This window comes from Bowdeniella massiliensis, assembly GCF_023634005.1.
GTDB classification, from domain to species: Bacteria; Actinomycetota; Actinomycetes; order Actinomycetales; family Actinomycetaceae; genus Bowdeniella; species Bowdeniella massiliensis.
In genome coordinates, this window is record NZ_JALIQR010000003.1 from 55581 (window position 1) to 170923 (window position 115343).

Annotated in this window: 96 protein-coding genes and 1 riboswitch (1 of these 97 only partly in view); of the genes, 57 read left to right on the forward strand and 39 right to left on the reverse strand. The window is 63.6% G+C overall.

Annotated features, from left to right (window positions below):
- Positions 1-11 precede the first annotated feature (11 nt).
- Complete coding sequence (gene groES, locus MUN85_RS02580) at positions 12-308, forward strand: co-chaperone GroES (RefSeq protein ID WP_092562961.1); 297 nt, start codon at positions 12-14, stop codon at positions 306-308.
- 138 nt (positions 309-446) lie between these two features.
- On the opposite strand, the gene MUN85_RS02585 is transcribed toward groES, so the two are convergent.
- Positions 447-740, reverse strand: coding sequence for a WhiB family transcriptional regulator (locus tag MUN85_RS02585; protein ID WP_250505248.1), 294 nt, complete (start codon positions 738-740; stop codon positions 447-449).
- Between the two features lie 642 nt (positions 741-1382).
- On the opposite strand from MUN85_RS02585, the gene MUN85_RS02590 reads away from it, so the two are divergent.
- From MUN85_RS02590 to MUN85_RS02605, 4 genes are read left to right on the forward strand one after another with little or no spacing between them, the layout of a single operon-like run.
- Complete coding sequence (locus MUN85_RS02590; protein WP_250505249.1) at positions 1383-2291, forward strand: MerR family transcriptional regulator; 909 nt, start codon at positions 1383-1385, stop codon at positions 2289-2291.
- A gap of 37 nt (positions 2292-2328) precedes the next feature.
- Entirely contained in the window at positions 2329-3843 is a 1515-nt protein-coding gene (guaB, locus tag MUN85_RS02595; RefSeq protein ID WP_431603540.1) for an IMP dehydrogenase, read from the forward strand.
- A 58-nt stretch (positions 3844-3901) separates the two neighbouring features.
- Positions 3902-4705: a MerR family transcriptional regulator gene (locus tag MUN85_RS02600; protein ID WP_250505251.1), complete on the forward strand. Its 804-nt coding sequence runs from the start codon at positions 3902-3904 to the stop codon at positions 4703-4705.
- A gap of 23 nt (positions 4706-4728) precedes the next feature.
- Positions 4729-5079, forward strand: coding sequence for a DUF2200 domain-containing protein (locus tag MUN85_RS02605; RefSeq protein ID WP_250505252.1), 351 nt, complete (start codon positions 4729-4731; stop codon positions 5077-5079).
- Here MUN85_RS02605 and MUN85_RS02610 read toward each other — a convergent pair.
- Both MUN85_RS02610 and MUN85_RS02615 read right to left on the reverse strand, forming a co-directional pair.
- Positions 5076-5966, reverse strand: a complete 891-nt coding sequence (locus MUN85_RS02610; protein WP_250505253.1) for an aldo/keto reductase — start codon at positions 5964-5966, stop codon at positions 5076-5078. The genes MUN85_RS02605 and MUN85_RS02610 overlap by 4 nt on opposite strands.
- A 4-nt stretch (positions 5967-5970) precedes the next feature.
- Positions 5971-6675 (reverse strand): exonuclease domain-containing protein, encoded by a 705-nt coding sequence (locus MUN85_RS02615; RefSeq protein ID WP_250505254.1) that lies wholly within the window; start codon positions 6673-6675, stop codon positions 5971-5973.
- A gap of 88 nt (positions 6676-6763) precedes the next feature.
- Here MUN85_RS02615 and MUN85_RS02620 point away from each other — a divergent pair, with 88 nt between their 5' ends.
- Positions 6764-7888 (forward strand): GuaB3 family IMP dehydrogenase-related protein, encoded by a 1125-nt coding sequence (locus tag MUN85_RS02620; RefSeq protein ID WP_092562981.1) that lies wholly within the window; start codon positions 6764-6766, stop codon positions 7886-7888.
- Here the strand turns inward: MUN85_RS02620 and MUN85_RS02625 are convergent.
- From MUN85_RS02625 to MUN85_RS02635, 3 genes are all read right to left on the reverse strand, one after another.
- Complete coding sequence (locus MUN85_RS02625; protein ID WP_250505255.1) at positions 7885-9165, reverse strand: serpin family protein; 1281 nt, start codon at positions 9163-9165, stop codon at positions 7885-7887. The two genes, MUN85_RS02620 and MUN85_RS02625, sit on opposite strands and share 4 nt — an antisense overlap.
- 61 nt (positions 9166-9226) lie before the next feature.
- Entirely contained in the window at positions 9227-10345 is a 1119-nt protein-coding gene (locus tag MUN85_RS02630; protein ID WP_250505256.1) for a serpin family protein, read from the reverse strand.
- A 13-nt stretch (positions 10346-10358) separates the two neighbouring features.
- A complete protein-coding gene (locus MUN85_RS02635; protein ID WP_348647931.1) occupies positions 10359-12056 on the reverse strand; it encodes a fumarate hydratase in 1698 nt (565 codons plus the stop codon).
- A 160-nt stretch (positions 12057-12216) separates the two neighbouring features.
- Here MUN85_RS02635 and MUN85_RS02640 point away from each other — a divergent pair, with 160 nt between their 5' ends.
- Complete coding sequence (locus MUN85_RS02640) at positions 12217-13602, forward strand: class II fumarate hydratase (protein WP_250505257.1); 1386 nt, start codon at positions 12217-12219, stop codon at positions 13600-13602.
- Between the two features lie 52 nt (positions 13603-13654).
- On the opposite strand, the gene MUN85_RS02645 is transcribed toward MUN85_RS02640, so the two are convergent.
- The 6 genes from MUN85_RS02645 to MUN85_RS02670 all read right to left on the reverse strand — a co-directional run bounded on the left by MUN85_RS02645 (position 13655) and on the right by MUN85_RS02670 (position 26643).
- A complete protein-coding gene (locus MUN85_RS02645; RefSeq protein WP_250505258.1) occupies positions 13655-17749 on the reverse strand; it encodes a beta-galactosidase in 4095 nt (1364 codons plus the stop codon).
- 201 nt (positions 17750-17950) lie between these two features.
- Positions 17951-21832, reverse strand: a complete 3882-nt coding sequence (locus MUN85_RS12640; protein ID WP_348647932.1) for a cadherin-like beta sandwich domain-containing protein — start codon at positions 21830-21832, stop codon at positions 17951-17953.
- The gene (locus tag MUN85_RS02655) at positions 21829-23241 is read right to left on the reverse strand and encodes an alpha-L-fucosidase (RefSeq protein WP_250505259.1); all 1413 of its coding nucleotides are present in this window, start codon (positions 23239-23241) and stop codon (positions 21829-21831) included. Before MUN85_RS02655 ends, MUN85_RS12640 begins: the two co-directional genes overlap by 4 nt.
- Positions 23241-24191, reverse strand: a complete 951-nt coding sequence (locus MUN85_RS02660) for a carbohydrate ABC transporter permease (RefSeq protein WP_250505260.1) — start codon at positions 24189-24191, stop codon at positions 23241-23243. Before MUN85_RS02660 ends, MUN85_RS02655 begins: the two co-directional genes overlap by 1 nt.
- Positions 24188-25168, reverse strand: a complete 981-nt coding sequence (locus MUN85_RS02665) for a carbohydrate ABC transporter permease (protein WP_250505261.1) — start codon at positions 25166-25168, stop codon at positions 24188-24190. The genes MUN85_RS02660 and MUN85_RS02665 overlap by 4 nt, the downstream gene beginning before the upstream one ends.
- Positions 25169-25230: 62 nt before the next feature.
- On the reverse strand, positions 25231-26643 hold the full coding sequence (locus MUN85_RS02670; RefSeq protein ID WP_431603537.1) for an extracellular solute-binding protein: 1413 nt from the start codon (positions 26641-26643) through the stop codon (positions 25231-25233).
- A gap of 433 nt (positions 26644-27076) precedes the next feature.
- Between MUN85_RS02670 and MUN85_RS02675 the strand changes: the two genes are divergently transcribed.
- Both MUN85_RS02675 and MUN85_RS02680 read left to right on the forward strand, forming a co-directional pair.
- Positions 27077-28111, forward strand: coding sequence for a LacI family DNA-binding transcriptional regulator (locus MUN85_RS02675; protein ID WP_284500851.1), 1035 nt, complete (start codon positions 27077-27079; stop codon positions 28109-28111).
- 36 nt (positions 28112-28147) lie between these two features.
- Positions 28148-28390 carry a DivIVA domain-containing protein gene (locus tag MUN85_RS02680; protein ID WP_250505264.1) on the forward strand — a complete coding sequence of 81 codons (243 nt, stop codon included), beginning with the start codon at positions 28148-28150 and terminating at the stop codon, positions 28388-28390.
- Between the two features lie 69 nt (positions 28391-28459).
- On the opposite strand, the gene MUN85_RS02685 is transcribed toward MUN85_RS02680, so the two are convergent.
- The 4 genes from MUN85_RS02685 to MUN85_RS02700 form a co-directional block, all read right to left on the reverse strand.
- Complete coding sequence (locus MUN85_RS02685) at positions 28460-29641, reverse strand: acetate/propionate family kinase (protein ID WP_250505265.1); 1182 nt, start codon at positions 29639-29641, stop codon at positions 28460-28462.
- Between the two features lie 10 nt (positions 29642-29651).
- Positions 29652-31700 carry a phosphate acetyltransferase gene (gene pta, locus MUN85_RS02690; RefSeq protein WP_250505266.1) on the reverse strand — a complete coding sequence of 683 codons (2049 nt, stop codon included), beginning with the start codon at positions 31698-31700 and terminating at the stop codon, positions 29652-29654.
- Between the two features lie 63 nt (positions 31701-31763).
- Positions 31764-32108 carry a DMT family transporter gene (locus tag MUN85_RS02695; protein ID WP_092563005.1) on the reverse strand — a complete coding sequence of 115 codons (345 nt, stop codon included), beginning with the start codon at positions 32106-32108 and terminating at the stop codon, positions 31764-31766.
- Between the two features lie 27 nt (positions 32109-32135).
- Entirely contained in the window at positions 32136-32699 is a 564-nt protein-coding gene (locus MUN85_RS02700) for a hypothetical protein (protein ID WP_250505267.1), read from the reverse strand.
- Between the two features lie 33 nt (positions 32700-32732).
- Between MUN85_RS02700 and MUN85_RS02705 the strand changes: the two genes are divergently transcribed.
- Together MUN85_RS02705 and MUN85_RS02710 are read left to right on the forward strand one after the other, a co-directional pair.
- A complete protein-coding gene (locus MUN85_RS02705) occupies positions 32733-33512 on the forward strand; it encodes an SURF1 family protein (protein WP_250505268.1) in 780 nt (259 codons plus the stop codon).
- Positions 33509-34153, forward strand: a complete 645-nt coding sequence (locus MUN85_RS02710) for an FMN-binding negative transcriptional regulator (protein WP_092563015.1) — start codon at positions 33509-33511, stop codon at positions 34151-34153. Before MUN85_RS02705 ends, MUN85_RS02710 begins: the two co-directional genes overlap by 4 nt.
- Here the strand turns inward: MUN85_RS02710 and MUN85_RS02715 are convergent, their stop codons facing one another.
- The 6 genes from MUN85_RS02715 to MUN85_RS02740 all read right to left on the reverse strand — a co-directional run bounded on the left by MUN85_RS02715 (position 34154) and on the right by MUN85_RS02740 (position 44020).
- Positions 34154-35152, reverse strand: a complete 999-nt coding sequence (locus tag MUN85_RS02715) for an ATP-binding protein (RefSeq protein ID WP_250505269.1) — start codon at positions 35150-35152, stop codon at positions 34154-34156.
- Entirely contained in the window at positions 35130-38312 is a 3183-nt protein-coding gene (locus MUN85_RS02720; RefSeq protein WP_250505270.1) for a molybdopterin-dependent oxidoreductase, read from the reverse strand. Before MUN85_RS02720 ends, MUN85_RS02715 begins: the two co-directional genes overlap by 23 nt.
- Positions 38309-39604, reverse strand: a complete 1296-nt coding sequence (gene nrfD / locus MUN85_RS02725; protein WP_250505271.1) for an NrfD/PsrC family molybdoenzyme membrane anchor subunit — start codon at positions 39602-39604, stop codon at positions 38309-38311. Before nrfD ends, MUN85_RS02720 begins: the two co-directional genes overlap by 4 nt.
- Before the next feature lie 7 nt (positions 39605-39611).
- Positions 39612-40289, reverse strand: a complete 678-nt coding sequence (locus MUN85_RS02730; protein WP_250505272.1) for a 4Fe-4S dicluster domain-containing protein — start codon at positions 40287-40289, stop codon at positions 39612-39614.
- Between the two features lie 223 nt (positions 40290-40512).
- A complete protein-coding gene (locus tag MUN85_RS02735) occupies positions 40513-42252 on the reverse strand; it encodes an ABC transporter ATP-binding protein (RefSeq protein ID WP_250505273.1) in 1740 nt (579 codons plus the stop codon).
- The gene (locus MUN85_RS02740; RefSeq protein WP_250505274.1) at positions 42230-44020 is read right to left on the reverse strand and encodes an ABC transporter ATP-binding protein; all 1791 of its coding nucleotides are present in this window, start codon (positions 44018-44020) and stop codon (positions 42230-42232) included. Before MUN85_RS02740 ends, MUN85_RS02735 begins: the two co-directional genes overlap by 23 nt.
- 62 nt (positions 44021-44082) lie before the next feature.
- On the opposite strand from MUN85_RS02740, the gene MUN85_RS02745 reads away from it, so the two are divergent.
- The 3 genes from MUN85_RS02745 (at position 44083) to MUN85_RS02755 (ending at position 46711) form a co-directional block, all read left to right on the forward strand.
- Positions 44083-44475: a DUF3817 domain-containing protein gene (locus MUN85_RS02745; protein WP_250505275.1), complete on the forward strand. Its 393-nt coding sequence runs from the start codon at positions 44083-44085 to the stop codon at positions 44473-44475.
- Positions 44468-46033, forward strand: a complete 1566-nt coding sequence (gene guaA / locus MUN85_RS02750; protein ID WP_250505276.1) for a glutamine-hydrolyzing GMP synthase — start codon at positions 44468-44470, stop codon at positions 46031-46033. Before MUN85_RS02745 ends, guaA begins: the two co-directional genes overlap by 8 nt.
- Before the next feature lie 168 nt (positions 46034-46201).
- Positions 46202-46711 carry a hypothetical protein gene (locus MUN85_RS02755; protein WP_250505277.1) on the forward strand — a complete coding sequence of 170 codons (510 nt, stop codon included), beginning with the start codon at positions 46202-46204 and terminating at the stop codon, positions 46709-46711.
- A gap of 3 nt (positions 46712-46714) precedes the next feature.
- On the opposite strand, the gene MUN85_RS02760 is transcribed toward MUN85_RS02755, so the two are convergent.
- Positions 46715-46978 (reverse strand): hypothetical protein, encoded by a 264-nt coding sequence (locus tag MUN85_RS02760; RefSeq protein WP_250505278.1) that lies wholly within the window; start codon positions 46976-46978, stop codon positions 46715-46717.
- A gap of 2 nt (positions 46979-46980) precedes the next feature.
- Positions 46981-48363 carry a PspC domain-containing protein gene (locus MUN85_RS02765; RefSeq protein WP_250505279.1) on the reverse strand — a complete coding sequence of 461 codons (1383 nt, stop codon included), beginning with the start codon at positions 48361-48363 and terminating at the stop codon, positions 46981-46983.
- Between the two features lie 114 nt (positions 48364-48477).
- Between MUN85_RS02765 and MUN85_RS02770 the strand changes: the two genes are divergently transcribed.
- The 10 genes from MUN85_RS02770 to MUN85_RS02815 all read left to right on the forward strand — a co-directional run bounded on the left by MUN85_RS02770 (position 48478) and on the right by MUN85_RS02815 (position 60322).
- Positions 48478-49716, forward strand: a complete 1239-nt coding sequence (locus MUN85_RS02770; protein WP_250505280.1) for an ATP-binding protein — start codon at positions 48478-48480, stop codon at positions 49714-49716.
- Positions 49717-50376 (forward strand): response regulator, encoded by a 660-nt coding sequence (locus MUN85_RS02775; RefSeq protein ID WP_348647933.1) that lies wholly within the window; start codon positions 49717-49719, stop codon positions 50374-50376.
- Between the two features lie 25 nt (positions 50377-50401).
- Positions 50402-50746: a hypothetical protein gene (locus tag MUN85_RS02780; RefSeq protein WP_092563050.1), complete on the forward strand. Its 345-nt coding sequence runs from the start codon at positions 50402-50404 to the stop codon at positions 50744-50746.
- A gap of 68 nt (positions 50747-50814) precedes the next feature.
- Positions 50815-51294: a DUF456 domain-containing protein gene (locus MUN85_RS02785; protein WP_250505281.1), complete on the forward strand. Its 480-nt coding sequence runs from the start codon at positions 50815-50817 to the stop codon at positions 51292-51294.
- A gap of 7 nt (positions 51295-51301) precedes the next feature.
- Positions 51302-53683: a DNA helicase PcrA gene (gene pcrA / locus MUN85_RS02790; RefSeq protein WP_250505282.1), complete on the forward strand. Its 2382-nt coding sequence runs from the start codon at positions 51302-51304 to the stop codon at positions 53681-53683.
- A 54-nt stretch (positions 53684-53737) separates the two neighbouring features.
- Entirely contained in the window at positions 53738-55714 is a 1977-nt protein-coding gene (locus tag MUN85_RS02795; RefSeq protein WP_250505283.1) for an acyltransferase family protein, read from the forward strand.
- A 140-nt stretch (positions 55715-55854) separates the two neighbouring features.
- A complete protein-coding gene (gene sucC, locus MUN85_RS02800) occupies positions 55855-57018 on the forward strand; it encodes an ADP-forming succinate--CoA ligase subunit beta (protein WP_250505284.1) in 1164 nt (387 codons plus the stop codon).
- Between the two features lie 18 nt (positions 57019-57036).
- A complete protein-coding gene (gene sucD / locus MUN85_RS02805; RefSeq protein WP_092563065.1) occupies positions 57037-57957 on the forward strand; it encodes a succinate--CoA ligase subunit alpha in 921 nt (306 codons plus the stop codon).
- Positions 57958-58301: 344 nt separating this feature from the next.
- The gene (locus tag MUN85_RS02810; protein ID WP_250505285.1) at positions 58302-58886 is read left to right on the forward strand and encodes a hypothetical protein; all 585 of its coding nucleotides are present in this window, start codon (positions 58302-58304) and stop codon (positions 58884-58886) included.
- Between the two features lie 47 nt (positions 58887-58933).
- Complete coding sequence (locus MUN85_RS02815) at positions 58934-60322, forward strand: cell division protein PerM (protein ID WP_250505286.1); 1389 nt, start codon at positions 58934-58936, stop codon at positions 60320-60322.
- On the opposite strand, the gene MUN85_RS02820 is transcribed toward MUN85_RS02815, so the two are convergent.
- On the reverse strand, positions 60304-60729 hold the full coding sequence (locus tag MUN85_RS02820; RefSeq protein WP_250505287.1) for a hypothetical protein: 426 nt from the start codon (positions 60727-60729) through the stop codon (positions 60304-60306). The two genes, MUN85_RS02815 and MUN85_RS02820, sit on opposite strands and share 19 nt — an antisense overlap.
- A gap of 70 nt (positions 60730-60799) precedes the next feature.
- Between MUN85_RS02820 and purN the strand changes: the two genes are divergently transcribed.
- The 6 genes from purN (at position 60800) to MUN85_RS02850 (ending at position 68866) form a co-directional block, all read left to right on the forward strand.
- Positions 60800-61456, forward strand: a complete 657-nt coding sequence (purN, locus tag MUN85_RS02825; RefSeq protein ID WP_250505288.1) for a phosphoribosylglycinamide formyltransferase — start codon at positions 60800-60802, stop codon at positions 61454-61456.
- Positions 61457-61467: 11 nt separating this feature from the next.
- Positions 61468-61556, forward strand: a riboswitch (ZMP/ZTP riboswitch).
- 20 nt (positions 61557-61576) lie between these two features.
- A complete protein-coding gene (purH, locus tag MUN85_RS02830) occupies positions 61577-63217 on the forward strand; it encodes a bifunctional phosphoribosylaminoimidazolecarboxamide formyltransferase/IMP cyclohydrolase (RefSeq protein WP_250505289.1) in 1641 nt (546 codons plus the stop codon).
- Positions 63218-63232: 15 nt separating this feature from the next.
- A complete protein-coding gene (locus MUN85_RS02835) occupies positions 63233-64552 on the forward strand; it encodes an APC family permease (RefSeq protein WP_250505290.1) in 1320 nt (439 codons plus the stop codon).
- Positions 64545-66833: a 6-phosphofructokinase gene (locus MUN85_RS02840; protein ID WP_284500853.1), complete on the forward strand. Its 2289-nt coding sequence runs from the start codon at positions 64545-64547 to the stop codon at positions 66831-66833. Before MUN85_RS02835 ends, MUN85_RS02840 begins: the two co-directional genes overlap by 8 nt.
- A 39-nt stretch (positions 66834-66872) precedes the next feature.
- Complete coding sequence (pgi, locus tag MUN85_RS02845) at positions 66873-68534, forward strand: glucose-6-phosphate isomerase (protein ID WP_250505291.1); 1662 nt, start codon at positions 66873-66875, stop codon at positions 68532-68534.
- The gene (locus MUN85_RS02850) at positions 68531-68866 is read left to right on the forward strand and encodes a hypothetical protein (RefSeq protein WP_250505292.1); all 336 of its coding nucleotides are present in this window, start codon (positions 68531-68533) and stop codon (positions 68864-68866) included. The genes pgi and MUN85_RS02850 overlap by 4 nt, the downstream gene beginning before the upstream one ends.
- Positions 68867-68938: 72 nt before the next feature.
- Here MUN85_RS02850 and MUN85_RS02855 read toward each other — a convergent pair whose 3' ends face one another.
- Positions 68939-69949 carry a zinc-binding dehydrogenase gene (locus tag MUN85_RS02855; RefSeq protein WP_250505293.1) on the reverse strand — a complete coding sequence of 337 codons (1011 nt, stop codon included), beginning with the start codon at positions 69947-69949 and terminating at the stop codon, positions 68939-68941.
- A 13-nt stretch (positions 69950-69962) separates the two neighbouring features.
- Positions 69963-70727 carry a glucose 1-dehydrogenase gene (locus MUN85_RS02860; protein WP_250505294.1) on the reverse strand — a complete coding sequence of 255 codons (765 nt, stop codon included), beginning with the start codon at positions 70725-70727 and terminating at the stop codon, positions 69963-69965.
- Positions 70728-70882: 155 nt separating this feature from the next.
- Between MUN85_RS02860 and MUN85_RS02865 the strand changes: the two genes are divergently transcribed.
- The 11 genes from MUN85_RS02865 to MUN85_RS02915 all read left to right on the forward strand — a co-directional run bounded on the left by MUN85_RS02865 (position 70883) and on the right by MUN85_RS02915 (position 87456).
- A complete protein-coding gene (locus MUN85_RS02865; RefSeq protein WP_250505295.1) occupies positions 70883-72223 on the forward strand; it encodes an MFS transporter in 1341 nt (446 codons plus the stop codon).
- A 33-nt stretch (positions 72224-72256) separates the two neighbouring features.
- Complete coding sequence (locus MUN85_RS02870; protein WP_250505296.1) at positions 72257-73162, forward strand: ornithine cyclodeaminase family protein; 906 nt, start codon at positions 72257-72259, stop codon at positions 73160-73162.
- Between the two features lie 126 nt (positions 73163-73288).
- A complete protein-coding gene (locus tag MUN85_RS02875) occupies positions 73289-74272 on the forward strand; it encodes a malate dehydrogenase (protein WP_250505297.1) in 984 nt (327 codons plus the stop codon).
- Between the two features lie 117 nt (positions 74273-74389).
- Positions 74390-80359, forward strand: a complete 5970-nt coding sequence (gene pulA / locus MUN85_RS02880; protein WP_250505298.1) for a pullulanase-type alpha-1,6-glucosidase — start codon at positions 74390-74392, stop codon at positions 80357-80359.
- A gap of 129 nt (positions 80360-80488) precedes the next feature.
- Positions 80489-81799, forward strand: a complete 1311-nt coding sequence (locus MUN85_RS02885; protein WP_250505299.1) for an ABC transporter substrate-binding protein — start codon at positions 80489-80491, stop codon at positions 81797-81799.
- Positions 81800-81882: 83 nt separating this feature from the next.
- Complete coding sequence (locus MUN85_RS02890; RefSeq protein WP_431603538.1) at positions 81883-82806, forward strand: carbohydrate ABC transporter permease; 924 nt, start codon at positions 81883-81885, stop codon at positions 82804-82806.
- A gap of 1 nt (position 82807) precedes the next feature.
- Entirely contained in the window at positions 82808-83707 is a 900-nt protein-coding gene (locus MUN85_RS02895; RefSeq protein WP_250505301.1) for a carbohydrate ABC transporter permease, read from the forward strand.
- Positions 83708-83790: 83 nt separating this feature from the next.
- A complete protein-coding gene (locus tag MUN85_RS02900; RefSeq protein ID WP_222842385.1) occupies positions 83791-84318 on the forward strand; it encodes a GNAT family N-acetyltransferase in 528 nt (175 codons plus the stop codon).
- A gap of 75 nt (positions 84319-84393) precedes the next feature.
- The gene (glyA, locus tag MUN85_RS02905; protein ID WP_348647934.1) at positions 84394-85677 is read left to right on the forward strand and encodes a serine hydroxymethyltransferase; all 1284 of its coding nucleotides are present in this window, start codon (positions 84394-84396) and stop codon (positions 85675-85677) included.
- Positions 85674-86582, forward strand: coding sequence for a bifunctional methylenetetrahydrofolate dehydrogenase/methenyltetrahydrofolate cyclohydrolase (locus MUN85_RS02910; RefSeq protein WP_250505302.1), 909 nt, complete (start codon positions 85674-85676; stop codon positions 86580-86582). The genes glyA and MUN85_RS02910 overlap by 4 nt, the downstream gene beginning before the upstream one ends.
- 58 nt (positions 86583-86640) lie before the next feature.
- The gene (locus tag MUN85_RS02915; protein ID WP_250505303.1) at positions 86641-87456 is read left to right on the forward strand and encodes an exodeoxyribonuclease III; all 816 of its coding nucleotides are present in this window, start codon (positions 86641-86643) and stop codon (positions 87454-87456) included.
- Here the strand turns inward: MUN85_RS02915 and MUN85_RS02920 are convergent.
- From MUN85_RS02920 to MUN85_RS02935, 4 genes are read right to left on the reverse strand one after another with little or no spacing between them, the layout of a single operon-like run.
- The gene (locus MUN85_RS02920) at positions 87453-88634 is read right to left on the reverse strand and encodes a mannose-1-phosphate guanylyltransferase (protein ID WP_250505304.1); all 1182 of its coding nucleotides are present in this window, start codon (positions 88632-88634) and stop codon (positions 87453-87455) included. The genes MUN85_RS02915 and MUN85_RS02920 overlap by 4 nt on opposite strands.
- Positions 88631-89893, reverse strand: a complete 1263-nt coding sequence (gene galK, locus MUN85_RS02925) for a galactokinase (RefSeq protein WP_250505305.1) — start codon at positions 89891-89893, stop codon at positions 88631-88633. Before galK ends, MUN85_RS02920 begins: the two co-directional genes overlap by 4 nt.
- A 5-nt stretch (positions 89894-89898) precedes the next feature.
- Positions 89899-91047 carry a galactose-1-phosphate uridylyltransferase gene (gene galT, locus MUN85_RS02930; RefSeq protein ID WP_250505306.1) on the reverse strand — a complete coding sequence of 383 codons (1149 nt, stop codon included), beginning with the start codon at positions 91045-91047 and terminating at the stop codon, positions 89899-89901.
- Between the two features lie 13 nt (positions 91048-91060).
- Positions 91061-91897: a DeoR/GlpR family DNA-binding transcription regulator gene (locus MUN85_RS02935; protein ID WP_092563130.1), complete on the reverse strand. Its 837-nt coding sequence runs from the start codon at positions 91895-91897 to the stop codon at positions 91061-91063.
- Between the two features lie 87 nt (positions 91898-91984).
- On the opposite strand from MUN85_RS02935, the gene MUN85_RS02940 reads away from it, so the two are divergent.
- From MUN85_RS02940 to deoC, 11 genes are all read left to right on the forward strand, one after another.
- Positions 91985-92521: a 2'-5' RNA ligase family protein gene (locus MUN85_RS02940; protein ID WP_250505307.1), complete on the forward strand. Its 537-nt coding sequence runs from the start codon at positions 91985-91987 to the stop codon at positions 92519-92521.
- Positions 92522-92559: 38 nt separating this feature from the next.
- On the forward strand, positions 92560-93780 hold the full coding sequence (locus MUN85_RS02945) for a YihY/virulence factor BrkB family protein (protein WP_250505308.1): 1221 nt from the start codon (positions 92560-92562) through the stop codon (positions 93778-93780).
- 401 nt (positions 93781-94181) lie between these two features.
- Positions 94182-95318, forward strand: coding sequence for a BMP family lipoprotein (locus MUN85_RS02950; protein WP_250505309.1), 1137 nt, complete (start codon positions 94182-94184; stop codon positions 95316-95318).
- A gap of 132 nt (positions 95319-95450) precedes the next feature.
- On the forward strand, positions 95451-97013 hold the full coding sequence (locus tag MUN85_RS02955; RefSeq protein WP_250505310.1) for an ABC transporter ATP-binding protein: 1563 nt from the start codon (positions 95451-95453) through the stop codon (positions 97011-97013).
- A 47-nt stretch (positions 97014-97060) separates the two neighbouring features.
- On the forward strand, positions 97061-98302 hold the full coding sequence (locus MUN85_RS02960; protein ID WP_431603541.1) for an ABC transporter permease: 1242 nt from the start codon (positions 97061-97063) through the stop codon (positions 98300-98302).
- Positions 98299-99588: an ABC transporter permease gene (locus tag MUN85_RS02965; protein ID WP_431603539.1), complete on the forward strand. Its 1290-nt coding sequence runs from the start codon at positions 98299-98301 to the stop codon at positions 99586-99588. The genes MUN85_RS02960 and MUN85_RS02965 overlap by 4 nt, the downstream gene beginning before the upstream one ends.
- Positions 99589-99654: 66 nt before the next feature.
- Positions 99655-100074, forward strand: coding sequence for a cytidine deaminase (locus MUN85_RS02970; RefSeq protein ID WP_250505312.1), 420 nt, complete (start codon positions 99655-99657; stop codon positions 100072-100074).
- Positions 100071-101354 (forward strand): thymidine phosphorylase, encoded by a 1284-nt coding sequence (locus MUN85_RS02975; protein ID WP_250505313.1) that lies wholly within the window; start codon positions 100071-100073, stop codon positions 101352-101354. The genes MUN85_RS02970 and MUN85_RS02975 overlap by 4 nt, the downstream gene beginning before the upstream one ends.
- A 19-nt stretch (positions 101355-101373) precedes the next feature.
- Positions 101374-101565 (forward strand): hypothetical protein, encoded by a 192-nt coding sequence (locus MUN85_RS02980; protein WP_250505314.1) that lies wholly within the window; start codon positions 101374-101376, stop codon positions 101563-101565.
- A complete protein-coding gene (locus tag MUN85_RS02985; RefSeq protein WP_250505315.1) occupies positions 101546-102253 on the forward strand; it encodes a hypothetical protein in 708 nt (235 codons plus the stop codon). Before MUN85_RS02980 ends, MUN85_RS02985 begins: the two co-directional genes overlap by 20 nt.
- Positions 102250-102903, forward strand: a complete 654-nt coding sequence (gene deoC / locus MUN85_RS02990) for a deoxyribose-phosphate aldolase (RefSeq protein ID WP_250505316.1) — start codon at positions 102250-102252, stop codon at positions 102901-102903. Before MUN85_RS02985 ends, deoC begins: the two co-directional genes overlap by 4 nt.
- Here deoC and MUN85_RS02995 read toward each other — a convergent pair.
- The 5 genes from MUN85_RS02995 to MUN85_RS03015 all read right to left on the reverse strand — a co-directional run bounded on the left by MUN85_RS02995 (position 102900) and on the right by MUN85_RS03015 (position 108154).
- Positions 102900-103391: a hypothetical protein gene (locus MUN85_RS02995; RefSeq protein ID WP_250505317.1), complete on the reverse strand. Its 492-nt coding sequence runs from the start codon at positions 103389-103391 to the stop codon at positions 102900-102902. The genes deoC and MUN85_RS02995 overlap by 4 nt on opposite strands.
- Before the next feature lie 131 nt (positions 103392-103522).
- Entirely contained in the window at positions 103523-103738 is a 216-nt protein-coding gene (locus MUN85_RS03000; protein WP_250505318.1) for a hypothetical protein, read from the reverse strand.
- Positions 103739-104065: 327 nt separating this feature from the next.
- Positions 104066-105406 (reverse strand): ATP-binding cassette domain-containing protein, encoded by a 1341-nt coding sequence (locus tag MUN85_RS03005; RefSeq protein WP_250505319.1) that lies wholly within the window; start codon positions 105404-105406, stop codon positions 104066-104068.
- A gap of 222 nt (positions 105407-105628) precedes the next feature.
- Positions 105629-107320 carry a phospho-sugar mutase gene (locus MUN85_RS03010; protein ID WP_250505320.1) on the reverse strand — a complete coding sequence of 564 codons (1692 nt, stop codon included), beginning with the start codon at positions 107318-107320 and terminating at the stop codon, positions 105629-105631.
- 3 nt (positions 107321-107323) lie between these two features.
- The gene (locus tag MUN85_RS03015) at positions 107324-108154 is read right to left on the reverse strand and encodes a purine-nucleoside phosphorylase (protein WP_250505321.1); all 831 of its coding nucleotides are present in this window, start codon (positions 108152-108154) and stop codon (positions 107324-107326) included.
- Between the two features lie 101 nt (positions 108155-108255).
- Between MUN85_RS03015 and MUN85_RS03020 the strand changes: the two genes are divergently transcribed.
- The 4 genes from MUN85_RS03020 to MUN85_RS03035 all read left to right on the forward strand — a co-directional run bounded on the left by MUN85_RS03020 (position 108256) and on the right by MUN85_RS03035 (position 111880).
- The gene (locus MUN85_RS03020) at positions 108256-109752 is read left to right on the forward strand and encodes an NAD(P)H-quinone dehydrogenase (protein ID WP_250505322.1); all 1497 of its coding nucleotides are present in this window, start codon (positions 108256-108258) and stop codon (positions 109750-109752) included.
- Positions 109742-110878 carry a succinyl-diaminopimelate desuccinylase gene (gene dapE, locus MUN85_RS03025; RefSeq protein WP_250505323.1) on the forward strand — a complete coding sequence of 379 codons (1137 nt, stop codon included), beginning with the start codon at positions 109742-109744 and terminating at the stop codon, positions 110876-110878. The genes MUN85_RS03020 and dapE overlap by 11 nt, the downstream gene beginning before the upstream one ends.
- Positions 110865-111632, forward strand: coding sequence for an LOG family protein (locus tag MUN85_RS03030; RefSeq protein WP_250505324.1), 768 nt, complete (start codon positions 110865-110867; stop codon positions 111630-111632). The genes dapE and MUN85_RS03030 overlap by 14 nt, the downstream gene beginning before the upstream one ends.
- A gap of 80 nt (positions 111633-111712) precedes the next feature.
- Positions 111713-111880, forward strand: a complete 168-nt coding sequence (locus MUN85_RS03035; RefSeq protein ID WP_092563185.1) for a DUF3117 domain-containing protein — start codon at positions 111713-111715, stop codon at positions 111878-111880.
- 63 nt (positions 111881-111943) lie between these two features.
- Here the strand turns inward: MUN85_RS03035 and MUN85_RS03040 are convergent, their stop codons facing one another.
- Positions 111944-112480 carry an O-methyltransferase gene (locus tag MUN85_RS03040; protein WP_348647936.1) on the reverse strand — a complete coding sequence of 179 codons (537 nt, stop codon included), beginning with the start codon at positions 112478-112480 and terminating at the stop codon, positions 111944-111946.
- Positions 112481-112662: 182 nt separating this feature from the next.
- Between MUN85_RS03040 and MUN85_RS03045 the strand changes: the two genes are divergently transcribed.
- Complete coding sequence (locus tag MUN85_RS03045) at positions 112663-113907, forward strand: S1C family serine protease (protein WP_250505325.1); 1245 nt, start codon at positions 112663-112665, stop codon at positions 113905-113907.
- Positions 113908-113922: 15 nt separating this feature from the next.
- Here MUN85_RS03045 and MUN85_RS03050 read toward each other — a convergent pair whose 3' ends face one another.
- A complete protein-coding gene (locus MUN85_RS03050) occupies positions 113923-114363 on the reverse strand; it encodes a twin-arginine translocase TatA/TatE family subunit (protein ID WP_250505326.1) in 441 nt (146 codons plus the stop codon).
- Between the two features lie 3 nt (positions 114364-114366).
- Positions 114367-115343, reverse strand: the 3' portion of a protein-coding gene (locus tag MUN85_RS03055; protein WP_250505327.1) for a P-loop NTPase. It continues 157 nt past the right edge of the window; the window shows 977 of its 1134 coding nt (coding positions 158-1134); its start codon lies beyond the right edge, outside the window — the gene reads right to left on this strand; its stop codon occupies positions 114367-114369.

Consider the following 115343-nt stretch of genomic DNA (forward strand, 5'->3'; position numbering starts at 1 on the left):
GGAGGTCCGCAGTGTCGATCTCCATCAAGCCGCTCGAGGACCGTATCGTCGTCCAGACCCTCGAGGCCGAGACCACCACCGCTTCCGGACTCGTTATCCCGGATACCGCCAAGGAAAAGCCCCAGGAGGGCAAGGTCCTCGCCGTGGGCCCCGGCCGCGTCGATGACAACGGCAACCGCGTCCCGGTCGATGTTGCCGAAGGCGACGTCGTGATTTACTCCAAGTACGGGGGCACCGAGGTCAAGTACGCCGGCCAGGAATACCTGATCCTGTCCGCTCGTGACATCCTCGCCATCGTCGAGAAGTAACCGTCTCGGATCAATCGAAAACGGCCGCCACATCGGACATGTGGCGGCCGTTTCCTTATGCCTGCAAGCTATGCGGCCTTCGCATCGCGGGCCCTCCACCCGGGATGCGACCTCAGCTGGCCGCTTCTTGCAAAAGTTTTAGGAGACTCGTCGAGTCTTCCGCTTGGTGAAGTACTCGCGGCGCTCGTCTTCGCTCATCCCGCCCCACACACCGTAGGGCTCGCGGACCGCAAGTGCGTGTTCGCGGCATTCATTCAGGACTGGGCACGTGGCGCAAATTGCCTTGGCCGCTTCGTCGCGGCGTCGCCGGGTGCCACCTCGTTCGCCCTCCGGGTGGAAAAACAGATCCGGGTCCGCATCGCGGCATGACCCTTCGTACTGCCATTCCCACAGATCCATGATCGGTCCGGGTAGACGTGAGATCTCAGCCATCTCTTTCACCAAAGCCTTCCGTACTTCGAGAGCGTTGAGGTGACTCGCGGCTCTAAGTGAATAACGTGAGCATAGCAAACGGTGCACAACTTGTTCAAGGGGCTATTGGCAAGAAAAAAGTTGTTCGCAGAGGCGCTCGGAGGACAATGAGTTAGCAGCCTTTCAGTTGCGCGGAAAAAAGCAACCAAGCTGAAATCATAGGGAAGAGCAGAGGCGCGCGAAACTGCTTCGCGATGCCCTCGCGTGCGGCGATGGTGGCCAGCTCTTGGGGGCGAACGTGCGCTAGACCACAAAAATTGACGGCGCCTTGCATGCAGCAGGGGAAATTCATCCCATAACTGAGCAAAGGGGGGCCTGTCTCGCGTCGGTTGCCGTCAGGCACAGTCGATGAGCAAGTCAAGTAACCGCAAAAAAGCGCGAAGTGTGAACAAGGTTTGGCGCGTCCTTCGGTTTCGATACCGGTTTTCGCAGCCGGTCGCGCTAGGGCGATCTCAGTTACAGGGGGCGCTAAGCACCATGATCTCGCGCATTACGCGTGATCGACTGCCGATGCCTCGTCTCGAGTCGCGAATTCGCTTCAGAAGCGTGACAATCGAAATGCTGCCGAATAGAACTGCGCTTGTGTCATGAAAGGAGCGTGAGATGTCCGTACCGGAAGTGCCCGATGCGCCACTCACCGTCGCTGCTGTGGCCTCCAGGCTCGGTGTCGCCGCTTCCACGCTTCGCACATGGGACCGCAGGTATGGGCTTGGCCCCTCATCCCACGAAGCGGGCGCCCACCGAAGGTATACACCCGCCGACGTCGCTCGTCTGGAGCGGATGCGCTCCCTAACTTTGCAGGGAGTGGCGCCAAGCGATGCCGCGAGCATCGCGCTGTCGGAATCCCCCAATGAGACGCTTGACGTCATCCCGGAGCCCCCGGCCCGCAAGCTCGCTCTCGTGGGAGACCCCGAACTCCTGGCGGATCCGCTCACGCTCGTTGCTGCCGCGCTCGAAGCGGACTTGCCGCGCACCGAGCGGATCGTCGTCTACGCCGTTGAACGCGTTGGCGTCCTGCGGGCATGGGCGGAAGTGATCCGTCCTGCGCTTCGGATCCTGCGGAACAAAACGCGCGCCGATAAGCCTGGCATCGAGCCCGATGCGGCGATCGCCTCCGCGCTGTGCGTGGCGGTGCGTCACGCCATGCCGGATCAGCGGCCCGTGAGCGAGGAATCCGTCGGGATTCTCTCCGCTGCTCCCTCAACCATGCACGGGCAGATCATCGCGGCCGCGCTGCGGGCGCGGGGCGCGGACGTCGTCCTGTTGCGGCCGGCTTCCCAGGACTCCGCAGACGATGTATTGGCCCTCGCCAAGCGCCATAACGTGCGCGCCGTCGTGGCCGTGGGGGACACCGAGTTGCTCAGCGACATCATGACGCGCGTATCGGAGTCGGAGGATCTCGTCGGGTTCCTCGTCGGACGGTTTGCCTGCGATCTGTGGCTGCCCAGGGTGCACCGTGTGCGCACGGTGCCGGCTGCCGTGGAAGAGGTCGCGGACCTGCTCGCCCTGTAGCGGACGTCATTCACGATCAGGTGCGGGCACGGTTAGACTGCACAGTGTGAGTGAGGATCCCTTTGGCCTCGTTGGCCTAACGTATGACGATGTTCTCCTGCTACCGGGCGCGACCGATGTGGTGCCATCAGAAGTAGACACCTCAACCCAACTAACGAAGAAGATCCGATTGCGGATCCCGCTGCTATCGGCCGCCATGGATACGGTGACCGAAGCGCGCATGGCGATTGCCATGGCCCGCCAGGGTGGCCTCGGCATCCTGCACCGTAACCTCTCGATCGAGGAGCAGGCCCAGCAGGTGCGCACGGTCAAGCGCAGCGAGTCGGGCATGATCACCGATCCCGTCACCGTCGGCCCGGACGCGACCGTCGGCCAGCTCGATGCGCTGTGCGGGCGCTACCGAGTCTCCGGGCTGCCCGTCGTCGCCGAGGATGGCACGCTGCTCGGCATTATCACCAATCGCGATCTGCGCTTCATCGACGAAGCCGATTACGACTCGATCCGCGTGCGTGATGCGATGACGCCGATGCCGCTGGTCACCGGGCATGTGGGGATTGAGCGGGAGGACGCACGTCACCTGCTGGCCAAGAACAAGATCGAAAAGCTGCCGCTCGTTGATGGCGACGGCAAACTCGCGGGACTCATTACCGTCAAGGACTTCGTCAAGTCCGAGCAGTACCCGAACGCGACGAAGGACGCCGAGGGGCGGCTCGTTGTGGGTGCCGCGATCGGGTATTGGGGCGATGCGAAGGAGCGTGCGGGCGCGCTTATGGAGGCGGGCGTTGACGTGCTCGTCGCCGATACTGCCAATGGCGAGGCGCGGCTGCTGCTCGAAATGGTGGCCGAGCTGAAGAAGGATCCGGCGTTTAAGGACGTCGAGATTATTGGTGGCAACGTCGCGACCCGCGAGGGCGCCCAGGCGCTCATCGATGCGGGCGTTGACGCCGTCAAGGTTGGCGTCGGGCCTGGCTCCATCTGTACGACGCGAGTCGTCGCCGGGATCGGCGTTCCGCAGGTGACCGCGATCCACCTCGCCGCCCAAGCCTGCACACCGGCCGGCGTCCCGCTCATCGGCGACGGCGGCCTGCAATACTCCGGCGACATCGCTAAGGCACTCGTTGCGGGCGCATCCTCGGTCATGCTCGGTTCGCTGCTCGCGGGCTGCGAAGAGTCACCCGGCGAGCTCGTGTTTGTTAACGGCAAGCAGTACAAGCACTACCGCGGGATGGGCTCGCTCGGTGCCATGGCCTCGCGCGGGCGCGTGTCCTACTCCAAGGATCGCTACTTCCAAGCCGACGTCTCCTCCGATGACAAGATCGTGCCCGAAGGCATCGAGGGCCAGGTGCCCTACCGCGGACCGCTGTCGGCCGTGGCCTACCAACTCATTGGCGGCCTGCACCAGTCGATGTTCTACGTCGGGGCGCAAACGATCGACGAGCTGAAGAACAAGGGCCGGTTCGTGCGCATCACGAGCGCGGGGCTCAAGGAGTCTCACCCGCACGACGTCCAGATGACCGTCGAGGCACCCAATTATTCGAGCCGGGGGATCTGAGCACCTCGTCCGTTATGGGCTTGACCCTCACGCGACGTGAGGCCCAACAATGGGGGGCATGAGCTTACCCGATGACACCGAATTCAGCGTGGGACAAAGCGCTGAGATCCTGAAGGTCACCGTGCGCACCCTGCATCACTGGGATGCGATCGGCTTGGTCCGCCCCAGCGGTCGAACCTATGCCGGATACCGCCGCTATTCGCATTCGGACCTGCAGCGCGCCCAACATGCCCTGATCTACCGCGAGACCGGAATGAGCCTTGCCCAGATCGGTGAGCTGCTCGATTCCGGCACCCCCGTCGCAGCGCACCTGCAGCACCAGCGCGACCTCCTTGCCGAACGCCTCGAGGGCCTCCACCAGATGATCGCCGCGATCGATCGAATCTTAGGACACGACATGAACGACGAAACCGCACCCCTGACCGTTGCCGAAAAGGCCGAGATTCTAGGCTCCTCGTGGTCGCCAGACTACGAGGTCGAGGCCGAAGAACGCTGGGGCGAAACCACGGAATGGGCGCTGTCCCACCAGCGTCAAGCCAGCCTCACCAAGGAGGACTGGCGGCGAGTCAAAGCCGAACTCGAGGAGCTAGAGGCACGCCTCGCCGAGGCCATGCGTCGCGGCGTGGTACCCGGCAGCCCCGAAGCTCATGAGCTCGCCGAGGCCCATCGCGCGAACATCTCGCAGTGGTTCGACGTGAGCCATGCTCAACACGTACTGATCGCCCGCGGCTACGTTGCCGATCCCCGATTCCGCGCGCATTACGATGAGCGAGCCGAGGGCCTTGCCGCCTGGTTGAAAGCCATCATCGATGCGAACGCTGCGGCGCATGGCGTCGATCCGGAAGCCGCGAGGTGGCAGTGAGGCGCGCGGCGTAGACTGCGCTCATGAGTTCTAGGATCGAAACGATGCCCGTCGCCGCCGTCTACCCGCACTACGTCGCGAAGGTTGAAAAGAAGGGCCACACCGTCGACGAGCTCGATGAGCTCATCTGCTGGCTGACCGGCTACAGCCCGGCCGAGCTGCAGGCGCACCTGGAGGCCGAGACGACGTTCAAAGACTTTTTCGCTGGCGCGACGTTGAACGATCACGCCCACCTCATCACGGGCGTGATCTGCGGGGTCCGCGTGGAAGAGATCGAGGATCCGTTCATGCAGCAGGTGCGCTATCTCGACAAGATCGTCGACGAACTCGCCCGCGGCAAGAAGATGTCCTCGATCAAGCGCAGCGACAGCTAGGGCAGCGGCCGGCCGCGGGCAGCGACATACAACTCGTACCACTGCTCGCGGCTGAGGCGAAGGCGCGCCGCCGACTCAAACGTCGCGATCCGCTCGGGGTTGGCCGAGCCGACGACGGGCACGATGCCCGCCGGGTGGCGCAGCAGCCAGGCGAGGACGACCGCTGCCGGTTCGGCGCCCATTTCGGCCGCGATCCGTGCGACGCAGGCGCGGGTATCGGCAAGGGCGTGGCCCGTCATATTTTCTGGGCCGCCGGCAGCTCCGGAAAAGACGCCGCCGGCCAGCGGGCTGTAGGCCTGGATCTCGATGCCGTGCGTCATGCAGTAGGGCAGCAGGCCGATCGGGAAATCATGGTGCTGATCGACGCGGTTAACGTCCACGTCGACGTCGACGAACGCGTGGTGGGCGAGCGAAAGCTCGATCTGGTTGGCGCTGACCGGGATGACGCGCTGCCACAGCGCGATCTGATGCTCGTGCATATTGGAAACGCCGACGCGGCCGATCGTGCCTTCCTCCATCAGGCGCATGAGCGCCGATCCGGTGGCGAAATAGTCGGCGAGCGGGTCGGGCCGGTGGATGAGCAGCGAGTCGATTCGATCGATCCCGAGGCGCTTCAGAGAGCCCTCGACGCTCGCGCGTACGTAGTCCCCGTCCTGGCGGTAGGTCGTCGGATCGCCCGGCCGGATCCCGAACTTTGTTTGGATGCTGAGCTGCGAGCGCCACGAGGGGTGGGCGGCAAGGGCCGCGCCTATCGCGCGCTCGCTGGCGCCGGCGCCGTAGATATCGGCGGTATCCAGCCGGGTGATGCCGATCGCTAGGGCCGCCTCGATTGCTGCCTCCGCGCCACCCTGATCGCTGAGCTTCATGCAGCCAAGGATGAGGTTCATGGCGTTAGCCGATCGGCTCGATGGGCCAGTGGGGGCTCGCACCCGGACCGCTCAGTCCCTTGCTGGTGCGCCAGGAGTTGAAGTTCTCGGCCCAGGCGCGGTGGGCATCGCACTGCCAGGAGTGGATCGCGCGCAGTTCCTGCAGCCCGAGTTCCGGATGGCTCGCAAGGATCGCGCGCAGTACATCGAGCGTGGCAAAGACATCGACCTCGGCGGTGTGCAGGTTCTCGCTGACGTTCAGACCGTAGGCTGCGGCGATATCCGCTAGGCGGCGCTTGCCCCGGCGGTACCGATCAACGGCGCGATCGATGACGAGCGGATCGAGGATCGGACAGACCTCGGCCCGCTCGGCGAGGGAGGGCAGGCCGTGGCGGGCGAGCTCGCGCTCGATGATGGACAGGTCAAAGGCGGCGTTGAAGGCGACGAGCGGGATGCCCGAGCGCAGCGCGTCGACGAGGCGGGCGGATATCTCTGCGAGCGCGAGGGCGGGCGGCTGGCCGGAGGCGCGGGCCATCGCGGTGGTGATGCCGTGGACCTGGCTCGCGGCGGGCGGAATCTCGACGCCGGGGTTGATGAGCCACGTGTGCGTCTCGCGGTTACCGCGGCCATCGTCGTAGACGAGGGCGGCCGTCACGATGCGATCGGTGGCGGTATTGACGCCCGTCGTCTCGGTATCAAAGCCCAGCAGGGGGCCTGCGCTCCAGGTCATGGCGCTCCTTTGTTCTCGACTGTCTCCACTCTTGCACATCGCTCGGACAATGCCCGCTTGCCGCCCACCGACCCGGTAGCCTTAGACCGTGAGCTACGAGATTGAAATTGGCCGTGGAAAGCGCGCCCGCCGCGCCTACAGTTTCGACGATATCGCCGTCGTGCCCTCGCGTCGCACGCGCGATCCGCAGGATGTGAGCGTGTCGTGGCAGATCGATGCCTACCACGTAGAGACGCCCGTCATGGCGGCGCCGATGGACTCCGTTATGAGCCCGGAAACCGCGATCCTGCTAGGCAAGCTCGGCGGTATCGGGGTGCTCGACCTCGAGGGCCTGTGGACGCGATATGAGGATCCGCGGCCGCTGCTCGCCGAGATTTCGCAGCTGCCGGCAGGTCAGGCGACGGCGCGCATGCAGGAGCTGTACGCCGAGCCGATCAAGCCCGAGCTCATCACCGAACGCCTGGAGCAGATTCGCGCGGCGGACGTTACCGTCGCGGGTAAACTCTCCCCGCAGCGCACCCAGGAGCTGTGGCGGACCGTCGTCGACGCCGGAGTCGACCTGTTCGTCATTCGCGGCTCGACGGTCTCGGCCGAGCACGTCTCCTCCGTGGCCGAGCCGCTGAACCTCAAACGTTTCATCTACGAGCTCGACGTGCCCGTGATCGTGGGCGGCGCCGCCACTTACACCGCGGCGCTGCACCTCATGCGCACCGGCGCCGCTGGCGTCCTCGTCGGCTTTGGTGGGGGCGCGGCGCACACGACGCGCCAGGCCCTCGGCATTCACGCCCCGATGGCCACGGCGATCGCGGACGTCGCCGCGGCCCGGCGCGACTACATGGACGAATCCGGCGGGCGCTACGTGCACGTCATCGCCGATGGCGGCGTCGGGCGCAGCGGCGATCTCGTCAAAGCCGTTGCGTGCGGCGCGGACGCCGTCATGCTCGGCGCCGCGCTCGCCCGCGCCGAGGAGGCACCCGGCGGCGGCTGGCACTGGGGCAGCGAGGCCCACCACCCGACGCTGCCGCGCGGCGAGCGCGCTCAGGTCGGCACCGTCGGCACGATGGAACAGATCATGCACGGCCCCGCGACGCAGCCCAATGGCACCCTCAACCTCGTCGGCGCGCTTCGCCGCACCATGGCGACGGCGGGCTACAGCGATGTCAAGGAGTTCCAGCGCGTCGAGGTCGTCATCGCGCCCTACCTGCCGGATTAATCCGTCGCGGCGGGGTTTCGCACGACGGCGTGAAAAAGCGTGAGGCCCGTCTCGGAGTGCTGGATGAGGAACGCATAGGGTCGGTCGACGATGAATTCGACCTCCGGCTGCGGCGGCGCAGAGGTCGCGCCGAGGCCCACCTCGGTCACGGCGGCCGCGATCGTTCCTTCCTCATCGACGATGAGGCGCGCCTGCTGAACGGCCTGCGTGAGCGCTAGATCCTCGCTCGGGTCCGCGGGGGCCGTGATTCCTCGCAGCGGTTGCGCGCCCTGATCAAGTAGCGCCGAGACGCCGTTGTCTGCCAGCAGCGGGACGAGGTCGAGCCCGGTCGCCAGATTCAGCGTCGGCATCGCCATCCGGACAAACGACTGCTTGGCGCCCGGCAGGCCCGTGAGGATCGCCTCCAGCCGCGCGGTCGGCAGCTCGGCCGGATCGGAGCCGAGCGGCGGCAGGATCACGACCGCCGTGAAATCCTCGGTGTACGCCAGCGCGATCGCTTCCCAATCCTCGACGCGCACCCACGGCACGCGCCGGTCATCGGCAACCATCGGCACCTGGATCGTCGTGCCACCCGGCGGCGTGAACGGCATATCGCGCGCCTCATCGAAGGGGACGCGCCAGCGCGCCGCGAAGAGCGTCGCATTTTGCAAGGCGGCGCGTAGCCTCGGATCGGGTTTGATCGCCGACTCCTCGATGAGGCCGCCGCTGTGGTGCTTGACCCAGGCGTCCAGTAGCTTTTTCCCGTCATCCGAGCCGAGGTCGGCCTCGGCGATCCCGGCATCGTGATAGCGCTTCAGGCGCGTGAGGTAATCATCGACGACGTCAATCTCGTCATCGAGCACGATCTGGTTCGCGACGTGCAGTAATGGCTTGTCGGGCGGCTTCGCCTCGGGATCGAAGTCGCTCGGGTCTGCGTCGTAGGGCTGTAGCGCCGTCAGGATCGCCGCCATCGCGGCGCTCGCCTCATCGCCGCCGGCGCCGAGGGCGGCGCGCAGTTCCGCGACGGCATCGTTGCTCGCACCTTCGCCGAGCATGCCAAGCGCGAGCGTCAGCGACAGCGGGGAGAGCACGAGGTTGTCCTCGCGCTCCGCGCTCTTCAGCAGGTCATGTCCGAACGCCCGTGAGGCTGCGGCGACGTCCGCGAAGGCGGGCGCCTCCGCAACGGGGACGGGCGTGAACGTCGTATCCGGATCGCTTCTCACGTCCAGGCCGGACGTGCTCGCGCAGGCGGTCATGAACAGGGCGGCGGCCAGCCCCAGTGCGATGCGGCGTTTCATGCCTCGACGATAGCGCCGATGCGCTCAATCAGCAGGGCGTGTGGCACAACTGCAACCGTCGTCAGGGCGTGCGGATTGCGGCGAGCATGATCGGCAGCCCGGTCGGGGCGTGCACGATCGTGAATAGGAACGGGCGGTCCGCGCGGAACGTAAAGTCGATGGGGATGTAGGCGGCGCGAACGACCGCGACTTCGGTGACCGCGGTCGCGATCGTGCCCGCCTCGGTGACGCGCAAGCCCACCTGATGCGACAGCTCGCTCATGGCGAGGTTGTGATCGGCGATGATGCGCTCGAAGGGCCGCGACGCCGGGTCGGTCGCGGCCGCGAGCCCGAGCGCCGGTAGATAGGGCATCAGGTCGAGGGAGTCGGATAGATCGAGCCGCGGGAGCTCGACGCGGCCATGACGCGGGCTGCCATCGGCGAGCGCGGCATCGCACTCGGCCAGCAGCTCGGCCGCCAGCAGGGCAGGGTCGAGGCCTGGCGGCGGTAGATAGATGCGTGCGACGGCGTCATCGGTATAGGAAAGCTCGATCGCGTGCACGCCGCCGACCTCGGCGTAGGGAACGTCGAGCGTCCCGCTCATCATCGGCACGCTCGCCGGTCCCGCGAACGTAGCGAAGGGGGCGATCTGCGTGCCGTGCTGCGAAAACGGGGTGGCCCAGCGGGCCGCGAAGAGCAGCGCGTTTTGGATGACGAGGATTGGATCCGAATTGGGTTGGATCGCGGAGCGTTTGATGAGCCCGCCGGTGTGTTCGCGCACCCAGCGATCGAGGATCTTGCGCGCGGACGAACTCGCGAGGTCGGTGCGCTCAAGGTCGGCGCCGTGAAGCTCGCGCAGCCGCGCCGCGAACTCGGGCGCGACCTCGATGTCCGTGTCGACGAGCACCCGGTTGGCCACATGCAGCAACGCGCGTTCGGGCAGCGTCGTAGGATTAAAACGCCCGAGGTCCTGATCGAAGGCGGCAAGCATCTTCAGCGCGCGCCGGCTCGCCGCGCTGCGTTCGGTGCCGAGCAGCTCATCAAAGGCCGCCGCCACCGCCCCGCTCGCGCCCTCGGCCACGGCCGATAGCGCGAGCGCGATGGACAGCGGAGACAGCACGCTCGTGCGGGAGCGGTCAGCCGCCGCCAGCAGCGTGTGTCCGATGCGTGCGACGGCAGGTGCGAAGCCGGAGCTTGTCATGAGCGCAGAATACTCAGAGCCCGGGCCGCTTTCCGATCGTCAGGGTCACCTCTTGGGTGCCGGCGAAGAAATCGTTGCCCTTATCGTCGACGACGATGAAGGCCGGGAAGTCCTCGACGTCAATCTTCCAGACTGCTTCCATCCCGAGTTCTTCGTATTCGACGACCTCAACGTTCTTGATGCAGTCCTGCGCGAGGCGCGCGGCGGGCCCGCCGATCGAGCCGAGGTAGAAGCCGCCGTGGGCCTTGCAGGCGTCGGTCACCTGCTGCGAACGGTTGCCCTTGGCGAGCATGACCATCGAGCCGCCGGCTGCCTGGAACTGTTCGACGTAGGAGTCCATTCGGCCGGCAGTCGTCGGGCCGAAGGAGCCGGAGGGCATGCCGTCGGGCGTCTTGGCAGGACCCGCGTAATAGACCGGGTGGTCCTTGAGGTATTGCGGCATGTCCTCGCCAGCGTCCAGCCGTTCCTTGATCTTGGCATGCGCGATATCGCGGGCGACGATGAGCGGGCCGGTGAGGGAGAGACGAGTCTTGATCGGGTACTTGCTCAGTTCCGCGAGGATCTCGCTCATCGGCTGGTTGAGGTCGATTCTGACGGCCGCGCCCTTGCCCGTGCCCGAGACGCCGTGGGTCTCGGCATCGAGCTCCGCATCCGTGACATCGGGCAGGAAGCGCGCGGGATCGGTATCGAGTTTTTCGAGGAATACACCCTCGGGCGTGATCTTGGCCTTGGCTTGGCGGTCAGCGGAACAGGAGACTGCGATCGCGACCGGCAGCGATGCACCGTGGCGCGGCAGGCGGATGACGCGCACGTCGTGGCAGAAGTACTTACCGCCGAACTGGGCGCCGATCCCGATATTGCGCGAGAGCTCTAGGACCTTTTCTTCCAGCTCCGTGTCGCGGAAGCCATGTCCCGCGGGCGAGCCCTGAGTCGGCAGCGCATCGAGGTACTTCGCGGAGGCATACTTGGCGGTCTTGAGGCAGAACTCGGCGCTCGTGCCGCCGATGACGATCGCCAGGTGGTAGGGCGGGCAGGCCGCGGTGCCGAGCGAGCGCATCTTTTCTTCGATGAACTGCATCATGCGATCGGGGTTTAGCAGGGCCTTCGTTTCCTGGTACAGGAAGGACTTGTTAGCCGAGCCGCCGCCCTTGGCCATGAAGAGGAAGGAGTATTCGTTTTCGTGGCCGGGCTTTGTGTCGGCCGCGATCTCGATCTGCGCGGGCAGGTTGGTGCCGGTGTTGATCTCGTCCCACATCGTGAGGGGGGCGTTTTGGGAATAGCGCAGGTTCAGGTGGGTGTAGGCGTTGTAGATTCCCTCGGCCATGGCACGCTCGTCGGGCCCTTCGGTCAGGACCTGCTGGCCGCGCTTGGCCGAGACGATCGCAGTGCCGGTGTCCTGGCACATAGGCAGGATGCCGCCGGAGGAAATGGCCGCGTTCTTCAAAAGGTCAAGCGCCACGAACTTGTCGTTATCGCTGGCTTCGGGATCATCGAGGATGGTCCTCAGCTGCTTGAGGTGGGCGGTGCGCAGGTAGTGCGAGATATCGTGCAGGGCCGTCTCGGTCAGCAGTGTCAGCGCCTCGGGCGCCACCTTGAGGAAGGTGCGGCCTTCCGGTCCTTCGATCACCTCCACACCTTCGGTGGTTAGGAGCCGGTATTCGGTGTCGTCGGCTCCAACGGGCAGCATGTCTTCGTAAAGAAACTCGGCCACGAGTGTGCTCCTTGATTGCGAGGGGTGCTACCCCCAGGGTAGTCGGCACGCCGTCGGAAAGAGTATTCCTTCAGTCCTAGCTAGCTGCTCAATCTCGCGGAAGTCTGCGGCATTTGACACACTGGTTGCAGCCGACGAAGTCTCGCGAAAGGACCCGGTTATGGAATACCGCATCGAACACGACACGATGGGTGAAGTCAAAGTCCCCAAGGACGCGCTCTACAGCGCGCAAACACAGCGCGCAGTGGAGAATTTTCCGATTTCCGGCCGCGGCCTCGAGCCCTTCCATATTGTGGCGCTCGGACGAATCAAGAAGGCGGCAGCGCAGGCGAACGCCGAACGCGATGTCATCACGCAGGAGCAGGCCGAGGCGATCATTGCAGCCGCCCAGCAGGTCATCGACGGTGAGCACAACGACCAGTTCCCGATCGACGTGTTCCAAACGGGATCCGGCACCAGCTCGAACATGAACACCAATGAGGTCGTCGCCAAGCTCGCGAGCGACCTGGGTTCAGATCCGATCCACCCCAATGACCACGTCAATGCCTCGCAGTCATCAAACGATGTCTTCCCATCATCGATCCATATCGCTGCGTACGCTGCGGTGAAGGACGTGCTGCTTCCCGGGCTCGAGCGCCTGGCCGAGTCCTTGGAGACGAAGTCTCGGCAGTGGAAGAACATCGTGAAGGCAGGGCGCACGCACCTCATGGATGCCACCCCCATCACGCTCGGTCAGGAGTTCTCCGGATATGCGGCCCAGATCCGCTACGGAATCGAGCGGGTTGAGGCCGCCCTGCCGCGCCTTGCGGAGCTACCCCTGGGTGGTACCGCTGTCGGCACCGGAATCAACACGCCCGAGGGTTTTTCCGCCCGCGTCATTGAGCTGATCGCGGAAGATACCGGCCTGCCGTTCATTGAGGCGCGGAACCATTTTGAGGCGCAGGCAGCGCAGGATTCGCTCGTCGAGCTGAGCGGCGCGTTGCGAGTCATCGCCGTGTCGCTGACGAAGATCGCGAACGATATTCGCTGGATGGGATCCGGCCCCCGTGCCGGCATCGGTGAGATCCATCTGCCGGACCTGCAGCCGGGCTCCTCCATCATGCCGGGCAAGGTTAACCCCGTCGTTCCCGAGGCAACCGTCATGGTGGCGGCCCAGGTGATCGGCAATGACGCGGCGATCGCCTTCGCTGGGGCGCAGGGCAACTTCGACCTGCTCGTGATGCTGCCGGTGATGGCGCGAAATCTGCTGGAGTCGATCACGCTCATCGGCAACGTCTCCACCGTGCTGGCCGATAAGACGATCGACGGCCTGGAAGCGAACGAAGAGCGCTGCTTGACGCTCGCGGAGTCGAGCCCCTCGATCGTTACCCCGCTGAACCGCCTCATTGGCTACGAAGCTGCGGCAAAGATCGCGAAGCACTCGGTGGCCGAGAATATCACCGTGAAGCAGGCGGCGCTGGATCTCGGTTATGTCGAGCGCGGCGAGCTGAGTGAAGAAGACCTGGATCGGGCGCTAGACGTGTCCACCATGGTGGGCGACTACTAAACGCGAGTGCCGACGGGGCGCTGCCAGCCAATGGCAGCGCCCCGTCGCTTCGTTACGGCTGCGCTCGTCGAGCGCGCCAGAATAGGACCCCGCCAGCTGCCCCCAACGCTAGGACCGCCAACCCGGCAAGGGCGCTTGTCCCGCGGACGCCCGTGATCGGTAGATCGCCAGGGGCATCCGCCGACGGGCGCGAGCTCGGGGCGTCCGTTGGCGCCGCCGATGGCTCGGCCGTTGGTGTGCTGGTCGGCGACCAGGTTGGTTCCTGCGTCACAGTCGCACTCGGATCGGGCGAGGGCGTGCTCGTTGGAGTCTCGCTCGGCTCCGGATCCGGCTCGATGCCGGAGGTACCCGGAAGGGTCGTCGAATGAACTGCGCGCAGCGTGACGCTCTCGGGTCCCATACCATCATCCTTCGCCGCGACCGCGATCGCGATGACGTTCTCGCCGCGCGGATTGAGGAAGCCGCTCGGAATCGTAAACGATGTCTGCGGACCGATATCGCCGATGTAGACGCCGGTGTTCCAGCCGTTGACGAGGATCGTTGCCTGCGACCCATCTGAGTGTGGTGCCCGCTCGGAGTTGATCTCGAGGCGGAAGGCGGTGTCCTGTCCGACGGGGACATCCAGCCGGGTGTGCGCCCGATACCATGTGACGCCCGCGGGGGAGTGGAGGGAATCAGCCGGCTTCCAGGAGTGATCGTCGAACTGCGGAGTGTGCCATCCGGCAAACTCACCGCCCAGGCCACCGTTGTTGTACAGCGTCCCCGAGGGATTCAGGGCGCTCGCGGCAGCGCCCGCCGTCATGGCGCCCATGATCCGCCAGGTCACCTCACCGGTGCTGTTGAGGCTCGCGTCGAACAGGCCACGGTTTTGCTTTGAGAGCCCGTCATCTGACCAATCGAGGTTCTGACCCAGGTTATGAACGAGTACCGCGACGACGACGGGTTGGCCCTTCGTGACGCTGCCCTTTGGAGCGCTCAAGCTCTGCGCGGTGCCGGCAGCTGGCAGGGCTCCGGCATACGTGCCGTTCACCCACACCTGCATGAACGCGGGGTTCTTTCCTTGGGAGGGGACACCGGAGCCGCCGTTACCGATGAACGTGAGCGTCGGGTCGTCGCTGGCAGCGGTGTAATGAGCGCGGTACCAGACCGAGCCTTCGTACTTTCCGTAATGGTTCGAGTCCAAGACGACGCCCTGGGAGGAACCCGGCCCCTGCTTGTCGGGGTTCGCGGCAGCCGTGTCGTTAGCGCGCTGCCAATGGGAGTCGTTGAAGTCAACTTCGCTCTCGCGGTGGTCGGGCGCACTCACGAACTGAAGCGTGATGGGGGCGACGTCGCTCGGACCAGGGATCTCTCCCTTCGCGACGCCTTGGCTCACGTCTGCGAGGTCTTTGCCGTTCCACGTCACCGTCGAGGTGCCCGCCGGTGCAAGGACCCGGATGTCACCCGCTTTGGACGCGGAGCCCGTTAGGGCGAGTGTCGTTCCGTCATAGTGTGCGGTGCGCGTCAACTCAACGCCCTCGATCGCCGTTGTGACGAGCGATCCGTCCTTCATACCGTCGATAAGCCAGGTGGTCACCGCGGCCGGGCGGTCAATGATGCGGAGCGTCAAGGGAGTGCTGCCGTCGTCGATTCTCACCTCGTACGGCCTTGTGCGATGCGTGTAGTTGAGACGAAGCTGCCCGGTTTCGCCATCCCAGGTTTGTTCCACATCGCCGGTCACCTGTGGACGCGTCTTGTAGTGCAGTACGGTCTCGCCGTCGGCATCGGTGGCAGCAACGAGATATTGCGTGTGGCCAGCCTCAGTTGCCAGTGGGGCGCCGAAGAGTTGGGAGGTGGTGTAATACAGGTCGTGGCCTGCGATCTTCTTGTCCGCTGTCAGAACTATGCCGTCGCGGCCGTCGATCACGAGGGCAGTGCCTTCCTTCTGAGGCACCTTCGCCCATCCGATCTCGCCCTCCTTTGGTCCCTCCCGGCGCGGAGTCAGCGACGCGCGAGTGGGGAAGTAGCGCACCGCGTCGAGGGAGACAAAAGTGTCAGATGACCCCTCGAAGGGCGTGCCGTCAACCGTGACCGTCACGACGTGTTCGGCGGGTTCCGCACCTTCGGGCGCGCGCCAGGAGTGCACGACCTGTTGCGGCTGAGCGCCAGTAGTGACAGTTTCCTTCGTCGTACCGACCACTGTGCCATCGACACTAACCGTCGCGCTGCCATGGTTTTCGGAGAAGGGGGCAATGAGATCGAAACCGACCCCGGTAAAGCTGAAGGAGTAGGTGTCGCCCGCAGTCTTGGAAAAACTCTCGTCACCGCCGATATCGCCAGCGGTCCAAGGCTTACCGGAGGCATGCTCCCACGAACCGTTATAGGTGATGACGTCGGTTTGGGAGTTGTTGATCTCCACGGGCTGATTGATGTTGCTGCTGACATCGAAGGCATCGAGTGAGACGACTGAGCCCTGCGTGCCAGCGTTTTTCACCGTGATCGTATGCTCACCTGCGGATAGGCCGCTCACCGCATATGCCTCAACTTGGGCGGGCTTGTTTTGCTCGGTGTCGACGTGGCCCTTGGTGACGGTGACGGGCTCGCCGTCATCGATCTGGACGGTGAAATCTCCGTGATCAGTTCCCGTCCCAATGATGAGGCGTGCCCCAGTTCCCGTGAAGGTCAGCGTCGCTGTATCGCCCGCCTTTTCAGAGCGTTTGAGCGTCCCGCGAGATGCCGTGCCGTCCGAAACATCAGTCCAGGACCCGGAGTAAGTGATTGCTGGGTCACGGTCGTCGTGGGAGAAGCTTGCGGTTTCGGCGCTATCGGCGACACCGAGAATGAGCGGCATCGTAAAGGAGGTCGTCGTCGTAGCGTTCGAGTCCTTCAGACGCAGCGCGATACTGCGTACGCCGTGACCGGTGGCCGAGCCGTCGGCAGTGACCGCTTGCCGCATGTACGCACGCACGCCGCTACCGGAGTCGGAGAGCTTTGGGTTCTTTCCAGGATCCATCTGCGCCAGCTCGGGAACTGCCTTTTGGTAGTACCCGATCTCCTTTTGGACCCCGGCCTTGGCGGTTAATACGCGGTCTTCGGTGATTCCGGCGCCGTAGTCGTAGGACGTAAAGCCCGAGGAAGGCGATCCCGTCCAGCCCCAGTTCGTGCCACCAAAAGCCATATAGAAGTTGAATGCTGTGACACCGTTACCGATGTTGTTGACACCCCACTGCCTGGTAAATGCTTCATCGGTGTAGGTATAACAGTCGGATGCGTTGTAGCTCGCACCCCAAGGAGTGAATGCCCCGCCTTGCGACTCCGTGATGAAGTGCGGTGAGTCCGGAGCAAAGCTACGGAACTGGGTCTCGGAGTCAGCGATCTGATTGCGAGGCGCGGAACAGTTGAATCCCACGGGATAGCTGTCGTAGGCGTAGAAGTCCGTGCCTACTTTCCCGATATCTTTGAACCGCCCACCGAGGGCATAGTCGTTATGAAAGAGTGGCACGTCGATGCCGTCCGCCCTCACGAATGTCGCGAGTTCGCGCAGGAAAGTATCGCGTCCTTGGCTCTCATCTAGGAGTTCGTTCTCCACCTGATACATGATGATCGACCCGCCACCGTTAGTGATGAGGTGTTTCTTCGCGATCTGGTTGAAGGCGCTGAGCCAGTCCTTGGAAGCCTGCAGGACAGCGGGATCCGTCGAGCGGAGCCGGCCGGCTTCATTTGTCATCCAAGCGGGCAAGCCGCCCATAGAGATTTCAGCATTGACATATGGTCCTGGTCGAGCGATGACATAGAGGCCTTCCTCCGCGGCCATCGTCAGGAGAAGGTCGAGGTCCTTGATCGAGCCTGGAGAAAAATCGAAGTCGCCGCCCTTTTCTGCTTGGTGGAGTCCCCAGAAAAAGTAGAGAGATACCGCGTTGTAGCCGTTAGCGCGCATCTTCTGAAATAAGTCGCGCCAGGCGTTGGGATCAGGAATCCGCCAATGGTGGATCTCGCCAGACCAGATATTGAGGCGCTGGCCATCAACCATGAACGAGTGTTTGTCGAAATCGACCGTGTGAGGCTTTCCGTCGTTACCAGGGAACTCGATTGCTGCTTTCGGATAATGTTCGGCGGTGCTCGGCGTCGTATCCGTTTGTGCTGCGATGGGGCCCGGATCCAGTGTCACTAGGAGTCCGAGCAATGAAGCTAGTGTGACTGATGCGAATTTCTTCATCGGTATCCTCGTCGTTGAGTTCGCGTCTCGCTCCCTTTTTGCGATCAGGGGTGAGCGAAGTCGCTGGGTTTACTGGGATCTGCGTTGTCGTTGGTGCGCCGATGCGATCGGGGGCGCCCGCTCTTCCCGGACGCCCCCGATCAACTTAAGCCGCTAGCATGTCCGCTTTCGGTGGACGAGAACACCACCTGCACCCGTCAGTGCCAAGGCAGCTGCTGCTAGCAACCAGCCCGCTGAGCCTGTTACGGGAAGCTGCCTGGGCGACGAGCCCGAATCGGTCTGACCTCCGCTAGGCGTCGCTCCACTTCCCGCTCCATCAGTCTCACCCGGGGTGGGCGCGTCCGTGGGCGCGTCCGTCGGCGTGGGAGTGTCCGTCGGCGTGGGAGTGTCCGTGGGCGCGTCCGTCGGCGTGGGAGTGTCCGTGGGCGCGTCCGTCGGCGTGGGAGTGTCCGTGGGCGCGTCCGTCGGGGTGGGAGTGTCCGTGGGCGCGTCCGTCGGGGTGGGAGTGTCCGTGGGCGCGTCGGTCGGGGTCGGAGTATCCGGTTCGTCGCACTCAATTAGGCGCAAGTCCGCGATCGATGTGAACGGCTTGTCCGAGTGGTTGTCCCACAGGGCTAGGCCGAAAATCTTCTCGTCAGATTTGAAGATGACAACTTGTTCTTCGTCATGCGCGGTGAATGTCGCGTCGACAATCTTGGTCATTCCTTGCCATGACTGACCTTCGGCATCAGGCATGACATCAGATTCGGGTGCTGAACTCGCACCAAAGATCGTGACGTTCTTCGGACCATCGTTGACGTTCTGGCGAGGAGAGTAGGCGAGCCCGCAAACCTTGCCTCGTTCTCCCTTGTCCATCACTATCGCGTGGGGGAAGGGCGGCATATTAGGTGTCCATTCCGAATGCCAGAATGTGGCGAGATCGGGATTGGTGTCCGTGCCATCAAAAGCGGCTTTAAGGAGGCCGTTCGGAGCGGATTCGCCCTCGAGTGCTTCCGAGTCCACCCACACTGGGGTGGGATGGAAGGGCTTTCCGACCTTTTCTGCCGGAGACGGCTCCGCAGGAACTTCGGGTGCCGGGTTAGGCGCCGTCCAGAAGAGGAGGGCTCCTTGTCCGCCACCCAGAGTCAGTGTGACGTCAACAGTTTCGTCGGACGTCCCAGACGGTTCGACGGTAGCTTCCGTCGCTTCATAGGTTTCCGGATCGACGACCATGAGCTTGGAGTTAGAAGTCGGCTTTGCGACCGTCAACTTCACTTCCTGGACCGTCTGCCAGTAGGCGCCGTCGTCAGTGCGGGGCTGAAGGAGCGTTGAAGGCAACTTGGTAGTTCCAACGAGACCGTTGACGACCATCACTGCCTTTGGCTCGATTACACCGTCACCGAAGATCTGCGATGTCTTGGAGTCTTCGAGTCCGGGGATCTTGTCGAAGTAACCAAGGACTACGTCGCCTGGCTTGCCCCCATTAATCGATCCCTTGTTCTGGGCTTGCACATCGACGACACCGAACTCAGCCGAAACTTGACGCGCTTCAGCAGAGTCGAAGCTGTTCATATTCCAACCCTTGGGCACCGAGTTTGAGGCGCGATCAGGATATGTCCCGCCCTTGGTCGCGACGTAACGGTTATTCAGGCCAACCAGGTACTTGCCCATGCCTCGCACATCATCGAAGACCTTGGCATATTCGTAGAAGGCTCGAGTGGGGGCGCCATCGTGATCAAACAGGGAGCCGAAGTCGAATCCGTTGTACTCCATGCGGAACAAGCCGAGCCACTTCTGGCCACTGGCAAGCGACAGCATCGGGATGATGGCCTTCTGGGATTCGGAGAAGTTCGCGTCGAAGGAGTAATCGAGATACTGGCCGTAAAGCACCGGGCTAGAGCCATCTCCTGTCAGCCCTTCAAGCGATGCCTGACGCTGAACCTTCCACATATTTGAACCTAGGAGACCGTTGACCATCTCAGAGGGCTTCTTCGGGCCGTGGGAGCCGAAGACTCCTCCGCCACCGAAGTAGTAGGTGTCCCATGACAGCAGGTCCGGCTTAGCGGTCTGCACATAGTGCGTCATATTGCTGAGATTGCCCCACGACGGATTCTCATTCTGGTTTGAGTGCACCAGAGCGCCGGGGTATGTGTTCTTGGAGAACTTGAACCACTTGGCAAACAGATCGACTTCTGCCTTGGAGTAAGCGCCCTCATCCCCGTACTGAATGTCGACGAGGTTCTTAGCGTAGGGAAGCATCTCGTCCGTGAGGAACGTATGCGGCTCGGGGTTAGCATTCATCGAGTTGCCGCCGCCCGGCGCCTTGGCGATCGCCCAGTTGCTGTCCTTGAGACGAGCCATCACATTGGAATCGAAAAGCGGGGGATCGTAAAACATGGGGATTGCGCCGCCCGTGAGTGCCTGCTCACGCGCATCCATGACGCCACGAGCGAAGCCACCGGAGGGGACCCAGGCAGGAAGCAGAATGCCGTGCTGAAGTGCCAGCGTCTGGGCTCGGTTGACACCCCATAGTCCTTCTCCTGGATCGAACATCTCAGGAAGAGAGTTTCCCGTAAGCGGCGTAGTCTCAGGTGCCTCAACACCCGATGGCAAGCCCCAGGCTTCGACCTCCGAGAGTTCTAGCTTCGAGATCTCGCCGTTCGAGGGGACCTCGTTGGTAATGACATCGTTCAGCCACACCCGAATGTTCGTGGCACGCTGATACGAGTTGAAATCCCAGTAGAAGATCCCGCCGGCATCACGTCGTAACGCGGCACGGTCTGCGATCAGTTTCCAGGGTTGGCCTTCATCGGACTGTACGGCGATCGACACGTGATTGCCGCCATGCCACCACGCAACCTCCTTTGAGAAGGATGGTTTGCCAAATGCAGTGATCCGCGAGATATCTCGGGGCTCGGAAAGCGAGATCTCGAAACCGGTGACAGTTTCGTTCCAATCCGAGGACTGCGCAATCGAGCTGAACCACGCTGTCGCGTGATTTCCGTCGGTCAACTTTGCGTTGTCCTCATCGGACGCACCATTGGCTTTGACTGTAATCGGTGCCTGGACATTGCCGCGGAAGTCAGTCTCAACCTTGTTGACATTGACGACGTAGGTTGCGGATTCGCCGCCCTTTTCAACCACGACTTCGATCGGATTGATTCCGGGTGCGAGGCGCACAGTTGCGCGCCCCTCAGCGTTCGGCGTCTTGCCCGCCACCTTGACGTGGGCGCCATCGACCGTGCGCACACGCAACGAAATCGAATCTGTGTGGAAAAACGCTGTCGCAACATACGTGTGCGTCGAGGGATCAAAATCGACAGGCTTGCCTGGTTCACCGAACGGGAGCTGGTCGACGAAGAGATCGCTCACCAGCGCGTTCGACCCGCTGCCCTCACCCGGTGTTCCCGGTTCCGGGGCCTGAACGCAAGGAATCACTTTGATGTCGGAGGCAGACATTTGTGCCTTGCCGGCTGCGACGGCCTGTAGTCCGACAATCGCGAACGCGGTGGCATCGGACCGTTCGAAGACGATGTCCTGCGGGTCGTTGATCTCTTTGAGTTCACCGCTGGCAATCTTAGTGCCACCGTCAAACTCTCCGGCAGCAGCCGACTCACGCCACTGTGACAGATCGTCAGGCTTGCTCGGCGTGGACTCGAACGCGTACACGTCGTACTTACCCGGGGTGTTGGATGCGCCGTGGACATCGTCATAGGTGGGCCGCGCCGTGTACTGGATCCCGCAGATACCGCCCTGCTGCACTCCGTCCATCACGATGGCGTGCGGGAAGTCAGGGGACTCGCCGTCCCACTGCGTTGTCCAGAAGGTGACATCCTGCGGCGAACGACCGGAATCGTCATCCGTGAGAGCTTCGTTTCTTCCGTTGGGGGCTGACTCAGCGGGTTCTTCTGAATCGGTCCACGCAATGTTTGGGTGGTAGGGATCTTGCGGTGTCGTGGGCGCAGCCGTTGCGACTCCCGCTAGGGTTCCTGCCGCTAGAGCGGTACTGGTCATCGCGGCGGTCGCAATGACCGCCAAGGTCTTTCGTATTTTCACGTTGTACTCCATTGTCCCGAGTGATCTTCCATTGCTTTGCGAAGGCTCACACCACACGCAAACCGGCTGTCGCTATGCAGACTGACGGCAGGCGACCCCGCTGACGAAAGGGTTTCGCCGCCCAATGCCTGCGCAACATAACCTGCTGGCAGGCCCGTGATGTCAATCTGTGTGGGTGTCTCCCGATCAGAAATGAGGATGAAGAGGGCAACTGATCCGTCCTCGGTCCGAACGCTGTATGTAGGAACCTTCTCGCCGTTGATGGTTGCTGATACCTGTCCGAACTCATCTTCGGTGTAGTCGTCGAGGGCCCTTGAACCGTAAATCGCGTGGCCATAGACATCCATCCATTCCCCGATTTCATTCAAGGAATCGACAATGTGCCGGGAAAGACCACCCTCCCCATCGGGACCAATACCAAGCAGAAGGTTTCCACCGCGCGAGACGACTGCGAGTAGCGTCTCGATCATGTCGCTTGTTGGTTTAGTGGGATCATCCTTCTTCAGCGAGCACCATGAGCGGGTGAGCGTTAAGCAGCATTCCCAGGGCATATCTAGCTTCGAGTCTGGGACCCGCTGTTCCGGGGTTCGATAGTTCTCATGTACGCCATGGACCTCTCGATCGACGACCAGGATCCCGGGTTGAAGGTCTCGGGCAATCTTGGCGATGCCGTCGATATCGATCGGTTCCTCCGGAGGGCGTACCCACCCGGCGTCCAACCAGAGCACATTCATCTGTCCATAATTGGTGAGCAGCTCGGCGATTTGATCGTGAGTGAACTCGACAAACCGTTGCCACTTGCGAGGATTATCTTCGATCGAGTAATTCGCAAATCGATTCGAGATGGGAAGGGAACGATCCCAGTATTCAGCCCGAGACCAGTCTGCCTTTGAGAAATAGACGCCGGTCTCCAGGCCCTCAGCACGGAACGCTTCGGTTACTTCCGCGAAAATGTCGCGCTTGAGGCCCGCTTCTTCCGAGGTGGATTTGAAGTTGGTGTAGGCGGAGTCGTACAGGCAGTAGCCATCGTGGTGCTTCGTTGTGAAGACCATGTAACGCATACCCGCGCGTGCACAGATCTTTGCCCACTCTGAGGCCTCAAAGTTCTTTCCCTCAAAATCACGAAAACGGTCGAGGTACCAGGAGTGGTATTCGGCGTCCGTTCCGGAGAATTCGGCTGGTTTGTCGGTGAAAGATCCTAGATGCTCTCGATGTAAGGACCAGGAACCGGCTTGGCCGATCGAGGAGTAAATGCCCCAGTGAATGATCACGCCAAACTTGTGGTCTTGCCACCTCTTTAGGTTCTCGGCGACGAGCGGATCGTCGGGGTATGTGTAGCCCGGATCCGGCCCGACAGCCAGTGCACCGGCAGCTTCCAGATCATCGGGCGAAAAATCAAATTCTTCCATTAGTATTTGAGTCCTCCATCTTCGATTCCTCTAAAGAAGTATTTTTGGGTGAACAAGAAGATGACCAGGACAGGCAGCAGTGCGACGATTGCACCCGCGAGCACCTGCTGGTACGACACTCCCTGAATCGAATTCTTGAAGGTCGCAAGCCAGAGCATCATGGTCTGCTTTTGGGGGTCCGGCAAAATGAGCAATGGCCACAGGAAATCGGACCAAGCGTAAATAAAGGAGGTTAGTCCGACGACCGTCAGCGCGCCCTTGACCTGCGGTAGGAAGATGGTGAAGAAGCGCCGCCATTCGCCAGCGCCGTCGATGAACGCAGCGTCCTCGATCTCATCGGGAACCGAGAGGAATGCCGCACGCATGAGCAGCAGGTGGAACGGTCCGAGCATTCCAGGTAGCCACACGCCTGTGAGCGTGCCATAGAGATCGAGCGCAGCGACCTGGTTGAACAGCGAGAGCATGATCGATTCAAAGGGGAAGATCATCGCGCTTGTCACGACGATGAACCAGAGGTTTCGTCCCGGCCAGCCACGCCTCGAGAGCATATATCCGCCGACTGACGCAAGACAGATATGCGAGAGCACGGCGAGGGTGCAAACGAACAGGGAGTTGGCGATTGAGCGGACGACGTATGAATCTGCGAAGAGCTGCTCAAAAGCTCGTAGTGACCAGTCCTGGGGAAAAAGAGTTGCACCCTGGCCAAAAACTGGTTCGCCAGGTGCCTTGAACGCTGCCAGCAGTGGCAGGGCAAGGGGAGCGATGAGGCTAACCAGAACAAGAGTCAGCACGATGTAGCGTCGAACGAGGCGTCCGCCCTTGAGCCGGGCAGGCGGCTGGTTCATCGAGCGTGCCATCTTGCGGCGCTTGCGCCAGCCCCCAATGATGCCTTGCTGGGGTGCTGTGCCGGTCACCGTCGTGACAACAGTGGTGGACTTGTTGAACGTCATTGTTGCTCTGCTTTCTTGTTCAGGCGGCGCGAAGCAATGATGAAGCCGAGGGTCAAGAGGAACAGGAAGACGGAAGCCGCGCTGCCTCGCCCAAGGTGCCCGAATGTGACGTCAGAGAAATCACGCAGATACATCGTGATCGTGACGGTGGGGGAGTTCGTCCCGCCAAGGAGGTATACCTCCGTGAAGATCTTCAGACAGCCGATTGTGCTCAGAATGCCTACGAGGTACATCATTACGCGAACAGCGGGAACCGTGACCGTAAAGAAGCGGCGGATTGCTCCGGCGCCGTCCATTTCGGCTGCCTCATAGAGCGACTTATCTACGTTCGCAAGAGCCGATAAGTAGAGAATCATGTAGTAGGGAAGGCCCTGCCACAAGGTGATGATCATGGCCGAAAACAAGAGCAGCCAACGATTCGAGGTGAAAGGAATCGACTGCTCGATGAGTCCGATCGACTTCAACATGTTGTTGATGGGGCCCTGGTTGTCCAGGAGGGAGGTCCAGGCGAGCGAGATGACCACCAGTGAACAGATTGCAGGGATGTAGTAGAGCGAGCGAAAGACACCGATTCCCGGAACGTGATCCCGCACGAGGAGTGCGAGCAGTAGGGGAAGGATAATCATCAAAGGTACGACGCAAATCGCGTAGACGATCGAATTGAGAACCGCGTCCCAGAACTTGGGGTCGCCAAGGACGTACTGGTAGTTCTCGATGCCGTTGAATTCGCCCATGCCGCGCAGTGGCCGCGACTTCGTGAACGAAGTAAAGAGGGTGTTCACAAACGGGAAGACATAGAACGTCAACACGACCAGCACAGGGACCGTGACCCACAGATAGGGGACCCAAGGCTTCCGGAAACGCGCAGCACCGTTGAGAGTTTCGTACTGCGACCCCGCGCGCCGCTGACGTTTGCGTTGAAGTGTCGCCCATTTTGAGGTCTTGTCGTTGGCGTTTGCGTGGGACTCAACCGTCATGGGACGCTCCTTTCAATCAAAAGGTGCGGCGTCCGCCCGTCACGAGCGGACGCCGCACGTGACTAGTCGTCCAGGAGTGCCGACAAGAGGGTGTTCATTTCTGACTGCGCCTTGTCCAGAGCTGCCTGGGGTTCGACATCCCCTCGGACTGCCGCATTGAAGTTGTCAACGAGCGCCTTTTGGACCTGGCCCGTGACGTAGAACAGCGGGAGGAAAGCTTCGGTGTCCTTGGCCTCAGCTGCTGCCACCTCGTAGGCCGCGGAGAAGACTGCATCATCGGCGCCCTTGGGCGGTTCTGCGATGAGCTGGTCCAGAGCCTTCGTAGCAGTGGGGAAGATGATTGCGCCACCATCACGCGTCCACGCGAGGGCTTCGTCATCCGAGCCAACAAACTGTGCGAACTTCATCGCCAGCGGTGCATTCTTTGTGGTTACGGAGATCGCAAGGAACTGGCCGTTGAACAGGGGCTTGACGCCTTCGGCTCGCGGGTAGCTTCCCACGCCGGTCTTTTCGTAGACCTGAGGATTGTTTTCCTTCACGCTGCGAAGGAAGGAAGCGTTCGGCGTGCCGAAGGCGAGGTTGCCGTTGTTGTAGGTCTTGCCCGGATCCGGATCACCGGTCAGTGAGTCCGGCGGAATGGCGCCCTTTTTAAAGAGCTTGGCCATCTCTTCCAGCCAGGTCTTGGCCTTCGGGTCGGAGGCAAAAGTGAACTCGGTGTTGTCCTCGTTCATCATCTTCACGCCCATAGCGTGCAACTCTGCAGGCAAGTACCAGTTGGCGTTTCCGTAGATGCCGTAATCCCCGTTGTTGGCGTCGGCGATCTTGTCAGCAAACTGGAAACGCTCTTCCATGGTGGCGGGAGACTTGTCCGTGTCCAATCCGGCGCGTTCAAAAACGTCCTTGTTGTAGGTGGTGATGAACGGGCCGAAGTACCACGGGATGGCCGTGTGGTGGCCCTGGAAGCCGACGCCGGTCGAATCCCAGATGGACTTCACAATGTGATCACCTGCACCGGGGGCCTTCACATCGAGGTCCATAAGAAGGTTGGCCTTGGATAGCGCCAGGATCGTTCCCGAGGGAACGTTGATAACGTCGGCCATCTTGCAACCCTGAGCCTGCGTGGCCATGAGGTTATCAAAGTCCTCCGAGCCGCCCTGGTCGGTCCACTTGATCTTTGTGCCCGGGTTAGCTTGCTCAAACCGCTTGATCTGGCCCTCGAAGAACTCCTTAAAGTCGTTCTGAAGACCCTGGGTCATGAAGGTGATCTCACCTTCGACCTTGGATGTGTCAATTGGCTTGTCGTCGATGTTGCCTTCCGGAACCTCGCACGAAACGCTTGGCTTTGGAATGCCGCCTTCGCCGCCGTTGGACGAGGTTGCTTTGGTGTCTCCTCCACCTGCGGCGCATGCACTCAGACCGAAGGCCACAGCCATTAGGGCCGCAGCTCCTCGAAGTGCTGTTGGACGATGTGTCATCGGTACCTCCGTTGGTCCTAGTCATCGCGGCTGCGCGGATCGTCTAATCCGAGCACCTATCACGTGTTAGTTAGTGACAACTTAGTGTACAACGCCCGATTGTTCGATCTCCATTGGATCTCGAATTGTTATCGTTTCGTTATCTTTAGAGATCTTCGGTTCTCACGGGGTGCACTCTTAAGGTGTGGCTCAAATCAACCGGGCAAAATGGAATCAGTAGCTATCCAATGCTGCCTTCGAGTGATGTGCGTTTCTGTTCTTTCCAACATTTGCGCACCGGCGCTGCCCTTCGTTGCGGTGGCTGAGCCTGCAGGGGAGTCCGGATCGAAAGCCCCCTTCGTGCCCGTGGCTGCGTGCACGTTCCGCCAGGCCACTGGCCGCATAGGACGGGTATCCTAGAGTTTGCTGTAACTTCCAAATTCTAAGGTTCGTGATGGCTCGCTCTAGCCGAGCAGATGTGGCAAAACTAGCGGGGGTCGCACCGTCGACCGTGTCATTAGTGCTCAATGGTCACGCCGAGCAACTCAAAATCGCTCCCGATACGGTCCAGCGGGTCCAGGAAGCAGCGAACTCACTCGGCTACGTTCCCCACGCGGCAGCCCGCTCCTTGCGTTCGCAAAAATCGCGACTCCTCGGCTTGTTTATGCCGGACCTGACTGGCGACTTCTTCATCCCGATCGTGCAGCAGGTCGTCCTGCAGGCAATCGCGGCGGGGCGTTTCCGTGGCTACACCGTCGTCCCCATTCTCCACCCGCTCGAGTCGCCGGCGACGCTGCGGTCAATCATGCGAGATCTCGACCTTGCTGGGGCAATCTGCCACGTCCAGTTCGCCAATCATCCGCTGACTTCGACGCTCACGAAGATGGATGTTCCGCGGGTGTACATCTCCCCGCACGAGACGGAGCACGAGCCCGTGGGCCACGGCCTTGTCGCGATGCGGGAGGCCCAGTCGGTTACCGAACTGTTTAATGCGATCGAGCACAAGGATCTTGGAGAAGGCGCGTTGGCCTACGTGTCCGGGCCAGAGTACTCACCGGTCCTCAAGGACGCGATCACTACGGCTTCGGGCGTGGAACCCATCCAGGTTTCCGTCAATTCCTGGGCGCCCGTGGCCGCCGAGACCGCCCTGGCCAGCCTGTGGAAGGACTTCCCAAAGGTCAACGAGGTGTGGTGCTCGCTCGATGTTTACGCCATCGCCGCCCGCTCGCTAGCGCGAGCTTCTGGACGCCGGGTGCCAGAGGATGTTCAGATCATCGGCTTCGGTGATCGCGAGGGCATGGACGAAATTGACATCACCTCCATCTACTGGCCGCTGAAGGAAATGACGGACCTCGCGCTGCACCGTCTGGTCGACGCTATTGAGGGCGACGACAGTGCCGGCGAGCCCGAACTGTATTCCCTGCCCACGACTATTCGACTGCGCGGATCCACCCGAAACCTCGTCGCACCGGAGGCAGCTGCCGACTAGCGCGGCGCTTGCGCGGCGCCGTGATGAAACTGCGCTATGTCGTTTCACAGCGGACCCCTAAACGACACCGACCAGCTCGTGGCGATGGTGAGCGAGCTGAAGTTCCAGCAGACCAAGTTTCGCGCCGGCTACGACCAATGCGACGTCGATGACTTCTTGGATCTGCTGATTGACGTCATCAAGGACGGCAAACGCGGCGACGAGATGACGCAACTGGTCGACGGCGCCGTCGAATATCCCAAGCGGTCCCTTCTTAAGCGCATGTTTGGCCGCGACTAGCAGCCGCCGATACTGATAGCGACGCCGCCCCGGATGTCCTCCCGGGCGGCGTCTGCGTAGTTTTGGGGCTTAGATCGCGGCGACCGTTTGGCGTGCGATCTCCCATTCCTCGTTGGTTGGAACGACGAGGACCTTGACCTTGGAGGAGTCGCGAGAGATCTCACGGATTCCGCGGCCCGAGGCGCGGTTGCGGGAATGGTCGAGCTTGATGCCAAGGAACTCAAGGCCCTCGGTCGCCATTTCGCGCATCTTCGCATCGTTCTCGCCGACGCCCGCGGTAAAGGTCACGACGTCCAAGCCGCCAAGGACCGCGGCGTAGGAGCCGATGTATTTCTTGATCCGGTGGGCGTAGACCGCGAGCCCGACGCGCGAGTTGCGGTCCCCGGCTTCGGCCATCGAGTGGACGATGCGCAGATCGTTTTGGCCGGTCAGGCCCTTCATGCCCGAGCGTTTGTTGAGCAGGTTATCGATGTCGTCGATCGACATGTGCGCATTGCGGGCCAGGTGGAAGACGGCGGCGGGATCGATGTCGCCGGTTCGGGTGCCCATGACCAAACCCTCCAGGGGGGTCAGTCCCATGGACGTGTCGACTGCGCGGCCGGCATCGACCGCGGAGGCGGAGGCGCCATTGCCAAGGTGCAGCACGATCTGCTTGAGGTCCATGCGGCCGAGGTGGTCGGACACCGTCTTGGAGACGTACTGGTGGCTCGTGCCGTGCGCGCCGTAGCGGCGGATCGCGTACTTGCGGGCGACCTCACGATCCAGGGCGTAGGTCGCCGAGGCTGCGGGCAGCGACTGGAAGAATGCGGTGTCGAAGACGACGACGTGCGGGACGTTTGGTAGCAGCCGCTGCGCGACCTTGATGCCCGTCAGGTTTGCGGGGTTGTGCAGCGGTGCGAGCGGGACGAGGGCTTCGATCGTGCGCATCACGTCGCGGTCGACGACGGTGGCGCGGTCGAAGAAGGAGCCGCCCTGAACGACGCGGTGGCCAACGGCCACGATGTTTGACTCGTGCAGGTTCGGCCCGACGGTGGAGAACAGCTCCAGGACTCGCTCCAGCCCCATGGCGTGGTCGCGGATGGGGTTATCTTCCTCGACTTCCTTTTCGCCGAAGACGTGGCGCAGCAGGGAGGAGCCTTCGCCGATGCGCTCGACGAGGCCCGTCGCGATCGCGCTACCGTCGGTGGGATCGACCAGCTGGTATTTGATCGAGGAGGATCCGGAGTTAACGACAAGGACGGTTTGGTTCATGACGGGGCTCCTAGCCTTCGGCCTGGATGGCGGTAATCGCCACCGTGTTGACGATGTCGTGGACGAGCGCGCCACGGGAGAGGTCGTTGACGGGCTTGTTTAAACCCTGCAGCACCGGGCCAACGGCGACGGCGCCGGCGCTGCGCTGCACGGCCTTGTAGGTGTTGTTGCCCGTGTTCAGGTCCGGGAAGATGAAGACCGTCGCCCGGCCCGCCACCTTCGAATCCGGCATCTTCGTTGACGCCACCGCGGCGTCGACGGCGGCGTCGTACTGGATGGGGCCCTCCACGAGCATTTCGGGGGCGCGTTCGCGAACGATCGCGGTTGCTTCGCGCACCTTGTCGACGTCCGCTCCGAAGCCGGAGGATCCGGTGGAGTAGGAGAGCATCGCGGTGCGCGGATCGATGCCGAACTGCTCGGCCGTCGCTGCCGAGGAGATCGCGATATCGGCGAGCTGTTCGGCGGTCGGATCCGGATTGACGGCGCAGTCGCCGTAGACGAGCACGCGGTCGGCCAGCAGCATAAGGAAGACCGAGGACACGATCGAAGTGCCGGGCGCGGTCTTGATGATCTCGAAGGATGGCTTGATCGTGTGGGCCGTCGTGTGGGTGGCGCCGGAGACCATCCCGTCGGCGTAACCGAGGTGGACCATGAGCGTGCCGAAGTAGGATACGTCGCGCACAATTTCCTTGGCGCGATCCTCCGTCATCCCCTTGTGCGCGCGCAGCTTCGTGTACTCGGCGGCGAATTCGGGCAGGTAGTCAGAGGTGGCCGGATCCAGGATCGTGGCCGCGTCGATATCGAGCCCGAGCTCGGCGGCGCGGGCCCGGATCTGGGATTCGATACCAAGGATCGTCAGGCGCGCGGTGCCACGCGCAAGCAGGGTGGAGGCGGCGCGCAGGATGCGGTCGTCTTCGCCCTCCGGCAGCACGATGTGCTTGTTGGCCCTCTTCGCGCGCTCGAGCAGTTCGGCCTCGAACATCAGCGGGGTGACGACGCTCGGCTCGGAGACCTCCAGCAGCTGCGCGAGTTCGTCGGCGGGCAGGTGAGTGTCGGCCAGTTGCAGGGCGATATCGACCTTGCGCTGGGTGCGCGTGGTGAGGCCGCCGCGCGTCGTCGCCACGATCTGGGCCGTCTCATAGGTGTTGGTATCGCAGGTGATGATCGGCAGCTTGGAGGCGAAGCCGGAGACGAGTTCGGTGACGATCTCATCAGGCTGGTAGCCGCCGTTCAGGATGATGCCCGCGAGGGAGGGAAAGCCCTCGGCGGCGTGCGCCGCGAGCAGCGAGATGAGCAACTCGGAGCGGTCGCCGGCAGCGATGGCGACCTGGCCCTCGCGCAGACGCTCCAGGATGTGCTCCACGCCCATGCCGCATACGAGGAGAGATTCGGCCTCCCGATCGAACAGGGCCTCATCGCCGGAGAGCACCGTGCCGTTCAGGGCGCGCTTGAGATCATCGACCGTGGGGGCGGTCAGCAGCGGGACTTCAGGCAGCACCCACACCGGGCGGGCGTCACCGAGCGCCTGCCGGATGTCGGCTTCGTCACCGTCGGCGCGGTTGACGACGACACCGACGACGGAGGCATGGCCCGCGCTGATCTCGGAGACGGCGAGTTCGGCGACCTGCCGGATCTCGTCGGGGGTGCGCCCGGCGCCGCGCACCGTCAGCAGGACGGGCGCGCCGAGGTTGGCGGCGATGCGGGCGTTGAAGGCGAGCTCGGCGGGACCGGCGACGTCGGTGTAATCCGAGCCGATGATGACGACGAGATCGCATTTGGATTCGATCGCACGGTAGGCCTGGACGATCTGGGCGAGGGCCTCATCCGCGTCGCGATGCAGCTCCTCGTAGGTCACGCCGACAACGTCGTCGTAGGCGATATCGGCGCTGTCGCGCTGCAGGAGAAGTTCGACGAGAGCGTCGCGTTCACCGGTGCGAACGACGGGCCGGAAGATCCCGACCTTGCCCACTCGTTTGGTAAACATATCGACGAGTCCGAGGGCAATGGTGGATTTTCCGGTCTCGCCTTCCGGGGAGGCAACGTAGATGCTGTTGGCCATGGGAAGTTCGCACTCCTGGGCGTCGGTGATCAGTTTGATTACCAGCCTAATGGGCAAAATCGGTCACGGCCGTGCATTAGGTCCTACGGCGGGGTCGGACAAAATATTGAGGCCCGCTACACACGCAACAATGCCAAGGACGAGGAACAGCTTGGCGACGGTCAGCGTCTCAGCGCCCGTAATGACGGCGTAGGCGAGGGTTGTGACGGCTCCGACCGCGACCCACACGGCATAGCCCGTTCCGACCGGGATGTGCTTGAGGGCGATGCCGAGCCCGCCCATGGAGATCACTGCGCCGATGACGAACCAGATCATCGGGACGAGCTTGGTAAAGCCCTCGGTCTTCGCGAGCGCGACGGCCCACATGGTTTCGAAGGCGCCAGAGACGATCAAGATGACCCAGGGCATGACAACTACTTTCTGCTTCGGTCGGAACTATCGGGGGTCGGGCAGATTACGGCCCGATTCAAGGACAAGGAACGCCGTGAGGATGCGTGCGATGACGACGTGGATATCGGAGTGCAGGCCGCTCGTGAGTTCCGAGAGGTGATCCAGCAGGCGGTCGAGCAGGCTCGTATCGAGGTCCGTGAACTGCTGGAGGCGGTGCTTCCGCCCGGCCTCTTCGTCGCCGGAGCGCCAGGAATCGGCCTCGGCCTGGCACCAGTCGCGCTGGCGGGCGCAGCTGGTTGCGAGTGCCTCGTCGCCGGGATTGCCGTGGCTCAGCTCGACGAGGTCACTCTCGGCGCTGCGGGCTGCTGCGCCGCGCTCATAGGGCAGGATCATGCGGGCGCTCGTCACGAGGCGCTCGCCGCCCTCATTCGTCCAGGCCATCGAATCGAGCAATCGGCTCACCCACGTGCCGTCGCGCAACTGGGCGACGAAGTCGTCGGTGGCGGGAGCGACCGCCTGGCGGACGCACTCCCAGCCCTTGGCGCGATCGGAGGCGACCGATGCCATGTGGTTGCGCATCTCGGGGGTGAGGGGAGGAAGGTCATTCATGCCCCCAGGATAGGTCCAGATAAGCTGAGGGGCATGGCCCGCCCCATCTCCGCTCGCGAGTTTGCTCGCGCCGCCCTCAGCGCGCGCATGATCGGCGTTTTCATCCTGCTAGCGATCGCCGCCGTCGTATGCGTGCAGTTGGGCTCCTGGCAGCTTGACCGCTCCCTAGAACGAGGCGAGGCCGGAGCGCGCGCCGCGCAACAGGAGATGCTCTCGGCGCAGCCGCGACCACTCGATGAGGTCCTCGCGCCCCAAACGGCGTTTCGCGCCGAACACCTCGGTGCCAAGGTCACCGCGCGGGGAACCTACGGTGAGCAAGTGGTGATTCCCGGCCGGCAGGTCGATGGCAACGCCGCAACGCTCGTCGTCGCGGATCTCGTGATCTCATCCGGAGAGCATGCCGGCGCCCACCTTCCGGTCCTGCGGGGCTGGATGGCCCCCGATGCGGCGGCTCCACCGCCGCCGAGCGGCGAGGTCGAGGTGACCGGCTACCTCGCCAACTCCGAGCAGGAAACAACGACGTCGCGAACACCCGGCACCCTCTCGAACATATCGTCGGCGCACCTCGTCAACCTGTGGGGGACCCCGATCTACAGCGGCTACCTCGTGCAAGAATCCACGTCCGCCGACAGCGCAGGTCTCGCGGTAGCTCCGCCACCGGACCTCGTGAAGGACTCCGGCCGAAACTGGCAGAACCTGGGCTATGCGGTCGAATGGTTTATCTTCGGCGGCTTTGCGCTCGCCTTGTGGGTGAAGATGGTGCGAGATGAAGCCGCTCATCAGCAGCGCGACAAGGAGGCAGCAGCCGCATGATTCCGCACTACTTTGCCATGGACGAGCAGGCCGCTCGTGACTTCGTCTTTTCCCAGGCGGCGGGCACACTCGTCACGACGCGTGAGGACGGCAGCTTCGATTCGACCTTCCTGCCGCTCATGTGGGAGGGCGATCGGATCCGAATGCACATGGGGCGCGCCAACGATCAGTGGCGCCACGGGGATTTCCCGCGCCCAGCCATCATCGTGTGTACCGGCCCCCACGGGTATGTCTCCGCCGCCGACTACGACATTCCCGAGGGAATGTCGATCGCCTCGACGTGGGACTACACGCAGGTCACCCTGCACGGCCGGCTGGAGGTCAGCGACGACGCGCAGGCTGCTCGATGCGCCGCGGTCGATCTGTCCTACATGCATGAGCGTGAGGTCGCGGAAAAGCTCACCGATGACTACCTGGCGAAGGCCTCCAAAGCGATCATCGCGGTGACGTTCACCGTCGAGCGCATCGAGGGGATCGCCAAACTCAGCCAAAACAAATTGCCGCACGAACGAGAAAAGATCGTGGATCGGCTGCGGGCGCGGGGTTGCCCGGAATCCTCGGCGCTCGCGGACGACATCGAGGCTGCGCCCTCAAAGGCTCGCCGCGTGCCCTACCTCGGTCCGCTCAAGAGCGCCCACTAGCTACCAGCCCAGCTGCTTAAAGACGTCGGCGGCGATCGCCTCGCGTGAGTCGCAGGACGTGCACAGGCGAGTTTCGCCCGGGTGCAGCGGCCGATCGCACCGCTCGCAATGGGCGGCGTATACCCGTGCAATGACGGGGTTTGGCGGCATACGGTCGCACACCAGAGCGAGGGCATCGACCGGGCATGTCTGCACACAGATGCCGCATCCGACGCACGCGGATGGCTCGACCGACAGCTCGAAGCTCGCCCCGAGGTCCACCGCGGACAGCGCGCGCGTCGGGCAGGCCGGCAGGCAGGCACGACACGCGGTACACACCGAGCGTCCACGGTCATCGCTCGCGCCGATTGGCCGCGGGTAGAGCGGGTGCCATGCGCGGTGCCCGAGCGCACCGATGAAGGTCTCGCGCCGCTCGAGGGCCCCGGCGGGGGCGGCTGGCCCCGGTGTCGGCGTTGGCGGCAGGACGGCGAGGAGCTGGCGCCGGTTCATCGTGACAGACCGGTCCGATCGGGCGGGCGGCTCGACGTCGGTCAGGTGGCTGACCGGCTGTGGCAGGCCAGCCACCTGCAAGGCCCCACGCAGTTGCGCGACGCTCGTCTCGACTTGCGCGGCAGGCGCGATGGGGCAGTCCTGGCAATTCGCGGTGTACAGTTCGATCCGCGTGTCGGTGGCGCGCAGCGAGCTCAGGACGTCCTCGGGAGTGACGGCGACCAGGCAGGGGGTGGCGCCGCCTGCCTGGTCGCACGTGAGGTAGCACGCCGACTCCGTGTGTCGGACATCGGGATGCCCACCCGAGATCGCGGCCGTCGGGCATGCGGGGATGCAGGCACCGCACGAGGTGCAGTCGGCGGCCGAGACACGCGCCGCGCCGCCCGATGCGAGCTCGATAGCTTCGTTGGGGCAGGAATCAGCGCACGCCGCGCACGGGAAGCCAGCTGACCGGACGCACGCGGCGGGCGTAATCGCTGCGGGCGGGCTAAGCCTTTGCCACGTCGACACGAGTATCGAGCTGCGCAGCGCCGCCACCGATCGGATCGGAGATGCCGCCGCCACCATCATCGTCATCGAGCAGGTCATTGACGGCGATGCCGCGTCCGCGGTCAGCGGCAAACCCGTGTTCCTCGTGACCGGCGTTGATATAGCGAGCCGATGCCGTGTGGCCGTAGGCAGGTGTCTTCTTCACCGTCTGACCATCCACGACGTAGTCTGCCGATCCGTACTGTTTGTGGCCAAAGGCCGCGTCGGCGCCGACGATGCCCGGCCGGATTCCTTCGGTCACGTGGGCGATGCCCACGGCTTCGCCCGCCCCCGAGGTGATCCGGACCTTGTCACCGCTCTTAATGCCACGGGGTTCGGCGTCTCGCGGATTCATTGTGAGGTAGTTCGTAGACCGAACCTCCCGTAGCCACGTCGAATTGACGGTGCGATGGGTGCCCTGTTGGCGTGCCTTCCAGTTCACGAAGGCGAGCGGCAGGTCGGCGCCCGGAACACTGCTGCCATCGGAGCGCACATGCTCGCGAACGACGGGAAGGCCATCGAAGAAATCACCCGTGATGGCATCCTTCGTCGCGGCGACCTTTGGGTCATAGAACTGGCAGAGCCCCTCATAGCGGGACTTCAACCATTCGCCCTCATAGCCGTTGGCGTGGTCGTCACCGTGCTCTTCGAAGCGTCCGCCCCGGTTGAGGACCGTGACGACCTTTGGCCATTCCTCGGCGGTGACGCCAGCGCGCCAGACCTCTTCATCAAAGCTGTCGCCGAGCGCCTTCGTGCGGGCGGCGGTGAACAGATCGAGTTCGGATTGCGGCGCGTCGGCCACCGGCTTCTTGCCGGCGTAGGCGATGTTCGCCGCCATCTTCATGTAGTAGTCCTCCACCGTATTGAAGTGCGCGCCGGGGCCGAACGCATCGGTGCCCACTCCGGGTACCTCCATCGCCTTGGCGAGTTGGAGGTAGAACCACTCCGTTGCTCGCGGCCCATCAAAGGCCTTGGTAACGGGCTGGCCAAATTGGGTGACGGCGTACTGCTGGCTGGGGTAGATCGACTCCTGTGTGAAGCGCTCCAGGTAGGTCGTATCCGGCAGCAGCACGTCCGCATAGGCGGAGGAATCGCCCATTGTGATGTCGAAGGCGACAAGCAGCTTGATGGCCTCCATATCTTGCATCATCTCGGCTTGGCGGTGCGCTCCGGGTGAGGAGTTCAGCGGGGAGTGCCGGTGGATGAACAGGGCGTTGAGCGAGTACGGATAACCGATAGCGGCCGAGGGGAGAACCTCATGGCAGAGGTTCCCCGGGAAGGGATACCAGCGACGCTTTGCCGGGTAGCCGTCGTCCTTAAACAAGGTCGACTGTTCGTACTTCGCTTTTTCGCGGGTGATGGGGATACCCCACGCCTTGCGCGCATTGGGAACCTTGGTGAGGTCATAGCGTCCCTCAAGCGGTTTGAATCCGCGCTGGGCCGTGATGTGGCCGCCCTTCCAGTCGTGGTTTCCGAGCAGGAAGTTGATATAGCCAATGGCCCGCACGGTATCAAAACCGTTGGAATGCATCGCCGGACCGCGGTAGCTCATGATTCCCGCGCGCTTGCCATGGGAGGTTAGATCGCGAGCGATCTGCTCGACCTGATCGAGCGGAAGGCCGGCCTCTTCGGCGTGCTCGGCGACGCTACGGTTGGAGACGCGTTCCTTCAGGAGGGTGAACACGGATTTAACGCGCACGGGGCCGTTCGGGGTATCGACTTCTTGATCGACTTCCAGGTCCGCGGGTCCGCTCGCCTCGGAGGCCGGGGTGAGAACACCGCCGACGAGGACCATCGGCTCGGGATCCACCGGCTTGCCGTCTGCTCCCGGCTCCGGCTCGGGTGCTCCATTATCGACGACGGAGAACTTCCCGCGCTTTTCGTCTTCGACCTTCACCAGGTAGGTGGCGTCGGTCCACGTGGGTTCGCCGATCGCCTCGGCCGCCTTCTTGCCCGGTGCCCTGAGGTAGGCCTCGTCGTAGCGTTTCTCATCGATCATCCAGCGCAGGATTGCAAAGGCCAGATGAATATCCTTGCCGGGCAGCACGGGCGCCCAGATGTCTGCCTTTTCAGCCGTCTTACTCATGCGTGGATCGACGACGACCATCGTCATGCCGCGGGCGCGAGCCTTACCGATGCGCGGAGCGAGCCACGTTGGGCCCTTTTGTGCCGTGAGCGGCTCGGTTCCCCAGACGACGAGGTAATCGCAGTAGTCGATGTCCATGTACATCCGCTTGTATCCGGTATCCGGATGAGAGCGGGCGTTGGCCACCACGCCGGTCACGCCGCACGTGCCGCCGTGGTTGAACTGGTTGATGGAACCGAAGGATTGGTTGAACATCCGTGCGCCAAGGAGCGCCATCCGGTCGCCGCCGAGCATCGCCATGAGGTTCGATTTCGGGCCGAAATCGGGATGTTTGGAATCGATCAGGACATCAGCCCATGCGGCGTCGAAGTCTTCCTGGCTCATGTCGCCAGCTTCGACTTTCTTCCAGTCAGCCATGATGGGCTTTTCGGGCGCGAAGGCGTACCAGGATTTCAGGCCCGGAACTCCGAGCTCCGCATCGCCGTTGAGGACGATGTCGAGCGCGTCATCCCAACTGATTGTCTGCCACTTTCCGGAGCCACGCGGACCCACGCGCTTCATGGGTTGTTTGATTCGTGCCGCATCGTGCGCGATTTGCACACCGGCTTGTCCCTTCAGGCAGGCGATACCACCGGAACGGGAACGGGCATTCTTTTTCATATCGCCGATTCCAGTGACCGCATCCTCGGGGGAGGTGTTGTAGGGGATCGGCCCAACCGGCTGCGTGGTAAGTGGCGAGTAGGGGTTTCCTGCGATCTTGCGGATGAGGCTCGTAGCCTCCCCACCTTCCGTGGGCGTGATGCGTGCCTTGATCGTGCAGAAGGTGTTGCACTGCATGCACATCGTGTGGATGACCTCATCGGCGCTGTACACCTCGGCAAGGTCACCCATGCCGTGCTGGGTCTCTTGGCGGAACGGGTCACCAAAACCCTCGCGCCACAGTGCGCCGACGACGGCCGCGCCGCCGACCGCCGCGGCGGTGCCCTTCAGCACCGTGCGGCGCTTGGTGCCCTGGGGTTCGGTCTCGTTGGTCGGGTTCGGGGTCTGCTCAGTCATCGGGCATCCTCCAGTTCAGCGACGCGGTCAGGGTCTTCTGCCGGGTCAGGATCGTGAACGGCCTGCCATTCGGAAAACAGTGAATAGGCCAGTGCGCCGGCCGCAATGACAAAGACGCACACGAGAATTTCGGAGAGGGTCGGGAAGTACCAGTTCTGTGGGAAGCCCTCCATCACGGGGACCGCGAGTGGTGGGACGACGATGTTGAACCGTACCCCCACAATGCCGACGACCACCATGCACGCAGCCGCCACGATCCACTTCGGATTGTTCTTCAGTGGTGAGAACAAAATGATGGCCGGAATCGTCAAGCCGATCGCCATCTGCAATATCCAGAATGTCCACCAGTAGGGGCCGGTCAGCATGAGGGCCATGATCGTCCCGTCATGTTCGTGGAAAGCGAGGAAGGGGACGATGAACTCGTAGAACGTGAGGCCCAGATCCACGACGACAGCACCGAGCAGCACAACCGACATACGCTTCAAAAGCGGAATGTCAGGTTGGCGTCCCGCCGCACGCGCCTGGAAATAGTGCACCGCAATAAGCAGCGCGGTACCTGAGACGATCGCTGAGACGACAAAGATCACGGGAAACAGCCCGCCAAACCACATGCCGCGAGCCTTCACGACGGCGAAGATCGTTCCGGTGCCGCCGTGAACACCGAAGATCGCAAGTGGCACTCCGATCGTGCCGAGGATCCGCATCCAACGGTGGGCTTTTTGCAGGGAGTCGACGAGCCGGTATTGCACGCGTAAGGCGATGACCAACTCGGTAATGAGCAGCGCGATATAGAGCAGGTAGAAGCGCACTTCCCAGGACAGGGGAGAGGTCCAGTGGAAGTAGAACATCGTGTTGAAGGCTCGCTCGAAGCGCCCCAGGTCCAACCCGATGAAGACGAGTGCGACGCCCATGGAGACGATCGCGGAGGTGAGAGCCGCCCGGCCGATGCGTTCGAACTGGTACATCCCAAAGACATAAACAAGGGAGGAGAGTAAGAACGCGCCAGCTGAGAGGCCAACGAAGTAAATGTAGAACGCGACCCACGCGCCCCAGGGCATGTGGCTCGTGAGGTCGGTAATGGCAAGGCCCTGAGTGAGCCGCTGCCACATGGGGTAAGCACCGGCCAGCAGGCAGAGCCCAAGGAATCCGTACCAGATGATGCGGTTGCGCTGGGTCAAGAAGGGGTAGCGCTCGAAGGACCACAGGCCTTTGCGGCGGGTGGCCGGAGGCAGGTTGTCCTCGTGAGCGTCGTCGGTGACGAGGACATCGCTCGTGGGTGCGGCGGAAGTCATCGGAGCCTCACTTTAAGTAGTACACGCGAGGCTGGGTCCCCATTTCCTCGCGGAGCCTAAAGGCTCGGGGATCGGCAGCCAACTTGGACACGAGAGATTCGGGATCAGCCAGATCGCCAAAGTATCGAGCATCGCCGATGCACGTTTCGCAGCATGCGGGCTCTTCGCCGCGGGCGGTGCGGTGCATGCAGAAGGTGCACTTGCGGACGGTGCCTACCGGCGGCTTATTGCCGGCACGCTCCGCGTGCTCAGTGCCCCACTCAGGTACGGTAATTGCTTCGGCGCCCTGCATTTCATCGGCGTAGGTTTCCCCGAAGTCAAAAGACCGCGCGCCATAGGGGCACGCAGTGATGCAATAACGACAGCCGATACAACGATCCTGGTCAATGATGACGACACCGTTGTCGGCCTTGTACGTGGCGTTTACCGGACACACGCCAACGCACGGCGGTTGATCGCACTGCATGCAGGGACGGGGGATGTTCACGCGTCGCACGTTGGGGTAGGTGCCGGTTTCTTCCTCCAGCACGACGTTGTAGTTCACGCCCGGCGGAGTTCGATTCTCGGCCTTGCACGCCACTGTGCAGGAGTCGCAACCGACGCATTTTTGCAGATCGATGACCATTCCCCATTGGGGAGTGTGGCCTTCCGGAGGGCGGGATTCGATCGAGACGTGGGTCTTCATCGAACCTCCTCGAATCGTTCAGAATCGTATAGGACTGGTGAGTTCAAAGCTATACGATCGAGGGGGTGCCTACGGTGACTTTGGTCCCGGTTAGGTGGGCCTTATCTCTGATTCGAGGATTTGAGTGTGGAGAAAATCTAGGCCTGTATCCTTAGCCAATGATTTTGCGCGATGACGAAAGAAAACGGCGGGCCGATGTCGCCACCGGCCCGCCGCCATTGCCCTATTCCTGTTGCCAGGAGGCCCACAGTTTGGCGTAGGCGCCGCCGAGGGCTACGAGCTCATCGTGGGGGCCGATCTCCACGATCTTGCCGTCCTCGATCACCGCGACGCGGTCAGCATCATGCGCGGTGTGCAGCCGGTGCGCGATGGCGACGACCGTGCGGTCCGCGAGCACTGCCGAAAGGCTCCGCTCGAGGTCGCGAGCGGCTCGCGGATCGAGGAGGCTGGTGGCCTCGTCGAGCACGAGCGTGTGGGGATCGAGCAGCACGAGCCGGGCGAGGGCCAGCTGCTGGGCCTGGGCCGGGGTGAGCGTGTGGGCGCCCGATCCGACCTCCGTTTCGATGCCGTCCTTGAGCTTGGTGACCCAGGTGCGGGCGGCCACGGCATCGAGTGCCTGCCACATCTCGTCCTCGCTGACATCGGCCTTGGCCAGCCGCAGGTTATCCGCAACGGTGCCAACAAAGACGTGATGCTCCTGGGTGACGAGCGCGACTTCCCGGCGCAGCACGTCCTCCGGTAGATCGATGACGTTCACGCCGCCGATGCGTACCTCGCCCGCGGTGGGCGGGTGGATCCCGGCGAGCATGCGCCCGAACGTCGATTTGCCCGCACCCGAGGGGCCAACGATCGCGAGGCGCTCGCCGGGCTTCAAATCGAGGTCCAGGCCGTGCAATACCTCCACGCCATCGACATAGGAGTACTTCACGCCGCGAGCCACGAGGTGCTCGTCTGCCGGTCGCACATCCTTGGTGAGGCGGTCAGGCTCGACGAGATCGACACCCATGATGCGCGAGAGTGAGGCCCGCGCGACCTGGGACTCATCGAGCCAGAACAGGAGTTCGCCGATCGGGTTTTGGATCTGGACCGCGTACATCGCGATCGTTGTGACCGAACCGATCGTGACACCCGCAATCGAATTCGCCGCGAGGTAGGTACCCCACATGATGACGGCGACGGGCGGCAGCACGAAGGTGACGCCGAGCCAGAAAAACAGCACGGCCCGCAGGCGGAGTGTGTAGGCCTCGGTGTCCCAGGCCTCCTCGAGCGCCCGATCCATGTGGAAGCGGCGGCGCAGCCCGAGGGAGAGCGCATCGACGGTGTCGACGTGCTCGATCGACTCGGTGAAGACGCCATTGAGTTTGGCGTAGGCCTCCGAGTTCCGCAGGTAGGCCGGCGTCGCCTTCTTCAGGTAGGCGCGCGAGGCGAGGATGAGGACGGGCGCGCCAACGATGAGCGCCACCGCGATGGCGGGGGAGACGAGCAGCGCCGCGCCCGCCGTCAGCACGACGGTGATGAGCTGCACGAGGATCTGCGGGATCCCGAAGCGGATCACCCACTGGACGCGGTCGATGTCGTTGGTCGTGCGAGAGATGAGGTCTCCCGTCCCGGCCTTTTCCACCGTCGACAGCGGCAGGTGCGTGATGGTTTGCAGGAACTGTTCCCGCAGCTCGGCAAAGATGGACTCGCCAAGGACCATCGCCGCGCGCTGGGAGATGCCGGTGAGCACCGCCTGGATGAGGACGGCCCCCAGCAGGATGAGCGCGATCTGGTTGACGTAATCAAGCGTGGTGCCGGCCGCGACCTGATCGACGAGGCGGCCCAGCAGCCACGGCATGGCAAGGGCCGCGACGGCCGCCAGCGCCTGCAGGCCGACGACGAAGATGAGTCCGCCGCGGTAGTTGGCGAGCAGCGCCTTGATGCGCCGCCACAGCGTCGCGTTATCGGCGATTGGTAGCTGCATGATCGCCCTCCTCTTCTGCGGTGGTGCGGGCCACGACGGCCCGGTAGGCGAGCGCGTCGGGATTGCCCTCACGCGCTCGATGTAACAGGTCTTGGTGCGTGCCGCGGGCGATGACGGTGCCGTCGTCAATAAAGACGACCTCATCGGCGTGCTCGAGCACGAGCGGGGAGGCGGACACGACGATCGTCGTGCGCCCCTTGCGGGTGCGGGCGAGCTGCGCGGCGATGCGTGCCTCGGTGTGGGCATCGACGGCGGAGGTGGGCTCGATGAGCACGGCAATCTCCGCCTCGGTTAGGACGGCGCGGGCGAGGGCCACGCGCTGACGCTGACCGCCGGAAAGCGAGCGGCCCTTTTCGGTGATCTCGCCCGCCAGGCCCCCGAGCGTCTGGGTGACGTCGTGGGCATCGGCGACGGCAAGCGCGGCAAGCACGGCCTCGTCGTCCCCATTACTCTCCCAGGCATCGACCTGCGAGCGCAGGGTGCCGGTGAACAGCTGCGGGGTGGCCTCGGCCAACACGACGCGGCGGCGCACCTCCGGCAGCGGATAGTGCGTGATGGGCCGTCCCGCGAGCAGGATCTCGCTCGATTGGGCGTCATCCATCCGGGCGAGTGTGCGGGCAAATGCCGCCGACTCATCCGGGTCCGCGCCCACGAGGACGGTGAATGCCCCGCCCGTGAGCTCCAGGCCGCTGGCGCGATCGGCCAGCACGGCCTCGCCCTCGGGCAGCGGATCGAGGTCGCCCGCCCAGGCGTCACGATCGGCGAGGGTGCCGGCGGCCGGCTCGACGGCAAGAACCTTGCGCGTCTTGTTCTCCGCGACCTTGGCACGCGTGAACAGTTGGAACATGAACGTCACTTGGCGCAGCGGCTGCGACAGGTAGGCCGTGTAGCCGTAGAACGAAACGAGCTGGCCGGGGGTGATATCGCCGGCGACGGCCAGGCGCGCCCCAAACCACACGACACCCACGACGAACAGCGCCGGTAGGCCCGTGCGAACCGCCATGAGGATGGACTGGACATTGGCGACGTGCACGGCCGCGAAGCGCACCCGTTGGCTCTGCTCGCGGTAGCGCCCGGAAAAGACGTCCTCACCGCCGATGCCGCGCAGAATGCGCAGGCCCGCGACGGTATCGGAGCCGAGGGTCGTGAGCTTGCCCTGGGACTCGCGCTGTTGGTTTTGCCGCTCCTGCAGCGGTTTAACGAGCAGCGAGGTGAGCGCTGTGACGACGGGCAGGCCGATGAGCACAAAGAGGCCGAGCGGGACAGACTGGCTGAGCAGCAGGAACGAGACGAGGACGTAGACCATGAGGCCGCCCACGAGTCGCGGCAGCGACTCCATAATGTTACCGACGTGGAACGCGTCGGAGGCGACGGTGGAGATGATCTCGCCCGTCGGTAATTCCTTGGTGAGCGAATGACCCGAGCGCGAGACGTGGTGCCCGACGGTGCGCTGGTTCGTGATCGAGGCACGCATCCACGACATCACCTCGGCTAGGTGCGTGATGGCGTCGAAGGAGGCGGCGAGCATGCCGAGCCCCATGAGCACGAGCGCCCACGAGATGACCTCGGAGCTGAACCCACTCTCCAGTCCCGCATCGAGCGCCTTGCCAAGGGCCAGCGGCATGAGCGCGTTGGCGCCGTCGCGGACTATCGCGAGGACGATACCGACCGCGAGCACCTTCCACTGGGCGCGCGCAATCCACGCCAGGTAGCGCTTGGGAGCGCCATCGGCGCGATAGTCGGGGAAGTGTGAAGGGTATTCGAGCACGAGTGCCATGCTAGGCGTCGGTGGCAACACGGCCTAATCTTTTTTGCCGCTACCCTGGCTTCATGACCTCCGTTGAGACCAAGGCCCGCACGGCCTTTTCGCGCTACCGGATCATGGCTTTTGTTACCGGAACGCTGCTGCTTGTCCTTACCCTTGAAATGGTGCTGAAGTACATCTTCCAGGTCAATGGGCTGGAAGAGCCGGGCAACTTGCTGACCGCGCGGCCCGTCCTCGGCACGTGGATCGCGATCGTGCACGGCTGGATTTACGTGTTCTACCTCATCACCGTGTTCGCCCTGTGGTCGCACATGCGCTGGAGCTTTGGCCGGATGGTTGTCTTGATCATTGCGGGCGTCATCCCCGTCATGAGTTTTATCGTCGAACCGAACGCTAAGAAGTGGATGGAGGCCGACTTGCCGGCCCTGATCGCGAAGGAAGAAGGCGCCCATGAGTGAGCCCCGCCCCGTACTCGTTATCGACTTTGGCGCGCAGTACGCCCAGCTCATTGCGCGCCGGGTGCGCGAGGCGCAGATCTACTCCGAGGTCGTCCCGCACTCCATGAGTGCGAGCGAGATCCTCGCCAAGGACCCCGCCGCGCTCATCCTGTCGGGCGGTCCGGCCTCGGTCTACGCCGACGGCGCTCCCGCGCTCGATCCCGAGCTGCTTGCCGCGGGCGTGCCCGTGCTCGGAATCTGCTACGGCTTCCAAGCGATGGCCCAGGCGCTCGGCGGCAGCGTCGGGCAGACCGGCCAGCGCGAATATGGCTCGACGCAGGCCGCAACGAGCCAGGGCGGCATCCTGCTCGACGGCATTCCAGCCCGCCAGCAGGTGTGGATGAGCCACGGCGACGCGGTCGCGGCTGCGCCTGCGGGCTGCACGGTCCTGGCGAGCTCTGCCGGTGCACCCGTCGCCGCCTTCGAGGACGCCGAGCGGCGGCTCTTTGGCGTGCAGTGGCACCCGGAGGTCCAGCACTCCGAGTACGGCCAGCAGGTGCTCGAGAACTTCCTCTACCGCGGGGCGGGCCTGAGCGCGACGTGGACGGCCGAGAATGTCATCGCCGATCAGGTTGCGCGCATCCGCGAACAGGTCGGCGCCGATCGCGTCATTTGCGGCCTGTCCGGCGGCGTCGATTCCTCGGTCGCGGCCGCCCTCGTGCACCGAGCGGTCGGGGACCAGCTGACCTGCGTCTTCGTCGACCACGGCCTGCTGCGGTCGGGTGAAAAGGAGCAGGTGGAGCGGGACTTCGTCGCCGCCACCGGCGTCGATCTCATCACCGTGGACGCCGCCGAGCGCTTCCTGTCGGCGCTCGCCGGCGTGACCGATCCGGAAACCAAGCGCAAGATCATCGGCCGCGAGTTCATCCGCGTCTTTGAGGACGCGGCCCGCGAGGTCGTGGCCCGCGCCGGCGCGCACGGCGAGGAGGTCAAGTTCCTCGTCCAGGGCACGCTGTATCCCGACGTCGTCGAATCTGGCGGCGGTGACGGCGCCGCCAACATCAAGAGCCACCACAATGTGGGCGGGCTGCCCGACGACCTGCAATTCGAGCTCGTCGAGCCGCTGCGCGAGCTGTTCAAGGACGAGGTTCGCCAGGTGGGTCTGCAGCTGGGCGTGCCCGAGGCAATCGTCTGGCGCCAGCCGTTCCCGGGCCCGGGCCTTGGCATCCGCATCATCGGCGAGGTCACCAAGGAACGCCTCGATGTGCTGCGCGCCGCGGATGCGATCGTGCGCCAGGAGCTCACGGCCGCGGGCCTGGATCGCGAGATCTGGCAGTGCCCCGTCGTTCTCCTGGCCGATGTGCGCTCTGTCGGCGTCCAGGGCGATGGCCGCACCTATGGCCATCCGATCGTGCTGCGTCCCGTCTCCTCCGAGGACGCCATGACCGCCGACTGGTCGCGCCTGCCCTACGATCTGCTCGCCACCATCTCCAACCGCATCACCAACGAAGTAGCCGACGTCAACCGCGTCGTCCTCGATGTCACGAGCAAGCCGCCCGGCACCATCGAGTGGGAGTAACCTGAGTGCGGGATATGTCACTCAAGTCCGATTTGCCGCAATCATCGGCATTGTCGGACTTCAGTGACATACTGCATACTTCACTCGGCGCGTGGCGTAGCGGAGTAGGGGTTGAAATTAATCACGACGAGAGTTCTCGTCGACCCTCAACCCCTAAAGGAGATCACGATGGCTGCCAACGCCAATCCGATCGTCAAAATCGCGGGCATCATTGCGCTCGTAGTGGGCATCATCTTCGTGGGCGCTGGCGCGACTACGTGGGGCATGGTGACCAGCCAGCTCTCGGCCGAGAACATCACCGTCCCGAAGGACGCAGACATGCTCGCGGGCAAGAAGGTCGGCGGACCCTTCACCGCCTACGCCCAGGCCCAGATCATTAACAAGCACGCGCTCGCGGGCGCGAACGGCCTGACCTACGCCGAGCTCGGCGCCAAGGCTCGCGAAGCGGAGGAAGCCGGCGATACCGCGGCTGCCGAACAGTTCACGGAGCAGCGCGTGACCGCGATGAACGGCTCGTTCCTGCGTGCCTCCCTGTTCACCTCCGTGCTCGCCTACGGCGTGTCCGCGCTGGTGATCGGCCTGGGTCTGCTGCAGATCCTCAGTGGCCTGGCATTCCTCAAGCTTGCCAAGCGCGACGAGGTTTACGTTCGCGACGAAGCCGTCGCGCGCGGCGTCTAAGACTCACGTCATCCTGCCGGAATCGGGCGGGGCCGGGGACGTAGCAGCGGAGAGATCCGTGGCCGCGTCATCCTCGGCCCCGCCGGTTTCTCGTGTGGGGCTTGGCGCGGCTGGAATGAGCGCACCGAGTGCGAGCGCCGCGGCGAGAGCGAATAGCAGGGCGATGATGGCCGTGCGGACATCGATATCCGCGCCCAGCCCGCGAGCGATCGCCAATCCGGCAACGGCAAGCAGGGCGTTCGCCCATGTCAGCGTCGAGGTACGCATCGTTAGTTCTCCTCGGTGGTCGTAGGTGACGGGCTCGCCGTGGGTTCGGAGTGTCGCTTGACGTAGTCGACCTCATCACTCACGTCAGTCGAGGCTGTCACGTGGGCGAACCCGAGGGTCAGATCAATGCGCGTAGCGCCGGAAGGATTGGCCACCGCGGCCGGCGTCTTGAGTATGACCTGCTGGCCCGGTGAGAGGTAGAAGTCCTCATAGTCGGGGCTGACCCAGGTTTGGTCGCCTTCGGTCTTGATTATTGCTAGCGGTGTCGTAAACGTCCGCGTCGGCGTCTGGACTTCCCAGCCGCCATAGGTCCACAAACTGATGGACGAGGAACCCGTCGACGTGACCGTCACGATGGCGTTCGTATCACCAAGGTCTCGAAGCATGTAGTTCCCGAAACCCGCAGCCGCGGTGACATCCCCTTGGTCCGTGGGCAGGTCGATATTGCCAGCGACGAGCGCCGAAGAGTGCTGGGTTGCTGTCGCGCCGAACCGCACGGGGGCCGCGCCCGGATCAAAGAGCACGGCGTTCGGTAACACAAACGCCAGCGCGGTCGCCGCCGCAACGGGTAGTGCGCCGAGCCAGCTGATCGCCGTCAGCCAGCTGCCGCGCCGACCACGGCTGGCCGCGATGATCAGTCCGATGGCGATGACTGCGAGGAAAACCCCGCCGGCGGTGAGCCAAGCGGCAAGCGTTGCGGGCATGAGGAGCAGCGTGAGCGCTCCCAAGCAGATGGCGAGTGCCACGATGCCGAGGGTAAAGCGTGCGGGCACCGCCGGGGTGCGGGGTTTTCGAGGCCGGGGTGTTCGTGCCGGTGGGCGTTCTTCGAGGGGCGAGACGTGCGATGCTTCCGCCTGCGCGGGCACAGGTGGAGCGGCCACCCCGGTGCGCAGCAACTCGCTGGCCGGCGAGGGGGACGGCGTCGAGTGCACAAGGCCGTCCCAATCAGTGCCCGCTCGAGGGGTGCGCCGTCGAGACGCGTAGCCCGCGACGATCGGGACTGCGATGATCAGCCCGAAGACTAGCGCCGGAGCAATACCGCCGAGCAAGACGGCGACGGTATCGCGGGTGTCGGCGAACCACAGTAGGGGGCCAAGGGCACCAATCACGATGAAGGCCAGTGCGCCGGCCGCGGCCACATCGGGCCGACCGTGGATGAGTTCGTCAAGATGAATGCGGCCATCGCGGTGTTCGGGCAGGAGCAGCCAGGCAAAACCATAAATGATGAGGGGCAGCCCGCCAACGAGAGCGCCCAGGCAAAACAGGAGACGGACGAGCACGGGAGATATCCCGAACCGATGGGCGATGCCGGCGCAGACGCCGCCGATCATCCGATCTTCCGTTCGTCGCCACGGACGCTCTCGAACCGAATCGAAGAAACTCATAGCCTTAGCTTTTCCTACTCTTCTACTCGCTCGCTACGGGGAATGACCCTGATTCGTCCCTGATTTTGTGGCTGATAACTACTCGATCCGCGCGCGGCATGTCACCATCGGTAGGTGACCACTTCGCCTCCACCTGAGCTCGATGTGCGCGAATTGCGCGCGCCGTGGGCAAAGGACCGTCCGATCCTCGCGCGGCGCCAGCCCGCGGTGATCGCCGGTGTCTGCCGCGGCTTAGCGGAGCACCTGGGCGGCAGGGTGCTGTGGTGGCGGATCGCGTTCGTCCTAGGGATCATTCCCGTGGGCCTGTCAGTGCTTGTCTATGTCGTGCTTGCGGCAGCGATGCCGCGCGCTGCACATGGGGATATCCCGGTTGAGCGATCCCGACTGGCTCGCCGGCTGTCTCAATTGGAGACGAGACGCATCATGACGGGACAGCTGGCGCTCGCGGGAGTCTTGGCAGCGAGCGCCGTCGTCGTATGGATTTGGATGCTTGGCGGATTTTGGGATGGCGCAATCGTCATCCCGGTGCTCCTCCTGCTAGCCGGGGCCGGGGTGATTTGGTCGGCTAGCGCGCAAGACGAACAGCCCAAGCCGCTGCAGCTCATCGCCGGAGTGCTCGCGATCGTTATTGGGGCAGTGCTGCTCGTGTCCTCGAAGATGCGTCCGGGTGAGGTCATTCCAGGACTGATTGCGGGAGTGGCGGTGCTGCTCGCGGTCGGGTTTGTGGGAGCGCCGCTGTGGATTCGTACGCGCACCCACCTGGCAGAAGAGCGTGATGCCCGGATTCGGGAATCGGAGCGGGCTGATATCGCGGCTCACCTGCATGACTCCGTGTTGCAGACTCTTGCGCTCATTCGCTCTCGGGCGGGCGAGCCGGATGTTGTGGAATCTCTCGCACGCGCCCAAGAACGCGACCTGCGGCGCTACCTTTATTCCGATCGGCCAGAGGAAGGCACGAGCGCCGCGGAGGGGATACGCACGCTTGCCGGAGAGATCGAAGAACTGTACCGCCATCCCATCGACGTGGTGATTACGGGCGATGCTGCCCCCGGCGCCGAGGTCACAGCGCTGATCGGAGCGGTCGGTGAAGCCCTGACCAACGCCTGCAAACACGGCGGAAACGGCCCAATCTCGCTGTACGCTGAGCTGCAGGAACGCAGCGCTGAGGCGTGGGTGCGGGATCGAGGACCGGGGTTTGACCCGGAGCAGATTCCTACCGATCGAGCCGGGATCCGATGCTCGATCATCGAACGCTTGCACCGTGTTGGGGGAGAGGCTGAGATCCGTTCCCCGTTGCCAACGGGCGGCGCCGAGGTGCGGATGAGTGTGCCAATCGAAGGAAAGGACAGCTAGGTGCGGATCGCGATTGTCGATGACCACGCCATGGTGCGGGCTGGCGTCAAGGCTCAGCTCGAGGCGCTGCGCGAGGACTATCAGGTCGTCGCGGAGGCTGGAAGCGTCACCGAGGCAGTTCGTGTCCTCGTCTCGACTCCGTGCGACATCGTCCTGCTCGACGTCCATTTGCCGGGCGGTGACGGGGGCGGGGGCGCGGAGGTCGCCCGCAGCGTCCTTGCCCGTAGCGATATTGACCGGCCACAGTTCTTGGCGCTGTCGGTTTCCGACGCCGCCGAAGACGTTGTCTCTGTCATTCGCGCCGGGGCGCGGGGGTATGTCACGAAGTCGGTGACGGCGACCGATCTCGTCGAAGCGATCGAGCGGGTTGCCGCAGGAGATGCTTACTTCTCACCGCGACTCGCCGGATTCGTCTTGGATGCGTTCGGAACCGCCCACCAGGACGTGGCCCAGCGTGATGAAGAATTGGACCGGCTCTCTGCCAGGGAGCAGGAAGTCATGCGACTCATCGCGCGAGGATTTGCTTATAAAGAGGTGGCAGCCGAGCTGTTCATCTCGATCAAGACGGTCGAATCTCACGTTTCTGCCGTCCTTCGCAAGCTTCAGCTCTCCAATCGTTATGAATTATCCCGGTGGGCGGCAGCTCGCGGGATCGAGTGACCAACGCGTGCGATAGGCTCGTTTTGTGAACACACTTGTCAACATCCTGCTCGTCTTCCACCTCCTCGCGATGGCGTACATTTTTGGCGGCTCTATTGCGGGACTAGCACTCAAGCGCGTTCCCAAGGGTCTGATCCACGGCGCACTGACCGCTCTTGCGGTGGGTGTCCTGATGGTCGTGGTGCGCGAATTCCAAGACGGTGTGACCGTCAACCACATGAAGATCGGCATCAAGCTCATCGTGACCTTGGCCGTCTGCTACTTCGCATGGCGCGCCGAGAAGCGCGAGAACCCCGAGGCGGCACGAACCGACCTCATTGCCGCTGCGGGACTCACTGCCGCAAACGTCGCCATCGCCGCGATCGTCTAACCGTATTCGACTGCCTCGTCCCGCCCTGCCAACCGGTAGTGGCGGGACGAAGTCGTTAGCGTTAAGCCATGGAACAACTCGACGTCCTCGTGACGCTTGCGTGCATCATCGGCGTCATCGGAGCGATCGTTCAGATCTATCCCGGGCTGCTCATCGTCAGCCTGGCGGTTGGTATCTGGGGTGCGGTCACCCAGGGCCCGTGGGGCTGGGCGATGCTGGCCGCGGCTATCCTCACCTTCATCGTCGCATCGGTGGGAAAATACATCTTGGCTGGAAAGCGCCTGAAGAATGCGGGCGTGGCCAATTCCTCCATGATGATTGGCGGGGTGCTCGCCGTTGTCGGGTTCTTCGTCATTCCGGTTATCGGTGCAGTTGTGGGCTTTGTTGCCGGGGTCTACCTTGGTGAGGCACGCCGATCACGCTCCGGCCAGCAAGCCTGGGAGTCCACAGTGCACGCCTTAAAGTCCGTCGGGCTCGCTATCCTGGTGGAGCTATTCGCTGCCCTCGCCCTCTCAGCTGCGTGGGGTTGGGCCGCGTGGATGACGTAGAGGAACTATGGATTCGCTTTTTGATGAACTGGTAGCGGCGGCTCGCGCCTCCGCTCCCTTACCGGCCGCTGCGAACTGGGACGATCCGGAAAGCTCAAGCGAAGCGGAGACGGACGCCTCCGAACTGCTGCGTGGCCTTAACCCGCAACAGCATGAGGCCGTTGTTCATTCGGGCTCGCCGCTCCTGGTCGTTGCGGGCGCTGGCTCGGGAAAAACCAAGGTCCTCACGCATCGCATCGCCTATGCGCTTGCGACAGGGCGGGCACGAGCCGACCAGATCATCGCCATCACCTTTACCAATAAGGCTGCCGCCGAGATGCGAGAGCGGGTTCGCGCACTTGTGGGGCCGCAGGCTGGTCGAATGTGGGTCTCGACATTCCATTCCGCATGCGTGCGGATCTTGCGCCGCGAGTACCGCGACGTACCAATTCGTTCGACGTTCAGTGTGTACGACATGCAGGACGCTCAACGGTTGATGGTGCTGACCTGCAAGCGAATGAACTTGGATCCCAAGCAGTTCAATCCCAAGATGTTCTCGCGCCGAGTTTCGGATTTCAAAAACGAACTTATTACCCCGTCTCGAGCCTTGGCGCAGGCTCGCACCGACATCGAAAAGACCATCGCTGAGGCCTATCGGCTCTATAACGAAGCACTGCAGCAAGCGCACGCCATGGACTTCGATGACCTCATCATGCGCACGGTGCAGTTGCTGCAGAACAATCCCCAGGTTGCGCGCACCTACCGACGTCGATTCCGGCACGTGCTCGTCGACGAGTACCAAGACACGAACCACGCCCAATACATGCTGGTACGCGCACTCGTGGGAAACGAGGACGACGAAGCCGGTGTTGCTCCGGCAGAGCTCACGGTCGTGGGAGATTCTGACCAGTCGATCTACGCATTTCGGGGTGCGACCATTCGAAATATCGAGGAGTTCGAAAAAGACTACCCCGATGCTCACACCGTGGTGCTCGAACAAAACTACCGGTCCACGCAGAACATTCTGTCGGCTGCTAATGCTGTCATTGCGGCGAATTCCGGTCGCCGTGCCAAACGGCTGTGGACGGACTCCGGCGACGGTGCAAAGGTCGTCGGATATGCCGCGGACTCCGAGCACGATGAGGCACGCTTCATCGCTCGGGAGATCGATGCGCTCACCGATTCTGGCGTGAACCCGGGCGACGTAGCAATCTTCTATCGCACGAATGCTCAATCGCGCGCGCTCGAAGAGATCTTCATCCGAACCGGCCTGCCATACCGAGTCGTAGGCGGCACGAGGTTTTATGAACGAAAAGAAGTCAAGGACGCCCTCGCCTATTTGAGAGCCATCGCGAACCCCGATGACTCTGTTTCCATCCGCCGCATCTTCAACACTCCACGGCGCGGCTTAGGCGACAAGGCCGAGGCAACGCTGGCCGCGTACGCACACGATCGCGGCATCTCCTTCGGTTCGGCGATTGCGGCTGCAGTCGAGGGTGAGATCCCGGGTCTCGCTGCACGCACACTCAATGCCCTGCGCGACTTTGACGCCACTCTCACGGAAGTGCGCGACTTCGCTGAGGATGCCACACCAGCCGAGATCCTAGACGCCATCTTGGACCGATCCGGCTACGTTGCGACTCTGCGCGCCTCGGATGATCCGCAGGATGAGACCCGAGTCGAAAACCTCGCAGAACTGCATGCGGTGGCAGCTGAATTTCTTGAGACCCAACCCGAGGGAGATCTCGGTGATTTCCTCGAACGAGTAGCTCTCGTAGCGGACTCCGACTCGATTCCGGGAGATGAAGCCGGCCAGATCACTCTGATGACGGTCCACACGGCCAAGGGATTGGAATTCCCCGTTGTCTTCGCCTCCGGTATGGAGGACGGGACCTTCCCACATGCCCGCTCCATCGACGACGCGACGCAGCTCGCTGAAGAACGGCGCCTGGCCTACGTCGCCCTGACCCGAGCGCGCGAGCGCCTCTATGTCACTCGCGCGGCAGTTCGCTCCGCCTGGGGAATGCCACAGGACCTGCCACCGTCACGATTCCTCAACGCTATTCCCGACGACGTCCTAGATTGGCGACGAGAAGTAGCCGGCAATGAGGCATTGCGCGCGAGTTCCACTTCTCGCAGCCCGCTCTCATTCGGCAGCGGGTACACTCCCAAGGCATCCGCCGTGCGAACGGTGCAACGAGCAGGCGTGCAACGGTCAGCGGAAAAGGACGAGGCAGCGATCCCAGCGCTCGCCGCGGGCGATCGGGTGTTGCATGACTCCTACGGACTCGGCACGGTGTTGGAGGTCACAGGACAGGGGAGGCGAGCCGTCGCAAATGTCGATTTCGGCGACGGTGCAGTCAAGAAGTTGATGCTTCGCTATGCGCCACTAACGAAACTCGAAGTATAGCCGTCCCGGCGCGCCCAACCACACAACTCTCAAGCTGAGCTTTAATCTTGAACCGTGGCGACACGTGTTCACCAGGCACGCGCACCGCGCGCGGCGCGGCAGCCAGGAGGCTGCCAGGAGATCTCACCGGGGGATCGGCCAAAGATCATCCCCGGCCTCGATGGCCTGCGCGCCCTGGCTATCATCTCTGTTCTCATCTATCACCTGCGGCCGCAAACCTTAACCGGCGGATTCATCGGTGTCGACATCTTCTTCGTCGTCTCCGGGTTCCTTATTACGACCCTCCTGCTGCGCGAGGTCTCCAGCCGGGGCTTCATCGATTTGAAGGGGTTTTGGACTCGTCGTGCCCGGCGGCTGATCCCCGCGCTCGTCGTGTGTGTGCTGGTATCGGTCACGGCAGCCTATTTCGTCGGGGGCGATCTCCTTGTCGGCATCGGGCGGCAGACCCTTGGTGCTCTAACGTTTTCGAATAACTGGCTCGAAATTGGCGCCGGAACCTCCTATTTCGCGCGCACGTCGCCACAGCTCTTTGTCAATTTCTGGTCTCTCGCCGTCGAGGAACAGTTCTACCTGCTGTGGCCAATCATCGTGGCATTCATGCTGGCAGCGACGAAATCCTCCTCGACGCGGGTGCGCATCGTGCTCGCGGTCGCAGCTGGATCGGCCATCTGGATGGCAATCAACGCCGTCCCAGGCCAGGATGCTACCCGCGCCTATTACGGCACCGACACACACCTTTTCGGTCTCATGTTTGGAGCGGCTCTTGCCTTTGCCTGGGGCCGCTATTCCGTGCTCGATACCCGTCTATGGCACCGCTGGCGGATTCCGGCCTCGCTCCTTGCGGCAGTTATCCTCGCCACGCTGCTTGTGACCGTGACCGAAGACGCGATCTGGACATTCCGCGGTGGACTCGTGCTGGCGTCACTCGCCACCACCGTCATCATCGCCGCTGTGATCACTGGCAAGCATCCGTTTCTGCCTGTGATGGAAGCGTGGCCCGTTCGCTGGGTTGGGGAACGCTCCTACGGGATCTACCTGTGGCACTGGCCGGTCATTCTCATTTTGGAAGCAATGACATCCTCGGTGGTGCCCGATTCTGCTGCGTCGTGGGTGGTGCGCGCTCTGGCACTTTCTCTTACGCTCTCGATCGCGGCGGTCTCATACCGGTATCTCGAGACCCCCATCCGACGGCACGGCTTTAAAGTCTGCATTGCGGATGCCATTGCCGCGCTGCGCTCCACGAGGCGGTGGCAGCCGCGAGCAATTGCCGCAACGGCCGGCGCCTGTCTGATCGTGATGCCCGTGGCGATTGCGACGGCCCCCGACAAGTCCGAAACCCAGATCCAGATCGAGCAGGGCGAAAAGCTCCTGAAAGAAAAGGATGCAGCAGCCTCCCAGCCCGCAGCCGAAAGCCCGGCATCGCCAGATGATCCCGAAGACCGCACCGGCGACGGGATCCACGATGATGGTGCTGGCACTGGAGACCCTGCAATCGTCTCGCCGACACTGAATACGACCGTGCCGAAGGGTGAGGAGATCTCGGCCTTCGGGGATTCGTTGCTCGTGACGACGATTCACGCACTCGAGGACCGCTTCCCGGGCATTCGGGTCGATGCAAAATCGAGCAGGCAGTGGCCCGAAGGGCTAACCCGGATACGAGCCGCGCTCGATGAGGGCTCAGTTCGGCGCGGCGTCGTCATTGCTCTCGGGACAAACGCTGGACTACCGGAACCGGACCTGCTGCGCGATGCGCTGGACTCGCTTGGCACCGAGCGGCTCGTCGTGGTGGTCAATATCTACGGCAAATCCACCTGGACGGACGCCGTGAACGAGGATATTGCGCGCATCGCCAACGAATACGCGAACGTGACGGTGGCAGATTGGCACACCGCAATAGGCGAGCATCGCGCTCTGTTGCAGGCCGATGGGGTCCACCCGGGAATTAAGGGTGCCCACCTGTACGCGGACACCATCAAGGACTCCTTTGCCGAGCTGGCAAAGAAAACCGAGGCTGCCCAGCACGACCACTAGGTGTGCCATTCGTCATAGGTCTTTGGTCCGTACCACACTCGAGACGATTCGCTGCGCAATTGCGTCAACCCCGGATAGGCTGTCCCTAGATGTCTTGATGTCGAGGCATTTTTATCCGATCACGGAAGGACTTAAGAAGCGTGGATCTCTTCGAGTACCAGGCTCGGGACCTCTTCGACAAGCATGGCGTACCGGTGCTCAGGGGCATCGTCGCGACCACGCCAGAAGAGGCTCGCAAGGCAGCAGAGGACCTCGGTGGTGGCACCGTCGTCGTCAAGGCCCAGGTCAAGACCGGTGGCCGCGGCAAGGCGGGCGGCGTCAAGCTCGCTCACTCGCCGGAAGAAGCCGAAGAGGCCGCCAAGGCCATCCTCGGGATGGATATTAAGGGCCACACCGTGCACAAAGTGATGGTGGCCGAAGGCGCGAAGATCGCTGAAGAGTATTACTTCTCCGTCCTGCTTGACCGTGCTGAGCGCCGCTACCTTGCGATGTGCTCGGTGGAAGGCGGCATGGAGATCGAACAGCTCGCCGTCGAACGTCCCGAGGCGCTCGCGAAGGTCCCCGTCGACCCGAGCGTTGGTATCGATGACGCGAAGGCCCGTGAGATTGTGGACCAGGCCAACTTCCCGGACGAGCTCAAAGATGACGTTGTCGCGGTCATCTTGAAGCTGTGGGACGTCTACACCGGTGAAGACGCCACGCTCGTGGAAGTCAACCCGTTGGTGAAGACCGAGGATGGTCAAATCATCGCCCTCGATGGCAAGGTCTCCCTCGACGACAATGCGCGTTTCCGTCACCCTGAACACGAGGAACTCGTGGACAAGTCTGCGACGGACCCGCTCGAGATCAAGGCGCAGGAAGCCGACCTGAACTACGTCAAGCTCGACGGTGAAGTCGGCGTCATCGGTAACGGTGCCGGCCTCGTGATGTCGACCCTCGATGTCGTGGCCTACGCAGGCGAAAAGTATGGTGTAGGTCCCGCAAACTTCCTCGACATCGGTGGCGGTGCCTCCGCAGAGGTCATGGCCGCCGGCCTCGACGTCATCCTCGGCGATGAGCAGGTCAAGTCCGTGTTCGTAAACGTCTTTGGCGGTATTACGGCCTGTGATGCCGTTGCCAACGGCATCGTCAAGGCGCTCGAAATGCTCGGTGATCAAGCATCCAAGCCGCTCGTGGTGCGTCTCGATGGCAACAACGTCGAGGAGGGTCGCGCAATCCTCGCGCAGGCGAACCACCCGCTCGTGACCATGGCAGATACGATGGACGGCGCTGCGGCCAAGGCCGCCGAGCTGGCCGCGAAGTAAGGACGGGAAAGCACTCACATGTCTGTTTACCTCGATGAAAACTCTAAGGTCATCGTCCAGGGCATGACCGGTTCGGAAGGGCAGAAGCACACCAAGCGCATGCTTGGCGCGGGCACGAATATCGTTGGTGGTGTGAACCCGCGCAAGGCGGGCACGTCGGTAACGTTCGATGTCGTTCCTGCTGGACCCGCTGCTGACACCGTAGAAGCCGGCGAAAAGGACATCCCCGTCTACGGGACGGTCGCCGAAGCCAAGGAAGCTACCGGTGCCAACGTTTCCGTGATCTTCGTGCCGCCGGCATTTACCAAGTCCGCGGTTATCGAAGCCGTCGATGCGGGTATCCCACTCGTCGTCATCATCACGGAAGGCGTCCCGGTTGCGGACACCTCGGAGTTCTTCTCCTACGCCCAATCGAAGGGTGTTCGCCTTATCGGTCCGAACTGCCCGGGCATCATCTCACCCGGAAAGTCCAATGTCGGTATCACCCCGCCGGATATCACCGGTCCGGGCAAGATTGGACTGGTCTCCAAGTCCGGCACCCTGACCTACCAGATGATGTACGAGCTGCGTGACATCGGCTTTACCACCTGCATCGGCATCGGTGGCGACCCGGTTATCGGCACGATTCACATCGATGCGCTGAAGGCGTTCGAGGAAGACCCCGAAACCGAGCTCATCGTGATGATTGGCGAAATCGGTGGCGACGCGGAAGAACGCGCAGCAGCCTACATCAAGGACAACGTCACGAAGCCGGTCGTTGGATACGTCGCTGGATTCACTGCTCCGGAGGGCAAGACCATGGGACACGCTGGCGCGATCGTCTCCGGGTCCTCCGGTACCGCTCAGGCGAAGAAGGAAGCGCTTGAGGCGGTCGGAGTCAAGGTCGGTAAGACCCCGACCGAAACCGCGAACCTCGCTCGCGAGATTCTCAACGGCTAACGTCCAGACGCAGTGGCGCCGCCCAGGTTATTCCTGGGCGGCGCCACTGCGTTGGGCAGGGGACTATGCTGCTTCAACTTCCCGGTCGCTCGTCTTGTGAGCAGCAAGACGTCCCCGCTAAGCCTGCCAGATAGGTTCCGGAGTCGGTGGCGTAAGGAGAGAGACCACCACGAAGACGACCAGGCTCGTGCCAAGGCCGATATAGATGGGCTCGTTTCGCGCTGTTTGCGGCTGCATTGTTATGTGGTGTTTTGGCCGCTGGTTGCAGCGGCGCGCCGGGGCAGTCGGCCACGCCTACTGCAGGCGGGGAGGGATATCCTGACCTGTCGCAGTGGCGGCCATCGGTGACCCCAACGCGCCAAGAGTGGACGGATGAGGAAGCCCAGGCTGAGCGGCTGCGGTTGGCGGAAGTGCAACGGCCCGAGAATGCGGCAGGCCTTCCCGTGCCTGACTTGGTGGAGTGGGTGGATATTGCGGACTGGCCGAAAGCCTATGCGGAGTGCATGACGGCTGCCGGTTATGAAGCAACCGCCCTGCCGGATGGTTCAGTTGAAATGGGGCCAGTGCCAGAGTCTCAGATATCAGCGCGGGACATTGTGGGATGGGAGTGCTCATCGAAGTATCCGGTCCATCCGTCGCAGGACGGCGCCTTGAGTGCGGAGCAATTGACGGTGCTGTATGAGTACTACACGGACTTCTTTATTCCGTGTGCTACGGCCGCGGGGGTGAAGTGGAAGGATCCGTCGATCCCATCGGAGGCCGTGTTTAAAGAGCGGATGATGAGCGGGGAGGTAGAACCGTGGATTCCGGCCTCGATTATGACCTGGGAGGCGGCCTCGGTTTCTATCGGCGATATGAATACCGATGAGGGGCGCGAGTTTTGGTCCAGGTGTCCGGCCTCACCTCCCTACGAGTACCTCCACCCCTAGCCTGTCGCCGCTGAGGCGCGGGGCTGGGGTGCCTAGACTTGGGGGCGATGAGCACCATGACAACCTCCCCACCTCGCATCCTTCCCGAAGGCTGGCTGCGCGCCGCCCTGGCGGGAGTTGAGGCTGTCGTCCTTACCTGGCTCGCGGTCGCGGCGGTATCTCTCATCGCCTATGCGGCAACGGCTACGTCTCCGCAGCTCGGGAACGCGACGTGGACGAGCTCGATGGATGTGGCAACCTCGGCGTTTTTCTTGGCGTTCGCGCTGCCGATTTCCACCCACCTAGGGCCGCTGACGCTGGCACCCACCTTCGTGACATTGCTCGTCGGCGTACTGGCGTTTGCGGCGAGTCGGAGGCTTGACGCGGCGGGACTGCGGCAACTGTGGTGTACCGGCGCAGGGACGAGCGCCGGCGTCTTCGTCATTGGAGCGATCGCCGGAATGGGGCTGTCCTCGCTACCTTCCGCGGTGGCAGCGGGAATCGTGGCGGCGCTCGGCAACCTCGCGGCGCTACCGCCGGCTGAGCGGGCGCTCACCTCCTCGCAATGGGATGGCGCGCTAGCTTCGGTGCGCAGAGTGCTTGAGCGGTTACCGGATTGGCTCCGCAGAGCATGGCCGGATGCGATGCGGGCACTGTGGTGGCTCGCGGGTCTCGGACTGATGGGACTCGTCATCGCCATCGCCACGGCGTGGCATCGGGTCAGTTACGCGACCGGGGGATTGACGGATTCCGTGCTCGATACCGCCGCGATTTGGCTAGCGCAGCTCGGCTACCTGCCAACGCTCATCACGTGGGCGCTGGGCTGGCTCATTGGAGCAGGCTATTCGATCGGGCCGGTGCGCTTTGTCCCCGGCACCGATGCGACGGGCCTGCTGCCCGCGGTCCCGGTTCTTGGAGCCGGCCCGCATTCTGCATGGTCGGGCTGGATTTCGCTCGTACCTGCGGCGGTCATGCTGGCGCTTGCAATCTGGCGGACGCGGCGCCACGGCGAAGCCTCGCTCATTGCCAGCATGCTGAGGGCCGTGGCAAGTTCCGTGGTGCTGCTAGCCTCGCTCGTGCTCGCCGCGACCCTGACCTCAGGTGCGATCGGTAACGGCGTCTTGGCGCGCAACGGCGTGTGGCCGCTGCACATGCTCGCGTTTGGGGCGCTCGTCATCGTGGCGCCATACCTCATCGGGGTGGCGATCTCACATCCCGATTCGCTTGCGTGGCTGCGTGGAGTGGTCGGTAGCGCGCGCACCCGAATCGGTGATCGCGGACATCGCGGTGCTGACTCCGAGGAGCAAGCAGAAGCGCCCAGGCGGACGTTCAGCTCCACGGCGGCGCCGGCCATCAAGGTGCCGCTTCAGGACGAGGGGGATGACGCGATCCCGGACTTTTTGCGGAGCGAGGACGATACGCCGGATCTCGACGAGGACTATCCGCCGAAGAGCTGACGAAGCAGCGAGGACGTCATGTCCTTTTCGCACGCGATCCGGCCAGCGTCGGTGAGGGCCGTTGAGACGCACTCGAGGTAGGCGCTCGTCGTAGAAAATGCGAGGAGCTGAATGAAGGTAGAGACGGCAAAGAACCCGCCGAGCACCATCGTCGCGATCAGGAAGAACCGGAAGACGCCGGTGCGCGGTGCGCCGCGAAGCTTTCGTAGCGCGTAGATACCGGTGGGAATGACGGCCACGGCAACGAGCCCGGAGGCGATGACCGCAGCCATGGGGGCGCGCGGCGCGTTCAGGACCATCGACAAGATGAGCAGCAAGCCAGCCGCGATGGCAGGCTGCGTTGAGGTGATCCGCTCGGCGGCCTCACCGGGCGGTGTCTTGTCATTGGAGGTTGGGATCGTGCTCACGTGTCTCTTTCCGGGTGGCAGTCCTCCTATTGAATCACCCCCAGCCGCGCTTGCCGCTACGCTTAGCGGCGTGACTACCCCCACGCCCGTTGTGACACCTCCCCTTGGCTCGCACGCGAAGCCGGCGCGGCTCGTCGTGCTCGTCTCCGGCGGCGGCTCGAACCTGGCGGCCCTCATCTCGGCGTGCGCCGATCCCGCTTACGGCGCCACGGTCGTCGCGGTTGGCGCCGACCGGACGGGAACAGGCGGGGCAGCGCTCGCCGAGGACGCCGGGATCGCCACGTTTGTGACGCGCGTGGGCGACTACCCCAATCGGCAGGCATGGGATCATGCGCTCACGGCCGCCGTGGCAGCGCACGAGCCGGACCTCGTCATCTCAGCGGGGTTCTTAAAGCTCTGCGGGCCCGAGTTTGTCGCCCGGTTTTCCGGCCGTTATCTCAACACACATAACTCGCTGCTGCCATCCTTTGCCGGGATTCGTGGTCCGGCCGAAGCCCTCGCCTACGGGGTGAAACTGGCGGGAGCGACGCTCTTCGTCGTCGACGAGGGCGTTGATACCGGAGTGGTGCTCGCGCAGGTGGCGGTGCCCGTCGAATTTGACGACACCGAGGACAGCTTGCTGGAGCGGATCAAAACGGCGGAGCGCGCCCAGCTCGTCGACGTAGTTGGGCGGATGTGCCGCGAGGGCTGGAGCGTCGCGGGACGCCGCACCCGGATCGGTTCCTGACGCGATACGATAGGCGCGGCCGCAACTGGCGAAGAAGGTGGAGCACCACCGGGGAGCGGCCGCAGGCATCCGTCCCGCATCGCGCGCCTGGGTGGGGGAGCTCAACCGCAAAGGATGTTCATGACCCGTCGCCCCATTGCCCGCGCCCTCGTCTCCGTTTTCGATAAGACCGGCATTGCCGAGCTTGCTCGCGCCCTTGGCACGGCAGGCGTTGAGATTGTGTCCACCGGATCAACGGCCGCAACCATTGCCGAAGCAGGCGTTGCCGTCACGCCCGTCGAGGAGCTGACGGGTTTCCCCGAATGCCTCGATGGCCGCGTCAAGACCCTCCACCCTGCGGTGCACGCCGGGATCCTGGCCGATCGTTCCAACCCTGATCACGTGGCACAGCTCGCCGATCTCGAGGTCGCTGGCATCGACCTCGTCGTCGTCAACCTCTACCCGTTTGCCGCGACGGTGGCCTCAGGGGCATCGGTCGCTGAGTGCATCGAAAAGATTGATATCGGCGGGCCGACGATGGTGCGTGCCGCCGCGAAGAATCACGGCAGCGTCGCGGTCGTGACTGATCCAGCCCGCTATGGAGAGGTCGCCGCGGCGCTCGCCGCCGGCGGATTCACCGACGAGGAACGGCGCGCCCTCGCGCTGGACGCCTTTCGCCACACCGCGACCTACGATGTCGCGGTCGCGACGTGGCTGGCGCAACTCGGGGGGCAAGACGAGCTGCCGGAGTGGCTGGGGCGGACCTGGGATAAGGCCGCAGACCTGCGCTACGGTGAGAACCCACATCAGCGAGCGGCGCTCTACGTCAGCGGTGAGGGGCTCGCGAGCGCGGAGCAACTCGGCGGCAAGGCAATGAGCTACAACAACTACGTCGATGCGGATGCGGCGTGGCGAGCAGCGTGGGACCAGGGCGATCAGCCAACCTGCGCGATCATCAAGCACACGAATCCGTGCGGGCTCGCTGTCGGGCAGACCATCGCTGAAGCGCACGCCGCTGCCCACTCCTGCGATCCGATGAGCGCCTTCGGCGGCATTATTGCCGTCAATCGGGAAGTTGATGCCGAGCTCGCTGCCCAGATCGTGCCGATCTTCACCGAGGTCGTCCTCGCGCCCAGCTATAGCGAACAAGCGCGTGACATCCTCGGCGCCAAGAAGAACCTGCGGCTGCTCAAGGTCGCCCCACCCGAGCGCTCCGGTGTGGAGATCCGGCCCATCTCCGGCGGCCTGCTCGCCCAAGAAGTTGACACGATCGATGCCGTCGGACGTCGGGATGACGGAAGGGGATTCGGCGATGATAGCGAGCATTGGAATCTCGTCGCTGGAGAGGCGGCCGACGCGCACACCCTCGCGGACCTCCAGTTCGCGTGGCGCGCCGTGCGAGCAGTGAAGTCCAATGCGGTGTTGCTCGCCAGGGACGGCGCGACCGTCGGGGTTGGGATGGGGCAGGTGAATCGCGTCGATTCAGCAAAGCTCGCAGTCGAACGGGCAAATACGCTCGGTGTGACTGTTGCGTCCGAGGTCGATTCCGCCGGTGGCGCTGAAGGTGTGGATAGCTCCGGTGCTCCGGAGCGGGCGCGCGGCGCTGTTGCAGCCTCGGATGCATTCTTCCCGTTCCCAGATGGCCTGCAGGTCCTCATCGATGCCGGGGTCCGGGCTGTTGTGGCGCCCGGCGGTTCGGTGCGCGATGCGGACGTGATCGCCGCGGCGAAGGATGCCGGTCTCACGATGTACTTCACCGGGGTGCGCCACTTCTTCCACTGATCTTATGATCGGACCATGGCCTCTGAGCTAGCCAGGCTGCTGACCGCGAAACAGGCTGTAGTGATCGGCCTGGGATCGATGCTCGGCGCCGGCGTCTTTACCGCCTTCGCGCCCGCGGCCGCCGTGGCTGGCTGGGCGCTCCCGTTGAGTCTTGTCCTGGCAGCCGCCGTCGCCTTCGCAAACGGCACCGCCTCAGCCCAACTTGCCGCCCGCTATCCCAAAGCGGGCGGCAGTTACATCTACGGGCGAGAAAAGCTCGGCACATGGCCAGGCTTCTTTGCTGGCTGGGCTTTCACCATCGGCAAGACTGCCTCGCTTGCTGCGATGGGACTCGTCGCGGCAACCTATCTACACCCGAGCAATCCCCGACCCGTTGCGCTCGGCATCTTGGCTTTCGCCACGATCATCGCGTGTCTCGGCATTACCCGAACAGCACGCGCGACTGCCGTGACCGTCGCGATCGTCCTGCTCGTTTTGGGGTGCGTCTTCCTCACCGCCTTTGAATTACCTGCCGCCTATCCGTTCTGGTCGCACGTCACGGAGCTGGCGGCCACGGCCGATGGAACCACCGTCAGGGGAATGGCCCAAGGCGCAGCCCTGCTGTTCTTTGCCTTCGCCGGCTACGCCCGCATCGCGACGATGGGTGAAGAGATCCGGGACCCGGCCTCCTCGATCCCGGCAGCGACCCACCAGTCGATCGGGCTGGTAGCGGTCATCTACGCGGTGATCACGTATCTGCTCCTTACTCGGCTCGGGCCCGAAGCGACAGCTGCTACCGATATGCCCATCGCAAGCCTCGTTGACCTCACCCGTTTTGACCGCATCGGGATCGTGTTGAGTGCGACGGCTGCACTGGCTGCCACGGGAGCCCTGCTTGCTCTCATTGTCGGGATTTCCCGCACCCTGCTGGCGATGTCTCGCCACGGCGACTTGCCGGCGTTCTTCGCCCGCACCAGCCGTCGACAGGTCCCGGCGCTCGCCACCGTCGTCGTCGCCGGAGTCGTCGCGGCACTCATGGTCTTTCTCCCCTCGATTACCACGGCGATCGGCTTTTCCTCCTTTGGTGTCCTGCTGTACTACGCGATCGCCAACGCATCTGCATTGCGTCAGCCCGCAGCTGAGCGGCGTTACCCCCGGGTCCTTCACATCTTTGGGCTCCTCGCGTGCCTTGGCCTCGTCGCATCACTTCCGGTCACCTCGATTGTGATCGGTGCAGGCGTTGTCGTGGTTGGGTTGATCTACCGTCTCGTGTGGTTAGGGCTTATGACTCACCGAAAACCACCCCGGGTTGAGACAATGGAGCCGGAGCCAGGAAAGGACACCCAAGATGAGTGAGTCCGAGACCGGACACGAGAACCCGTCAGCCGAAGACTTTGCGCGTGGGCAGGGGGTGCGGATCGGAGTTCTCACCTCCGGTGGCGACGCGCAGGGGATGAATGCGGCGGTGCGCGCCGTAGTTCGCACCGCGCTTGTCATGGGAGCAACCCCACTCGCCATCCTCGAGGGTTGGCAGGGAGCGGTCGATAACTCCATCCAGGAGATGGGGTGGTCGGATGTCTCCTCGATCCTCAACCAGGGCGGCACCGTGATCGGGACCGCGCGGTCTGCGAATTTTCGGGAGTATGAGGGCCGGCTGGTCGCCGCCGAAAACCTTATCCGCCACGGTATCGACAAGCTCGTAGTGATCGGCGGCGATGGATCGCTGACCGGTACTAACCAATTCCGTAACGAATGGTCGCAGCTCTTAACCGATCTCGTTGAGGCCGGGCGGATCAGCCACGAGGAAGCGGCTGCCCATCCATATCTCGCGGTCGTGGGACTCGTGGGGTCGATCGATAACGACCTCGTCGGCACGGATATGACGATCGGCGCCGACTCGGCCCTACACCGCATCGTTGAAGCCATCGACGCGCTGACGTCGACGGCAGCGTCCCATCAGCGCACCTTCGTCGTCGAGGTTATGGGCAGACACTGCGGCTATCTTGCGCTCATGAGCGCGATAGCGGGTGGCTGTGACTATGTCCTGATTCCCGAACGGCCTCCGGGCGAAGGCTGGGAAGAGGAGATGTGCAACGTCCTGACGCAGGGGCGTGAGGCGGGACGTCGCGAATCCATCGTCCTTGTTGCGGAGGGCGCGCAGACCCGAAGCGGGGACCGGATCACCGCAGCGGATGTCGCAGGCATCCTCAAAGACCGGATGGACGTGGACGCTCGCGTGACGATCCTCGGCCATGTCCAACGCGGTGGCACTCCCTCGGCCTATGACCGGTGGATGCCCACACTGCTCGGGTATGCAGCGGTGCAGACCGTGCTCGAGCAGGGCAGTGATGATGGCGCTGTCATCCTCGGTGTGCGGCACAACCGGATCGCCCGCCTCGATCTTGTGACAGCGGTCAGTGACACCCGAAACGTCGCGACGCTCATCGAGCAGGGAAGCTACGACGAGGCTGTCGCCGCGCGAGGCCGGTCATTTACCGAGATGTTGAAGATCAACTCCCTACTTTCGGCGCCACCGTCACAGGCCCCGCGCGCTACCGGAAAGCGGATCGCGATCCTGCACGCCGGGGGACTAGCTCCGGGAATGAACACGGCCGCCCGCGCGGCAGTGCGGTTGGGGCTCGCACGCGGCTACACGATGCTGGGAGTACGAGGCGGCTTCCCGGGCCTTATCGACGGCGCCGTCGACGAACTCAGCTGGGACGATGTCGAAGGCTGGGCGTTTGCAGGGGGTGCGGAACTCGGCACGCGGCGGACTGAACCAAGCCTGGAGCAGTTCTACGCCATCGGACGCTCGATCGAAACCCAGCAGATCGATGGGCTCATGATCATTGGCGGGATTAACGCCTACATGTCCGGCTACGAGCTTGTCAGCCAGCGCGACCGGTATCCGGCCTTCCGAATCCCGATCGTCCTCGTGCCAGCATCGATCGATAACAACCTTCCCGGCTCCGAACTCTCGATCGGAGCCGATACCGCCGTGAACAACGCGGTGTGGGCACTCGATCGAATTAAGGAGTCGGCGGCCGCTTCCCGCCGTTGTTTCGTTGCCGAGGCGATGGGACGAAAGTGCGGCTATCTCGCCTTCATGTCGGGCCTGGCCGCCGGGGCTGAACTCGTCTACCTCAACGAAGATGGCGTCGACCTTGACACGATTGCCTCCGATGCGGCCATTATGCGGGCCTCGTTTGAAGCCGGTCGAAGGCTCTTCCTGGTCGTACGCAACGAAGAGGTCTCCGAGCTTTTGACCATGGACTTCATGGCGCGAGCCTTTGAGGAAGAAGGCGGCGGACTTTTTGATGTCCGACAAAGCGCGATCGGTCACCTCCAGCAAGGTGGTAGTCCCACCCCGTTCGACCGCCTGCTTGCCACCCGCCTGGTCTCCCATGCCCTCGATGAGATCTGCCGCGAGATTGAGGACGAGACGTCGGCGGCGCTGTATATCGGGATGGCGGCCAATTCGCTGTCATCGCGTCCCATCGAACGGATGCTCGATGATTTCGATGTCGCCGACCGTCGTCCGAAGTATCAGTGGTGGCTGGGACTGAAACCCGCGGCGCAAGTCGTGAGCTTACCCGGCGCGGGGCTGCTCGGCCCGATTCCGATCATGGATGCCTAGCACCTAGGCTGTCATTAGCTCGACTTCCAAGGAGAACAGATGAGTATCGATCCGACAACCACGACCGCGTGGCAGGCACTGCAAGACCTCGCCGACGTCTTCACGATCGACCTGCGAGAAGAGTTCGACAACGACGATAACCGCGTTGCCGATTTCACCGCTCGAGCAGGCGACCTGTATGTCGACATGTCGAAGAACCTCCTCACCCGGGAAGTACGCGACGCGCTCCTTTCCCTCGCTGGCGAGTGCAAGGTCGAGGAATATCGCGACGCGATGTTCGCCGGAGACAAGATCAACGTCACCGAGGGGCGATCGGTGCTCCACACAGCACTGCGAAGGGAGCAAGGAGATACCCTCACCGTCGATGGCCAAGACGTCATCGGCGATGTGCACGCCGAACTCGACAAGGTCTACGACTTTGCCACCCGCGTGCGCTCCGGGCAGTGGCGCGGCATTACGGGAAAGCCCATCACGCATGTCGTCAACATCGGAATCGGTGGCTCCGACCTCGGGCCAAAGATGGCCTACGAGGCGCTGAAGCCCTACGTTCAAGACGGCCTGGAATGCCGCTTCGTGTCCAACATTGATCCGAGCGACATCTTTGAAAATACGGTTGACCTCGACGCTGAGACCACACTATTCATCATCGCCTCCAAGACGTTTACGACCCTGGAGACGCTGACCAACGCCAGACTCGCGCGGACGTGGTTGCTTGACCAGCTACGGGAGCAGGGCATCGTCACGGAGGACAATGAGTCCGAGGCCATTGCCAAGCACTTCGTCGCGGTATCGACCGCGCTCGATAAGGTCGCCGAGTTCGGCATCGATCCCGACAATGCCTTCGGTTTTTGGGATTGGGTCGGCGGTCGTTACTCCGTCGATTCCGCGATCGGAACCTCCCTCGTCGTCGCCATTGGCCCGGAGAACTTCGCTGAGTTCCTTGCGGGCTTCCGCGCCATTGACGAGCACTTCGCCAACGAACCCGCGGAGGGCAACGTCCCGCTGCTGCTCGGTCTGCTCAACGTGTGGTACGTCAACTTCCTCGGTGCCGAGTCCCACGCGGTCTTGCCCTACGTGCAGTATCTGCACCGCTTCCCGGCCTACCTGCAGCAGCTGACCATGGAGTCCAATGGTAAGTCGGTGCGATCGGATGGTTCCTACACCGAATACGACACGGGAGAGATCTTCTGGGGTGAGCCGGGAACCAACGGTCAGCACGCCTTCTATCAGCTGATCCACCAGGGGACACGACTAATCCCGTGCGATTTCATCGCGGTGGCGAACCCCGCTCACGGTCTCAAGGATGGTGAGACGGACGTCCACGAGCTGCTGCTTGCCAACTTCTTTGCCCAGACCAAGGCGCTCGCATTTGGCAAGACTGAGGAAGAGGTTCGGGCCGAAGGAACCGAGGAGAAGATCGTTCCCGCCCGAATCTTTGAGGGCAATAAGCCTTCTACCTCGATCATGGCACCCGAGCTGTCACCCAAGGTTTTGGGCGAGCTCATTGCGCTCTACGAGCACATCACCTTCGTTGAAGGAGCTGTCTGGGGAATCGACTCCTTCGATCAGTGGGGCGTCGAACTTGGCAAGCAATTGGCGAAGGACCTCACGCCCGCGGTCGCTGGCGACGAGAAAGCCCTGCGTGAGACGGATGCCTCTACCCGGGCGCTGATCGACTACTACCGCAACGAGCGCGAATGACCGCTGTGAATCCGGGGGCACAGCCGGTTGACTCTCGCACGAGCTCGAAGTCGGCTAAGAGCGCCAATCGTGTGGTGTTGGTGCTCACCGCTGCCCTGATTCTTCTGGCGCTCGCCCTGTCATATGGGATCGGTGCGCAGGCAGGGATTGTGACGGTCGCTCTCGGCTGCATTGCAGCTGCCGGCGCTCGTGCGGTATTGCCGGAGTCTGTCATGCCGGCGGCTCGGTCACGCTGGTTCGATATCGCTGTCCTGCTCGCAGCAGCAGTGATCCTCTTTGCCTTCCTGCCCGTGGCCGGTCCTGGCATGGAGCGACCGATCCCGGTCCCGTAGCAGGACTGAGAAAACCACGGCCACACATGACTGTGGGCCTCGATAATTCGAGGCCCACAGTCATGTGATGGACTAGGTCAGATCGATGAGGACCTTGCCGGACTCCTGAGAGTTCTTTGCCATCTCAAAGGCTTCCACCGCATCGGTCAGCGGATAGACATCGGTGATGACGACATCAGCGATGGAGGATCCTTCATCGGAGGCAAGGATCTGAATCGCGAAGTCAATCTCATTGTCGAAGCGGAAGGCCCCGCGAATCTCGACTTCCTTCGACAACAGCCCTGCCATGTTGATGGGTTGGGGTCCGCCGGGGAACATTCCGATTTGAGAGATCACACCCGCTTTGCGGACCGCCGGGATGCAGCCGTTGAAGGCAGCTGCGACTCCCGTGCACTCCAAGACCACGTCAAAATGGTCGGCAGGTAGTTCATCGTGGCCGACCCTGACAACCTTGTCGACACCGAGCGCGCGTGCGCGCTCGAGCGGACCGTCGAGAATATCGGTCGCCCAGATCTCGGCTGCCTTGCCAGCCTTGGCTCCCGCTGCGGCAAGCAATCCGATAGGCCCGGAGCCTGACACGAGGATGGCCTTGCCTGTCGCCCACCCTCCGATCGCAACGCCGTGCAGGCCCACCGCTAGTGGTTCGGCGAGGGCCGCTGCCTTCAGATCCATATTCGCGGGCAACTCCCGCACCATGTAATCCTCCACGAGGAGGTAGTCGCTCATGGCGCCTTGCGTGTGGGGCCAGGTTGCTGCCGATCCCAGGTAGGACCCGCCGTTCCACAGATGACGCCCGTAGCGCAGATCCTTGGTGCCGAACCGCGCCGGGTGGATGGTTACAGGGGTGCCTTCAGCGAGTTTTCCCGATGGATCATGAGCGACCGTACCTGAGACCTCATGGCCGGGGATCAATGGCTCCTTGACGACGAAGTCGCCGTTGGTCCCATTGAAGTAGTAGTGCAGATCGGAGCCGCAGATGCCCACGTAGGCGACGCGAACGAGGACTTGGCCGGCGTGTGCTTGAGGAGTCTTAACCTCGCGAACTTCGGCGTCGCGGGCTCCTTCGATCACAAAAGCGCGCATTACTTCTCCTTTGCTACACGACAGACGTCATGCCGCCGTCGACGAAAATATTCTGCCCTGAGACGAAGCTCGAGGCATCAGAAGCTAGGTAAATCAGAGTCCCGATGAGCTCGTCAAACTTCCCCCATCGCTGGGCAGGAGTGCGGGCAATGCACCATGCATTGAATTCAGGATCTTCCCAAAGATTGCGGTTCATCTCGGTGGCAAAGTAGCCGGGGGAGATGCAATTGACCTGGATGTTGAACCGGGCAAGATCCGCAGCCATTCCACGAGTGAGCATCGCGACGCCACCTTTAGAAGCGGAATACGGGGCGATTGTCTGCCGAGCAAGCATCGATTGGACCGAGCCAATATTGACAATTTTTCCCGAACCTCGCTCGGCCATCGCCGGGCTGATTGCTCGCGAAACATAGAACGCGCTGGACAAATTCGAGGCAATGACCAAATCCCAATCATCGGCATCGAATTCGGTAAAGGGTGCGCGGCGCTGCACGCCCGCATTATTCACCAGGATGTCGGGCACCCCGTGCTCATCTATTAGACGAGCTGCTCCATCAACCACGGCGGACTTGTCCGTGACATCGAAGCTGACGGCGGCACATTCCGCTCCCGCTTCTCGGATAAGTTCTTGCGTTTCGGCTAGCGCTTCGGCATTGCGCCCGTGCACGATGGCCCGCGCACCGTGGCTGGCCAATCCGAGAGCAAGGGCTCTCCCGAGCCCACGCGAGGATCCGGTAACCAATGCCAACTTGTCACGAACGTTGAAAAGATCGCTCACGTGAACTCCTTCGAGCGGCTGACGGCTTGAACCTCAGTCTACGTAAAGAGCCGTCTCACATTCCGTGAACGGCGCTGCCGCAGCATGCATTTTTGTTGCTATAGTCCCGAGTTACCCATACCACCCGGGGTGTGCCGGGCCACCAAAGGAGTACCATGTCTACCAGCGAAAACGCGACCTTCAAGGCGGTGACAAATCGCCGAGTGCTCACCGGTTCGCTAGCGGGCAGCGCAATCGAGTGGTTTGACTTTTTTCTCTACGCCACAGCCGCAGCGATCATTTTCGACAAGCAGTTCTTCCCGACCGATGACCCGAATATCTCTCTCATCCTGTCCTACCTGACGCTTGCCCTGACGTTCTTCGTCCGCCCCTTCGGCGGCATCGTCTTCTCCCACATCGGTGACCGGGTGGGCAGAAAAAAGACCCTGGTCATCACCCTGTCTCTCATGGGCGGAGCCACCGTCGCCATTGGGTTACTGCCCAACTATGACCAGATCGGTGTCCTGGCACCGATTCTGCTCATCATCTGCCGTATCGTGCAGGGGCTTGCCATCGGAGGCGAGTGGGGTGGGGCGCTGCTCCTGGCGTATGAATATGCCCCGAAGAATCGGCGCGGCTTCTTCGGTTCCGTGCCCCAAACTGGCGTCACGATCGGCATGCTCATGGCTTCCCTATCTTTCGCCATCGTCTCGGCGCTGCCCGATGCGCAGTTCCAATCGTGGGGCTGGCGGGTTCCTTTCATCGCTTCCATCGCGCTCGTCTTCCTGGGCCTGTGGATCCGAAAAGGACTAAACGAGACCCCGGCATTCCAAGCCGCCAAAGACTCCGGTGCCGTGGCCAAAATGCCCCTGCTGGACACTTTGAAGGATCATTGGCGTTCCGTTCTCATCGCGGTCGGAATTAAGTTCGTGGAAACAGGTCCGTTCTATATCTTCGTTACCTTCGTGGTCTCCTACGCGACGACGAACCTGAACTATGAGCGACCGACTGTCCTCAATGCGGTAAGCGTGGGCGCCCTGATTTCCACGGTCATGATCTTCACGATGGGAGCGCTGTCGGATCGGGTCGGACGCAAGCCTGTCTTTACTGCCGGTGTCTTCATGACGATGGCGTTCGCCTTCCCCTTCTTCCTCCTGCTTGACCTGCACGCAACCTGGGCCGTGTATGCCGCGGTGATCATTGGGCTTGCCATCGTGTGGCCGCCAGTGACGGCAACCCTTGGCACCCTCATGTCGGAGACCTTCTCCACTCGCGTGCGCTACACCGGGGTCACGCTCGGCTACCAGGTTGGCGCGGCGCTCGCGGGCGGCAGTGCGCCGCTCATTGCGACGTGGCTCCTGCGCGAGTTCGACGGGAGCTGGACCCCGATCGCGTTCTACATGATCTTCTTGTCTGTCATCGGTCTCGGCTCCGCGATTGCCTCAGGGCCCGTCGTGCGTAAGGAGACCGCGGACCTCAAGGCCTCCGGCAGGTGGGTAGAGGAGGCGGACGCCTAAATGGGTGGGCCCAGCTATCTTTCGGATCAGGTCGTGCGAGACAGCATCACTCCGACGAAGGCGCGAGAACTCATCCGTGATGCCCTGCGCGGAGACTTCGACCCGGCAATGGATCCAGTGCGCGGTAACGTCGCTGCCGGTGCAGGACATTTCCTCCTCATGCCCTCGACGATCGGGCCGTGGACCGGAATCAAAGTGCTGACCGTGGCACCCGATAACCCGAGCCTGGGACTCGAACGGATTCAGGCGTTTTATCAACTCTTCGACTCCGCTACCCTCACGTGCCGCGCGATCATCGAAGCTAATGCGCTCACCTCGCTGCGAACCCCTGCCACATCGGCTGTTGCGGCCGATGTCCTCGCGGCTCCGGATGCGAGCAGGCTCCTCGTTGTGGGAAGTGGGGGACAGGCCATCGGCCACGTGAGGGCGATGGCCGAGATTCGGCAGTTGACAGATATCGCGCTCACCGCGCGAAACCGGGACAAGGTTGCCGAGGTTGTCGCGCAATTGCGTGCGGAAGGCTACCCGGCGCGGGTTGCGGACTCCGCCGCCGAAGCCGCCGATTGCGACATCATCGTGTGCGCAACGTCCGCGGCAGAGCCCGTCATCGCCGATTCGGACGTCAAAGATGGGGCATGCGTCATCGCGATGGGTAGCCACGAGCCGCACTATCGCGAACTTCCTGGCGAGCTGATGGGTCGTTCGCTCGTCATCGTGGAGGATGTTGCAACAGCGTTGCGGGAGGCAGGGGATGTCATTCAGGCGATCGCCGAAGGTCATCTCAAGCAAGCAGATCTCGTACCACTGCGAGACCTTGCGGCCGGTCAGGTCTCGCGGCGAACCAATGCTCCAAACGTCTTCAAGGGAGTCGGGATGAGCTGGCAAGACCTTGCGGTAGCGGTCGGCGTCGCAACCGCGGCCGGTATCGACCATACCTAGGGTGGCCCTACCACACGGTTTTGCCGACCATCACGGACCGAAGCCGTGGCGAGGGCCCGGTAACCGCGTAAACTTTGGTTCGTACGAACAACCGAGTACCACCCCATGGCAAAGGAGCTCATCGCCATGACCACTCCGGTCAATGTCACCGTTACCGGCGCTGCCGGCCAAATCGGCTACGCCCTTCTCTTCCGGATCGCCTCTGGCCAGCTGCTGGGCGAAGATGTCCCCGTCAAGCTGCGTCTCCTGGAGATCCCGCAGGCTGTCAAGGCCGCCGAAGGCACCGCGATGGAACTGGACGACTGTGCCTTCCCGCTGCTGAAGGGCATCGATATCTTCGATACGCCCGAGGCCGGCTTCGATGGCGCCAATATCGGCCTGCTTGTCGGTGCCCGCCCCCGGACCAAGGGGATGGAGCGTTCGGATCTGCTGGCCGCCAACGGTGGGATCTTTGGTCCCCAGGGCCGCGCCATCAACGACAAGGCCGCGGACGATATCCGCGTGCTCGTCGTGGGCAACCCGGCCAACACCAACGCCTACATCGCAGCGGCCTCCGCGCCCGATGTTCCGGCCGATCGTTTCACCGCGATGATGCGCCTGGACCACAACCGCGCGATCTCCCAGCTTGCAACCAAGCTCGACGCCGATGTCACCGACATCAAGAAGATGACCGTGTGGGGTAACCACTCCGCCGATCAGCACCCGGATGTCTCCTACACCACGGTGGCCGGCAAGCCTGCACTCGACCTCGTCGACGAAGCATGGCTTTCCGACTACTTCGTGCCGACGGTCGCCAAGCGCGGCGCCGCCATCATCGAGGCACGCGGCGCATCCTCGGCCGCATCGGCCGCGAACGCTGCGATCGACCACATCTACGACTGGGTCAACGGGACTCCCGAGGGCGACTGGGTTACCCCGGGCATCGCCTCTGACGGCTCCTACGGAGTTCCCGAGGGCCTCGTCTTCGGCTTCCCGGCCACCGCCGAAGGCGGCGAGTGGAAGATCGTCCAGGGCCTCGATCTCTCGGAGACGACGAAGGCTGGAATTCAGCGCAATATCGACGCACTGGTCGAAGAGCGCGACGAGATTAAGGCAATGGGAATCCTCTAATCCCACAGCCGGACCATACGGCGGGGGGGGTCACCACGGGGGAACACTCCCCGCCGTAAGCGTTTACAGGGATTGTGTCTTCTACCTGGATCCCCTCACCGACGATCGGAACACGCCATGTCTCCCATCCCCAGGAAGCGCCGCATTGCTGCCGCGCTCACCACTGGTTTCTTAGCCCTGACTTCACTCGCGGCCATCCCGTTTGCCGCTGCCGAGACCACGAGCGCCACGCTCGTCGGTTCGCTGCAGTCAGAACTCGGCTGCGCCGAGGACTGGATGCCCGCCTGCGATGCGACCACCATGACCGCCGCAGACGATGGGATCTATGAGCTGACAGTGACGGTCCCAGCGGGGGATTGGGAGTTCAAGGTCGCGCTCAACAAGTCCTGGGACGAGTCCTACGGCGATGGCGCAAATAACGTTCCGCTCAGTCTTGCGGGTGCCACCGAACTGACGTTCACCTACAACGATGAGACGCACGCCCTCGGCCTAAAGCCGACGTCTCTTCCGGGCGCCTACACGGAGGCCGACGCAGCTCTCGTGGCGAAACCTGCCACCCATGCCGGGGCGGGCCAACAGTTCTACTTCGTTCTCACCGATCGCTTTGCTAACGGCTCCAGCGCGAACGATACCGCCGGCCTAGGCGATGACCGCCTCGCCTCCGGCTTCGATCCCACCGACATCGGCTTCTACCACGGCGGCGACCTCGCCGGCCTGAAGGACAAACTCGACTACATCGAGGGGCTCGGAACCACCGCTATTTGGCTGACGCCGTCCCTGAAAAACAATCCCGTCCAAGGTGAGGGCAATGACGCCTCGGCCGGCTATCACGGCTATTGGATCACCGACTTCACCCAGATCGATCCGCACCTGGGCACGAACGAGGAGATGAAGGCCTTCATTGACGCGGCCCACGCGCGCGGCATCAAGGTCTACTTCGACATCATCACGAACCACACGGCCGACCTCATCGACTACGAGGAAGGCACCTACGACTACAAGGACATCGCGAGCCATCCCTACAAGGACGCCGACGGCAATGTCGTTGATGTCAGCAAGCTTGCGGGCAAGGACGGTTTCCCGACCTTCGATCCAAAGACCTCCTTCCCCTACACTCCCATCCGCGCGGCAGACCAGCCCCAGATGGTGCCCGAATGGCTCAATGACGTCACTCTCTACCACAACCGCGGAAACTCGACGTGGGAGGGCGAATCCGTCACCTTCGGTGACTTCGTCGGCCTCGATGACCTCATGACCGAAAACCCCAAGGTCGTTGATGGCATGGCCGATATTTATCGGCAGTGGATGGATCTCGGGATCGATGGCTTCCGGATTGATACCGTCAAGCACGTCAACTTCGAGTTCTGGACCTCCTTCAGCTCCCAGCTGCAACGCCATGCGGATTCGACGAACCCCGACTTCTTCACCTTCGGCGAGGTCTACGACGCGGATGCCGCCAAGATTTCGCCCTATATGCGCAAGACCGATATGTCGGCCGTCCTCGACTTCACGTTCCAATCACGTGCCGTCAACTACGCCAAGGGCCTGACGAGCGCGGGGCTGTCCGCCCTGTTCGCCGACGATGACCGCTACACAAGCCCGACGTCTAACGCCTCCTTCTTGCCGACCTTCCTCGGCAATCACGATATGGGGCGCGTCGGCCACTTCCTGAGCGGCACCGATAACGCCGAGGCGCGCAGCAAACTCGCGCACTCCCTGATGTACCTCACACGCGGCCAGCCCGTCGTCTACTACGGCGATGAGCAGGGCTTCGTTGGCAATGGCGGCGACAAGGCTGCCCGCCAGTCGATGTTTGCCTCCAAGGCGGAGGAATACACGAGCCAGAACAAGCTCGACGGCTCGCCCTACGGCACCGGCGATCACTTCGATACCTCCGCGGCCCTTTATGGCCACATCGCGGCTCTCGGTGAACTGCGCGCTGAGCATCCCGCGCTCAACACTGGCGCTCAGATCGAGCTCTTCGCTTCCGATGGCCCCGGACTCTACGCATTTGCGCGCGTCGACCGCGACGAAAAGTACGAATACGTCGTAGCGCTGAACAACACCAACGCGCCGATCACCCAGGAGATCCATACGCTTACCCCGGGGGCATCTTACGCCGCCGTCTACGGCGCATCGGGCTCCCTGACAACGAACGCCGACGGCGCCGCAAGCCTGACGGTTCCGGCGCTCGGTGCAGTCGTCTACAAGGCCGAAAAGAGCGTGGCCGCGGGTGACCTCAAGCCGGTGCTCAACCTCTCGGGCGACAAGCTCGACGCCATGGCTCCGATCGCGGTCGATACGACGGACAATCGCTGGGCCGAGACGTCCTTTGCCTACCGCGTCGTCGGCTCGGATGACTACACCCCGCTTGGCGTCGCCACCGGGCCCGATGGTCGTGTCTTTGCCGATACCTCGGCGCTGAAGAAGGGCTCCCTCGTCGAGTACCGTGCCGTCACGACCGATGCCGCCGGAAACCGCGAAGCGGCCTCCGGCTACGGTGTCGTCGGCGTGGACCTCTCCGGTTCCGCACCCGAGGCACCCGGCGGTGATGAGCTGTTCGTTACCGTCCCCGGTAGCCATAACGCGGCCATGGGATGTCCCGGCGACTGGCAGCCCGACTGCGAAGCCGCCAAGCTCACCAAGGACGAGAATTCGTCCTGGTACACCGCCGCCTTCGATATCCCGGCTGGCAGCTACGAATACAAGGTCGCGATCGGCGGCAGTTGGGACGAAAACTACGGTGTTGGCGGCGAACGCGATGGCGCGAACCTCACGTACACCGCACCGGGCGGGAAGGTCACCTTCTACTACGACTCGGTCAGCCACCGCGCCTTCACCTCCCTCGACGGCCCCCTGGTCACCCTGCCCGGCAGCTTCAATAAGGCTCTCGGGTGCACCGGCGGTGACGGCGGCAACTGGGACCCGGCATGCCTTGCCACCCTCATGACGCCGGGTGAGAACGGCACCTACACCTTCACCACGAACGCCATCCCCACTGGCAGCCACGAGGTCAAGGTCGCGCACGGCCTCGGCTGGACCGAGAACTACGGGGCCGACGGCAAGCCCGGGGGAGAGAACATCACCTTTAGCGCCCAGGAGGGTAAGAACGTGACCTTCACCTACGACGTCGCCACGCACGTGCTGACCATCGAGGTGACTGATCCGCCCGCCGCCGGCGCCGGTGAACTGCGTGCCCAGTGGATTGATACGACGACGATCGTGCTGCCCGCGAACCTCTTCGGATCCGTGCCCGCACCCGACGCAACAGTGGTCCTCGCCCACAACGCCACCGGCGGCATGAGCCTTGCCGATGGCGAGGTCGCTGGCACCGACGTGACCGTGACCCCGCTGTCCTACGTCGGTGCGCTGAGCGAGCAGCAGCTCGCGCGCTTCCCGCACCTGAAGGACTACATCGCCTTCTCGGTCACCGGTATGGACCGCAGCCAGATCGAGGACGCCCTCACCGGGGCGGTCAAGGTTCTCATCTCCGATGACGCGCCGATCGCCTTCACCGGCGTGCAGATCCCGGGAGTGCTCGATGACCTGTATGCGAGCGACGCTCGCGCCGCCGGTATCGGCGTCACCTTTGATGACGGCGCCCCGAGTGTGAAGCTGTGGGCACCAACGGCAACGAAGGTCTCCCTGCAGCTGTGGGATGACGCGAGCGGCAGCGGCGATCCCACGAGCCACGCCATGACGCGCAACGCGGACGGAACATGGCAGGTTGCCGGATCGCCGGACTGGAAGAACCGCGCCTACCGCTTCGAGGTCACCGTCTACGTCCCGTCCGAGGACGCGGTCGTCACTAACTCCGTGACGGACCCCTACGCGGTGGGCCTGACTGCCGGCTCGACGCACTCCGTGCTGCTCGACCTCGCGGATCCAGCCCTTAAGCCCGAGTCCTGGCGCACCACCGAGGTCCCGGTCGTTGCCCGCGCGGTCGACCAGGCGATCTACGAACTGCACGTGCGCGATTTCTCGATCGGCGACGAATCCGTCCCGGCCGAGATGCGCGGCACCTACAAGGCCTTCACGCTGCCCGAATCCGACGGCGTCTCCCACTTAAAGGAGCTTGCCGCTGCGGGCGTGAACTCGCTGCACCTGCTGCCAACCTTCGATATCGCGACGATTCCGGAACCGCGCAGCGCCCAGGTCGCCCCGCAGATCCCCGATGCGGGACCAGCAAGCGAGGAACAGCAGGCCGCCATCGCCGCGGTCGCCGATCAAGACGGCTTTAACTGGGGTTACGATCCCTTCCACTTCTTCGCGCCCGAGGGCTCCTACGCGCTCGACGAGACGGCCGCGGGCCGCGTCGCGGAATACCGCGAGATGGTCGCCGCGATCAATGGCCTGGGGATGCGTGTCATCGCCGATGAGGTCTTTAACCACACCGCCGCCTCCGGTCAGGCCGAGAAGTCCGTGCTCGATAAGGTCGTGCCGGGCTACTACCACCGCCTGAACGCAGCCGGCAAGGTCGAGACCTCCACGTGCTGCCAGAACGTCGCCACCGAACACCAGATGGCCGAGCAGCTCATGGTTGACTCCGTCATGACGTGGGCGCGCGACTACCACGTCTCGGGCTTCCGCTTCGACCTCATGGGCCACCACTCGGTGGACAACATGCTCGCCGTGAAGGAGGCGCTCGCCACCCTCACCCTGGACAAGGACGGGATCGACGGTAGCACCATCCACCTGTACGGCGAGGGCTGGAACTTCGGCGAAGTCAGCGGCAACGCGCGCTTCACCCAGGCGATCCAAGGCCAGCTGAAGGACACCGGCATCGCGACGTTCTCCGATCGCCTGCGCGACGCCGTGCACGGTGGCAGCCCCGTCGATGGGGACTCCTACCGCGATCAGGGCTTTGGCACCGGGCTGTACACCGACCCGAACGGCGCCGGCCGCCTGCAAGGCGATGACAAGGCGCGAGCCGATCTCCTGCACCAAAGCGACCTCGTCCGCCTCGGGCTTGCCGGTAACCTCGCGGACTACCAGCTCCTGGCCTCCGACGGCAGCGTCAAGCCCGGCAAGGACTTTGACTACCGCGGCGATCCAGCAGGCTATGCCGCGCAGCCCGATGAGGTCATCACCTACGTCGATGCGCACGATAACGAGACACTGTTCGACCTCTCGGTCATCAAGCTGCCCGAGGACACGACGATGGCGGATCGCGTGCGAATGAACGCCGTGCAGCTCTCGACGGTTGCGCTCGCGCAAACGCCGGCGTTCTTCCACGCCGGAACGGACCTCATGCGCTCCAAGTCGCTGGACCGCGATTCCTACAACTCCGGCGATCACTTCAACGCGATCGACTGGCGCGGAATCGAGCACAACTTCGGTGTCGGCCTGCCGCCCAAGGACAAGAACGGCGAGAAGTGGGACGTCATGCGCCCGCTGCTTCAGGACCCGGCCAAGAAGGCTAGCCCCGAGGACCTCGCGCTGTCCAAGGCGATGGCGCTGGACCTGATCAAGCTGCGCTACGCGAGCCCCCTCATGCGGCTGGGCAGCGCCGAGCTCATCGGCGAAAAGGTCAGCTTCCCCAACGCCGGACCGGACCAAACCCCGGGCCTGATCCTCATGCACATCGACGACACGCGCGGCACCGATATCGACGGTGACCTCGATGGCGTCCTCATCGCGATCAACGCCAGCCCGAAGCCGATCTCCGAAAAGGTGGCGGACCTGGCCGGCAAGGACTTCGCGCTGAGTGCCATCCAGCAAGACGGCGCGGACGAGGTCGTCAAGGGCACGACGTGGGATGCCGCCAGCGGCACCCTGACGATCCCGGCCCGCACGAGCGCGGTGTTGCACCTCGCCCAGGAACCCGGCACGAGCCCGACGGACCAGCCGACCGGCGAGCCGACAGGGGAGCCAACCGGTCAGCCGACGGGCGAGCCTACCGGGGAGCCGACGGGCGAGCCCACGAGCCAGCCGACGGCGGCACCCAGCCCGAGTGCGCCCGGCGAGCCGGGCCTGCCGATCACCGGTGGCCAGGCGGGCGCGCTTGCCGCGCTTGCACTTGCGGCCCTCGGCATGGGTGCATGGTTGGTTGCTCGCCGGCGTGATCGGTTTGTTGCTCATCGGTAACGAATTTGATCGTTTCTGGTAGGTCCTAGTGTTTTCCCTTTTTGGGAGCGCTAGACTAAGACCACGCCCACACGTGTGGGGGCCCGCTGTGGGCGGGCCAGCAACGACGCAGTTTCGTGAGGAGAAGCAATGAAGCGGATCGGAGCAGTCGCGGGACTCGCCGCACTCAGCCTGGTTCTTGCCGCCTGTGGCGGCGGCGGATCATCCAATGGATCCACCACTGGTGGTTCCGGTGGCGGTTCAGGCGAAGGCGGCGGAGACGTCTCGGTCGTCAGCTGGTGGGAAGCCGGCTCGGAAAAGAAGGGCCTGGAGGCCCTCGAAGGCGTGTTTAAGAAGGAGCACTCCAACTTCACCTTTAAGAATGCGGCGGTCGCCGGTGGTGGCGGTTCCCAGGCCAAGCAGAAGCTTGCCGCGGACCTCGCAGCGAAGAACCCGCCGGATACCTTCCAAGCTCACGCGGGTGCGGAGCTGACCGACTACATCGATGCGATGCAGATCGAAGACGTATCCAACCTGTATGACGAGTTCAAGCTCAAGGATGCCTTCCCGCAGACCCTGATCGATCGCCTGACCGTGGACGGCAAGATTTACTCGGTCCCGTCCAACGTGCACCGCGCGAACGTCGTGTGGGCCAATAATGCGGTGTTGAAGGAAGCCGGCCTGGATCCGGAAAAGGCTCCGGCCGACCTCGATGCGTGGATCGCGGACATGGAGAAGGTCAAGGCCGCGGGTAAGACCCCGATCACCGTCGGCATGGCGTGGACGCAGCTCCAGCTCCTGGAGGTCGTCCTCATGGCCGATCTCGGCGCCGAAGGCTACAACGGCCTGTTTGACGGCAAGACCGCATGGGATGGCCCCGAGGTCACCAAGGCGATCGAGCACTACGCCAAGATCATGGAACTGGCCGACAAGTCCTACCTCAATGAGGACTGGGAGCCGGCCATGAACCCGGTCATCAGCGGCAACGCTGCCTACAACGTCATGGGCGACTGGGCCGTGGCGGCCTTCGACGCGGCAGGTAAGAAGTACAAGGAAGACTACGTCGCCTTCCCCGTGCCCGGCACGGACGGCATGTTCGACTTCCTCGCGGACTCCTTCACGCTGCCGGTCGGCGCCAAGAACGTTGATGGCGCCAAGGCCTGGCTGCAAACCATCTCCGGCAAGGAAGGTCAGATCGCGTTTAACACGGTCAAGGGCTCGATTCCTGCTCGCTCGGATCTGAGCGAAGAGGAACTGGGCAAATTCGGTGAATACCAGCAGGACGCGATGAAGTCCTTCGCGGAAGACACCATTGTGTCCTCGATCGCGCACGGCGCGGCGGCCCCGGTTGCCGTGTCCAACGCGATGAACGATGCCTGCGCCAAGTTTGCTCAGGGTGGCTCTGACGTGGCTGGCTTCCAGGCCGAGCTCGCCAAGGCTGCCGAACCGATGAGCAAGTAGCCTCGCGCTAGCCTCACCAGATCACCAATGAGCAGCGGGTGGCGGCGACATCGCCGCCACCCGCTGCTATGGAAGGACCAACGATGGCGAGTAAACAACGGCGAAGTTCGCGCCAGTGGTGGCGCACCTACGGTCCGCCGCTCCTTCTCATTTCTCCCTCCGTCATCCTCGTCGGGGTATTCGTCTACGGCCTCATCGCCGCCAACACCTATACCTCGATGCGCGATGCCCATACCGTCGCCCAGTACAACGGGGCACGCGAGACCTCCTTTGTGTGGTTCGAGAACTACGCCTACCTTTTCGGTAATGCGGACTTCCAGCATTCGCTGACGAACCTGCTGCTCTTCACGCTCGCGTTCCTCGTTGGCACCCTCGTCCTCGGGTTCTTGTGGGCGTGGCTGCTGGAGCGCCCGATCAAGGGAGAGGGGTTCTTCCGCTCGGTCTTCCTCTTCCCGATGGCCGTATCCTTCATCGCCTCGGGTGTGGTGTGGAAGTGGCTGCTCAACTCCGGCACCGGCGACCAGGCCAAGGGACTGAACCGTCTGTTCCACATGCTGGGGCTGAGCTTTTTAGAAAACTCCTGGACCGCGAACCTCACCTTCGGTGTCCTCGCGGTGGCGCTGCCCGCGATCTGGCAGCTCGCCGGCTATGTCATGGCCCTATTCCTTGCGGGCTTTCGGGGGATCAGCGATGACCTGCGCGAGGCCGGCCGCGTCGATGGTGCCAGCGAATGGCAGCTGTACCGGCATATCATCTTCCCGCAGCTTTCGGCCGTCGCGTTGTCCGCGGTCATCATCATTGGGCACATGGCGATGAAGTCCTTCGACCTCATCATGGCCGTGACCGATCAGCGCACCTATTCGACCAAGGTTCCCGCGATCGACATGTACAACTTCATGACCTCGGGCGACTATTCCAACGCCGCGGCCGTCGGCACGATCCTCCTCGTGATCGTGGCGATCCTCGTCGTTCCCTATCTCATCCACGACGCGAAGCAGAGGCGCTGACATGACGACCACCTCGACTCAGCCCGCTCCCGCTCTGCCAGGCGAGGAGCTCGGCCCGCGCCCGTCCCTGGATCGATCCGGCACGAAAGGCACCGCAACCGCCATCCGCTATGCGCTGCTGATCTTCTCGCTCGCCGTCGTCCTCATTCCCGTCTACGTCCTCATCATCACCTCGTTTAAGGGCTCGGCCGAGGCTGATCCGTCGCGGACCTGGTTCCTGCCCGAGGTGTGGCAGACCGCCAACTGGCAGCGGGCCTGGGACGCACTGGCCGCGCCCATCGGGCGGACGTTTGCGCTCGTTATCCCGTCCTCGATCATCTCGGCGATGCTCGGCTCGATGAACGGATTCGTCCTTTCGCGCTGGCGCTTTCCCGGGGCGAACATCATCTTCACGCTCATCTTGTTCGGCATGTTCATTCCGTACCAGGCCGTCATGATCCCGCTCATGAAGATGGTGCTGACGATGGGACTGCCCAACGGTATTCCCACGCTGATCCTCGCGCACGTCGTCTACGGCATCCCCATCACGACGCTCATTTTCCGCAACTACTACGAATCGGTTCCGCAAGAGCTCATCGAGGCCTCGCGCGTCGATGGTGCGGGCATGCTGCGCACCTATTTCTCGGTCGTACTGCCGATCTCGATTCCGAGCTTCGTCGTCGTCCTGATCTGGCAGTTCACCTCCGCGTGGAATGACTTCCTGTTCGCCCTGTTCTTAACGAACACGGAGACCGGGCCGGTCACGCTCTCCCTGAACAACCTTGCCCACGGCTCGATCATGGCGGACTACGGGGCGTCGATGGCGGGCGCGCTGCTCGCCTCCGCGCCCACACTCATCGTCTACATCCTGCTCGGCAAGTATTTCGTCGGCGGACTCATGTCGGGTTCCGTCAAGGGATAGCCGCCAGCTCCGTCGATTCCCGCGATGCCCCGAGCCTAAAAACACCGTAGGCTCGGGGCAGAGCCATCTTTAGGAGGACAGCCGTGTCTGACGTGAGAATCGACCTCATCACCGCCGAGCACGCCGGAGAACTCATGACCGTGCGCCGCGCGGCGTTCGTGACCGAAGCGCAGGTCTACGGCGATCCGCACCTGCCGGTGCTCACCGAATCGCTAGAGGACATCGATAAGGACCTCGCCCGCGAGGACGTTGTGACCCTCGGCGCATGGATTGGCACGCGGCTCGTCGGCTCGATCCGCGTCGCGATCGATGGCACCCGCGCCAAGCTTGGCCGCCTGGCTGTCACGCCCGACTTGCAAAAGCAGGGGATCGGGACGGCGCTGCTGCTCAAGGTGCTGGAATACCTGCCCGAGGATATCTCCGAGGTGTGGGTCTTTACCGCGCAGGACAAGCGCGCGAGCCTGGACATCCCCGGGATGCCCGGCCACGACGATGATTTCGATGAATACGCCGGCGAACTGACCTATTCCTACCTGCGTCGGGTGCTTGGCGAAGAAGACGAAGACGATGACGATCTCGTCGACGCTTTCGGCGCCCCCGCCGCCGATTGATCTGCGCTAGGCTCGACCTCGTCACCCATTATCGATTCGGCGCCGATGACAGCCGAAACCTAGGAGCAGGTACCCGTGACGCAGGATGTCCTTAACGCCCCACTAGCTCAGATCGATCCAGAGATTGCCGACGTGCTGACCGGGGAGTTAGACCGGCAACGTCACACCCTGGAGATGATCGCCTCCGAGAACTTCGTGCCTCGCGCCGTGTTGCAGGCCCAGGGTTCGGTGCTGACAAACAAGTACGCTGAGGGCTACCCCGGCCGGCGCTACTACGGTGGCTGCGAGCAGGTCGACATCGCGGAAAACCTCGCTATCGAGCGTGTCAAAGCGCTGTTCGGGGCCGACTACGCCAACGTCCAGCCGCACTCGGGAGCAACCGCCAATGCGGCCGTGTTGCACGCGATCGCCTCGCCCGGTGACACCCTGCTCGGCCTCGAGCTCGCCCACGGCGGCCACCTCACCCACGGCATGAAGATCAACTTCTCCGGCAAGCTGTACGACGCCAAGGCCTATGGCGTGGATCCGCAGACCTACCTCGTCGACATGGACAAGGTGCGCGAGGCGGCCCGCGAACACGAGCCGCGCGTCATCATCGCCGGATGGTCCGCCTACCCGCGCCAGCTCGACTTCGCCGCCTTCCGAGAGATCGCCGACGAGGTCGGCGCAACCCTGTGGGTCGACATGGCGCACTTCGCCGGGCTCGTCGCGGCCGGCTTGCACCCGAACCCCGTCCCACACGCCCACGTCGTCTCCTCCACCGTCCACAAGACGCTCGGCGGCCCGCGCTCCGGACTCATCCTGTCCTCCGACGCCGAGACCTTCGGCCGCAAGCTCAACTCGGCCGTCTTCCCCGGCCAGCAGGGCGGCCCGCTCATGCACGTCATCGCGGCGAAGGCCACCGCCTTCAAGCTCGCCGGCAGCCCGGAATTCGCCGAGCGCCAGCAGCGCACCATCGAAGGCGCCAAGATCCTCGCCGAGCGGCTGCTCGCTGATGATATGAAGGACTCCGGCGTCTCCGTCCTGACCGGCGGCACCGACGTCCACCTCGTGCTCGTCGACCTGCGTAATTCCGAGCTCGATGGCAAGCAGGCCGAAGACCTGCTGCACGCTGCCGGCATCACCGTCAACCGCAACGCGATCCCGTTCGACCCGCGCCCGCCGATGGTGACCTCCGGGCTGCGGATCGGTACCCCGGCGCTCGCCACGCGCGGCTTTGGCGCGACCGAGTTCGCCGAGGTCGCCGACGTCATCGCCATCGCGCTGCGCGATGGGACGGGTGCCGACGTCGAGTCCCTGAAGGCGCGCGTTACCAAGCTGACCGAGAACTTCCCGCTGTACGACGGGCTCGTCCAGTGAGGGCGCCCTGGCAAGGGCCAGCCAAGGTCCTTGATGGCAAGGCAACGGCGGCCGAGATCAAGTCCGAACTGGCCGAGCGGGTCGCCGCGCTGAAGGCGCGCGGCATCACGCCGGGCCTCGGGACGGTGCTCGTCGGCGAGGATCCCGGCAGCGTGTCCTACGTCGCGGGCAAGCACCGCGACTGCGAGCAGGTGGGAATCGCCTCCATCCGCGAGGACCTGCCTGCTGACGCCAGCGAGGACGATATCCGCGCCGCGATCACGCGGCTGAATAACGATCCGGCGTGCACGGGCTACATCGTCCAGCTGCCGCTGCCCAAGGGCGTCGATACCAACGCACTGCTGGAGCTCATCGATCCGGACAAGGACGCCGACGGGCTGCATCCGACGAACCTCGGGCGGCTCGTGCTGCGGGTCTCCGAGGACATCGACACGCCGCTGCCGTGCACGCCGCGCGCCGTCATCGAGCTCATGCAGCGCCACGGGATCGACCTCAACGGCGCCGACGTGTGCGTCGTCGGCCGCGGGACCACCGTCGGGCGCTCTATCGGGTTGCTCATGGGCCGCAAGGACGTCAACGCCACGGTCACGAGCTGCCACACCGGAACGACGGACCTGGCCGACAAGGTCCGGGCCGCCGATGTCGTCGTCGCTGCCTCGGGCGTCGCCGGGCTCATCACGCCCGAGATGCTCAAGCCCGGCGCCATCGTCCTGGACGTCGGCGTCTCGCGCGTCGTTGATGAGGCGAGCGGCAAGGCCCGCCTGCAGGGCGACGTCGCCGACGGGGTCGACGCAGTCGCCTCCTGGCTCTCACCCAACCCCGGGGGAGTGGGCCCGATGACGCGCGCGCTGCTGCTCGTCAACGTCGTGGAAGCGGCCGAACGCGCCGCCGCCGCGAAGGCGTAGCGCGCGCCGGAAACGAGGTCTCGTCGAGCGTATCCGCGCCGCATGCGACGATAGGGGCATGCTTTCGATCTCTACCGTCAACGTCAACGGAATCCGCGCCGCCGCCCGCCGCGGCATGCCCGACTGGCTCACCCATGCCGCTCCGGACATCCTGCTGCTGCAAGAGGTGCGCGCCAACCGCGCCCAGCTCGATGAGGTTTTCGAAACGACGGACACGATCCACCTGCACGATTCCCGCCTGAAGGGCCGGGCAGGCGTCGCCGTCATCTCCGCGCTGCCGCACGGTGAGGTCCGCACCGGGCTGAGCGAGGGGGAACCGGACGTGGATTCGGGCCGCTGGCTGGAAGTCGATCTCAGCGTGCCGGAACTTCAGCGTCCGCTGACGGTCATCTCCACCTACTTGCACTCGGGCACCGTCGGCACCGAGAAGATGGACTTCAAATACGCCCACCTCGATCGGGTCGGTGCGCGCCTGCACGAGCTCGCCGCCGATATGGCCGCCGGTCGCCGCGAGGTCCTCATCGCGGGCGATTTCAACATCGTGCGCAGCGAGCGGGACATCAAGAACTGGAAGGGCAACTACAACAAGACGGCGGGCGTGCTGCAAGACGAGATCGACCACCTCGATCGCTGGTTCGATGAGCTTGGTTTCGTCGACGTCCACCGTCAGCTAGCGGGCGGCGTGCAAGGCCCCTACACGTGGTGGTCCTGGCGCGGCAAGGCCTACGACAACGACGCCGGCTGGCGCATCGACTACCAGATGGCGAGCCCCGGCCTCGCCGCAGCCGCGCGCGAGGCGCACGTCTTTCGCGCCGAGACGTGGGCGGAGCGGTTTTCCGATCACGCCCCGCTCACGGTGCGCTACGAGCTTTAGGCCAGGTCCTCCCGGCCGCGCTCGGCGAGCAGCTTCGGGATCTCACCGACGCCCTGGGCCTGATCGGCCGTCGTAATGAGGATGGCATCGTCGGTCAACGTGACAACGACGTTCTCGATCCCCTTCGCGATCACCACGGGCAGGTCATCACCCGTGCGGTGATCGACGACGAGCGCGCCCGGGGAATCGAGCGCGAAGGCATGCTCGGAGACGTCCACGTCGAGGTGTTGACGCAGCGCCGCCATATCTCCCAGGTCATCCCAGCCGAGATCGGCGGGCGCGGGAACAACAGCGACGCCGCCGTCTGCGGCGACCGGCTCGGCTATAGCGTGATCGATCGCGATGGCCTCGAGCGCATCCCAGTGCTCAGCTAGCGCAGCCTGCCGGTCTTCGCTGTCCCACGCCTGCGCAATGGCATCGATACGGTCCGCGAAATCCGGCATGAGCGAGTGTAGGTGGCGCGCCAGGACATCGGCTCGCATGACGAACATTCCCGCGTTCCAGACGTACTCGCCGGACTCCAGGTAGGCGCTAGCGCGCTCCGCATCGGGTTTTTCGACGAACTGGCTTGCTCGGTAGGCGGGCAGCGGGGGAGCGATCGGATGCGGGCCGGTCACGTGCAGGGAGGTTTGGGCGAGCATCGTCGCCGCGATCGCGAGCTCCGGCTTTGAATCCGGCGTCTCGGCAGCGGACAGTTCGAGCTCGCTGCCGAGTTTGATGTAGCCGAAGCCCGTCGCGGCATGCGTCGGGGTGATGCCGATCGTCGTAATGTAGCCATCTTCCGCGCACGTGAGCGCGGTCAGGACCGCATCGTGGAAGGAGTCCTCATTGTCGATGACGTGGTCGGCGGCAAAGGAGCCGACAAGGACGTCCTCCCCGTAGCGGCGGGCCGCGATCGCGCTCGCGAGCGCGATCGCGGGCAGCGAGTTGCGGCCTGACGGCTCGGTAATGATCGCCGTGGTAGGCAGGCCTGTCTGCTCGGCGACGGCCTCGGCGTGCGCGGCGCCCGTGACGATGAGGGTCTCATCGGCGAGCGATTCGAGGCGGTCAACGGTCGAGCGCAGCAGGCTCGAGCCCGAGCCGGTGAGGTCGAGCAGGAACTTGGGGTGGTGGCGCCGCGACAGGGGCCACAGGCGCGTGCCCGCACCCCCCGCGGGAATGATGGCAACGAAGGTCATGGCTCAATCGTGTCATGAGCAAAGCCCGGCGCGGCTGCGATTGCGGCATACAGGTGGGGCTCGGCGAAGCCTCCGGCGGCAAATGCCGCGCGGATCGCGGCCGCGGTATCAGCGGCACGCTCGCTGGTGGTAAGGACGATGGCGCTACCGCCAAATCCGCCGCCCGTCATACGTGCGCCGATCGCGCCCACCGAGCGGGCTGTCTCGACCACGAGGTCGAGCTCGGGGCACGTCACCTCGTAGTCATCGCGCAGGGAGGCATGCGAGGCGAACATGAGCTCGCCGAGCGCGAGCCTACCCTCAGACGTGGCGAGCGCGCCGTCCTGAAGCAGCGCAATGAAGCCGCGCGTGCGGCCGATTTCGGTCACGACGTGGCGCGTGCGAGCAACCAGGCGGTCGCGGTCGGCCGCCGGTGCCCGTTCGGCGAGCTGGGCGAGCGCCGAATCGAGATCGGTGATGTCGGCGAGCAACGGGATATCGAGCAGCTGCGCGGCCCGCTCACAATCGGTACGCCGGGCCGCATACTGCCCATCGACCAGCGCGTGTGGTGCCCGCGTATCGACGACGAGGAGCGTCGCGCCTGCCGCTTCGAGGTCGAGCGGCACGTGGGAGATCTCGCGGGTGCGGCAATCGAGGGCGAGCGCGTGACCTTCGTGGGCGCGCAGTGACGCGGCCTGGTCCATGCCGCCGGTCGGGGCGCCCGCGATCTCGTTTTCGGCCCGCACGCACGCCTCAACCCAGCGCGCGCGGGTCTCGTCATCGCCGAGCGTAAGGGGGGAGCCGGTCGCGGTCGCGAGCGCTACCGCGACGGCGCACTCTAACGCGGCGGAGGAGGACAGGCCCGCGCCGAAGGGCACGCACGAGTCGATGGCGATGTCGAAGCCCGGGCAGCGTTGCAAGAGCCCGGCCTGCTCGGCAGACCACGCGACGCCCACGACGTAGCTGGCCCAGCCAAGGTCCGCGCCGGGGACCACGTCATCGAGCGAGACCTCGACCACCCCGTCGGCCTGCGCGGAGGTGAGCCGAACGGTACGGTCTTCGCGCAGCCGCACGTGAGCAAACGTGCGGTGGGGCAGGGCGATCGGCAGGGCGAGCCCGCCGTTGTAGTCGGTGTGCTCTCCAATGAGGTTGACTCGGCCGGGCGCCGAGCCGATGACGGCGGGGCGCTCGGACGCACCGAAGGCGGCCTCAGCCAGTCGCGTCACGAGCTCGGTGCCGGCGGCAAGGCTCAACGGCTCCGAAGTCTGCCAGGTCGTCATTTCCCTCACCGCGTGGGTCGTTCGGCGGAGGCGAGAGCGAGTGCGCTGCGGAAGCGTTCGGCGATGTTCTCGGGGCTGGTATCCGAGATCCACGCGCCCATGCCCGATTCGGATCCGGCCAGGTACTTCAGCTTGCCGGGCGAGCGCAGGAAGGAGAAGTACTGCAGGTGTAGGCGGAGGTCCTCGCGACCGGGCCCGATGACGGACTGGTTCCACGAGGCGATATAGGGCATGTTGAGCTTGCCGACCTTGTCGGCGAAGAAGTAGTTTCCGGCCGCCAGCAGATCCAGGTACATGTGCGAGAGCTCAGATTTCTCGTCCTCGTTCAGTGCGGCGAGGTCAGGAACGTTGCGGCGCGGCACGAGGTGGGCCTCAATCGGCCACTTCGCAGCGACCGGGACATACAGCACCCAGTGTTCGCCTTCGGCAAGGATGCGGGTTCCCGCGCGCAGTTCGGCGGCGAGGACGTCGTCGTGCAGTTGGCGTCCCGTGGCCTGCCGGTAGGCGGTAGCGCGCTGCAGCATCGCGGCGGAGCGAGGCGGAATGTAGGGGTAGGCGTAGATCTGACCGTGGGGGTGGTGCAGGGTGACGCCGATTTCCTCCCCGTGGTTTTCGAAGCAGAAGACCTGTTTGATGCCCTCGAGCTCGCTGAGCTCACGGGTGCGATCCGCCCAGGCTTCGATGACGGTGCGCATGCGCTTGGGGCCCATGTCGACGAGATTTTCTTCCAGGCGCGGGCCAAAGCAGATGACCTCGCAGCGGCCTGCCGCCGGAGCAGCGGCGAAGAGCTCCTCGCCATCGACGTGGACGATCCCGGTGTCCTCGCCGGGAACCGCAAGCAGGGACGGGAAGCGGTTTTCAAAGACGACAACGTCGTAGTCGGTGTCGGGAACTTCGCCGTCTTGATACTCGGCTCCGGGCCGCGCAGGCGCGAGCGGATTGGCGTCAGCGGGCGGCAGGAACGTGCGGTTCATCCGGTGGGTGGCCATCGGAATCCACTCGCCGGTGAGGGGGCACTGTCGCATTTGAGGTCCCGCGCTCATGGACTCGAATCGATCGGGTAGCGGGCGCGGGTCATCAAGCCGCCTAGTGGCCTTCCCCGAGGCATAGGGCTCGGAATCATCGAAGTAGATGAGCTCGCGGCCATCTGCCATGCGAGTGGTAGTTTTACGCATCGCGTTTCGCGACCTCCAGGTTAATTCCATGGTTGACGAGCGATTCCCGCGTCGCCCTATCGGGTTCTTGATCGGTGACGATGACCCCGATGCGAGAGGGATGGCAGAAGCTTCGCAGGCCCGCAACGCCCCACTTGGTGTGGTCTAGGACCGCGACGACCGTGCGGGAGGCCTCAATCATTGCGGTGTTCGTTGCCGCTTCCGACATGTTGGGCGTCATGAGTCCGACTTCCAGGTCATAGCCATGTGCGCCGGCAAAGACCCAGTCGAGGCGCAGCTGCTGGAAGGTTTCAATCGCGAGCATGCCCACGAGCGCGTCGGACGGGGTGCGCTCGCCGCCCGAGAGCATGACGGTCGGTGCGGTCTTGCCTTCGGCCCGGGCTTGCAGTGTCGCCTCGTACAGCACTTGAGCGGCCGGCAGCGAGTTTGTCACGATCGTGAGCGTTGCGAAGTGGGGGAGTGTTGTCAGGGCTCGGGCAACGGCGAGGGTCGTGGTGCCAGCGGTGAGAGCCACGGCTTCGCCCGGACGGATTCGAGGGACCGCGACCTCGGCGATGCGGGCCTTCTCACTCACGTACTGAATCGACTTTGATTCAAAGGAAGGCTCCACAGCCGCCGGCTCGAGCGCGACCGCACCACCGTGAACGCGATCAACGAGTCCACGGTCGACAAGTTCGGTGATATCGCGACGCGCGGTCATCTCCGAGACTCCCAGGCTCGAGACGATCTCCGCGACTCGCACGGCGCCATGATCTTCGACCCAGGCAAGAATTCTCTCTTGGCGTTGCCGTGCCAGAAGGGGTGGCCCGCCGTTAGCTGCTTTGCTCATGGTCCTATTGTTGCAAAACAAACACAATCGAACAAGATCGAACGGCTGGCGGCGTGAAAATCGTCGAGCCGCGATAAGCTGACCTGGATGGTTGCGTCCCGAAGTCTCTACGCCTGTGTGATCCTGCCCTTGTCGGGATCGCTAGCGCGCGCGGTCCGCGACGCTCGGTCGGCCTCCCTTCCGCCCGGCATCGAAGTTCCGACCCATATCACCGTGCTGCCGCCCTGGCGGGCGACGGCTGGTGAGATCAACGCGCTCTTAGCGCACACCGCTACGGTGGGGGAAACATGCTCGCCGTTTGAAGTGTCGTCCGGGGGGATCGGTACCTTCGAGCCGATTTCGCCCGTCGTCTATCTCAACATTGCGCGGGGACGCGAATCCATCTTCCGATTGCATCGCCAGCTCAAGGCGGGTGTACCCGGCGCCGATTTTAGGTTCCCATTCGTCCCGCACATCACCCTCGCTCAAATCGATGATGATGCTCAGCTCGACGCGGTTCGCGAGCGCATGGCGGACTTCTCTGGCAGCAGTCTCGTCACCGATATGTGTGTTGTCACCGGCCCATCGCTGGAGCACTGGTCCGAGCAAGAGTGCGTGAAACTCAGCGGACCGGGATCGCGGTAAATGTCGCCTGGAGCCTGCACCATCGATAGCCTGGCTCCATGACCAGCCTGGAAGATAACCCGCGAATTGACGAGGCGACAGTTGTCGCAGTTGAGAAGATCTCCCTCAAAGAGTTGCTTGCAAGTGAATCGAGCGCCGTGGGCAAAGCCAAGGCGATCTTCACGTGGTACCAATCCACTCGCGTCGGTCGCGCTATGTCGCGCCTATCGATGGCCTCGGGATTTTACTTAGCCGGTGGTATCGCTTATGCCGCACTGTTTTCCATCTTCGCCGCATTAGCCATCGGGTGGACGATCTTCATGGCGGTGCTCGGCGGAAATGACCAGCTGCGCGCCTCGGTGATCGACTCGGTCAATACCGCGCTGCCGGGAATGATTGACAACGGATCCAATAATGGCTTGGTCAGCCCGGACAGTCTCGTGCTCGATACGGCGTTGAACTTGACGTCCATCATCGCGTTCGTGGTCCTGCTGTGGTCGGCGCTCGCGGTGATGACCGCACTTCGCACGTCGATCCAAAAGATGTTCGGCATCGTCGGCGCCCCGGTGAGTTTCGTTGTCGGCAAGCTCAAAGACCTGTCCGGATTCGTTGTCCTTGCTCTCGCTGTGCTTGTCACTTCGGCGCTCGGCATCGCCGCGGGCACGCTCGGCACCGCGATCCTGGACTGGCTCGGCGTTGAGGGGGCTGTCGCGGGCTTCTTGCTGCGTGCCGTCTCCTTCCTCATTGCCGCTGCGGTCGACTTTGCAGTCTTTGTCTTCCTCTTCCGATTCGTGGCGGGAATGCGAGTGCCAACGAAGGACCTCGTGATGGGGGCGGGGCTTGCAGCGATCGCCTCGTCGGTGCTTCGCGTCGTGGGAACGGCCGCTGTGGGCTCGGTCAGCGATGACCCTGTGCTAGCTGGTGCGACCGCACTTGTCACCCTGCTGTTGTGGGTCAACCTGCTTGCCCGCGTCACGTTGCTGATGGCGGCATTTACCGCCAACCCTCCGGCCCCGGTCACGCCGGACTCACCGGAGGAAATTCGCCAGAATGAATCGCCCAACTATGTCACCGTTTCGGATCCTCGAACGCTGAACTGGGATTTCCAAGCGATGACCGGCGCGCTCAATCCCGATCCCTCGCTCAATCCGGACGCTGAGCCCAAGGAACCCGAGACGCCCTATTGGGGCGGTATCATTGGTGCATACAAAAAGTGGCGGATCAAACGCACTGAAGCCAAGCTCGCGAAGATGCGGCGCCATTACTACCACGGCGAATAAAGGCCGAGCTGCTTTGATTGCGATAGCCGTCATAGATGGTTTAGTGAAACGTTAGTTCCGGTCGCTTTTGCGTTGCTTGATTGTGAGCTGAAACTCAGCCGTGTGCCGAAGATCATGGCGTCAAGGGCGTTCCATGGTGCGGCACAGGGCTCTCTCCCACGTATGCTGGAGGAGAAGTCGAAACAGGTTCGACGAGACCCATTCGTCAACGAGGTAGATGAGGTCATTGTGATTGAGTCCATCTCCGTCCCGAATTGGTAACGAAACGAAAATCCAAGGACAAAGACTTCGGACATGGAAACAACTCGTCGTACGATGTTTTGGACATATCGCCACAGGGCTACAACGGAGTCGTCCGTTGAGCTCCCCTCTGTGGCGGCAGACTGCAGGTAGGAGAACCCGTGAAGAAGTCAGTACTCTTCAGCACCATGGCCGCTGCGGCCCTGGTTCTTTCAGCATGTGGCCAGGCGCCCGACAGCACGCCTACCGCCACGAACAACAAGACCGACAGCACCGGCGAAGCGACCGATGGCGCCAAGGACGGCGTGGATTACGCCAAGTTCAAGGCGTGCATGGTCTCCGATGAAGGCGGCTTTGATGACCGCTCCTTCAACCAGTCCGGTTTCGAAGGCCTGAAGAAGGCCGAAAGCGAACTCGGAGTCCAGGTCGCCACGGCTGAATCCCACAGCCCGGGTGACTTCCAGCAGAACATCGACTCCCTCATGGGTCAGAACTGCAACCTGATCATCGGCGTTGGCTTCATGCTCAACGACGCGATCCGTGATTCGGCGCGCGCCAACGAGGACGTCCACTTCGCTCTCATCGACTCTCGCATCACCGAGGGCCAGGGCGAGGACTTCAAGGTGCTCGATCTGCCGAACGCCAAGCCCCTCGTCTTCAACACCGCTGAAGCTGGCTACCTCGCGGGCTACGCCGCTGCAGGTATGTCGGAGTCGGGCAAGCTCGGCACCTTCGGCGGCATGGACCTGCCCTCGGTGAAGATCTTCATGGATGGCTTTGAAGACGGCATGAAGAAGTACAACGAGGACAACGGCAAGTCCGTCACGCTCGCAGGCTGGTCGAAGGACTCACAGACCGGCCAGTTCGTTGGTAACTTCTCCGACACCAACAAGGGCAAGCAGATCACCGAGAACATGCTCGCCCAGGGCGTCGATATCGTGATGCCGGTTGCTGGCCCGGTTGGCTCCGGTACGGTTGCCGCCGTCAAGGAGCAGGGCAAGGGCTCGGTCGTGTGGGTTGACTCCGATGGCTTCGAGTCCACCGCAGACGGCGCCGTCATGCTCACCTCTGTCGTGAAGGAAATCGGCCAGTCCGTCTTCGACACGATCAAGGCTGCTGCTGAAGGCAGCTACAGCTCTGAGGCCTACGTGGGCACCCTGGAAAACGGTGGTGTCGCGATGGCTCCGTTCCACGACTTTGAGGACAAAGTCCCCGCGGAACTGAAGGATGCCCTGGAGAAGATCAAGGAACAGATCATCTCCGGCGAGATCAAGGTTGAGACTGAGAACCAGCCGTAAAGCTCGCAATCGGCCCGCGAGAGATGCCAGGGGAATTTTCTCCGACATGCTCGCGGGCCGACCCATACTCTCCTTAATTCCATCCGACTGCCTGCCCGCATCGGTGCGGGCCAGACTGACAGGAACAGCCAAGTGAAACTCGAACTTCGCGGGATCACTAAGGTTTTCGGGCCCCTCGTGGCCAACGACTCTATTGATCTAGTCGTCGAACCTGGTGAAATCCATGCGTTGCTCGGTGAGAACGGCGCCGGTAAATCCACGCTGATGAACGTCCTTTACGGGCTTTATCAGCCGGACGGTGGCGAGATTCTCATCGACGACAAACCCGTCACATTCAACGGTCCCGGCGACGCCGTCGCCGCCGGTATCGGCATGGTGCACCAGCACTTCATGCTCGTCCCCGTCTTTACCGTCTCCGAATCCGTTGCCCTCGGCTACGAACCAACCGGTCCACTCGGGATCATTTCCACCGAACGTGCCGCCGCCAAGGTGAAGGAACTGTCCGACCGCTTTGGCTTCAATATCGATCCAGATGCCTACATCGAGGACCTGTCGGTCGGCGCACAGCAGCGAGTCGAGATCATCAAGGCACTCTCCCGGGATGCTGAGGTCCTCATTCTCGATGAGCCAACCGCTGTGCTCACCCCGCAGGAAACAGATGAACTGCTGCAGATCATGCGGGAGCTGAAGGAGCAGGGCCGCTCCATCATCCTCATCACCCATAAGCTACGTGAAGTCAAAGCCGTCGCTGACAAGATCACCGTCATCCGTCGCGGCAAAGTCGTTGGTACCGCCGATCCTTCCGCATCGGAAACAGAGCTCGCCTCGGCCATGGTGGGCCGCGCTGTCGACCTTGGAGTCGACAAGAAGGCTGCGCAGCCGGGCAACGCCGACTTCCAGATCAAGAACCTCACGGTGCTCGACCATCTCGGACGCGCCGAAGTCCGCGATCTCAGCTTCGATGTTCACGCGGGCGAGATCGTGGCAATCGCGGGTGTTCAGGGCAATGGCCAAACCGAACTCGCCGAAGCAATCTTGGGCCTGCGCGACATCTCCCAGGGCTCGATCGAGCTGGACGGCAAGCCGCTGGCAGGGATGAACGTCAAGAGCCGCCTGAAGGCCGGAATCGGCTTCGTTCCCGAAGACCGCTCCACCGACGGCATGATCGCGACGTTCTCCATCGCCGAGAACATGATCCTCGATATGTACGATCGCGAACCCTTCGCCAAGGGCGTCAATATGAACAAGTCGGTGATCGCAAAGAACGCTGAGGAACGTCGCGATGAGTTCGATGTTCGCGTCACCTCAGTCTTTGATCCCATTTCGACGCTGTCTGGCGGTAACCAGCAAAAGGTCATTCTCGCCCGCGAAATGTCTCGCGATCTCCACCTCCTGGTGGCATCCCAGCCCACGCGCGGGCTCGATGTCGGCTCGATCGAGTTCGTCCACGCCCGCATCGTCGCGGAACGAGACAAGGGCACGCCAGTGCTCATTGTCTCGACCGAACTCGATGAGATCTATGCCCTCGCCGACCGCATCGCGGTCATGTACGGCGGCAAGCTTGTCGGCATGGTCACGCCCGATACCCCTCGCTCGGTCCTCGGCCTGATGATGGCTGGCGTTCCCTATGAGGAAGCCGTCGCACAGGCCGAATCCGATCAACAGTCGGCGGAAATCGCCAAGGAGGAGTCATGACACAGACCCCGAATCCCACAGGCGACCCCACGCCCATCGAACCCAGCATGCAAGCGGCCCCCGAGGCGCCAGCGTCGCGTCAAGACCGACGCAAGGATAGCCAGTCGGTAATCCGCGAGATCATGGGCTCCTCTGGCGTCCTGATCTTCTTCGCGATTCTGCTCGCGCTGATCATCGGAGCCATTTTGGTGGCGGCGTTTGACCCTCGCGTCCAGACGACGGCCTCCTACCTGTTCGCTCGCCCATCGGACTTCTTCGCCGCGGTCTGGCATTCCATTTCCGGATTCTTCAGCTCGCTCTTTAGGGGCGCGCTGTTTGACTACTCGGCCAGCTCGACCGCTCGCATGGTCCGGCCCTTGACCGAATCGATGACAAATGCCGTGCCGCTGATTCTGGCAGGCCTTTCCGTCGCGGTGGCTTTCCGCGCCGGCCTGTTCAACATTGGTGCGCAGGGGCAGATCATCCTCGGTGCGCTCGTTGGTGGCTATGTCGGCATCGCGTGGGAGCTGCCGGTAGGCCTCCACCTGATCGTCGCAGTCCTCGGCGCCGCCCTGGGCGGTGCTATTTGGGGTGCCATTCCCGGCATCTTGAAGGCAAAGGCGGGCGCGAACGAAGTGATCGTGACGATCATGCTCAACTCGATCGCGCTCTACCTGCTGTCGTTCTTCCTCAAGACGAAGACCTACATTGGGGCGGGTTACGCAGGTAAGTCGGAGAACATTCCGGCCGATGCCTCCTACCCGCTGATCTTCGGTCCGCCGTTCCGCCTGCACTACGGCATCCTCGTCGCGCTCGCCGCAGCGGCATTCGTCTGGTGGTTACTGGAACGTTCGACGCTCGGCTTCGAGATCCGCGCGGCCGGCGCTAACCCAGCGGCTGCTCGCACCGCTGGCGTGTCGGTCAACCGCACCATCATCATCACGATGATCATTGCGGGCGCGCTCGCTGGCCTCGCCGCGACCGGTCCCGTGTTGGGAACCGAGCGATTCCTGTCCAACGGCGTGGCCGCATCCTTCGGTTTTGACGCCATCACCGTTGCGTTGCTGGGACGCTCGCGTCCCGTGGGCGTGGTCTTTGCTGGTCTTCTCTTCGGTGCACTCAATGCTGGCGCCGCCACCATGCAGGCCGCAGCACAGATCCCCGTTGACATCGTCCAGGTCGCCCAGGCCATCATCGTGCTGCTGATCGCAGCTCCGCCGCTCGTGCGGTGGATCCTGCGGCTACCTGATCCGGAGCGGCGCACGACCCCGAGAGCCCGCGTTACGAAGAAGGAGGTGGCGGCGGCATGAGCCAGGCCACAGCAGACATGGTTCGCCACGATGAAGTAATCGAGGCGCCCGTCATCCACGCTCCAATTCAGTGGCGGTTCCCGATCGCGGCCATGGTCATGGCTGCCTTGACAGTCGTGTTCGCCGTGATCTCCAAGGGCGAGTCGGTCTTCTCGATGGCCGGAGCATCGCGTGCCTTCGAGATTTCCAACCTGCACATGAACTCCTCACCGGTCGTATGGACGCTCGCCGTCCTGGCGATCATCTTCGCGGGGGTCGCGACCTATCTTGCGATGAACCGCAAGAAGTACGTCGCCATGTTCACCGGTCTCGCGGCCGTCGCATTCATCCTCGGCTTCCTGGTATGGATTGTCGCGGGTCGCACCGGCGCCACGATGCCCGTCGTCCAGCTCTTGCAGGGTGCAGTGGCATTCGCCGTTCCGCTCATCCTTGGGGCGCTTTCGGGTGTCGTGTGTGAACGCTCCGGCATCATCAATATTGCGATCGAAGGCCAACTGCTTGCGGGGGCCTTCATGGGGGCGGTCATCGCATCGCTCGCGAATAGCCCACTCATCGGGATGCTGCTCGCTCCCGTGGCCGGCGTCCTCGTGGCGCTGCTGCTCGGCCTGTTCACCATCAAGTACCGGGTGGACCACATCATCGTCGGCGTCGTGCTCAATATGCTCGTCCTCGGCCTGACGTCCTTCCTGTACTCCTCGTGGCTAATGAATGATCCGTCGCGATTGAATCGTGCGTCGTTCCTCGGCCGTTACCCGATCCCGCTGCTGTCCGATATCCCGGTCATCGGCCCGGTCTTCTTCAACCAAACGATCCTGGTCTACCTCATGTACATCATCGTGATCGTTTTGCAGTTCATGCTCTTCCGCTCGCGCTGGGGTCTGCGCCTGCGCGCCTGCGGTGAGCACCCGAAGGCCGCTGACACCGTGGGTATCAAGGTCAACCGCACCCGGTGGCGGGCGGTCATGCTGGGCGGTGCGCTCGCCGGACTTGGTGGCGCGTTCTTCTCGATTGGTTTGGGCCTGGCCTTTACCAAGAACATGGCTGCCGGTAACGGCTTCATCGCCCTCGCGGCGATGATCCTTGGCCGCTGGAACCCCAAGGGTGCCGTAGCCGCGGCCGCCATCTTCGGTTTCGCGACCAACCTCGGCTACGTCATGCAGTCGGTGAACAACTCCATCCCGTACGAGTTCCTGCTCATGATCCCGTATGTCGTGACAATCCTCGCGGTTGCGGGCTTCGTTGGGGCGGTTCGCCCGCCCGCGATGGAAGGCAAACCCTACCCGTAAGCCACAAGCTTCGGCACAGTACAGCCCAGGGTCCACCTGGGCTGTACTGGTTAATGAAGGAGAATCATGCCCCACACTGAGGCAACATGGGTCGAACTGCGCGCCCAAGCGATCGCTGCGATGCGGCGCGCCTACGCGCCATACTCCAACTATCCCGTCGGCGCGGCCGCGCTCGTCGATGACGGCCGCATCGTGACCGGATGCAACGTAGAAAACGCCGCCTATGGCGTGACGTTGTGCGCGGAGTGCGGACTCGTCTCAGACCTCATCAACACTGGCGGTGGCCGCCTCGTCGCCTTCACCTGCGTGAATGGCAACGAGGAGACGATCGTCCCGTGCGGCCGCTGCCGCCAACTACTGTACGAACACGGTGGACCCGACCTCCTGGTGAAGATGCCGGGCGGGGTCATGCCGATGAGCGAGGTTCTACCGGAGGCTTTCGGGCCCTGGGACCTGGCAGAAATGAAGAAGAAGGAGACATCATGACCGAACGGTTCGACGTCGTCGACGTCATCCGCACCAAGCGCGACAAGGGGGAGCTCTCCGGCGATCAAATCGACTGGGTGATTGACGCCTACACTCGCGGCGCGGTCGCCGACGAACAGATGGCCGCCCTGAACATGGCGATTTTCCTGAACGGGATGAACCGAGAAGAAATCGCCCGCTGGACCGCCGCGATGATCGCCTCCGGTGAACGGATGGACTTTTCTTCCCTATCTCGACCGACCTCCGATAAGCACTCCACCGGTGGGGTAGGAGACAAGATCACGCTGCCCCTGGCGCCCCTCGTCGCTGTCTTTGACGTGGCCGTCCCGCAGCTATCGGGGCGCGGCCTCGGCCACACCGGCGGCACGCTGGACAAGATGGAATCCATTGCCGGGTGGCGAGCCGATCTGTCGAACGAGGAGATCCTCACCCAGCTCGAAGAGGTCGGCGCGGTCATCTGCGCGGCCGGTGCTGGACTCGCGCCGGCGGACAAGAAGCTCTACGCGCTGCGCGATATCACCTCCACCGTCGAGGCTATTCCGCTAATCGCATCCTCGATCATGAGCAAGAAGATTGCCGAGGGCACCGACTCGCTCGTCCTGGATGTCAAGGTGGGCGCAGGTGCGTTCATGAAGGACCTAGACCAGGCCCGCGAGCTCGCCCGCACCATGGTGGACCTCGGCACCGATGCGGGAGTGAAGACGACGGCACTGCTAACCGACATGTCCGTTCCATTGGGGCTGACCGCGGGTAACGCGCTGGAGGTTCGCGAGAGCATCGAGGTGCTGCAGGGCGGCGGCCCGAAGGACGTCGTCGAACTCACGGTCGCGCTCGCGAAGGAAATGCTGGCGTCGGCAGGCAAGGGCGATGTCGATGTCGAAGCCGCGCTCAAGGACGGCCGCGCCATGGACAAGTGGAACGAGATGATCCGCGCCCAGGGCGGCGACCCGGATGCGCCCCTTCCCGTTGCTGAGCACACCGAGGACATCCTGGCCGAGGCCGACGGTGTCATCACCGGTATGGACGCGCTCGATGTCGGTGTCGCCGCGTGGCGTCTGGGTGCCGGCCGAGCCCGCAAGGAAGATCCGGTGCAGGCCGTCGCGGGAGTCGAGATCCACAAGAAGCCCGGCGAGTCGATCGCTAAGGGCGACAAGCTCTTCACGCTGCACACGGCGACCCCGGAGCGCTTTGCGCGCGCCAAGGAGGTGCTGGCGGATGCCGTCGCCATTGGTGAGGCGTACACCGGCCCCGAGTCGATAGTCTTGGACCGTATCGGCTAGTGGACCGGAGGTGAGAGCCATGGCAGATTCGCGAGAGTCCGTCGTGCCGCACAGCGAGGACGAACAAGAGCACGAGGTCGATGATCGACCCGTTGCCGAGGAATACCAGCCTGATAACCCGCGGCAGGTATTTGAAGCCGACCCCGCTGACGTGGCAGACCAGGCAACCGAAGAACCAGTCGAGGACGAGGATGCTCGAGACGACGCCTGACCTGAGAGTCTGGCCCGTCGAGCTTGGCGGGCATCGCCTGCGCCAGTGTGACGAAACGAGCTGCGGGAGCGCAGCGCTTGTCATGCTGGCCGCTTCCGGCGATGCCCGGCTCGCCTCCTGGTTGGCTGGTACCGATCTCCCGCCAGAAACCGCGCTGCCCGAAGTTCCGTCGTGGGCCGTGGCCAATCAGCCGCCCGTCGAGCATCGCTTCGAGATCGCGCAACGCCACGTGCGCGGCAAGCTGCGTGGCTGGCCGAGCGCCCTCGGCACCCTGCCCGGCGGTGCGGCCAAAATGGCGCGGTTTCGAAACCTCGACTACGAGGTGACGTGGCTGCCCTCGGGGGCCCTGCGCCACGCGGCGGGTATTCGTAACCTGGTGGGCATCGTCCGCTCGGGGATCCCGTGCCTGCTCTACGTCGGTGGCACCGCCTCCGATTCCCTCACCAAGCGCATCCCGCGCCACGTCGTGCTCGCTGTTCCTGCCAAGGAAACCAGCCACGCCGACACCATCAATCTTTACGAGCCGGATTCGGCCGCCCTGTATCAACTCCCGATCAGCCGGCTCGACGACGATGAGAAGAAAGCGGCCTTTGGCAACTGGTCGCATATTTTCGCCATCGTTGCTCCCAAAGCGACCGAGATTGCTCAATCCTCGCCGTTAGGCGCAGAAAGGACCCGTTTGTCATGACGACCCGTAGCGACATTGCTGCCATCATCGACCACACCCTGCTCAAGCCCGAATCGACCAAGGCCGATGTCGATGCGCTCGTGGAGCAGGGCAAGAAGCTGGGCGTGAAGGCCGTGTGCGTCTCGCCGTCCCAGCTGCCGATCGAGAACCCGGGAGACCTCACCGTCGCGACTGTCGTCGGCTTCCCCTCGGGCGCAGTCAAGACCGAGATCAAGGCCGCCGAGGCCAAGCGCGCCGTCGAGGACGGCGCCGATGAGGTCGATATGGTCGTGAACCTCGGCCAGGTCAAGGCCGGGGAGTTCGACGAGGTGGAACGCGATATCCACGAGGTCAAGCAGGCGTGTGGCCACGCGCTACTGAAGGTCATCATCGAGTCTGCGGCCCTCACCGACGACGAAATCGTCGAGGTGTGCAAGCGGGCCGAGGCCGCGGGAGCGGACTACGTCAAGACCTCCACCGGCTTCCACCCCGCGGGCGGTGCCTCCGAGCACGCCGTGAAGCTCATGAGCGAGACCGTGGGCGGCCGCCTCGGCGTCAAGGCCTCCGGCGGCATCCGCACCGGCGAGGCCGCCGTTGCGATGGCTGAGGCCGGCGCTACTCGCCTGGGACTGTCCGCCTCCGAGCAGATCCTGTCCGAGCTCGACGATTAACTATCAGCGAGCTGGGCGCTCGTGTAGACGCCATCGACGTCCACGACGCTCAGCTCGCTGGTGCTTTGGTATCGGGCGTATTCGATGAGCTGAGTCGCGCCGTTATAGTGTCGGGTGCCATCGGCGTCGACTCGAGCTCGTGTCGCGTGCCAAGAAAAGATCGCGCATGAGCGGTCGGCGCTGAGCACGTAGGAATGAGCGGTGATTAGTGCCCTGCCGGGGATGCGAAAAACCGTGAGCGGCATTCGCATGTGGTAGAAGTCTTCACCAGCCTCCCGCTCGACCAATGAATGTCGAGAGACGTGACAGCGATCGTCGACGCTCCAGCTTTCCACCTCGCTCACGGCGGCAATGATCGGGAACATGACATCGGGGTCCGGCCCCATAATCCCGGGTCCAACGCCCCAACTATCCAGGGCGTGATAGTCGGTCGGGTGCACGGCCTGTGGCGTTGCCGCGATATCGAACTGAGGCCCGATCAGCTGCACTAACGGTTCTGGCGTCAAGGGTGAGTCGGACCAGACTGCGAGGCTATCCCCGTCACGCCGATGGGCGACGTATTGCCGAGTCGGGCACTCCGCAATGATCGAGAGGTGTGCGCGAAGCCATTCAGGGGACGTCATCCGATAATCGCCGTCCAACCGTGCTTTTTGATTCCAGCATGCGCAAATGAGTTCTTTAGATAGGTCTTGAATCTAGGGTGCTTTAAAAGTGCTTTCTGTTGCGCGTTGCTCAGGCCCGGTATTACCCCCGGGCGGTAGGGGTCAATTGGCCATTTTGATTTTGATCCGCTCATCTGGATGTGCACACTTGGACCATAGGTCTCCCAGTCCATGCGTACAGATCCTCGAAACCCGCTGACCTTTCCTAGTGAATAGGAGCCTCCGCCTCTACCACACAATGGCCAGGTTTCGTGACCTACGAGTATTTCAGCGGGTTGGTTCAGTGGTTGACATCGGATTGTGAGAGGAGATATCTCGCGGTAGGGGTCATCTATTGTAGTCGTAATCTTGTTGATGATCCCTGTGTCAGAGTGGGCAATTGCGGAAGAGCCAACGGGAAATAGTGAGAGCAGTATAAGCGTGGGGATAGCGAGCAATACGAGCCGCGCGCGACTGAAGCGCATCTTGGTCCCCCTGTGATTTGAGTGAATGGTTCGATGTCAGTCGCAATCGTAGCAGGTGTGTGGCGAGTGCCACAATGTGGGAAGTAGTGTCTGTTGTTCGAGGTGGAAGTGTCGTTGAAAAAGAGACGTTGGGTCTGCCATCAAGTGTCGTTGAATGCTGCAGCAGCTAGAGACGCGGGAACTCACGACGCGATCAACCGCCTTGAGCGTTTCCGGGCGATGGCTGATGACGATGTCGGTGCGTGCGCCCTTCAGTTCGGCGAGCTGCTGGTAGATCGCGGCCTCCGCTTCCGCGTCGACAGCCGCGGTCGGCTCATCGAGGATCCACACGTCCCGATCCGACAGCAGGACGCGAGCCAGCGCGAGACGCTGCCACTGGCCGCCGGAGAGCCCCGCACCGTCCCATTGCGGGCCGAGCTGGGCATCGATGGCGCCAGGCAGGGGAGCGATGTAACTCCACGCCTGGGCGGCACGCAGCGCCGCCTCGATCTGATCATCGCTGTGGCGCAGCAGGGGATCGACGAAGCGGCGCACGGTCACTTCGAAGCGCGTGAAGTCCTGAAAGACCATCGCACTGCGGGCGCGCCGGCTCGCTGCATCGCTCGCCTGTCCGATCGCGATTGTGCCGGCGTCCGGCTCCAGGATTCCGCCGAGGAGCTTAGCGAACGTCGTCTTGCCGCTGCCGTTGGCACCAACGAAGGCGACGAACTCGCCGGGTTCGATTCGCATGCTCGCGTCCGTGATAACGGGTGCCTGCGAACCAGGGTAGGTGAACGTCACGTTGCTAACAACAAGCGCGTCGGGTCCGCGGCCGGGAGTCTCCGCCTCGCCGGTGCGGCCAGAGATATCGGCGACCAGCGACTCGTACTGCGCAATGAGCGGGGCACTGGCCATGAGCTCGCCGTAGGCTGCGCCCGCGCCGCGCGTGACGAGCAGACAGCTCAAGACACCGACGATGCCAGCGCCGAGCGTCGCGGTCGATTCGGACGGCGCGACAATGATGGCGGCGAACGCCCCGGCCGCGAGCACGAAGACCGCGAGGCTCGAAATCATCTGAAGGCGGATGCCGTAGCGCGGTGCCTTGGCGAAAACCTCGAACTCCCTGCCGTACAGGTCCGCGAGCTCGTCGTTGAAGGAGTCCCCGTGGCCACCGGAGGCGATCTCGGTCGCCGCCGGTTGGAAGTTGACCTGCGCGTGGAGGTATTCCTGGCGGCGATTAATGCCCGCAGCCTCGGGCCAGATCTCGTTTTCGACGCGCGCAAGCCGGGAGTACACGAGGAGGTCGGGCACCATGACGAGAGCGACGAAGAGCGAGGCGAGCGGCGAGATCGACCACAGTGAGATGGTCAGGAACACGACGGCAAAGATCGCCGTCATGACCGAATAAAACGAGCTTGCCTGCCACGCTAGGTTGAACGGGACGGCATCACGCGCCGCCCAACGTCCCAGCGGAATAACGGGGGGAGTGTTTCCAGGCGTAGGCCACCGCCCGAAACGAGGTCTTCAGCGCAGCAGCGATGGAGTTGGCTGGTTCGGCGTGAGACATGACGGGGCTTTCACGAGGGCGCCCCGGCCCTTGGTGGGCCGGGGCGCAGTGAACTAGACGCCGAGGAAGGTAGCGAGATCCGCGCGCACGCGGGCGACTCGCTCGGTTGCCTGATCACGGCTTTGGGCGACGAGCGCGAGGTCCTGATCGGGGACCTTCACGATCGATTCGAGGTAGCACTTGAGCTTCGGCTCTGTGCCAGAGGGGCGGACGATGACGCGATCGTTCGCCTCGGTAATGAAGCGCATGCCGTCGGTCGGCGGCAGATCCTTGCTGCCTTCGGACAGGTCCTCAACCGAGACGATGGGCGAGCCCGCGAGCTCGCTGAGGCCGCCACCGCGCAGCTTAGACATGGCCTCGCCGATGAGGGAGAGGTCCTTGACTCGCACGGTCAGGGGGTTCGTCGCGTGCACGCCGTGGCGGGCAGACAGGTAATCGAGCTGGTCCTCAATCGTCAGGCCCTTGTCGGCCAGATCTGAGGCCAGCAGGCACAGCCGCACGGAGGCGGTGATTCCGTCCTTGTCCTTCACGTACTCCGGATCGCAGCAGTACCCGAGCGCCTCCTCATAGCCGTAGGTCAGCCCGGGAACGCGCGAGATCCACTTAAAGCCGGTGAGCGTCTCGACGTAGTTAAGGCCGTGGGAGGACGCGATCTTGCCGAGCATCCGCGAGGAGACGATCGAACACGCGAGCACGCCTTCGCCGCGCAAGGCAGCGAGCGGTGCGACCTGTTCGCCAAGGAGCTGGCCGACCTCGTCGCCGGTGAGCTGGCGCCAGCCGCCGCCGCGCAGCGGGATGGCGGCCGAGCACCGATCGGCGTCCGGGTCGTTGGCGATGATGAGATCGGCGCCGATTTTCTTCGCGAGCGCGAAGGACAGGTCCAGGGCACCGGGCTCTTCCGGGTTCGGGAAGTTCACGGTGGGGAACTCCGGGTCCGGCTCGGCCTGCTCGGCAACGAGGTGGACATCATCGAAGCCCGCACCATTGAGCGCCCGCATGCAGGTCTCGGCGCCCACACCGTGCATGGCGGTGAGGACGACCTTCAACGATCCGGCCCGGCCCTTGGGTACGAGGGAGATGGCACGCTCGATGTAGCGGTCGATGAGATCCTCGCCGATGAGGTGCCAGCCGGAATCGGCCCGCTCGATATCGGCGACGCGCTCGATCCGGGCAATCTCGGCCGCGATCCCGGCGTCATGGGGCTCGACGATCTGTGCGCCCCGGCCCGCCTCATCGACCATGCGACCGCCGAGGTAGACCTTGTAGCCGTTGTCCTGCGGCGGGTTGTGGGAGGCCGTCACCATGACGCCGGCGTCCGCGTCGAGATCGCGCACCGAGAACGCGAGGACCGGCGTGGGTAGGGTGCGAGGCATGAGGTGGGCAATGCCGCCGGACGCGGTCACGATTGCGGCGGTGTCCTCGGCGAACTGCTTGGAGCCGTGGCGCGCGTCATAACCGATCGTCACGACAAAGCCGTCCCCGATGGAGTTCTTCAGGTAGTTGCACAGTCCCTTGGCCGCGCGCATGACGACCGCACGGTTCATGCGGTTGGGGCCGCCGCCAAGCGCGCCGCGCAGGCCGGCCGTACCGAATTGCAGCGTCCCGGAAAAACGGTCGGTGAGTTCGGCGGCCGCGCCATCGTCGCCGCCCTTGGCAGCGGCAAGCATATCGGTCAGTTCCTGGGCGGTGATGGGATCCGGATCGTCCTCGATCCAGCTCTGGATGTATCCCTCGTCGTAGCGCATGGGTTAATTCTCCTTGGCCATGGTGGTGACAATATCGGCAAGCAGTCGCGCGATGCGCGGTCCGGCGGCGCGGCCGGCCGCAAGGACTTCTGCGTGATCAAGTGGGGTGGGGGAGATGCCCGCCGCGGGGTTGGTGACGAGCGAGATTCCGAGGATCTCCATGCCGGCCTCGCGGGCGGCGATGGCCTCCAGCGCCGTGGACATGCCGACGAGGTCGCCGCCGATGATCTTGGACATCTGGACCTCGGCTGGGGTCTCGTAGTGCGGGCCCCGCCACTGCACGTAGACGCCCTCATCCAGGCTGTCATCGATATCGCGGGCGAGGGCTCGCAGACGCGGCGAATACACATCGGTGAGGTCGACGAAGGTGGCACCCTCCAGCGGCGAGTCCATCGTGAGGTTGATGTGATCGGAGATCAGCACGGGAGTGCCGGGCCCCCATTCGGGCCGCAAGCCGCCGCAGCCGTTCGTCAGCACGAGCTGGGTGCAGCCCGCAGCGGCCGCCGCGCGGATCCCGTGGGCGACGGCGCGCACGCCGTGGCCCTCGTAGTAGTGGGTACGAGCGCCGAGCACGAGCGCGTGCTTGTCCGAGCCGGAGACCTTGATCGAGGTGATCTTGCCGCCGTGGCCCGCGACCGCTGCCTTGCGGAAGCCCGGGATGTCTTCGGCGTCGATCTCAGCGACGGTTTCGCCTAGGAGTTCGGCGGCGCCGCCCCAGCCGGATCCGAGGACGAGGGCAATGTCGTGACGAGCCACGCCCGTTGCCTCGGCAAGGGCCCGCGCGGCCTCATCGGCGAGGGAACGCGGGTCAGTTTCAGGTAGTTCGTGAGTCATAGCTTTATTGTTCCACGGAAGTTTTTACTCCTCCTTCGTTAAGACGTTAAACGAGTGTGACCTTGGCACGAGCGGCGCAGACTTTTGCGACAATGAGGAGCGTGACTGTGACATCTGAACAATCGAGCACCGCCCTGCCGCCCGACAGCCCCGCCGGCGCCCAATCATCCGGCTCCTCTCCGGTACGTGCCGGCTCCCGCGTCGTCATCATCGGTGGCGGACCGGGCGGCTACGAAGCCGCCCTCGTGGCACGCCAGCTCGGCGCGGACGTCACCGTCATCGAGGACCGCGGGATGGGCGGCTCTGCCGTCTTGACCGATGTCGTGCCCTCTAAGACGCTCATCGCCACGGCCGAGTGGATGACGCTGACCGAATCGGCGGCCGAACTCGGCATTCATGCCGGCGATGGGGCCCCGAGCGTGGACCTTGGCAAGGTCAACGAACGAGTCCGCGCGCTCGCCGCGCAGCAGGAGCGCGATATCGCGGTCCGGCTAGAAAAAGAGGGCATCCGGATCATCAGCGGCCGCGGCCGCCTTGGGCCCGCCACGAGCGCCGGCGGCAGCCGAATCGTCTACGCCGAAACCGCCGAACGCGTCCTCGAGCTCGAAGCCGAGATGGTCTTGATCGCCACGGGCGCGACCCCGCGCGAGCTCGCCGACGCCAAACCCGATGGCGAACGCATCCTCACGTGGAAGCAGCTCTATGAGCTGACGGAGCTACCCGAGCACCTCATCGTCGTCGGCTCGGGCGTCACCGGAGCGGAGTTTGCGGGCGCCTACGTCCAGCTCGGCGCGGACGTCACCCTCGTCTCCTCTCGGGTGCGGGTGCTACCGGGCGAGGACGAAGACGCCGCAGAACTCATCGAGACGATCTTCCGCCGCCGCGGCATGAGCGTGCTGTCCGAATCGCGCGCGCAGTCGGTCACGCGCACCGATGACGGCGTGCGCGTCACGCTCGCTGACGGCCGCGAAATCACCGGCTCGCACTGCCTCATGGCGGTGGGCGCGATCCCGAACACCGCCGGGATCGGCCTGGAGGAAGCCGGCGTCAAACTGCGCGATTCCGGCCATATCGAGGTCGACCGGGTCTCGCGCACGACGGCGTTTCGCGTCTATGCGGCCGGTGACTGCACGGGCGTCTACCCGCTGGCTTCCGTCGCCGCAATGCAGGGCCGGATCGCGATGTGGCACGCACTCGGCGATGCCGTCTCGCCCCTGTCACTGACGGCCGTCGCCGCCAATATCTTCACCGCCCCCGAGATCGCGACGATCGGCGTCACCCAGGCCCAGATCGAATCCGGCGAGGTCGATGGCGCGATCACGCGCCTGCCCGTCGCCCGCAACCCGCGCGCGAAGATGCTCGGCATCAAGGAAGGCTTCGTCAAGGTCTTCTCCGACGCCGCCACGGGCGTCGTCATCGGCGCCGTCGTGGTGGCGCCGCGCGCCTCCGAACTCATCTTCCCGCTGACGATCGCCGTCACGCAGCGGCTCACCGTCGACGAAGTCGCGAACGCCTTCACGATCTATCCCTCGCTGTCGGGAACGCTCGGGGAGGCCGCCCGCACGCTGCATCACGTGGACGACGACGATGTCTACTAGCGCTGAGCGCACGCTACCGGACCCGGCCACGACGTCACCCGCGGACCTCACCGCGGCGATGGTCGATATCTACTCGGTTTCCGACCACGAAGGTCATCTCGCCGACGAGGTGGAACGCCATCTGCGCGCCTGCGGCCACCTGCACGTCGTGCGCGCCGGCGACGCGATCCTGGCGCGCACGAACGCCGGTCGGGATCGCCGCGTCATCATCGCGGGACACCTCGATACCGTGCCCGTCGCGAACAACATCCCGCACCGCCGGCTAGTCATCGACGGCGAGGACGTCATTTGGGGCCGCGGCAGCGTCGACATGAAATCCGGCTGCGCCGTCCAACTGGCGCTCGCGGTGAGGCTTCCCGAGCCCGCCATCGACGTCACGTGGGTGTTTTACGATCACGAAGAAGTCGATACCGACCGCTCGGGCCTCAAGCGCCTGCTCGATACTCACCCCGAGCTCATGACGGACGCCGAATTCGGGATCCTCACCGAGCCCACGAGCGCCGCCATCGAAGGTGGCTGCAACGGCACGCTGCGAGTGCGCGTCGACGTCACCGGGCGGGCCGCCCATTCGGCGCGGCACTGGCTGGGCAGCAACGCCATTCACCTCGCTGCCCCGGTTCTTGATCGGCTCGCGCGCTACGAGCCGCGCACCGTCACCGTCGACGGCTTGGACTATCGCGAATCGCTGTCGATCGTAAAAATCGAGGGCGGCATTGCTTTTAACGTCATCCCCGATGCCTGCCGGATCTGGATTAACTACCGCTACGCGCCCGATTCCACGAGCGAGCAGGCCTATCGCCGCGTCACAGAGCTCCTCGAAGGCATCGAGGCCAGCGTGAGCCTGGAGGATGCCGCCGACGGCGCACGCCCGGGCCTGACCTCCGACCTCGCGCAGGATTTCGTCGCGGCAGCCAAGCGGCATGCCGGGGCGAGCGTCGGACCAAAATACGGCTGGACGGATGTGGCGCGCCTGTCGGCGGCGGGCATCCCGGCGGTCAATTTCGGGCCGGGCGATCCGACGCTTGCGCACACCGATGAGGAGAACTGCCCAATTAGCCACATCGAGGCATGCCACGCGGCGCTCCTCGCCTGGCTCCGGCAAGATGGGGCTCATGGCACCACGTAGACGCACCTATCGTAAAGGCCCCGTCATGCTGCGCGGGCGGATGGTCCCCGAGGAAACGACCGACGCCCGACTGCTCGATCCGGCGCAAGATATCGACTGGCTGCATTCCGACCCGTGGCGGGTCATGCGCATCCAATCGGAGTTCGTCGAAGGCTTCGGCGCGCTCGCGGAGCTGGGCCCTGCAGTCTCGGTCTTCGGCTCGGCCCGCACGCCCCAGGGCACGGCCGAATACGAACTTGGCGAAGAGGTCGGACGCCTGCTCGCCGAGCGGGATTATGCCGTCATCACCGGGGGCGGGCCCGGCGTCATGGAGGCCGCCAACAAGGGCGCCTGTGAGGCCGGTGGGCGCAGCGTCGGGCTGGGCATCGAACTACCCTTCGAGCAGGGCCTGAACCAGTGGGTCGACCTCGGCGTCAACTTCCGCTATTTCTTCGCCCGCAAGACGATGTTCGTCAAATACTCCGAAGGCTTCATCGTCCTGCCCGGCGGGTTCGGCACGCTCGATGAACTCTTTGAAGCAGCAACGCTCGTGCAAACAAAGAAGGTCCGATCCTTCCCGATCGTCCTCGTCGGACGCACCTACTGGGAGGGCCTCGTCACCTGGCTGCGCACCACCATGCAGGCCGAAGGCAAGATCGGGGAGGCCGACCTCGACCGCATCCACCTCGTCGATACCGCCGAAGAGGCCGTGGAGCTCATGACCAATGCGATCGATGAGCTGCGCCACCAGGTTTCCACGACGGATGGAATGTAACGACGCGACTTAGGCGGGCTTGGTTGGCGCGGCGGGGTTAGAATAGAGGCGACAATCACGTTGGTGGAAGGATTTTACGCATGGCCGCCATGAAGCCCCGCACGGGGGAGGGTCCGCTGGAAGTCACGAAAGAAGGCCGTGGCTTAGTCATGAGGGTACCGCTCGAAGGCGGTGGCCGACTCGTCGTCGAAATCTCCCAGCAGGAAGCTCAGGATCTCTACGAGGCACTCAAGCCCGTCGTCGCCTAAGAGCTACAGCACCGAAAATCCCCCGCAGGCCCGATGGGCCGGCGGGGGATTCTTCGCGACTAGTTAGCGTGTCGGTGGCCGGTTAATGGCGACGAGTAGCCCGTCGCCAGCGCCTAGCAGCATGGGGGTGAGCCGGTCATCATCACGCACCGAGCGCACGAGCTCGCGCATCCGAACCGTATCCTCATCGCGGCGGGCCGGTTCGGGAACCAGATCGTGCCATAGCGCATTCGCGACGATGAGGATGCCGCCGGGGCGGAGCATACGGATCGCGTGCGTGACGTACTCCGGGGTTTCCTCCGGGTCCCCGTCAACGAAGACGAGATCATATGCGCCACCGGCAAGTCGCGGGAGGACATCGAGCGCCCGGCCCCCGATGAGACGGGCCTGGGCGGGCTTTACCTTCATTGCGGTAAGAACGTCGCGAGCAGCCGCTTGGTATTCGGGCTCGACATCGATTGAGGTCAGCACGCCGTCAGCATCCATCCCGGACAGCAGCCACGCAGCCGAGGTTCCGGTTCCCGTACCGATTTCGGCAACCGAGTGGGCGGCGGTCGCGGCAGCCAGCGCGCGCAGCGTTGCGCCAACGCCGATGGTCACTGGGCTGACGCCAAATTCCTCGGCGAGTACCCGCGCGCGAGCTGGCCCCTCGGGTTCGGGGATATAGCTTTCCGTAAATGCCCAACTTAGGGTCTTATCGCCAGTAATGGTGAACCTCCAGACTCGCCGTTAACCAAAGTGTATCGAAAAGGGGGTCAGCGGCATGCCCTAAGGTAAGTGCTATGACACAGCCGCCGTCCTTCGCCTCGCCGAGCCCGCCCGGCGCGTACGAGACCGCGCCCATGACCTACCAACAAAGCGCGAGCCAGGCGCGCGCACCGCAGGTCTATCCGGAGCCGCCGCGGCGGCGGAAACAGCGGCGCCAGGGAGCCCCGGTCGCGGTCTGGCTGATGGCCATCATTCTTGCCTTTGCTCTCGGGCTCGTCACGGGCGGCATCGCCGCACGAGAGTATTTCGGGCTGGGAGACCGGGCCCTGCCTAGCGTTCCCACTTCTCAGCAGGGCAGCGAACTCCCGCCTTCGGTGACCGCGGCACAATCGGATGTCGGCAAGGTCGCCAAGTCGGTCCTTAATTCGACGGTCTACATCGAGGCGTATACCGGTAACGAGGGCGGCTCCGGTACCGGCTTCATCTACCGGTCGGACGGCACCATCGTGACGAACGCTCACGTCATTGCTCCCACGGGCTCGGTTGCCTCCGACATTATGGTCACCACTCCGGAGGGAGATCGCCTCCCCGCCAAGGTGGTGGGCCTGACATCCGAGTACGACATCGCCGTCATCACGATTGACGCCAGTGACCTCACAGCCTTGCCGCTTGCCGATTCTTCGACGATCGCGGTCGGCGATGAAGTCGTCGCCGTGGGAGCTCCGCTCGGCCTCACGGGAACGGTCACAACAGGCATTGTTTCCGCCACCGATCGGCCGGTGCGCAGCGGGGATGCCGAAACGACCTCGTTCATTAATGCGGTGCAAACGGATGCGGCCATCAATCCTGGAAACTCCGGCGGACCGCTCGTGAACATGGCCGGCCAAATGGTCGGGCTGAACTCGGCGATCGCGCAGCCTGTGGGTAACAGCCAGCAGGGGGTCGGGTCGATCGGCCTCGGATTCGCGATTCCTTCGAGCCAAGTCGCACGCACAGCCGACGAGATTCTCGACAAGGGCTATGCGACCTACCCGATCATGGGGATCATGGTCGATATGTCCGATCGCCGGGTCGGAGCCCGCATTCTCGATGATGCCGAAAATTCTCCCGGCATCGTCGCCGGCGGCCCTGCCGAAGCATCCGGATTACGAGCGGGCGACCGCATCGTCACGGTGAACGGGAAGCGGATCGGCTCACCAACCGAGTTCATCGTCTACCTGCGCTCCTTGCAGCCTGGCCAGACCATCTCAGTCATCGCCGATCGCAATGGCGAGCAGGTCAAGGCCGAAGTCACCTTGGATGAGGCGCGCGCGAAGTAACGTCAGGGCGCCGAGCTAGGTTGCCTCGTCATCAAAGGCGCCCGGCTCGCCCGGAGTGAACTGGTAGGGATTGCGGCGAGCGGCTCCTGGCGACATCGCCACCGGAGTGGCAGCCGCGAGCGGTGTCGCAGGGCTCGCGGGCATCCCGGGGGCCTCACGCACCGGCGGTGCGAGGGCCGTAGGCGCGGCGGCTACCGGCGGCGGATCGTCGCGCAGCGCATCCCGTACGATCCGACGCGGATCGTACTGCCGGGGATCCAGGCTCTTCAGATCGAGGTCGTTGAGATCCGGGCCGAGCTCCTCTTTGACGCGGTCTTTCGCCTGCGTCGTAAAATCCTTCGCCTGGCGCACAAAACGACCGAACTGCGCGGCCGCTTTGGGCATGTTCTCTGGACCGATAACGATCAGAGCGATGACGATGATGATGAGGAGCTCAGCCCCGGAAAACGGCCCCATGACCTACCTCGGGGATAAACCCAACGAGCGTCCGGCAAGACCGCGGGCGCGGTGGCCCAGGGAATGCGCAAGCTCGGTCATGGCTTGCGCAGCCGGTGATTCCGGATGGGCGAGAACGATCGGCGTGCCGGTATCGCCGCCATCGGCGACCCCCGAATCGATGGGGACCTGTGCCTTGAGTTCGACGGGGTAACCGAGGATCGTCGTGAGGCGCTCGGCGACGGTCTGGCCGCCGCCGGAGCCGAAGAGCTCCAGACGAGAGCCATCGGCTTGCTCCAGCCAGCTCATGTTTTCCACGACCCCAACGACGTGCTGGCGCGTCTGACCCGCGATCGAGCCGGCCCGTTCAGCAACCTCCGCTGCCGCGGCCTGCGGGGTCGTGACGACGACGATCTCCGCATTGGGCAGGAGCTGGCCAACGCTAATCGCGACGTCACCCGTGCCGGGCGGCAGGTCGAGCAGCAGGACATCGAGATCGCCCCAGTAGACGTCCCCAAGGAACTGCTGGACCGCACGGTGCAGCATCGGTCCGCGCCACACGACGGCGGTGTTGTCAGGCACAAACATGCCGATCGAAATGACCTTCACCCCGTTGGCGATGGGCGGCACGATCATGTCATCGATCTTTTGCGGCGCGTGCGTGACGCCGAGCATGCGCGGGATGGAGAAGCCGTAAATGTCGGCATCGACGACTCCGACCTTCAGGCCTTGCGCGGCCATCGCGGCAGCGAGGTTCGCGGTCACGGACGACTTGCCAACCCCGCCCTTACCGGAAGTGATGGCATAGACGCGGGTGAGGTTACCGGGCTTAGTGAAGGGAATCTCGGGCTCGGGAACGCCGCCGCGCAGCTTGGTGCGCAGCTCCTTTTTCTGCTCCTCGCTCATGACGCCCATCTCGACCTTGCAGCTCGTTGCGCCCTCGACCTTGCGCACGGCCTCGGTCACGTCGCCGGTGATCGTGTCCTTCAGCGGACAACCGG

What these genes read in the sequence shown, in the direction of transcription:
- MUN85_RS03010 (WP_250505320.1), bottom strand. Translation starts at nt 107,320, where the DNA reads ATGCGCTACGACGAGGGATACATCCAGAGCTGGATCGAGGACGATCCG.
- MUN85_RS02735 (WP_250505273.1), bottom strand. Translation starts at nt 42,252, where the DNA reads ATGCAGCTACCAATCGCCGATAACGCGACGCTGTGGCGGCGCATCAAG.
- dapE (WP_250505323.1), top strand. Translation starts at nt 109,742, where the DNA reads ATGTCTACTAGCGCTGAGCGCACGCTACCGGACCCGGCCACGACGTCA.
- MUN85_RS02965 (WP_431603539.1), top strand. Translation starts at nt 98,299, where the DNA reads ATGAGCCAGGCCACAGCAGACATGGTTCGCCACGATGAAGTAATCGAG.
- purH (WP_250505289.1), top strand. Translation starts at nt 61,577, where the DNA reads ATGACCCGTCGCCCCATTGCCCGCGCCCTCGTCTCCGTTTTCGATAAG.
- MUN85_RS02875 (WP_250505297.1), top strand. Translation starts at nt 73,289, where the DNA reads ATGACCACTCCGGTCAATGTCACCGTTACCGGCGCTGCCGGCCAAATC.
- MUN85_RS02760 (WP_250505278.1), bottom strand. Translation starts at nt 46,978, where the DNA reads ATGCGTACCTCGACGCTGACATGGGCGAACGCCCTGCTTGCCGTTGCC.
- MUN85_RS02720 (WP_250505270.1), bottom strand. Translation starts at nt 38,312, where the DNA reads ATGACTGAGCAGACCCCGAACCCGACCAACGAGACCGAACCCCAGGGC.
- deoC (WP_250505316.1), top strand. Translation starts at nt 102,250, where the DNA reads ATGACGACCCGTAGCGACATTGCTGCCATCATCGACCACACCCTGCTC.
- MUN85_RS02710 (WP_092563015.1), top strand. Translation starts at nt 33,509, where the DNA reads ATGATTCCGCACTACTTTGCCATGGACGAGCAGGCCGCTCGTGACTTC.
- MUN85_RS03045 (WP_250505325.1), top strand. Translation starts at nt 112,663, where the DNA reads ATGACACAGCCGCCGTCCTTCGCCTCGCCGAGCCCGCCCGGCGCGTAC.
- nrfD (WP_250505271.1), bottom strand. Translation starts at nt 39,604, where the DNA reads ATGACTTCCGCCGCACCCACGAGCGATGTCCTCGTCACCGACGACGCT.
- MUN85_RS02700 (WP_250505267.1), bottom strand. Translation starts at nt 32,699, where the DNA reads ATGAATGACCTTCCTCCCCTCACCCCCGAGATGCGCAACCACATGGCA.
- MUN85_RS02670 (WP_431603537.1), bottom strand. Translation starts at nt 26,643, where the DNA reads ATGACACATCGTCCAACAGCACTTCGAGGAGCTGCGGCCCTAATGGCT.
- MUN85_RS02590 (WP_250505249.1), top strand. Translation starts at nt 1,383, where the DNA reads ATGTCCGTACCGGAAGTGCCCGATGCGCCACTCACCGTCGCTGCTGTG.
- MUN85_RS02915 (WP_250505303.1), top strand. Translation starts at nt 86,641, where the DNA reads ATGCTTTCGATCTCTACCGTCAACGTCAACGGAATCCGCGCCGCCGCC.
- pta (WP_250505266.1), bottom strand. Translation starts at nt 31,700, where the DNA reads ATGGCCAACAGCATCTACGTTGCCTCCCCGGAAGGCGAGACCGGAAAA.
- MUN85_RS02855 (WP_250505293.1), bottom strand. Translation starts at nt 69,949, where the DNA reads ATGCGCGCTTTTGTGATCGAAGGAGCCCGCGACGCCGAAGTTCGCGAG.
- MUN85_RS02980 (WP_250505314.1), top strand. Translation starts at nt 101,374, where the DNA reads ATGGCAGATTCGCGAGAGTCCGTCGTGCCGCACAGCGAGGACGAACAA.
- galK (WP_250505305.1), bottom strand. Translation starts at nt 89,893, where the DNA reads ATGACGACCTGGCAGACTTCGGAGCCGTTGAGCCTTGCCGCCGGCACC.
- MUN85_RS02975 (WP_250505313.1), top strand. Translation starts at nt 100,071, where the DNA reads ATGACCGAACGGTTCGACGTCGTCGACGTCATCCGCACCAAGCGCGAC.
- MUN85_RS02935 (WP_092563130.1), bottom strand. Translation starts at nt 91,897, where the DNA reads ATGAGCAAAGCAGCTAACGGCGGGCCACCCCTTCTGGCACGGCAACGC.
- MUN85_RS02705 (WP_250505268.1), top strand. Translation starts at nt 32,733, where the DNA reads ATGGCCCGCCCCATCTCCGCTCGCGAGTTTGCTCGCGCCGCCCTCAGC.
- MUN85_RS02655 (WP_250505259.1), bottom strand. Translation starts at nt 23,241, where the DNA reads ATGGAAGAATTTGATTTTTCGCCCGATGATCTGGAAGCTGCCGGTGCA.
- MUN85_RS03005 (WP_250505319.1), bottom strand. Translation starts at nt 105,406, where the DNA reads ATGACGGCGATCTTTGCCGTCGTGTTCCTGACCATCTCACTGTGGTCG.
- MUN85_RS02985 (WP_250505315.1), top strand. Translation starts at nt 101,546, where the DNA reads ATGCTCGAGACGACGCCTGACCTGAGAGTCTGGCCCGTCGAGCTTGGC.
- sucD (WP_092563065.1), top strand. Translation starts at nt 57,037, where the DNA reads ATGTCTGTTTACCTCGATGAAAACTCTAAGGTCATCGTCCAGGGCATG.
- MUN85_RS02815 (WP_250505286.1), top strand. Translation starts at nt 58,934, where the DNA reads ATGAGCACCATGACAACCTCCCCACCTCGCATCCTTCCCGAAGGCTGG.
- MUN85_RS02885 (WP_250505299.1), top strand. Translation starts at nt 80,489, where the DNA reads ATGAAGCGGATCGGAGCAGTCGCGGGACTCGCCGCACTCAGCCTGGTT.
- MUN85_RS02585 (WP_250505248.1), bottom strand. Translation starts at nt 740, where the DNA reads ATGGCTGAGATCTCACGTCTACCCGGACCGATCATGGATCTGTGGGAA.
- MUN85_RS02970 (WP_250505312.1), top strand. Translation starts at nt 99,655, where the DNA reads ATGCCCCACACTGAGGCAACATGGGTCGAACTGCGCGCCCAAGCGATC.
- pgi (WP_250505291.1), top strand. Translation starts at nt 66,873, where the DNA reads ATGAGTATCGATCCGACAACCACGACCGCGTGGCAGGCACTGCAAGAC.
- MUN85_RS02640 (WP_250505257.1), top strand. Translation starts at nt 12,217, where the DNA reads ATGGAATACCGCATCGAACACGACACGATGGGTGAAGTCAAAGTCCCC.
- MUN85_RS02960 (WP_431603541.1), top strand. Translation starts at nt 97,061, where the DNA reads ATGCAAGCGGCCCCCGAGGCGCCAGCGTCGCGTCAAGACCGACGCAAG.
- MUN85_RS02685 (WP_250505265.1), bottom strand. Translation starts at nt 29,641, where the DNA reads ATGAACCAAACCGTCCTTGTCGTTAACTCCGGATCCTCCTCGATCAAA.
- MUN85_RS02610 (WP_250505253.1), bottom strand. Translation starts at nt 5,966, where the DNA reads ATGAACCTCATCCTTGGCTGCATGAAGCTCAGCGATCAGGGTGGCGCG.
- MUN85_RS03000 (WP_250505318.1), bottom strand. Translation starts at nt 103,738, where the DNA reads ATGGACTGGGAGACCTATGGTCCAAGTGTGCACATCCAGATGAGCGGA.
- MUN85_RS02945 (WP_250505308.1), top strand. Translation starts at nt 92,560, where the DNA reads ATGACCAGCCTGGAAGATAACCCGCGAATTGACGAGGCGACAGTTGTC.
- MUN85_RS02835 (WP_250505290.1), top strand. Translation starts at nt 63,233, where the DNA reads ATGGCCTCTGAGCTAGCCAGGCTGCTGACCGCGAAACAGGCTGTAGTG.
- MUN85_RS02695 (WP_092563005.1), bottom strand. Translation starts at nt 32,108, where the DNA reads ATGCCCTGGGTCATCTTGATCGTCTCTGGCGCCTTCGAAACCATGTGG.
- MUN85_RS02895 (WP_250505301.1), top strand. Translation starts at nt 82,808, where the DNA reads ATGACGACCACCTCGACTCAGCCCGCTCCCGCTCTGCCAGGCGAGGAG.
- MUN85_RS02850 (WP_250505292.1), top strand. Translation starts at nt 68,531, where the DNA reads ATGACCGCTGTGAATCCGGGGGCACAGCCGGTTGACTCTCGCACGAGC.
- MUN85_RS02630 (WP_250505256.1), bottom strand. Translation starts at nt 10,345, where the DNA reads ATGACAAGCTCCGGCTTCGCACCTGCCGTCGCACGCATCGGACACACG.
- MUN85_RS02605 (WP_250505252.1), top strand. Translation starts at nt 4,729, where the DNA reads ATGAGTTCTAGGATCGAAACGATGCCCGTCGCCGCCGTCTACCCGCAC.
- MUN85_RS03050 (WP_250505326.1), bottom strand. Translation starts at nt 114,363, where the DNA reads ATGGGGCCGTTTTCCGGGGCTGAGCTCCTCATCATCATCGTCATCGCT.
- MUN85_RS02730 (WP_250505272.1), bottom strand. Translation starts at nt 40,289, where the DNA reads ATGAAGACCCACGTCTCGATCGAATCCCGCCCTCCGGAAGGCCACACT.
- pcrA (WP_250505282.1), top strand. Translation starts at nt 51,302, where the DNA reads ATGGATTCGCTTTTTGATGAACTGGTAGCGGCGGCTCGCGCCTCCGCT.
- MUN85_RS02865 (WP_250505295.1), top strand. Translation starts at nt 70,883, where the DNA reads ATGTCTACCAGCGAAAACGCGACCTTCAAGGCGGTGACAAATCGCCGA.
- MUN85_RS02665 (WP_250505261.1), bottom strand. Translation starts at nt 25,168, where the DNA reads ATGACGGTTGAGTCCCACGCAAACGCCAACGACAAGACCTCAAAATGG.
- MUN85_RS02840 (WP_284500853.1), top strand. Translation starts at nt 64,545, where the DNA reads ATGAGTGAGTCCGAGACCGGACACGAGAACCCGTCAGCCGAAGACTTT.
- pulA (WP_250505298.1), top strand. Translation starts at nt 74,390, where the DNA reads ATGTCTCCCATCCCCAGGAAGCGCCGCATTGCTGCCGCGCTCACCACT.
- MUN85_RS02745 (WP_250505275.1), top strand. Translation starts at nt 44,083, where the DNA reads ATGACCTCCGTTGAGACCAAGGCCCGCACGGCCTTTTCGCGCTACCGG.
- MUN85_RS02920 (WP_250505304.1), bottom strand. Translation starts at nt 88,634, where the DNA reads ATGACCTTCGTTGCCATCATTCCCGCGGGGGGTGCGGGCACGCGCCTG.
- MUN85_RS02940 (WP_250505307.1), top strand. Translation starts at nt 91,985, where the DNA reads ATGGTTGCGTCCCGAAGTCTCTACGCCTGTGTGATCCTGCCCTTGTCG.
- MUN85_RS03030 (WP_250505324.1), top strand. Translation starts at nt 110,865, where the DNA reads ATGGCACCACGTAGACGCACCTATCGTAAAGGCCCCGTCATGCTGCGC.
- MUN85_RS02615 (WP_250505254.1), bottom strand. Translation starts at nt 6,675, where the DNA reads ATGACCTGGAGCGCAGGCCCCCTGCTGGGCTTTGATACCGAGACGACG.
- MUN85_RS03035 (WP_092563185.1), top strand. Translation starts at nt 111,713, where the DNA reads ATGGCCGCCATGAAGCCCCGCACGGGGGAGGGTCCGCTGGAAGTCACG.
- galT (WP_250505306.1), bottom strand. Translation starts at nt 91,047, where the DNA reads ATGGCAGATGGCCGCGAGCTCATCTACTTCGATGATTCCGAGCCCTAT.
- MUN85_RS02890 (WP_431603538.1), top strand. Translation starts at nt 81,883, where the DNA reads ATGGCGAGTAAACAACGGCGAAGTTCGCGCCAGTGGTGGCGCACCTAC.
- MUN85_RS02600 (WP_250505251.1), top strand. Translation starts at nt 3,902, where the DNA reads ATGAGCTTACCCGATGACACCGAATTCAGCGTGGGACAAAGCGCTGAG.
- MUN85_RS02675 (WP_284500851.1), top strand. Translation starts at nt 27,077, where the DNA reads ATGGCTCGCTCTAGCCGAGCAGATGTGGCAAAACTAGCGGGGGTCGCA.
- MUN85_RS02660 (WP_250505260.1), bottom strand. Translation starts at nt 24,191, where the DNA reads ATGACGTTCAACAAGTCCACCACTGTTGTCACGACGGTGACCGGCACA.
- MUN85_RS03015 (WP_250505321.1), bottom strand. Translation starts at nt 108,154, where the DNA reads ATGACTCACGAACTACCTGAAACTGACCCGCGTTCCCTCGCCGATGAG.
- MUN85_RS02625 (WP_250505255.1), bottom strand. Translation starts at nt 9,165, where the DNA reads ATGAAACGCCGCATCGCACTGGGGCTGGCCGCCGCCCTGTTCATGACC.
- MUN85_RS02755 (WP_250505277.1), top strand. Translation starts at nt 46,202, where the DNA reads ATGGCTGCCAACGCCAATCCGATCGTCAAAATCGCGGGCATCATTGCG.
- MUN85_RS02765 (WP_250505279.1), bottom strand. Translation starts at nt 48,363, where the DNA reads ATGAGTTTCTTCGATTCGGTTCGAGAGCGTCCGTGGCGACGAACGGAA.
- guaA (WP_250505276.1), top strand. Translation starts at nt 44,468, where the DNA reads ATGAGTGAGCCCCGCCCCGTACTCGTTATCGACTTTGGCGCGCAGTAC.
- MUN85_RS02680 (WP_250505264.1), top strand. Translation starts at nt 28,148, where the DNA reads ATGTCGTTTCACAGCGGACCCCTAAACGACACCGACCAGCTCGTGGCG.
- MUN85_RS02785 (WP_250505281.1), top strand. Translation starts at nt 50,815, where the DNA reads ATGGAACAACTCGACGTCCTCGTGACGCTTGCGTGCATCATCGGCGTC.